Source organism: Brassicibacter thermophilus, assembly GCF_055378355.1.
This window is the reverse complement of sequence record NZ_AP042446.1, coordinates 57,672-173,014: the sequence shown is the minus strand read 5'-3', so window position 1 is coordinate 173,014 and position 115,343 is coordinate 57,672. Positions and strand designations below refer to the sequence as shown.

Annotated in this window: 125 protein-coding genes, 2 pseudogenes, 1 riboswitch and 1 other annotated feature (2 of these 129 cut by a window edge); of the genes and pseudogenes, 117 read left to right on the top strand and 10 right to left on the bottom strand. The window is 29.7% G+C overall.

Features of this window, described 5'->3' with window-relative positions:
- Nucleotides 1-1,141, bottom strand: partial view of a transposase gene (locus tag ACZ41D_RS00850; RefSeq protein WP_464152048.1) — the 5' portion only. It extends 113 nt beyond the left edge of the window; only the first 1,141 of its 1,254 coding nucleotides appear in the window; its start codon is at nt 1,139-1,141; its stop codon lies beyond the left edge, outside the window.
- Nucleotides 1,142-2,063: 922 nt separating this feature from the next.
- Between ACZ41D_RS00850 and ACZ41D_RS00845 the strand changes: the two genes are divergently transcribed.
- From ACZ41D_RS00845 to ACZ41D_RS00755, 19 genes and pseudogenes are all read left to right on the top strand, one after another.
- The gene (locus ACZ41D_RS00845; protein WP_464152047.1) at nt 2,064-2,360 is read left to right on the top strand and encodes a hypothetical protein; all 297 of its coding nucleotides are present in this window, start codon (nt 2,064-2,066) and stop codon (nt 2,358-2,360) included.
- A 39-nt stretch (nt 2,361-2,399) separates the two neighbouring features.
- Nucleotides 2,400-2,684, top strand: coding sequence for a hypothetical protein (locus tag ACZ41D_RS00840; RefSeq protein ID WP_464152046.1), 285 nt, complete (start codon nt 2,400-2,402; stop codon nt 2,682-2,684).
- Nucleotides 2,685-2,919: 235 nt separating this feature from the next.
- Nucleotides 2,920-3,678 (top strand): response regulator transcription factor, encoded by a 759-nt coding sequence (locus tag ACZ41D_RS00835; protein WP_464152045.1) that lies wholly within the window; start codon nt 2,920-2,922, stop codon nt 3,676-3,678.
- A gap of 65 nt (nt 3,679-3,743) precedes the next feature.
- Nucleotides 3,744-4,601, top strand: coding sequence for a sensor histidine kinase (locus ACZ41D_RS00830; protein WP_464152044.1), 858 nt, complete (start codon nt 3,744-3,746; stop codon nt 4,599-4,601).
- Nucleotides 4,602-4,666: 65 nt separating this feature from the next.
- Entirely contained in the window at nt 4,667-5,626 is a 960-nt protein-coding gene (locus ACZ41D_RS00825) for an ABC transporter ATP-binding protein (protein ID WP_464152043.1), read from the top strand.
- Nucleotides 5,619-6,404, top strand: a complete 786-nt coding sequence (locus tag ACZ41D_RS00820) for an ABC transporter permease (RefSeq protein ID WP_464152042.1) — start codon at nt 5,619-5,621, stop codon at nt 6,402-6,404. The genes ACZ41D_RS00825 and ACZ41D_RS00820 overlap by 8 nt, the downstream gene beginning before the upstream one ends.
- The gene (locus ACZ41D_RS00815) at nt 6,404-7,192 is read left to right on the top strand and encodes an ABC transporter permease (protein ID WP_464152041.1); all 789 of its coding nucleotides are present in this window, start codon (nt 6,404-6,406) and stop codon (nt 7,190-7,192) included. Before ACZ41D_RS00820 ends, ACZ41D_RS00815 begins: the two co-directional genes overlap by 1 nt.
- Nucleotides 7,193-7,203: 11 nt before the next feature.
- Complete coding sequence (locus ACZ41D_RS00810; protein WP_464152040.1) at nt 7,204-7,683, top strand: hypothetical protein; 480 nt, start codon at nt 7,204-7,206, stop codon at nt 7,681-7,683.
- A gap of 482 nt (nt 7,684-8,165) precedes the next feature.
- Nucleotides 8,166-8,645 (top strand): hypothetical protein, encoded by a 480-nt coding sequence (locus ACZ41D_RS00805; RefSeq protein WP_464152039.1) that lies wholly within the window; start codon nt 8,166-8,168, stop codon nt 8,643-8,645.
- A pseudogene (locus ACZ41D_RS00800) lies at nt 8,635-9,078 on the top strand (transposase); the annotation flags it as partial. The gene ACZ41D_RS00805 and the pseudogene ACZ41D_RS00800, both read left to right, overlap by 11 nt.
- A 444-nt stretch (nt 9,079-9,522) precedes the next feature.
- Nucleotides 9,523-9,954 (top strand): hypothetical protein, encoded by a 432-nt coding sequence (locus tag ACZ41D_RS00795; RefSeq protein WP_464152038.1) that lies wholly within the window; start codon nt 9,523-9,525, stop codon nt 9,952-9,954.
- A 1,068-nt stretch (nt 9,955-11,022) separates the two neighbouring features.
- A complete protein-coding gene (locus tag ACZ41D_RS00790; protein WP_464152037.1) occupies nt 11,023-11,697 on the top strand; it encodes a response regulator transcription factor in 675 nt (224 codons plus the stop codon).
- Nucleotides 11,694-12,764 carry a sensor histidine kinase gene (locus ACZ41D_RS00785; RefSeq protein ID WP_464152036.1) on the top strand — a complete coding sequence of 357 codons (1,071 nt, stop codon included), beginning with the start codon at nt 11,694-11,696 and terminating at the stop codon, nt 12,762-12,764. The genes ACZ41D_RS00790 and ACZ41D_RS00785 overlap by 4 nt, the downstream gene beginning before the upstream one ends.
- Before the next feature lie 318 nt (nt 12,765-13,082).
- Nucleotides 13,083-13,214, top strand: coding sequence for a hypothetical protein (locus tag ACZ41D_RS00780; RefSeq protein WP_464152035.1), 132 nt, complete (start codon nt 13,083-13,085; stop codon nt 13,212-13,214).
- Entirely contained in the window at nt 13,211-14,056 is an 846-nt protein-coding gene (locus ACZ41D_RS00775; protein WP_464152034.1) for an ABC transporter ATP-binding protein, read from the top strand. The genes ACZ41D_RS00780 and ACZ41D_RS00775 overlap by 4 nt, the downstream gene beginning before the upstream one ends.
- A gap of 210 nt (nt 14,057-14,266) precedes the next feature.
- Nucleotides 14,267-15,049 (top strand): ABC transporter permease, encoded by a 783-nt coding sequence (locus tag ACZ41D_RS00770; protein ID WP_464152033.1) that lies wholly within the window; start codon nt 14,267-14,269, stop codon nt 15,047-15,049.
- 1 nt (nt 15,050) lies between these two features.
- Entirely contained in the window at nt 15,051-16,058 is a 1,008-nt protein-coding gene (locus tag ACZ41D_RS00765) for an ABC transporter permease (RefSeq protein WP_464152032.1), read from the top strand.
- 43 nt (nt 16,059-16,101) lie between these two features.
- A complete protein-coding gene (locus ACZ41D_RS00760) occupies nt 16,102-16,203 on the top strand; it encodes a hypothetical protein (protein ID WP_464152031.1) in 102 nt (33 codons plus the stop codon).
- A 905-nt stretch (nt 16,204-17,108) separates the two neighbouring features.
- Complete coding sequence (locus ACZ41D_RS00755) at nt 17,109-17,603, top strand: hypothetical protein (protein WP_464152030.1); 495 nt, start codon at nt 17,109-17,111, stop codon at nt 17,601-17,603.
- Nucleotides 17,604-17,688: 85 nt separating this feature from the next.
- Here the strand turns inward: ACZ41D_RS00755 and ACZ41D_RS00750 are convergent, their stop codons facing one another.
- Genes ACZ41D_RS00750 through ACZ41D_RS00740 form a run of 3 tightly spaced genes read right to left on the bottom strand, consistent with a single transcriptional unit; the run spans nt 17,689 to nt 21,699 of the window.
- On the bottom strand, nt 17,689-19,557 hold the full coding sequence (locus ACZ41D_RS00750; protein ID WP_464152029.1) for an AlwI family type II restriction endonuclease: 1,869 nt from the start codon (nt 19,555-19,557) through the stop codon (nt 17,689-17,691).
- Between the two features lie 13 nt (nt 19,558-19,570).
- A complete protein-coding gene (locus tag ACZ41D_RS00745) occupies nt 19,571-20,485 on the bottom strand; it encodes a Dam family site-specific DNA-(adenine-N6)-methyltransferase (RefSeq protein WP_464152028.1) in 915 nt (304 codons plus the stop codon).
- Entirely contained in the window at nt 20,470-21,699 is a 1,230-nt protein-coding gene (locus ACZ41D_RS00740) for a DNA adenine methylase (RefSeq protein ID WP_464152027.1), read from the bottom strand. Before ACZ41D_RS00740 ends, ACZ41D_RS00745 begins: the two co-directional genes overlap by 16 nt.
- A gap of 198 nt (nt 21,700-21,897) precedes the next feature.
- Between ACZ41D_RS00740 and ACZ41D_RS00735 the strand changes: the two genes are divergently transcribed.
- The 27 genes from ACZ41D_RS00735 to ACZ41D_RS00605 all read left to right on the top strand — a co-directional run bounded on the left by ACZ41D_RS00735 (nt 21,898) and on the right by ACZ41D_RS00605 (nt 44,352).
- Nucleotides 21,898-22,365 carry an ABC transporter transmembrane domain-containing protein gene (locus ACZ41D_RS00735; RefSeq protein ID WP_464152026.1) on the top strand — a complete coding sequence of 156 codons (468 nt, stop codon included), beginning with the start codon at nt 21,898-21,900 and terminating at the stop codon, nt 22,363-22,365.
- 1 nt (nt 22,366) lies between these two features.
- Nucleotides 22,367-23,641, top strand: a complete 1,275-nt coding sequence (locus ACZ41D_RS00730) for an ABC transporter ATP-binding protein (protein ID WP_464152025.1) — start codon at nt 22,367-22,369, stop codon at nt 23,639-23,641.
- Nucleotides 23,631-24,356, top strand: coding sequence for an ABC transporter permease (locus ACZ41D_RS00725; protein ID WP_464152024.1), 726 nt, complete (start codon nt 23,631-23,633; stop codon nt 24,354-24,356). The genes ACZ41D_RS00730 and ACZ41D_RS00725 overlap by 11 nt, the downstream gene beginning before the upstream one ends.
- Nucleotides 24,357-24,360: 4 nt before the next feature.
- Nucleotides 24,361-24,546: a hypothetical protein gene (locus ACZ41D_RS00720; RefSeq protein ID WP_464152023.1), complete on the top strand. Its 186-nt coding sequence runs from the start codon at nt 24,361-24,363 to the stop codon at nt 24,544-24,546.
- A 111-nt stretch (nt 24,547-24,657) separates the two neighbouring features.
- Nucleotides 24,658-25,461: an ATP-grasp domain-containing protein gene (locus ACZ41D_RS00715; RefSeq protein WP_464152022.1), complete on the top strand. Its 804-nt coding sequence runs from the start codon at nt 24,658-24,660 to the stop codon at nt 25,459-25,461.
- Between the two features lie 95 nt (nt 25,462-25,556).
- Nucleotides 25,557-26,783 carry an ABC transporter substrate-binding protein gene (locus tag ACZ41D_RS00710; RefSeq protein WP_464152021.1) on the top strand — a complete coding sequence of 409 codons (1,227 nt, stop codon included), beginning with the start codon at nt 25,557-25,559 and terminating at the stop codon, nt 26,781-26,783.
- 11 nt (nt 26,784-26,794) lie between these two features.
- Complete coding sequence (locus tag ACZ41D_RS00705) at nt 26,795-27,496, top strand: GTP-binding protein (protein WP_464152020.1); 702 nt, start codon at nt 26,795-26,797, stop codon at nt 27,494-27,496.
- A 4-nt stretch (nt 27,497-27,500) separates the two neighbouring features.
- Nucleotides 27,501-28,508 carry an ATP-binding cassette domain-containing protein gene (locus ACZ41D_RS00700; RefSeq protein WP_464152019.1) on the top strand — a complete coding sequence of 336 codons (1,008 nt, stop codon included), beginning with the start codon at nt 27,501-27,503 and terminating at the stop codon, nt 28,506-28,508.
- Nucleotides 28,509-28,521: 13 nt separating this feature from the next.
- Entirely contained in the window at nt 28,522-28,773 is a 252-nt protein-coding gene (locus ACZ41D_RS00695) for a hypothetical protein (RefSeq protein WP_464152018.1), read from the top strand.
- A 246-nt stretch (nt 28,774-29,019) separates the two neighbouring features.
- Nucleotides 29,020-29,544, top strand: a complete 525-nt coding sequence (locus ACZ41D_RS00690) for a hypothetical protein (protein WP_464152017.1) — start codon at nt 29,020-29,022, stop codon at nt 29,542-29,544.
- A gap of 253 nt (nt 29,545-29,797) precedes the next feature.
- Nucleotides 29,798-30,421 (top strand): DUF3885 domain-containing protein, encoded by a 624-nt coding sequence (locus tag ACZ41D_RS00685; protein ID WP_464153098.1) that lies wholly within the window; start codon nt 29,798-29,800, stop codon nt 30,419-30,421.
- 23 nt (nt 30,422-30,444) lie between these two features.
- On the top strand, nt 30,445-30,753 hold the full coding sequence (locus ACZ41D_RS00680) for a hypothetical protein (RefSeq protein WP_464152016.1): 309 nt from the start codon (nt 30,445-30,447) through the stop codon (nt 30,751-30,753).
- A 30-nt stretch (nt 30,754-30,783) separates the two neighbouring features.
- Entirely contained in the window at nt 30,784-31,272 is a 489-nt protein-coding gene (locus ACZ41D_RS00675; RefSeq protein ID WP_464152015.1) for a hypothetical protein, read from the top strand.
- 268 nt (nt 31,273-31,540) lie between these two features.
- Complete coding sequence (csx2, locus tag ACZ41D_RS00670; RefSeq protein ID WP_464152014.1) at nt 31,541-32,785, top strand: TIGR02221 family CRISPR-associated protein; 1,245 nt, start codon at nt 31,541-31,543, stop codon at nt 32,783-32,785.
- Between the two features lie 10 nt (nt 32,786-32,795).
- On the top strand, nt 32,796-33,719 hold the full coding sequence (locus ACZ41D_RS00665; RefSeq protein WP_464152013.1) for a hypothetical protein: 924 nt from the start codon (nt 32,796-32,798) through the stop codon (nt 33,717-33,719).
- A complete protein-coding gene (locus ACZ41D_RS00660) occupies nt 33,703-35,565 on the top strand; it encodes a Cas10/Cmr2 second palm domain-containing protein (protein ID WP_464152012.1) in 1,863 nt (620 codons plus the stop codon). The genes ACZ41D_RS00665 and ACZ41D_RS00660 overlap by 17 nt, the downstream gene beginning before the upstream one ends.
- A complete protein-coding gene (locus tag ACZ41D_RS00655) occupies nt 35,546-36,079 on the top strand; it encodes an RAMP superfamily CRISPR-associated protein (RefSeq protein WP_464152011.1) in 534 nt (177 codons plus the stop codon). The genes ACZ41D_RS00660 and ACZ41D_RS00655 overlap by 20 nt, the downstream gene beginning before the upstream one ends.
- Nucleotides 36,080-37,219 (top strand): hypothetical protein, encoded by a 1,140-nt coding sequence (locus tag ACZ41D_RS00650; RefSeq protein WP_464152010.1) that lies wholly within the window; start codon nt 36,080-36,082, stop codon nt 37,217-37,219. It begins immediately after the preceding gene.
- The gene (locus ACZ41D_RS00645) at nt 37,216-37,602 is read left to right on the top strand and encodes a hypothetical protein (RefSeq protein WP_464152009.1); all 387 of its coding nucleotides are present in this window, start codon (nt 37,216-37,218) and stop codon (nt 37,600-37,602) included. The genes ACZ41D_RS00650 and ACZ41D_RS00645 overlap by 4 nt, the downstream gene beginning before the upstream one ends.
- 11 nt (nt 37,603-37,613) lie before the next feature.
- Nucleotides 37,614-38,381 (top strand): type III CRISPR-associated RAMP protein Csx7, encoded by a 768-nt coding sequence (gene csx7 / locus ACZ41D_RS00640; protein ID WP_464152008.1) that lies wholly within the window; start codon nt 37,614-37,616, stop codon nt 38,379-38,381.
- Entirely contained in the window at nt 38,374-39,204 is an 831-nt protein-coding gene (gene csx7, locus ACZ41D_RS00635; RefSeq protein WP_464152007.1) for a type III CRISPR-associated RAMP protein Csx7, read from the top strand. Before csx7 (ACZ41D_RS00640) ends, csx7 (ACZ41D_RS00635) begins: the two co-directional genes overlap by 8 nt.
- On the top strand, nt 39,188-40,021 hold the full coding sequence (locus ACZ41D_RS00630; protein WP_464152006.1) for an RAMP superfamily CRISPR-associated protein: 834 nt from the start codon (nt 39,188-39,190) through the stop codon (nt 40,019-40,021). The genes csx7 (ACZ41D_RS00635) and ACZ41D_RS00630 overlap by 17 nt, the downstream gene beginning before the upstream one ends.
- Before the next feature lie 13 nt (nt 40,022-40,034).
- Complete coding sequence (locus ACZ41D_RS00625; RefSeq protein ID WP_464152005.1) at nt 40,035-40,547, top strand: hypothetical protein; 513 nt, start codon at nt 40,035-40,037, stop codon at nt 40,545-40,547.
- 27 nt (nt 40,548-40,574) lie between these two features.
- Nucleotides 40,575-40,964, top strand: a complete 390-nt coding sequence (gene csx20 / locus ACZ41D_RS00620; RefSeq protein ID WP_464152004.1) for a CRISPR-associated protein Csx20 — start codon at nt 40,575-40,577, stop codon at nt 40,962-40,964.
- A 68-nt stretch (nt 40,965-41,032) separates the two neighbouring features.
- The gene (gene csx2, locus ACZ41D_RS00615; RefSeq protein ID WP_464152003.1) at nt 41,033-42,379 is read left to right on the top strand and encodes a TIGR02221 family CRISPR-associated protein; all 1,347 of its coding nucleotides are present in this window, start codon (nt 41,033-41,035) and stop codon (nt 42,377-42,379) included.
- Between the two features lie 358 nt (nt 42,380-42,737).
- Nucleotides 42,738-43,310: a sigma-70 family RNA polymerase sigma factor gene (locus tag ACZ41D_RS00610; RefSeq protein WP_464152002.1), complete on the top strand. Its 573-nt coding sequence runs from the start codon at nt 42,738-42,740 to the stop codon at nt 43,308-43,310.
- Nucleotides 43,297-44,352: a DUF4179 domain-containing protein gene (locus ACZ41D_RS00605; protein WP_464152001.1), complete on the top strand. Its 1,056-nt coding sequence runs from the start codon at nt 43,297-43,299 to the stop codon at nt 44,350-44,352. Before ACZ41D_RS00610 ends, ACZ41D_RS00605 begins: the two co-directional genes overlap by 14 nt.
- A gap of 130 nt (nt 44,353-44,482) precedes the next feature.
- Here ACZ41D_RS00605 and ACZ41D_RS00600 read toward each other — a convergent pair whose 3' ends face one another.
- Both ACZ41D_RS00600 and ACZ41D_RS00595 read right to left on the bottom strand, forming a co-directional pair.
- Nucleotides 44,483-45,646 carry an iron-containing alcohol dehydrogenase gene (locus ACZ41D_RS00600; RefSeq protein WP_464152000.1) on the bottom strand — a complete coding sequence of 388 codons (1,164 nt, stop codon included), beginning with the start codon at nt 45,644-45,646 and terminating at the stop codon, nt 44,483-44,485.
- A gap of 206 nt (nt 45,647-45,852) precedes the next feature.
- Nucleotides 45,853-46,530 carry a Crp/Fnr family transcriptional regulator gene (locus ACZ41D_RS00595; protein ID WP_464151999.1) on the bottom strand — a complete coding sequence of 226 codons (678 nt, stop codon included), beginning with the start codon at nt 46,528-46,530 and terminating at the stop codon, nt 45,853-45,855.
- A gap of 147 nt (nt 46,531-46,677) precedes the next feature.
- On the opposite strand from ACZ41D_RS00595, the gene ACZ41D_RS00590 reads away from it, so the two are divergent.
- The 17 genes from ACZ41D_RS00590 to ACZ41D_RS00510 all read left to right on the top strand — a co-directional run bounded on the left by ACZ41D_RS00590 (nt 46,678) and on the right by ACZ41D_RS00510 (nt 58,480).
- Nucleotides 46,678-47,160 carry a permease gene (locus ACZ41D_RS00590; RefSeq protein WP_464151998.1) on the top strand — a complete coding sequence of 161 codons (483 nt, stop codon included), beginning with the start codon at nt 46,678-46,680 and terminating at the stop codon, nt 47,158-47,160.
- 1 nt (nt 47,161) lies between these two features.
- Nucleotides 47,162-47,881, top strand: a complete 720-nt coding sequence (locus ACZ41D_RS00585; RefSeq protein WP_464151997.1) for a permease — start codon at nt 47,162-47,164, stop codon at nt 47,879-47,881.
- 165 nt (nt 47,882-48,046) lie between these two features.
- A complete protein-coding gene (locus tag ACZ41D_RS00580; protein WP_464151996.1) occupies nt 48,047-49,213 on the top strand; it encodes a M20 family metallopeptidase in 1,167 nt (388 codons plus the stop codon).
- A 64-nt stretch (nt 49,214-49,277) separates the two neighbouring features.
- Nucleotides 49,278-49,676 carry an ArsR/SmtB family transcription factor gene (locus ACZ41D_RS00575; RefSeq protein WP_464151995.1) on the top strand — a complete coding sequence of 133 codons (399 nt, stop codon included), beginning with the start codon at nt 49,278-49,280 and terminating at the stop codon, nt 49,674-49,676.
- Between the two features lie 26 nt (nt 49,677-49,702).
- Complete coding sequence (locus tag ACZ41D_RS00570; protein ID WP_464151994.1) at nt 49,703-50,104, top strand: arsenate reductase ArsC; 402 nt, start codon at nt 49,703-49,705, stop codon at nt 50,102-50,104.
- 289 nt (nt 50,105-50,393) lie between these two features.
- Nucleotides 50,394-50,543 (top strand): hypothetical protein, encoded by a 150-nt coding sequence (locus ACZ41D_RS00565; protein WP_464151993.1) that lies wholly within the window; start codon nt 50,394-50,396, stop codon nt 50,541-50,543.
- A gap of 15 nt (nt 50,544-50,558) precedes the next feature.
- Entirely contained in the window at nt 50,559-51,254 is a 696-nt protein-coding gene (locus ACZ41D_RS00560) for an HDOD domain-containing protein (protein WP_464153097.1), read from the top strand.
- Between the two features lie 151 nt (nt 51,255-51,405).
- Nucleotides 51,406-52,287: a diguanylate cyclase gene (locus tag ACZ41D_RS00555; protein ID WP_464151992.1), complete on the top strand. Its 882-nt coding sequence runs from the start codon at nt 51,406-51,408 to the stop codon at nt 52,285-52,287.
- Nucleotides 52,288-52,660: 373 nt separating this feature from the next.
- Nucleotides 52,661-53,971 carry a YjiH family protein gene (locus ACZ41D_RS00550; RefSeq protein ID WP_464151991.1) on the top strand — a complete coding sequence of 437 codons (1,311 nt, stop codon included), beginning with the start codon at nt 52,661-52,663 and terminating at the stop codon, nt 53,969-53,971.
- A gap of 340 nt (nt 53,972-54,311) precedes the next feature.
- Nucleotides 54,312-54,653, top strand: a complete 342-nt coding sequence (locus ACZ41D_RS00545) for a hypothetical protein (RefSeq protein ID WP_464151990.1) — start codon at nt 54,312-54,314, stop codon at nt 54,651-54,653.
- 28 nt (nt 54,654-54,681) lie between these two features.
- Nucleotides 54,682-55,314: a recombination regulator RecX gene (gene recX, locus ACZ41D_RS00540; protein WP_464151989.1), complete on the top strand. Its 633-nt coding sequence runs from the start codon at nt 54,682-54,684 to the stop codon at nt 55,312-55,314.
- A 93-nt stretch (nt 55,315-55,407) separates the two neighbouring features.
- Nucleotides 55,408-55,707 (top strand): DUF2508 family protein, encoded by a 300-nt coding sequence (locus ACZ41D_RS00535; protein ID WP_464151988.1) that lies wholly within the window; start codon nt 55,408-55,410, stop codon nt 55,705-55,707.
- 68 nt (nt 55,708-55,775) lie between these two features.
- Nucleotides 55,776-56,048, top strand: coding sequence for a pro-sigmaK processing inhibitor BofA family protein (locus ACZ41D_RS00530; RefSeq protein WP_464151987.1), 273 nt, complete (start codon nt 55,776-55,778; stop codon nt 56,046-56,048).
- A gap of 164 nt (nt 56,049-56,212) precedes the next feature.
- Nucleotides 56,213-56,833, top strand: a complete 621-nt coding sequence (locus ACZ41D_RS00525) for a 50S ribosomal protein L25 (protein ID WP_464151986.1) — start codon at nt 56,213-56,215, stop codon at nt 56,831-56,833.
- Between the two features lie 112 nt (nt 56,834-56,945).
- Nucleotides 56,946-57,593 carry a 50S ribosomal protein L25 gene (locus ACZ41D_RS00520; protein WP_464151985.1) on the top strand — a complete coding sequence of 216 codons (648 nt, stop codon included), beginning with the start codon at nt 56,946-56,948 and terminating at the stop codon, nt 57,591-57,593.
- A 111-nt stretch (nt 57,594-57,704) separates the two neighbouring features.
- Nucleotides 57,705-57,890, top strand: a complete 186-nt coding sequence (locus ACZ41D_RS00515; protein ID WP_464151984.1) for a hypothetical protein — start codon at nt 57,705-57,707, stop codon at nt 57,888-57,890.
- 89 nt (nt 57,891-57,979) lie between these two features.
- Entirely contained in the window at nt 57,980-58,480 is a 501-nt protein-coding gene (locus tag ACZ41D_RS00510) for a hypothetical protein (RefSeq protein ID WP_464151983.1), read from the top strand.
- 305 nt (nt 58,481-58,785) lie between these two features.
- Here the strand turns inward: ACZ41D_RS00510 and ACZ41D_RS00505 are convergent, their stop codons facing one another.
- Nucleotides 58,786-58,965, bottom strand: coding sequence for a sigma factor G inhibitor Gin (locus ACZ41D_RS00505; protein ID WP_464151982.1), 180 nt, complete (start codon nt 58,963-58,965; stop codon nt 58,786-58,788).
- A 129-nt stretch (nt 58,966-59,094) separates the two neighbouring features.
- On the opposite strand from ACZ41D_RS00505, the gene ACZ41D_RS00500 reads away from it, so the two are divergent.
- The 9 genes from ACZ41D_RS00500 (at nt 59,095) to rsmI (ending at nt 65,907) form a co-directional block, all read left to right on the top strand.
- Complete coding sequence (locus tag ACZ41D_RS00500) at nt 59,095-60,537, top strand: aminotransferase class I/II-fold pyridoxal phosphate-dependent enzyme (RefSeq protein ID WP_464151981.1); 1,443 nt, start codon at nt 59,095-59,097, stop codon at nt 60,535-60,537.
- A gap of 46 nt (nt 60,538-60,583) precedes the next feature.
- Nucleotides 60,584-61,213 carry a dTMP kinase gene (tmk, locus tag ACZ41D_RS00495; protein WP_464151980.1) on the top strand — a complete coding sequence of 210 codons (630 nt, stop codon included), beginning with the start codon at nt 60,584-60,586 and terminating at the stop codon, nt 61,211-61,213.
- A gap of 26 nt (nt 61,214-61,239) precedes the next feature.
- Nucleotides 61,240-61,569, top strand: a complete 330-nt coding sequence (locus tag ACZ41D_RS00490) for a cyclic-di-AMP receptor (protein WP_464151979.1) — start codon at nt 61,240-61,242, stop codon at nt 61,567-61,569.
- 12 nt (nt 61,570-61,581) lie between these two features.
- Nucleotides 61,582-62,034, top strand: a complete 453-nt coding sequence (locus tag ACZ41D_RS00485) for a YaaR family protein (protein ID WP_464151978.1) — start codon at nt 61,582-61,584, stop codon at nt 62,032-62,034.
- Nucleotides 62,035-62,046: 12 nt separating this feature from the next.
- Nucleotides 62,047-63,030 carry a DNA polymerase III subunit delta' gene (gene holB, locus ACZ41D_RS00480; RefSeq protein WP_464151977.1) on the top strand — a complete coding sequence of 328 codons (984 nt, stop codon included), beginning with the start codon at nt 62,047-62,049 and terminating at the stop codon, nt 63,028-63,030.
- 4 nt (nt 63,031-63,034) lie between these two features.
- Nucleotides 63,035-63,877 (top strand): PSP1 domain-containing protein, encoded by an 843-nt coding sequence (locus tag ACZ41D_RS00475; RefSeq protein WP_464151976.1) that lies wholly within the window; start codon nt 63,035-63,037, stop codon nt 63,875-63,877.
- A 114-nt stretch (nt 63,878-63,991) separates the two neighbouring features.
- Nucleotides 63,992-64,162 carry a DUF362 domain-containing protein gene (locus tag ACZ41D_RS00470; RefSeq protein ID WP_464151975.1) on the top strand — a complete coding sequence of 57 codons (171 nt, stop codon included), beginning with the start codon at nt 63,992-63,994 and terminating at the stop codon, nt 64,160-64,162.
- 130 nt (nt 64,163-64,292) lie between these two features.
- Nucleotides 64,293-65,054 (top strand): tRNA1(Val) (adenine(37)-N6)-methyltransferase, encoded by a 762-nt coding sequence (locus ACZ41D_RS00465; RefSeq protein WP_464151974.1) that lies wholly within the window; start codon nt 64,293-64,295, stop codon nt 65,052-65,054.
- A gap of 1 nt (nt 65,055) precedes the next feature.
- Entirely contained in the window at nt 65,056-65,907 is an 852-nt protein-coding gene (rsmI, locus tag ACZ41D_RS00460) for a 16S rRNA (cytidine(1402)-2'-O)-methyltransferase (protein ID WP_464151973.1), read from the top strand.
- A gap of 77 nt (nt 65,908-65,984) precedes the next feature.
- Here the strand turns inward: rsmI and ACZ41D_RS00455 are convergent, their stop codons facing one another.
- Complete coding sequence (locus tag ACZ41D_RS00455; RefSeq protein ID WP_464151972.1) at nt 65,985-66,230, bottom strand: AbrB/MazE/SpoVT family DNA-binding domain-containing protein; 246 nt, start codon at nt 66,228-66,230, stop codon at nt 65,985-65,987.
- A 127-nt stretch (nt 66,231-66,357) separates the two neighbouring features.
- On the opposite strand from ACZ41D_RS00455, the gene ACZ41D_RS00450 reads away from it, so the two are divergent.
- From ACZ41D_RS00450 to ACZ41D_RS00395, 12 genes are all read left to right on the top strand, one after another.
- Nucleotides 66,358-67,377 (top strand): DNA double-strand break repair nuclease NurA, encoded by a 1,020-nt coding sequence (locus tag ACZ41D_RS00450; protein ID WP_464151971.1) that lies wholly within the window; start codon nt 66,358-66,360, stop codon nt 67,375-67,377.
- Between the two features lie 39 nt (nt 67,378-67,416).
- Nucleotides 67,417-69,273, top strand: a complete 1,857-nt coding sequence (locus ACZ41D_RS00445) for an ATP-binding protein (RefSeq protein WP_464151970.1) — start codon at nt 67,417-67,419, stop codon at nt 69,271-69,273.
- A gap of 137 nt (nt 69,274-69,410) precedes the next feature.
- Nucleotides 69,411-69,986, top strand: coding sequence for a nucleoside recognition domain-containing protein (locus tag ACZ41D_RS00440; RefSeq protein ID WP_464153096.1), 576 nt, complete (start codon nt 69,411-69,413; stop codon nt 69,984-69,986).
- Nucleotides 69,987-70,002: 16 nt separating this feature from the next.
- Nucleotides 70,003-70,539, top strand: coding sequence for a spore maturation protein (locus tag ACZ41D_RS00435; RefSeq protein WP_464151969.1), 537 nt, complete (start codon nt 70,003-70,005; stop codon nt 70,537-70,539).
- Nucleotides 70,540-70,611: 72 nt separating this feature from the next.
- Nucleotides 70,612-70,853 (top strand) — a binding site (T-box leader).
- A gap of 48 nt (nt 70,854-70,901) precedes the next feature.
- Nucleotides 70,902-72,848 (top strand): methionine--tRNA ligase, encoded by a 1,947-nt coding sequence (metG, locus tag ACZ41D_RS00430; protein WP_464151968.1) that lies wholly within the window; start codon nt 70,902-70,904, stop codon nt 72,846-72,848.
- Between the two features lie 84 nt (nt 72,849-72,932).
- Entirely contained in the window at nt 72,933-73,703 is a 771-nt protein-coding gene (locus ACZ41D_RS00425; RefSeq protein ID WP_464151967.1) for a TatD family hydrolase, read from the top strand.
- Nucleotides 73,704-73,771: 68 nt separating this feature from the next.
- On the top strand, nt 73,772-74,068 hold the full coding sequence (locus ACZ41D_RS00420; RefSeq protein WP_464151966.1) for a hypothetical protein: 297 nt from the start codon (nt 73,772-73,774) through the stop codon (nt 74,066-74,068).
- Nucleotides 74,069-74,363: 295 nt separating this feature from the next.
- Nucleotides 74,364-75,386 carry a 3D domain-containing protein gene (locus ACZ41D_RS00415; protein WP_464151965.1) on the top strand — a complete coding sequence of 341 codons (1,023 nt, stop codon included), beginning with the start codon at nt 74,364-74,366 and terminating at the stop codon, nt 75,384-75,386.
- A gap of 243 nt (nt 75,387-75,629) precedes the next feature.
- Nucleotides 75,630-76,178, top strand: a complete 549-nt coding sequence (rnmV, locus tag ACZ41D_RS00410) for a ribonuclease M5 (RefSeq protein ID WP_464151964.1) — start codon at nt 75,630-75,632, stop codon at nt 76,176-76,178.
- Nucleotides 76,168-77,046: a 16S rRNA (adenine(1518)-N(6)/adenine(1519)-N(6))-dimethyltransferase RsmA gene (gene rsmA, locus ACZ41D_RS00405; protein ID WP_464153095.1), complete on the top strand. Its 879-nt coding sequence runs from the start codon at nt 76,168-76,170 to the stop codon at nt 77,044-77,046. The genes rnmV and rsmA overlap by 11 nt, the downstream gene beginning before the upstream one ends.
- Nucleotides 77,047-77,107: 61 nt before the next feature.
- Entirely contained in the window at nt 77,108-78,406 is a 1,299-nt protein-coding gene (locus ACZ41D_RS00400; RefSeq protein ID WP_464151963.1) for a hypothetical protein, read from the top strand.
- A 213-nt stretch (nt 78,407-78,619) separates the two neighbouring features.
- Nucleotides 78,620-78,844 (top strand): glutaredoxin family protein, encoded by a 225-nt coding sequence (locus tag ACZ41D_RS00395; RefSeq protein WP_464151962.1) that lies wholly within the window; start codon nt 78,620-78,622, stop codon nt 78,842-78,844.
- A 50-nt stretch (nt 78,845-78,894) separates the two neighbouring features.
- On the opposite strand, the gene ACZ41D_RS00390 is transcribed toward ACZ41D_RS00395, so the two are convergent.
- The gene (locus ACZ41D_RS00390; protein WP_464151961.1) at nt 78,895-79,080 is read right to left on the bottom strand and encodes a DUF1858 domain-containing protein; all 186 of its coding nucleotides are present in this window, start codon (nt 79,078-79,080) and stop codon (nt 78,895-78,897) included.
- A 211-nt stretch (nt 79,081-79,291) separates the two neighbouring features.
- Here ACZ41D_RS00390 and ACZ41D_RS00385 point away from each other — a divergent pair, with 211 nt between their 5' ends.
- The 12 genes and pseudogenes from ACZ41D_RS00385 to ACZ41D_RS00330 all read left to right on the top strand — a co-directional run bounded on the left by ACZ41D_RS00385 (nt 79,292) and on the right by ACZ41D_RS00330 (nt 91,403).
- A complete protein-coding gene (locus tag ACZ41D_RS00385; RefSeq protein WP_464151960.1) occupies nt 79,292-79,654 on the top strand; it encodes a phage holin family protein in 363 nt (120 codons plus the stop codon).
- Nucleotides 79,655-79,841: 187 nt separating this feature from the next.
- Nucleotides 79,842-80,795: a cation diffusion facilitator family transporter gene (locus ACZ41D_RS00380; protein ID WP_464151959.1), complete on the top strand. Its 954-nt coding sequence runs from the start codon at nt 79,842-79,844 to the stop codon at nt 80,793-80,795.
- A 65-nt stretch (nt 80,796-80,860) separates the two neighbouring features.
- Nucleotides 80,861-81,520: a cytochrome c biogenesis CcdA family protein gene (locus ACZ41D_RS00375; RefSeq protein WP_464151958.1), complete on the top strand. Its 660-nt coding sequence runs from the start codon at nt 80,861-80,863 to the stop codon at nt 81,518-81,520.
- Nucleotides 81,521-81,533: 13 nt separating this feature from the next.
- A complete protein-coding gene (locus tag ACZ41D_RS00370; RefSeq protein WP_464151957.1) occupies nt 81,534-82,106 on the top strand; it encodes a TlpA family protein disulfide reductase in 573 nt (190 codons plus the stop codon).
- Between the two features lie 759 nt (nt 82,107-82,865).
- On the top strand, nt 82,866-84,221 hold the full coding sequence (locus ACZ41D_RS00365) for a chloride channel protein (protein WP_464151956.1): 1,356 nt from the start codon (nt 82,866-82,868) through the stop codon (nt 84,219-84,221).
- 144 nt (nt 84,222-84,365) lie between these two features.
- Nucleotides 84,366-85,430 (top strand): Mrp/NBP35 family ATP-binding protein, encoded by a 1,065-nt coding sequence (locus tag ACZ41D_RS00360; protein ID WP_464151955.1) that lies wholly within the window; start codon nt 84,366-84,368, stop codon nt 85,428-85,430.
- 300 nt (nt 85,431-85,730) lie between these two features.
- Nucleotides 85,731-86,072 (top strand): annotated as a pseudogene (locus ACZ41D_RS00355) (copper ion binding protein); the annotation flags it as partial.
- 132 nt (nt 86,073-86,204) lie between these two features.
- On the top strand, nt 86,205-88,049 hold the full coding sequence (locus ACZ41D_RS00350; protein ID WP_464153094.1) for a copper-translocating P-type ATPase: 1,845 nt from the start codon (nt 86,205-86,207) through the stop codon (nt 88,047-88,049).
- Nucleotides 88,050-88,072: 23 nt separating this feature from the next.
- Nucleotides 88,073-88,279: a heavy-metal-associated domain-containing protein gene (locus ACZ41D_RS00345; protein ID WP_464151954.1), complete on the top strand. Its 207-nt coding sequence runs from the start codon at nt 88,073-88,075 to the stop codon at nt 88,277-88,279.
- A 222-nt stretch (nt 88,280-88,501) separates the two neighbouring features.
- Nucleotides 88,502-89,929, top strand: a complete 1,428-nt coding sequence (spoIID, locus tag ACZ41D_RS00340; RefSeq protein WP_464151953.1) for a stage II sporulation protein D — start codon at nt 88,502-88,504, stop codon at nt 89,927-89,929.
- A 148-nt stretch (nt 89,930-90,077) separates the two neighbouring features.
- Entirely contained in the window at nt 90,078-90,344 is a 267-nt protein-coding gene (locus ACZ41D_RS00335) for a Veg family protein (protein ID WP_464151952.1), read from the top strand.
- A gap of 198 nt (nt 90,345-90,542) precedes the next feature.
- Complete coding sequence (locus ACZ41D_RS00330; protein ID WP_464151951.1) at nt 90,543-91,403, top strand: L,D-transpeptidase family protein; 861 nt, start codon at nt 90,543-90,545, stop codon at nt 91,401-91,403.
- Nucleotides 91,404-91,494: 91 nt separating this feature from the next.
- Here the strand turns inward: ACZ41D_RS00330 and ACZ41D_RS00325 are convergent, their stop codons facing one another.
- Entirely contained in the window at nt 91,495-93,066 is a 1,572-nt protein-coding gene (locus tag ACZ41D_RS00325; protein ID WP_464151950.1) for a Na+/H+ antiporter NhaC family protein, read from the bottom strand.
- Between the two features lie 143 nt (nt 93,067-93,209).
- A riboswitch (Lysine riboswitch) is annotated at nt 93,210-93,390 on the bottom strand.
- 302 nt (nt 93,391-93,692) lie between these two features.
- On the opposite strand from ACZ41D_RS00325, the gene ACZ41D_RS00320 reads away from it, so the two are divergent.
- The 21 genes from ACZ41D_RS00320 to kamC form a co-directional block, all read left to right on the top strand.
- Nucleotides 93,693-95,267 carry a DUF3794 and LysM peptidoglycan-binding domain-containing protein gene (locus ACZ41D_RS00320; RefSeq protein WP_464151949.1) on the top strand — a complete coding sequence of 525 codons (1,575 nt, stop codon included), beginning with the start codon at nt 93,693-93,695 and terminating at the stop codon, nt 95,265-95,267.
- 37 nt (nt 95,268-95,304) lie between these two features.
- A complete protein-coding gene (gene ispE, locus ACZ41D_RS00315; protein WP_464151948.1) occupies nt 95,305-96,156 on the top strand; it encodes a 4-(cytidine 5'-diphospho)-2-C-methyl-D-erythritol kinase in 852 nt (283 codons plus the stop codon).
- Between the two features lie 178 nt (nt 96,157-96,334).
- Nucleotides 96,335-96,550 (top strand): CLC_0170 family protein, encoded by a 216-nt coding sequence (locus ACZ41D_RS00310; protein ID WP_464151947.1) that lies wholly within the window; start codon nt 96,335-96,337, stop codon nt 96,548-96,550.
- A gap of 11 nt (nt 96,551-96,561) precedes the next feature.
- Entirely contained in the window at nt 96,562-98,118 is a 1,557-nt protein-coding gene (locus ACZ41D_RS00305) for a spore germination protein (protein ID WP_464151946.1), read from the top strand.
- A 1-nt stretch (nt 98,119) separates the two neighbouring features.
- Nucleotides 98,120-99,235: a GerAB/ArcD/ProY family transporter gene (locus ACZ41D_RS00300; protein ID WP_464151945.1), complete on the top strand. Its 1,116-nt coding sequence runs from the start codon at nt 98,120-98,122 to the stop codon at nt 99,233-99,235.
- Complete coding sequence (locus tag ACZ41D_RS00295; RefSeq protein ID WP_464151944.1) at nt 99,228-100,358, top strand: Ger(x)C family spore germination protein; 1,131 nt, start codon at nt 99,228-99,230, stop codon at nt 100,356-100,358. Before ACZ41D_RS00300 ends, ACZ41D_RS00295 begins: the two co-directional genes overlap by 8 nt.
- An 84-nt stretch (nt 100,359-100,442) precedes the next feature.
- Complete coding sequence (spoIIR, locus tag ACZ41D_RS00290; RefSeq protein ID WP_464151943.1) at nt 100,443-101,117, top strand: stage II sporulation protein R; 675 nt, start codon at nt 100,443-100,445, stop codon at nt 101,115-101,117.
- A 17-nt stretch (nt 101,118-101,134) separates the two neighbouring features.
- Complete coding sequence (locus ACZ41D_RS00285; protein WP_464151942.1) at nt 101,135-101,341, top strand: hypothetical protein; 207 nt, start codon at nt 101,135-101,137, stop codon at nt 101,339-101,341.
- Nucleotides 101,342-101,412: 71 nt separating this feature from the next.
- A complete protein-coding gene (locus ACZ41D_RS00280; RefSeq protein WP_464151941.1) occupies nt 101,413-101,886 on the top strand; it encodes a hypothetical protein in 474 nt (157 codons plus the stop codon).
- Between the two features lie 5 nt (nt 101,887-101,891).
- On the top strand, nt 101,892-102,422 hold the full coding sequence (locus ACZ41D_RS00275) for a permease (RefSeq protein WP_464151940.1): 531 nt from the start codon (nt 101,892-101,894) through the stop codon (nt 102,420-102,422).
- A gap of 251 nt (nt 102,423-102,673) precedes the next feature.
- On the top strand, nt 102,674-103,396 hold the full coding sequence (gene sleB / locus ACZ41D_RS00270; RefSeq protein WP_464151939.1) for a spore cortex-lytic enzyme: 723 nt from the start codon (nt 102,674-102,676) through the stop codon (nt 103,394-103,396).
- Nucleotides 103,397-103,411: 15 nt separating this feature from the next.
- Nucleotides 103,412-104,779: a germination protein YpeB gene (gene ypeB / locus ACZ41D_RS00265; protein ID WP_464151938.1), complete on the top strand. Its 1,368-nt coding sequence runs from the start codon at nt 103,412-103,414 to the stop codon at nt 104,777-104,779.
- 197 nt (nt 104,780-104,976) lie between these two features.
- Nucleotides 104,977-106,035 carry a tripartite tricarboxylate transporter substrate binding protein gene (locus tag ACZ41D_RS00260; RefSeq protein WP_464151937.1) on the top strand — a complete coding sequence of 353 codons (1,059 nt, stop codon included), beginning with the start codon at nt 104,977-104,979 and terminating at the stop codon, nt 106,033-106,035.
- A gap of 88 nt (nt 106,036-106,123) precedes the next feature.
- Nucleotides 106,124-106,597: a tripartite tricarboxylate transporter TctB family protein gene (locus ACZ41D_RS00255; RefSeq protein WP_464151936.1), complete on the top strand. Its 474-nt coding sequence runs from the start codon at nt 106,124-106,126 to the stop codon at nt 106,595-106,597.
- 13 nt (nt 106,598-106,610) lie between these two features.
- A complete protein-coding gene (locus ACZ41D_RS00250; protein WP_464151935.1) occupies nt 106,611-108,119 on the top strand; it encodes a tripartite tricarboxylate transporter permease in 1,509 nt (502 codons plus the stop codon).
- Nucleotides 108,120-108,247: 128 nt separating this feature from the next.
- A complete protein-coding gene (locus ACZ41D_RS00245; protein ID WP_464151934.1) occupies nt 108,248-108,664 on the top strand; it encodes a YwiB family protein in 417 nt (138 codons plus the stop codon).
- 89 nt (nt 108,665-108,753) lie between these two features.
- A complete protein-coding gene (locus tag ACZ41D_RS00240; protein WP_464151933.1) occupies nt 108,754-110,148 on the top strand; it encodes a sigma-54 interaction domain-containing protein in 1,395 nt (464 codons plus the stop codon).
- Between the two features lie 342 nt (nt 110,149-110,490).
- Entirely contained in the window at nt 110,491-111,528 is a 1,038-nt protein-coding gene (kdd, locus tag ACZ41D_RS00235) for an L-erythro-3,5-diaminohexanoate dehydrogenase (protein ID WP_464151932.1), read from the top strand.
- A gap of 24 nt (nt 111,529-111,552) precedes the next feature.
- Nucleotides 111,553-112,812 carry a lysine 2,3-aminomutase gene (gene kamA / locus ACZ41D_RS00230; RefSeq protein ID WP_464151931.1) on the top strand — a complete coding sequence of 420 codons (1,260 nt, stop codon included), beginning with the start codon at nt 111,553-111,555 and terminating at the stop codon, nt 112,810-112,812.
- A 12-nt stretch (nt 112,813-112,824) separates the two neighbouring features.
- Nucleotides 112,825-113,856, top strand: coding sequence for a lysine 5,6-aminomutase reactivase subunit KamB (kamB, locus tag ACZ41D_RS00225; protein ID WP_464151930.1), 1,032 nt, complete (start codon nt 112,825-112,827; stop codon nt 113,854-113,856).
- Nucleotide 113,857: 1 nt separating this feature from the next.
- Nucleotides 113,858-115,343, top strand: partial view of a lysine 5,6-aminomutase reactivase ATPase KamC gene (gene kamC, locus ACZ41D_RS00220; protein WP_464151929.1) — the 5' portion only. The gene runs 155 nt beyond the window's last position; the window shows 1,486 of its 1,641 coding nt (coding positions 1-1,486); it begins with the start codon at nt 113,858-113,860; its stop codon lies off the right edge, out of view.

Genomic DNA, 115,343 nt, shown 5'->3' with positions numbered 1-115,343 from the left:
TACACCGAAAAAAATATAGTTGCATTAAATTAAATGCTATTATCATAAACATTAATACTGTTTCTACGCCCGTAGGGCTATGAAGAAAACAATGATTTAGGTGCCATTCTGTTTTTAATTGATGAAATGCATTATTTTCAATGTCCCATCTTTTATGCATTATCTTCCATAGAGTTTCTACTGATGTTATTTTATCTGTAGTTATGATCCATCCTTCTTTAATTTCAATCTTATCTTCATTATGAATTTCTTCTATGAATTTTACAAATCTTACTTTTGTATCTAAATTAGGCATTTCAAAATTATCTTCATCCCAAGCTTTAATTTTTCTATACTTATTACCTTTTTTCTTTACTATCCACTCTTTATTTGCCTTACGGCATTTAAACAAAGATAATGCATCTTTTACAATATTAAGTCGCTCATCTTTCTCTCTTACTACTGCATCCATTCCTATAGAAAGAACTTCTTTTATCCAAGTAGACTTACAGTATAAAGCATCAGCTACTACAATATCTGCAAAATGATGATATTGTTTATATAAGTTTTTAATAAGCCGTTTTCCACCAGTAATTTCGCCTTCATCTTTATATGAACTATCATTTTTAGGTTCTAGCATTTCTTGACCTAAAATAATGTGTGGATCAGAACCTACGGTTGTACATACAACTGATCTATGAAAATAATGAGTAATTCCATTTTTATCAACTCTTGTAAGGCATTTATCACAACACTTTTTAGTGCTTTCAAATAATTCTACGCCATCTATAGCAACTACCTTTAAACCTTCTATAGTACCATTCCTAAACACCTTATTTTTTATAGTAGTTTTTACTATATGACCATGAATATTTTTTAAACCTTCTAAATCAAAATCACTTAAAGAGCGTCTAATAGTATCAATACGTGGCATCTTTATTTTTTTAGGCATGATCTTTTTAAATTTATCTTTTTTAAGCCAATGCTCTAATCTATTGAAACTTCTTATTTGAAGCATAAATCCAAATAATACAACAAAGGAAATTGTTGAAATTTTTACGTTAGATTTTAATCTTTTATCATTTAAGGTATTGATTTTTTCACCTATATGGTATACCTTATTAATATAAGTGAGTAATTGTTTCAAATAGCTTTTACTCATTTTATCAGCATCCTTTTCTTTGGTTTTTGTGGTAAAAACTATTATAGAAAGGATGCTTTTATTTTGCAAATATTTTTTTATAATTTCCAGTAAAAATAGGAATAATCAAAATTTTATAGGTATATCATAAATTGTTTAATTTCTACGGGCTATCGCCCATTTATTTTTTTTGATGCGAAATCTCTGCCAAATAAGTATGTTTATTGAGGGAGTATAAATTTAGTAATAATATAAACTATTTATGCTGTTTCAATTAGAGTTTTAAACAAACTAAAGTTTAAGTGCTTTACCCATGCATCAAGATGAATATTTACGACGGAAAAAGTAGCCATTGAGAACCTCATTAGAGAACTTCGGGAGCGAGCACTTTCAATAGAATAATCAATAAACATTCTCTTGTTTGAACGTTCTACAGAAGTTCTGGTTTTAAATTTATTTTTAAAAGCCTTTGAGTATCGTGGGACTGGTGTAAACATTCTGGGGCCATGGTTGGTCTTTAAATATATTACTCTGCCGTATGTGCTATTAGAACATTTACACTCATTAAGGGCGGTGGTTTCATTTATGTTCAGGTGTTATTAATTTATAGTATCTTGTTTTAAACAAACATTAAAATTTTAAAGACTATCAGGTTCATAATGATGCCGACCATATTAAAGCAAAAAAGCAAATCTGTCGTTTGATACTATAACAGGGGAGAGGATGTAATATTGAACAAAAATCAAAGGAATTTTTTACAATTTTTTATGTAGTCCTTGTAGTAATTGGTGGACGATTGATTTTTGTTATTCCAAACAGCAAATATTTGGGAATATTAAATACAGATAAATTTTTCACAATAAGTTGTATAATTACTATATTGAGTATGTTGCCAATTTATCTCATTTTTAAAACTACTCTTATTAAAAAAATGTTGATCAATATGGTTGTAACTATCATTATTTTTGTAGGAGTATACTATTATATCAATTTACCCCAATATACCTACGAGGAGGCTGCAAAAAAGGTAGAAACAGCAGAAAATAAATTGGGTAAAAATGTTAAAGTTTACATTCCAGAACATCGTGAAGATAAAATTGATTATAGAAGGGGTTCTTTCTTTAATACAACAAATTATAAATATCTTATTTACTTAAAAGATAGCAATAAAATTTTTATATATAGGTTTGATCCTTTAAACGGTGAATATGAAATTTATCAGGGAGCTAGACAATTATAAGAGTGACTATTGATAATTAATTTTAGGAAGTATCGAAGAATGAAAAAATATATGAAGTATATCAGTTTGATGCTTGTTACATCCATTATGATGACTATTGTACCTATGGAAGTTTTTGCAAAGGAAAATAATGCTGAGGTATTTACTGATAGTGAAGGATATACCTATAAATTAAACGAAGATCGAGATATTGTAACAGTACAAAAATTTGATCCAAATGGAAATTTTGTTGATTCTATAACTGTAAATAACATTAGTGGTAAAATAACAATTAAAAAAGCTGATGGACAAACTGAATTATCAGATATAAGCGATTATGTCTAATTGAATATAATTTCAGAGCGGTATATTCATAATGAATTTACACCAGTGGAGTGATCCAGTAACCCAAGCAATTGTACAAAATCAAGGAGTAATAACAATATCATAATTTAGTTGAACCATATGGAAAAAATATGTTATATTATAATAAACATTCTGATTATGTATAAGGAAAGAGGAGATATTATATTTACAGGTTTTGGAAGTAATAATTGGCCTCGAATGGAAGAGTTCAGAGGTGATAGAAAGATGGGTGGTTAGTAATGTTGGGAGGATTAGGATGTTAGATAATGGAAAGTTAGATATTTTGCTGGTTGACGATGATAAAGATTTGTGTAAACTATTAAAAGATTATTTAGAAAATCAATCTTATAATGTAGATGTAAAAAATAATGGTGTTGATGTGTTATTAAGCATATTAAAAAAACAATATCATTTAATTGTGTTGGATATAATGATACCTCTACTTGATGGATTTAAAACACTGGAAAAAATTAGAGAAAATAGTTCAGTACCGGTTTTAATGCTTACTGCAAAAACAGATATTCAAGATAAAGTTAAAGGACTGAAAATGGGGGCAGACGATTACTTAACCAAACCTTTTGAACTGGAAGAATTCGGGGCAAGAGTCATGTCTTTAATTCGCAGATCTACTGAGTTTAATCTAGTCAGCAAAGATAAAAGTAAAATATATGTCTTCGATAATTTAGAAATTGATGATCTTCAGAAAAAAGTATTCTTAGATAACAAGGAAGTTAAATTAAATCCAAAGGAATATCAGGTTCTTTTATATTTATCTCAAAATGCAAATCGGGTATTCACTAAAAAACAAATCTATGAAGCAGTTTGGGCACAACCATATGAATATGATGATAGTAATATTATGTCTGTAATAAGCAGGCTGCGATCCAAAATTGAACCAGATGGTAAAAAATACAAATTTATTGAAACAATAAAAGGAATGGGCTATCGTTTCGTTTCAGGTGAGAGAAAATGATTTACATTACCATCATAATTATATTGATTTGTTTTTGTATTTTTTTATTATATGAAAATTATCAGATGAAAAAGACAATTAAAAGAGTAAATAAAGAAATGAGTGAGATGAGTTTAGAGCATTCAACAGGAAGGAAAATATTAATAAACCAAAATAATCCTTTTTCGCAGATTGTTTTTTCTATAAATAAAATTATTGATAAAAAAAATATAGAAATAGAAAAGTTAAAATTATCTGAAAAGGCCCATAAAAGTTTATTAACAAGTTTAGCACATGATTTAAGGACCCCATTGACAACACTTATCGGTTATCTGGAAGCAATTGATATAAATTTAAACAAGGAAAAAAATACTGAGTATCTGCAAATTGCACTTGGTAAGGCAAAACAATTAAAGGAAAATGTGAATCAGATTTTTGAATGGTCAAAACTATATTCAAATACTGAAGATTTGAAGCTGAAAAAAATAGATTTATCAGAATTGACCAGGACAATTCTTATTGACTGGATACCTATTTTTGAAAAAAAGAATATTAACTATAATGTTGATATTCCAGATGGCAGAGTAAATGGATATATTGACGAAATTAGTTATCACACTATAATTAATAATCTAATTAAAAACGTAATAGAACATGCTAATGCAGGGAATGTAGAAGTGAAACTTTTCCAAAAGGAAGATAAGATAATATTTGAAATCTCTGATGATGGTGTTGGAATAGAAGAAAAAGTAAAGGAAAAGATATTTGAAAAATTTTATAAAGGCTCCAGATCGCGGGGAAATAGAGGAAGTGGTCTGGGTTTATCTATAGTCAAGCTTCTTGTTGAAAAACAAAATGGAGAAATTTCCGTAGATACAGAAGTAAATAGAGGAACTACATTTAAAATTGCTTTTCCGCAATATATTACTGATAAACCTCGATAATTATTCGAGGTTTTCATATTTATTTCAAAATAATTGCAAGCTTATTGCAAGATAGAGTGTTTATAATGGATTCAGTGAAAAAAAGAAAGGGTGTGAGGCTTGTGAGTGAATTTATTATTGAAACAAAAGGATTAACAAAAAATTATGGTGAACAATATGCCGTCAAAGGTGTGGATATGCATGTGAGAAAAAATACTATATATGGATTATTGGGACGGAATGGAGCCGGTAAAACTACAATTATGAAAATGCTGCTGGGAATTACAAAACCAACTTCAGGGAAAATCAGTATTTTTGGAAAAGATATAAAGCAAAATGAAAAAGATATTCTCCCTCGTATCGGAAATTTAATAGAAAAACCTGGTTTTTATCCTAATTTAACAGGTACAGAAAACCTGAAAATATTTGCTGAATTAAGGGGGATTCCTCATAAGAATGCCATTGAAAAGGCATTAAATTTAGTATCTCTGCCCTATAAAGACAAAAAACTTTATGGTGAATACTCACTAGGCATGAAACAAAGATTAGGAATAGCATTGGCAATACTGCATGATCCGGAACTACTTATTTTAGATGAACCAATAAATGGGCTAGATCCTATTGGTATTGCTGAGATGAGGAAATTATTGCGTAACTTATGTGATAAAAAGGGAAAAACAATAATGATTTCCAGTCATATTCTGTCAGAAATTCAGTTGATATCGGACGATATTGGTATTATTGATAATGGTGTTTTAGTTGAAGAGTTATCGCTTTTGGATTTGAAAAATAAAATAAGAAAAAGCATTGGTTTTCTTGTATCAGATACAAATAAAGCAACAGTCATATTAGAAACTAAATTTAATATTAAAAATTATGAAATAAGTTCTGAAAAGCAGATATTTATCTATGACTTAAAATATGATATATCATTACTGATTAAAGCTTTTGTTAAAAATGATATTGATGTTTATGATGCCCATGTTTATGAAAATACCCTGGAAGATTATTTCAAAGAAGTTACTGGAGGTGTGGGAATTGCTTAGCTTAATTAAGTGCGAGTTTATTAAACTTAAGCGAAAGAAAATAATCTATTTGATTTTTATTTCTGCAATACTTTTCCCACTGGCAATAGCTTTGCTATTAACTCAAGATGTTTCAACATATAACCCGGCAGAGCTTTACAATGAATTATATATTAATTCTATAGGTTTCGGTATCCAGTTTTTATTACCTGTTATATTAAGTATACTTGCAACTATTTTATTTTTTACGGAACGCGACAATGATACATTTAAAGCTCTGAGAACGATTCCTGTTACCAGTAGACAGCTAGTTTTGGCTAAAATTTTATTTATTTTTTTGATTAGTATATTTTTTGTGCTAGCTACTCATTTTATGTCAATGATTCTTGGAACTATATTTTTTACTTTTAATGATAGCCTGGATTTTATTCTGATAACGCTTGGAAACGGAATATTTATTACTGCCGGTACACTACCCTTAATCATACTGAATGTAACATTTTCAAGAACATATATTTTTTCAGTTTTGTTGACAGTATTTTATACAATTTTAAGTTTTTTTCTTATTCCATTGAACCCGTATTTGCCTAAAATTGTATTTCAGCTTGTACCAATTACAACGACTACTTTCTGGACGGCTGGTGTACTTGGTAAAATTGGAAAGGTAAATTTAGAAATATATGATACCAATTTAAGAGCAGCAATTCCTTCTACATTAAATATAAGTATTTATATGGCTTTGATCGGAATAGCATCAATTATAATAATGGTAAAATTATATGAAAGGTGGGAGGGTTAATGTTTATACTTTTAAGAACTGAAATACAGAAAATAAAAAGATATAGGGTATTATATGCGGGAGTATTATTGATGTTTTTATCTGTTGTAATAACACTGATAACATCTACTGCTAAAGATGGTGCTGTCTGGGATTTTCAAATGTTATATGAGCAGGTTATACAGCATAATATGACAACAATTTTTCCGATGACAATTACTTTAATTATAGGGTTTATTATTAATAGAGAGATAAGGGATGATACATTGAAAAACCTAATAACAGTGCCTGTTAAATATTCAAAAATACTAGGTTCAAAAATATTGCTGGGATGTCTTTTGTCTTTGATATATGGAGTGTCTTCATGGTTTTTTACATTGTTGGTTTATAAATTGTCAAGTTTTGATGGTCTAACATTAGAACTATTCTTTAAATCTTTCTGGCAGATTACGCTATTTAACCTACTTTTATATATAGGTATTACACCTCTCATTGCTATCACAGCCAAAGCGGGAATAAGTCATTTAATATCAGTTATTTTTGCATTTGTATTTGGATATTCATCCATGTTTGTAAGTGGCAACAAGCTGTTACTGAATATTTATCCATTGACCGCAGGTTTGTCGATTATAGGTTATAGAAGCCATAATCCTTCAGTTAAAGAGATGTTAAATCCTGTATTTTCCACTACTTCCTTAATTTTTATAATATTTATTACATTTCTTATTGTTAATTCAATAAAAGGAATCGAAAGCACTGGTAAAAAAAGCAAATCTAAGCTTAAACTTAGACCTAAGAAAGGATGGTAATAAGAGTAAGAATGAAAAAGAGAATTTATACCGTAATTATAGCAATTTTCATTATGATTTTAGTTAGTTGTAATTTTGATCTGGAAAATATAAATAAAGATGATATTTTAGAAAAATATGATAGAATTATTGGTGTGGTGGGAGAAACAGTTCTTACTGAAGATAATAAACTGAAAGGAGATAGGAAATTTGGTATCGATACATATGTTGGTTCATATGAAGTAAAGTATAATAGCTTTACAGGAGAAGAGGTATTATTTGGCGGGACAAATATTAAAAAAGAAAATACTGATTTAAAAGTTACCTGGGAAATAGAAAAAGAAAATGGGAATATAGAACTCCTTTATTATCATGGTAGTAAAAAACCACAAGTTTTAAACAAAAAAGGACGAGGAAATATAGAGATTTCAATTGGGTATGGAAGTCATTATATATCATTAAAAGCAACATCTTTTAGTGGTAAAGTAAGTATAAATGTTGGTGAGTATTAAATTTTGCAAACAAAGTGACCTTTATAATGTTTAAATGGTGTACACAAGGATTTGTATTTAAGATTTATTAAAAATTTCAAAACTAATTTTAAAGCTATTTTTTTGGTAATTAATATAAAAATGAGTACAAAGCAAAAAACTCAAGAAAAGGATTTACTCGACATTAAATAAAATATTTGGTGTTATTAAAGTACAAGAAAGTTTTAGTAATGAACTTTTAACTTGAAGTTGAAAATAAAAAAATTCTATACAAGATATAATATACATAACAGTTAATACCACAGATAAAGCATTATTTTCACTGAAGTAAAGTTTTATTTTTCAGTGAAAAGAGGGTGATTTTATTGAAGTAAGTATGAATAAACATATGACTAAAGCAATAAACTGTGACCCGTGAAAAAAAGTAATATAAGAGTTAGAGGAGTTAATTTTTGGATACAAAGATTTATAATATATACATATTTTGAAGTGGAAGGGAGCATATGAAAACTATATCTAAGATTATTAGCTTTGCATTAGTATTTGTTTTTTCTTTTTCATTAACTTCATCTGCCAGTACAAAGAATTCGGATTTTACTAAATATTATGAATATTCCATTGTTAAAACTAATAAAATTGAATGCTTATCATTAGAATCACAAGGAAATAAGCTTATGTTTTCTTTTGTTTTGCAAGGAAAGAACAGATATAATATTAAAGCTACAGCAGATTTCTTTAAATTAGAAGGAGTGGCCCTTACATCAAACAAGATTATTGCAGATGTACAGGAAGTAACAAGTAATTATGAGTTTCTTCACATTTCAATTTCTGAAAAGGCGGGACCATTAGACAAAGTGACTATAACGGAAAATGAAATATTATTTACTGTTGTTATTGTTATTCCTGAAGAAAAATCAATATATAAAGTATCTCATATAACAAATAGAGTAGAAGCAATTGATAAACTATTTAAAGCTGCGTAACTCCTTTAAATACGTATCATATAAAGACTTAAAAGAGTTTACAAAAGATTTTAAAAGCGTATATACAGCACCAAATGAAGAAACAGCTTTAGAAAGGTTATATGAACTTAAAGAAAAATGGGGCAAAGGATACCCCTATGCATTTCGCAGCTGGGAAAATAACTGGGATGTAATAAGTCCGTTTTTTAAATATCCGCCAGAAATAAGAAAGATTATGTATACTACCAACATTATTGAAGGCTTACATCGCCAATTTAGAAAAGTTACCAAGACAAAATCGGTATTTCCTTCTGATACTTCACTTGAAAAGATGTTGTATCTTGCATCTAGGAATGTAATGAAGAAATGGACGCAAAGATACCGCAACTGGGATCAAATACTGAATCAAATGCTAATAATGTATGGAGATAGAATAGAAAATTATGTTATATAAACTAGTGCTGATATATAGCTAAAACAACTTTTATCTCAAAAATAGCTTTAAAGAATTAGCCATGATTATGTGAGAGATAAAAAAAGAGCATACTACACCATATAAAGAATTATTACCGAAAATATTCAAATTTATGCATAAAATATTAAAATAAGATAACACTAGTAATGAACACAATGGTACTATTACTAGAGTAAAATAACATATTGCACAACACCGGAAAGGAGCTAAAAGCTCCCATACACAAAATTATTTACACTCCCGAATAAAAAGGGACACGAACTTTTTTTAGAAACACTTATTTTATATTTTTTATATGAGAATCTTTCTTTTTCAAAAATTTATTATGAAGAAGATGCCAATATAAATCTATCAGCAGTATTATGGGATACGGCAGAATTATTTATTGTAGTACATGAATATGCACACATAATACTAGGACATTTGCCAGCAGAAAAAAATTTTTCAAAAAGGTTTTTAGATGATAATTCTATGTTATATCAAATAGTTAGAAATTGGGATGAAGAGTTTTCCGCAGATGTACTTGCCTTTCAACTAACAATGGCTAAAAATCAAAATTCGGGCTATGGTTTGTTCGCATGTTACCTTGGAATAGAATTTTTATTTACATGTTTAGATATAATTGAGAAGATATACAATGTTGAGTTTAGTGAAACTCACCCTAGCGCTCAAATGAGAATAGAAAACATAAGACGATATTTTAAAAATGCTTTACCTAACAAATCGCAAATTATCATTGATGGAAGTAGTGTTATTCGAGAAATAATGACATCATTGTGGAATATTAATAAAGATAGTTTTAACTATACAGTAAAATTTTTCTTGGAAAATTCTAATTTTAAAGATATTAATTAGTAAATTCAATAATTCTATAATTGGTTGATAGATTAAATTAAGATTTTGGTGAAAGTATTATTATCTGTTGGATAATCTTAATATCTATATCCACATCAAATAAACTTCTTCCATTTTGTAAATTCTTTTTAAACTGAAAATAAAATAGTTTTAAATGACCATAGGGAAAAGGTATAAGGATTGCCTTGGAACTATGGTTTTTTGTTTAGAATATTAAAAGGTGTAAGGAATAAGTGATAAGGCTAAAAGGCAGTAAAATCAATGGATTGAGAGATTGAATGGAAAAGAAAATTGAGAGGAGAAATGGACATTAATCTCCTTAAACATTCTCCCTAAAATCTTAATCCTAAAAGTAAAATCTAATAAGGGAGCAGGCAGGTGGTGCTTATGGGATGAAAACGTGGATAAACCTCTAACGTTTTTCAGAAATAACGGAAAGGATGGCAGAGTTATATAGCTTGTTACAAATATTTTAATGCACGAGTAATTAGCAAAAGCTATCATTCTAATAATTTTTGTTTTTTAAGGTTATATAGGCAGAACCATATTTTAAATGAATTTTCTAGGTATCAACTTTTAGAATTAGGGCAGTGAGATATTTCACATAGATTTCACTTTAATTGCATTTCGATTTCATAATATTAATGTATATTAAAATTAAACTAGAAAATATAAGCAATTCGAATTAATTAGATTTCAGGGAATAAAAGAAGTTATTCAAAATAAAAACACACTATGATATTAATGTATATATTCTCAATATTAAGAATTTATAGGAATTGAAATAGATGAAAATATAATAGAAAATAGATTTAGAATATTCTACTTTTTGGTGAAGAATATTTATAAAGCGATGTTATTTACTGGTGTTGGGTTGATTATAGTATTTACAATATTTATTTATAGTTATTGGTTTATATTTGTTATTTCAACCAGTAGTGAGTTTAAATTATATTAATATTAAACAATATTTTCTTAGGCAGTTTAATATGATAAGATATAGTTAGTTCTTAGATTATTGGGGAATTTATTAATTACTTTTCATGGAGCCTAAAGAGGTGATGATTTATGGCTCAAATTTTAGTTGCGGAAGATGATATATATATACGTAATATAATAGTTGAATATTTAGAATATGGTGGGCATACTTGTGTTATTGCAGATAATGGAATGGATGCATTAATGCTGTTAAAAAATAAGCCTATTAACTTAGCTGTACTTGATATTATGATGCCAATGTTAGATGGCTTTCAGGTATGTAAATTGGCTAGGGAAAATACAATCGAAATACCCATCATTTTCTTAACCGTGAAAGATGATGAAACGGATAAACTAAAAGGTTATGAGCTAGGTGCAGATGACTATATGACAAAGCCTTTTAGTCCTAAACTACTTTTAGCTAAGGTCAATGCACTTTTACGACGGGTAGATGCAGCTAATACTCAACAAAGGATTCAAATAGGACAAATTGAACTGGATCCTGTATCACGAATTGTAACAGTAGGGGGAGAAACGATTAATTTGACATTTAAAGAATTTGAATTGTTAAAGTTTATGATGATGAATCCCAACAAAGTCTTTAGTCGTGAACAGTTACTCGATCGTATTTGGGGATATGATTTTAAAGGGAATACTCGTACTGTAGATAGTCATATAAAAACACTGCGTAAGAAATTAGGGGAGGAAGCAAGATACATTGTTACTCTCATCCGTTCAGGATACAAATTTGAGGTGAAAGAATGAAACGTTGGATTCATGATAATTTTAGTATTACAACGGTTCGCGGCAAAGTTATGGTACTTTCAAAATTCTTAGGGGCAGCCTTTGTGGGTTTATTTTTTGCTGGTGTTCAAGGCATAGGGAATCCTTGGATATGGTATGTATTATTAATAGTAATGATTATAATATTTGATATTTTATTAAGAAAAATAATTACGAATCCTTTAATAATTATAAATAACACTGCCAAGCAAATCGCTCAATTGAACTTTAAAGTAAAATGTAATTTAAACACTAAAGATGAATTTGAGGAGTTGTCAAAGAACTTGAATCAACTATCTTCAAATTTGCAAGAGGCCCTTTCTGACCTTGAATCCACTAAAAAACTGCTAGAAACTGATGTAAAGCAGAAAAAATTACTGCTTGCACAAAGAAAAGAATTGACGGATACACTTGCTCATGAGATGAAAACCCCATTAAGTGTAATTCGTGCTTACGCTGAAGGGTTAATGGATGATGTAAGAGAAGAAAAACGGAAGGAATATCTTGATGTGATATTAACTGAAACAAACCGTATGAATGATATGATCGTTTCACTTTTAGATTTATCCGCTTTAGAAGCTGGTGCCGTGCAGTTAAATCGAGAACGTTTTGATTTCATAGAATTAGTTGAAACAGTAGCAGGACGTTTATTAATGGACCAGCCTAATAAGGATTTTCATTTAAAATACGATTTGCCAGAAGAAAGTATATATATAACTGCAGATAAGAAACGAATGGAGCAAGTATTAAGTAATTTGATATCTAATGCTAAAAATCATGTTTCTAAAAATGGTATAATCAAATTAAGCGTTATTGCAGATAATAATTCGGTTGAATTTCGTTTATTTAACCAGGGAGATCCAATACGTGAGCAAGCACTGCCACATATATGGGATAAGTTTTACAGAGATATAGGGGCAAAGAAAACCCCTGGTTCAGGTCTAGGTCTTTCAATTGTTGCTCAGATTCTTACTATGGAAAAAATTGAATATCATGTTCAGAACGAAAATGATGGGGTGACGTTTTCTTTTATCGTTAACCGTAGATAAGACTGAAATACTACTGGTGGCTAAAGCCGGTTAGTTCGAATAGGCGGCTGGAAGCCGCCTAAAGTAGTTTTATCTTAAATTATAGTTTCAACATTTTGAATTTTTATATATTCTGCTATAATATAATCTGTCGCATTTCCGCTATTTTCAGTTCATATGTGTTGTCTCCAGAATTGTTTATTCAACTCCTTATATTCCGTCTGCAATTTTCTTGAACTATTTTCCTTATAATAATTTACTTCAATTTCACATCTGTTTCACTCAAATTCCAAATCCTTAATGTATATTATAAGTAAAAATATATAAGGAGGATTTTGTATGGAATGGTACTGGTGGTTGGCTATCATTGTATTGTTTATCGTAGTATTGCCATTTAAAGTGAAATTTATGAAGTGGTGGTCTAAACAAAATAAAGAACAGAAAAAAGGAAAATGGGGGAATGAAGAATGATTACTGTCCATAATCTTACATTTTCCTATAAAAAAGATAAACCTGTAATCAAAGGATTAGATTTTTCAGTGCAAGAGGGTGAAATATTTGGATTTCTCGGGCCGAATGGCTCTGGGAAATCTACAACTCAAAAAATACTTATTGGTATTCTCAAAGGATATGGTGGTGAAGTTCAATTAATGGGCAATCCACCTGGTGTTCCTAAAAAAGAATTTCAAGAAAATATCGGTGTTTTATTTGAGTTTCCCTATTTATACTCAAACTTAAGTGCTATAGACAACTTGAAATATTTTGCCTCTTTTTACCCGAAACATCGTCTTCGTGATATTGAGGAAGTTCTTGAAATTTTGGAATTTAAAAAAGAATATATAAAAAAACCGGTTTCTTCCTATTCAAAAGGAATGCGACAAAGAGTAAGCATGGCAAGAGCACTTATCCATAATCCCAAAATTCTATTTTTGGATGAACCTACTAGCGGACTTGATCCATCTGGTATAGTCCTATTTAGGAAAATTATCCAACAAGAAAGAAAAAAAGGAACAACAGTTTTTTTGACAACCCATAATATGATGGATGCAGATTTGCTTTGCGATAAAGTCGCACTCATATCCGATGGAGAGATCAAAGCATGGGATAGCCCAAAAAACCTCAAAGAAAAAAACAGTGATCGTTTGATAGAAATAACTTATATACATGAAGGGAAAAGATTAACAAAAGTTGTTGAGGCAGATGAGATAGAATCAGCAATTGCATTTCCCCATGAAGAAATTATCAGTATACACTCCAAAGAACCCACTTTGGAAGAAGTTTTTCTTCGCTATACAGGAAAGGAGTTGACATAGATGCGAGGTTTGTTTTATCTACTGGCAAAAGATTTTCGATCCATGATTTATGGTCGATTTTTTTTACTTGTCATTGGTTCTCTGATTCTTTATTGCTGTTATATTCAGTTTTTTTATGTTAATACGGATCAATCTATCTTTCCAGTATATTTGTATGATAGGACGTCTTCAAACATTGAAACACAGGATAAATTATATTTAGTATCCTCAATGGAAGATATGCAAAGTCATATATCAGATCAATATTCAATTGGCGTGATAAAAGAAGAAGAACAAATACAAATATACATGGTTACATCAGGTAACGAAAAAACCGATAACATCAGAGGGGCTTGTGCCTATGAAATGGTATTTTCACAAAACCAAGATACGAAAGCTACAGAAATAATAGGGAATAATAGTAAAAAAACGAAAAATAGACTTGAGATGACCAGTGAAGTTTTATTTTTTGAACTGGTTGCCATTGGTTTCTTAGGAATATCAGCCATCTTATTTAAGGAGAAACAAATGGGTGTTATTCGAGTACATGGCATTTTACCTGTCAATCTAAGCACTTTTATATTATCTAAATTGTCCTTGTTTCTATTAACGGATTTTGCTTTTGCAACCTTATTGACAATAATCAACCTGAATGACATAGCAATGGATGTAATTTTTGATGTTCTTATACAGACGGGTATTTTGTCCATTATAATGACACTTGTAGGATTCTTTTTTGCATTGTGGTTAAGAGATTTTAGAAGATTTTCATTGTTTTATTTAATTTTTGCTATCTTTGCAACAACGCCTGTTTTTTTAGCTGCACAGACCAGTATAGAAATGAAATGGATTCAATACCATCCTCTATATCATTTGTTCAAGGGGATAAAAAATGCTTATTTTTCCATGGGAGATGAAAGTTTCATATATTACTTTATTTGTGGAATTACTATAGTATTCCTATTTTTATTAGTACGATTTATGCTTATTCGTGAAATAATAAAGGAGGGATAAAGTGAAGGGGTTAAAATATCAACTAAAAAATATTGGTCGAGATAAACTTTGTTTAATATCCTTTTTACTTCCCATTATCATAGGAATAATTATTAATGTTTTCGTTGGAGAAAACATCCTTCCTCCCAGTGGATTTTCATTTGGAATTATACAGAATCAAATGGATTCGGAAACTGTTCAGTGGCTTAATGAAAATGGTGCAGTAAAGGAATATATTAATATGGATCAGTTAAAAGAGGCTATAATTGAACCATCAACAGAATTAATTGGAGTTTTACAGGAAGGAAAAGGAATCAAGACATTGATTGCAGGGGATGAATTTAGTTCCAATCAATGGGTTGCTAATAAACTGCCAGACATGTATAAAAATCGAACTGCCTTAAATGAAGTGAATATTAATATTATACCCAGCCCACCAACTACAGATTCTGTAAAACCACTACTAATTGTTTTAACTATGTTAACAGCAATGTTTATGGGTTGTACATTTAATTCAATGAACATTATTGGTGAAAAAGAAGATGGGATTGAATTTGTAAATCAAATTTTGCCATTAACTTATTTTGATTATATAACTCAAAAGATGATAACTGGTGTCATTGGTGGAGTTATTACTACAATTATAACTGGTTTCATATCGATGCCGATTTCTATTAGTAATATAATACCTTATTTGTTACTTACATTTTTATCTGGATTTATTTCAGCAATGATCGGTATGTTTATCGGAGAATTTGCAGAGGGGTTAATGGTAGGGATTGTATTTCTTAAAGTGGTTATGATTCTTTTTATCGCTCCACCGCTTTTGTTCTATCTATTTGCAGCAGATTCTGGTATATTACGAATTGTATCCTATTTATTCCCGTCAACTGGAACTTTTTACGGATTGATGGATATAATGACTGGTCAGAGTAAAAAAATTTGGATCAATATCCTTGCTATATTTATTCATAGCATATTCTGGACATCGTTATTTTTCATATTGAAAAACAAAACGAGCAAACAATAACTATTTAAATAAAGGCAGAAAGCTAGTTACAGAACCAAGAACTATGTTGAAAATTTTAGTTTTTGCATATTTAAATAGAAAACACTCAGCTAGAGATATTGAAGATGCTTGTAAGTACGACTTTCGATTTATACCTTTTAGATAATTATAGAACTCCTGAACTCCAAAACGTGGACTGATTAAAACTGTTATATTTGACTTTGGTGTAATAGGTGGTAGATTGCTATTGGATACAATTTGAAAATGCCTAACCTTTAAGCTGGTCGTCAATAGAAATCTTATAAGCTTTAGGAGAACGAAAAACAGAATGTCTATTAGCATAAATACTTGCAAGAATACCATTAGTCTTACCAGTAGCGTCATCAATGGCATCATGTAGAGAATATTTTTGACCATTATCAAACCAATCAAAAGACCTTCTTTAAATATCCTTTTACGACGATGAGTTGTTTAGGTTTACGACGTTTTTTAGGGCTTTTAATACTAACTAATAATTATGCCTTCATGCCTTCATTAGGCTCTAAGAATTCTTTAAAATGAAGAAAATTAGCATTCTTATAATTATCAGATTTTTTAAGGACTTATAATACGTTTCTTAAGATCATCATTAATGGTATGTGAAGATTTTCTGTTTGCTGCGAGAACGTCCACGCTATGTTTTTTTACTAAGGCGTTTAATTTGACGTTCTGTATTCATATTTATATTTTAACCATAGGGGTGACATTATCACAAAATAATCACAATTCAATAATTCTATAATTGATTAATAGATTAAATGTAAGATATAATAAAAACATTATTAACCTATTACTTGTCATATAATCCCTATATCTATGTCTATATCAAATAAACTCCTTCCATTTTGCAAATGTTTTAAACGAAGTAAATAAAGTAGTTTTAGAAAACATGGCTTATTAGGGATAAGAAAAGCCCTGTAAGCCATGTTTTTTTATAAGGATTTTTAGGTTGAAAAGGAAAGAAAATAGGAAAAAATTTTTAATGATTTATCCGTTAATTAGTTGTTGTAAAAGTAAAATAAAGTAGTTATAATGAAAAGAAGTACGGTTAGCATAAAAAAAGTATCTTTGAAAGTTGAAACTAAATTAATTACGAAGGTGATGATTATAATGGGTATTTTTGACATTATTATTTTGTTATTTTTCATTGTGGTTATTTTAAAGCAGTTAAAACATATGAAGGAGTTATTAATACCAATCAAAAAAACATATGCAGAAATAATTACCGTTTTGTTTGGCATATTAATTTTTGCATATATAATACATAATTATGCAAATACTTGGTTTCATTATATAATAGGAGTATTAGCAATTTTTATGTTTATAAGTATGTGGATTAAACAAGGAATTACATTAAAGGGATTCACATCAATGTATAAATATAAAGAAATAATATTATGGAATGAAATTGAAAAAGTTATTGTGACTAATTCAAAGGATATAAAGGTTAAGTTATTTGGAAATTTTAAAGAGCAAACATTTTATTTTAAAAAGAGTGATTACAGTAAAATTATTGATATGATTTAGTATATATATATTATGAAGTGCATACTTTAATTGGTATGCACTTTAAGCATTACTAAATGTAATGCTATGCTTTAATTATTAATAATTAATTATTAATAAATTGATTGCCCCATTTTTCAATAATTTCATCAAAGGTTTGTATCCATTGTCTGCTATCATTATAACCTTCTGATGCATTATACAGATTATCTAATAATTCTCTTATATTTTCTTGTTTAATTCTAATATTATAATTATTATTTAATTTGATAACTTTTTTAAGTATTTTAATATATTGGTTAATAGTAAGAGGTATTATTTTTTGTTTTTTGCCTTCATAACCTAATTTTATTCCCATCCAAAAAGTGTTTAATGTGTCTCTATGTATTATTGGCGCAATAAATAAACAATAATTCTCTTTGTTTGGGTTTTTATCTTCAAAATCCCGTAAATGACGCATTACAGGTTGTCCTTCAGCATACCATTGATTACGTCCTTTTAAAAGTGTTACCTCTGAAATCATGTTAAAATTATTATAATAACACTCAATATCAGGTTTATCTCCCGCTGCTGTAAATGTTGGCATATTGTCATCTGCTACCGAATAATTTGGCATGATTTGACGGGCATCATCTAAAGCAATAAGAGTTTGTGTTGTATAATATTCGAGGTTTAGCGGGTCTTGCCCAGATATAGTTCGCCGCCTAGTAGCAAGAGCATTTAATTTTTCAATATAATTAGGTAAATTGTTAAGGTTTCTTTCTTGTAAAATTAAACAATCGGTATTAAGTATTTTAATTATTGTTCTTAATTCATTTATTTTTGCATTATATTCGCTTGGTGATTGATATTCAGTTTTTACGAGATTAAATTTATGTAAACTTTGTCCTTTATAATTCTGTTCTATAGAGTTTTGGAGATTAATAGCAGTATAAAGTAAGTTGTTGTATACTTTCTTAAGGGATTCTAAATCTTCCCAAGGTAAGATTGGTTGGTTAATATCAGCCATATACTCTAGATATGTATGTATATTTTCAAAGTGTTTAGCACTTCCATCATACGTTTCTAATATCTTTTGTATTTCAACTGTTCTAGTAGGGGATAAATCAATATACCTTCCACCACCACGATAATATAATAAACTTGTCTGCCTAAAATAACGAGTTGCAGAATCTCCATAATCATATAAATTATTTATTTTCTTATTTATATTAAATTCATCGTTTTTATCTAGTTCAAAAACTCTAATCACCGTTTCTCTAAAACAGTTATCTATATATTTTTTGGCATCATTTGCACTCAATGTTCTAACTGTTTTTCTAAATCTAATAATATTTTCTGCTGTTTTTTCTATATTTTTATAATTAGTTAGAACAGGGATAAAGAGTGCAAATTCTTCTTTATTTATACCAACAGGATTTTTCCCTTCATTGCTCCACATTTCATTTACTTTATTAATTACATGTAAAGTGGCTATAAAAGGATTGATATTAAAATCCTTATATCCAGATTCAGCAGGGTTAGGAAGTTGCCACTTTAAACAATATCGCAAAAATATATTCTCAAAATTTGGAAAACCAGATAAAATCTCTCGTCCTAATGGTGTAATGGTAACAGTACCGATTGCTTCTCTTGCTATAGCCATTCCCATTTTATTTAAATTTCCAACAGCAGTTCTGCCACGGAAAGCGTATATCTGTTCTTGATTATCATATTGGGAGTTTTCATAATGTATTAAGTTTAATATTTGTTCAAGTTCTTCATCAGTGAATTCTTTTGGTTCTTTATATTTGACTGTGATGTCAGAGGGTAAACCTGTTGGTTTATAATTTTTGGTTTGAATCAGTCTTTTAAAAAATGCTGCTTGAACTTCTTCTGTAAAAACTTTTCCTTCAAATTCAGCGAGTACTTTGAGAAAAGGAATATTTCGTTCTGGATTTCTGATTGTAGTGCTTAAACTCCAGCATTTAGGCATATTATTCCCCCTTTTAGTAATTTGTAATTAACACTTCGACACTTTTATTGGTTTTATCCTTAATCTGATAGTTTGAATTATTGTAATTATAATTTAAATAATGTACATTATATTTTTTACTCCATTCTTTTAATATATCATTGCTTTTACCTTTACTTTCCAATACGTTGGATAAAGCGAACTTAATACCTTTACTATTTAAAGAGTCTAACAGATTTAAAAGATTAATTTCATCTATTTCCGTCCAAGAATTTTGTTCGTTATATGTTGCACATGTAATAAGGTAAGGCGGGTCTGCATAAACGAAATCATCTTTATCCAATCTACTATAGTCATAATTAATAAAATCCTCACATACAAAAGTGATATCGATATTTTGTAATCTTTCTATAAAATCTATAAGGTTGCTTCTAATTTTTTTATTAAAATCTCTTTTCCCTACAGGAATATTAAATTCACCTTTAGAATTAAATCTTATTTGGTTATTAAATGCAAAAATAATAAGGGTATAGAGAGATATATAATATTTTACACTTTTTTTATTAGTCATGTGGTTTATGTAACTTCTTAATTTTAAAAAATTGCTTTTATTTACTTTTGCTAATCCATCAGCACTGTTAACATTATAATATTCATAGCCATATTTTAAAGTATTACTTAAGTTAAATTTATGAATATTATCTTCAATTTTATTAATTATATCATATGTGTTTGATTCTTTAAAAATTTTCATAAGGTTTATTAATACATCTAATTTATCTACTGCAATTATCCTATTTGCATTAACATTAACACCTACATTACACCCACCACAAAATAAATCTACCATTGTATCAATATTATCTGGGAATAGGGGGAGTATTTGTTTTAGCAATTTATATTTTCCACCTATATAGTTGAGCGGTGATTTAACTAATTTACTTTGCATAAAAAAAGTCTCTCCTTGTGTTCTTTTATAGTTGTTTTTCCTGCAGTAAAGTATCTATAATCTGTATCAAAGATTTTAATTTTCCCTTTACTTTGAAGTATTTCAATTATTTCATCATCACTTATTTTAGCGTTAGAGCGTCCATCTCCTTTTTGTGCCATATTATTATAAGATACAATTATATATTTACAGTTGCAATTATTAATTAAATCTTTAAACACTATAGGTGCTTTTTTAGTGCAGTAATCACTTTTAATATCGCTTCTATCAACCATTTTTCTTGCTACACCAACAACCTCAGGCTTCTCCCATCTAGCAACATTTTCAAGTAAATGATAAGAATCAGAATATTGGCGTGAATTATAAGGAGTATCAATGTAAATAATGTCTGCTTTTATTTCCCTCACAAGTAAATTAGCATCAATTCTATAAATTTCATTATTCATATTAGCGTTATCTTTAATATATGGCATAAGCAATTGAATAGGAGAGGCACCACTATCAATTGTTTTTCGGAATGCGTCATAATGCCCACAAGTATTTGCTACTTTGTCCATAGCATAAATTAAAGATGTAATTAAGATTGCTTTTTCTCTAAAATTTATAAAATCACTATTAGCCCAATCTTCAATTGTTTCTCTAATTTCCCCAATTTTTAGTGCATTATCATAACTAAAATAAGTATTGGCAAAATTTATAGAGAAATAATTGTCATCTTTGGGTTTAATGCTATTTAGTTGGTTTATAAGCTGCTTAACTTTTGTCTTATCGTAGGATTCATTAGAGAAAAAAGCATTGTAAATAATATAATTACTATAAAGAATATCATTTATAATTATCTTCGTATTTACAGAATTAAATGCATCTGCAACTACACCAGTACCTGCAAAAATATCAGCAAAAGTTGTAAAAGGTTCACATTCCATTTTTATGACTTTTTTAATTAATGGTATTAATTTATACTTGCTACCAAGATACCTGCGGCTATGGATTTGAACAAATTTATCAGTATTATTTTGTTTTAATTTTGATTTAGCTTTCTTTTCTTTAATTAAATTATTAATTTCTTTTATATGTTTTTCTTCCCAAATTCTCCAACCTCTCCAATCGGTATTTGGTTTACTAATTAAATCGTTTTTTATCCAATTATAAAGGGTTTGTCTACTAATATTAAAATTTTTTAAAATATCTTTTGTTTGATAAGTTGTGTTCATTTATATCTCTCCTTCTTGCATCTTATGCATCATATATATTTTACTATTTAGTATAGCATGTTTTAGGGAAAAATGAAACAGAAAAATAGAAATTTTTAAGGAGCAAGTTTACCAAAATTCTAAAGCTAGTTATTTGTATTTCGACAGGCTAAATATTATAATATGAATATAGAAATATATCATCTAGGGGAGAAGATTATGAATTTTAGCTATTTAAAAAAGTATATAAAAAAATATAAAGGAAAATATTTTTTAGCTGTTACATTTATCATATTAGAGACACTTGTGGAAATTGTAAATCCCTCTTTACTATCTATGATTGTAGATGAAGGGGTAAAAAACAATGATTTAGATTACATTTTTAGATTAGGTGGCATAATGCTTTTAATTACAGCTCTTGGAGCTGTTTTTGCAGTTATTAGGAATATCGTATCTTCAAGAGTATCACAAAGCTTTGGTGCTGACTTAAGAGAGGATTTATACATAAAGATACAAAATCTTTCCTTTGAAAATATAAACAAATTTCAAGATGCTTCTCTAATTACAAGACTTACAAACGATGTAAACCAAATTCAGAATTTTTCCCATGCTATGATGAGAATTTTCATAAAATCGCCTGTTCGCCTTATTGGTGCTATAGTAATGGCTTTTTTTTTTGGATATTAAGATGGGTCTTATATTAATAGGAACAATACCTTTTGCTGCAGCTATCATATTGTTAAACTTAAGGATTTCTTATCCATTATTTAAAAGGATGCAGATAGCATTGGATAATGTTAACGGTGTTATGAGAGAATATTTGGCAGGTATTAGAGTAGTTAAGGCTTTTAATAGATTTAATTATGAAAGAGAAAGGTTTAAAGGAGTAAATGAAACTCTTAAATATGAAACTTTAAAGGGTACAAGGACTATAGCACTTTTTAATCCAATGGTAGGATTTATTATAAATATAGGCGTTGTTATCATCCTTTGGGTTGGAGGAATAAGGGTAAATACTGGAAACCTAGAGGTAGGAAAGGTAATGGCTTTTGTAAACTATATGTCTCTTGTATATTTTTCATTGAGAATGATAACGAGGGTATTGAATATGTATATAAGGGCACGGGCATCAGCTGAAAGAGTAGGAGAGGTATTTAATGAGGAAAATACTATTGTGAACAAACAACAGCCAATTAAAATTAAAAATATCAAAGGCAAATTGGAATTTGACCATGTATATTTTAAATATAATATGAATAGTAAATATATATTAGAAGATTTAAGCTTTAATATTGACCCTGGAGAAACATTAGCCATTATTGGTTCTACAGGTTCGGGGAAGACTTCACTAGTCAATTTGATTCCTCGTTTTTACGATACAACTAAGGGAACAGTAAGGATAGATGGAATAGATATCAGAGATATGGACTTAAGAAAGTTAAGGGAGAAAATTGCTATCGTACCACAAAAGTCCTTGTTATTTACAGGGACTATACTTGACAATATTAAATGGGGAAATGAATCAGCAACTATGGAAGAAGTAGTTAAGGTGTGCAAAATAGCACAGTGCCATGAATTTATTGTTTCTTTTAATGATGGATACGACACACTTTTAGGTCAAGGAGGAGTCAATCTATCTGGAGGGCAGAAACAGAGGATTTCCATTGCAAGGGCCCTTATCAAAAAGCCTTCAATATTGATTTTGGATGATAGTACTTCTGCTGTTGATATGTTAACAGAGAAGAAGATAAAGGAAGGGTTAAATGAAAGTTTAAAGGATGTAACTACTATACTTATTGCACAAAGAATTACTTCAGTAATGGATGCAGATAAGATTTTAGTTTTAGATAATGGGAAAATAGCTGGCCTTGGCAGCCATGATTCACTTATGAAGGACTGTCAAGTATATAAAGATATCTATAGCTCTCAAATAGGGGAAGGGGTTGTTTGCATTGGATCCTAGAATCAGAAGAAAAGGCCTTCAAGGTATAGCTGGCGGTAGAAGAGCTATAATGCCTGTAGAAAAGCCAAAGAATGTAAAATATACATTGAAAAGATTATGGGATTTTTTTAAAGGAGAAAAAAAGGTATTACTTATAACATTTTTACTTATACTTATATATTCCTTTTTAAATTTACTGGCTCCTTATCTCATAGGTAAAGCAGTAGATGCAATTGCACCTGGAGCATATATAGTTAACTTTGAGGATTTAAAATTATTTGTAATAATATTGCTTTTAGTATATTTTTTAAGCAATGGGCTTATTTTTCTGCAGGAGTATATGGTTGCAGGTATAGCTCAAAGGGTAGTTTATAGTATAAGGGAAAAAATATATGAGAAGCTTCAGTCTCTTCCAATAATATTCTTTGATAGTCATAGCCATGGAGAGATAATGAGTAGAATTTCAAATGATGTTGACAATATAAGCAATACAATATCTCAATCTACTGTTCAATTTATGACTTCGGTTGTAAACATATTAGGTTCCTTTGCAATGATGCTTTATTTAAGTAGAATTATGACTGTAGCAAGTTTAATAACGGTGCCAATGGTGTATATACTTACTAAGTCAATAGCAAAAAGGACGAAGGTATTGTTTGTAGAGCAGCAAAAAACTTTAGGAAAGCTTAAATGTAGATACGAGAACAGAGTTAAAAATACAAGAGGGAATGCTTAAGCTTATGAAGGGAAGAACTACCTTTATTATAGCTCATAGGCTTAGCACCATTAGAGATGCAGATTTAATAATGTTAATAGATAAAGGAAGGATTGTAGAAAAGGGTAATCACAAGGAACTTATAAATAAAAGAGGAGCTTATTATAATTTATATATGAGTCAATTTATGAATAAAGATAATGTGAAATAGATATAATGACATACTTGTGAGGAAATTTTTTATAAAGTGTATTGCTAAAATTCTTTCATGCGAGTAAAATAATATATCATAAGATTCAAAAGATAAGGGATGGATACACATATGAAATTTATAACTTTTAACCCATTTAGGACTTTAGGCATACCAAATGTTACTTACGTTAAACCAGAAAACATGTTTAAAGAAGTTGAAAAAATAAAAGAGGCAGATTATCTACTGTTTCCAGCATATTGGCAGGTGAATACATTAGTATATGGATTAAAGAAAAATATATTTCCCAGCATTAGCACTTATCACTTAGGACACAATAAAGTTGAAACTACTAGAGTATTAATGTGTACTTTTCCAGAAAATGTTCCATATACTAAAATAATGAGTAAATTTGGAACAACTGTTTATGATATAGAAAAGGATTTTGAATATCCTTTAGTGGCTAAGGAGATTAAAAACTCTATGGGAAGAGGAGTTTTTTTAATAGAGAATAGAGATCAGCTTCAAACTTACATGGACAATAATGAAGTCCTGTATATACAGGAAAGGCTTCCAATTGACAGGGATTTGAGAATTGTATTTGTAGGAGATAAGGTAATCTGTGCTTATTGGAGAATTGCTCCTGAAGGAGGATTTCACAATAATATTGCAAAAGGTGCTTACTATGATTTTAATAATATTCCCGATGATGCAGTTAGTTTAGTGGAAAATGTGGCAAGAAGTCTTAAAATAAACCATGCAGGATTTGATGTAGCTATTGTCAAGGACAAGCTATATATTTTAGAATTTAATGTAATGTTTGGCAATGAAGGATTAAGAAAGATGAAAGTTCAAGTGGAAAAATATATATATGAGTATATAACTTCAAATCCAGAGTTTACTCCAAATAATCCAATTTTACCTAAAGCTTCATAAAAATCGGTAACATCAGTTACCGATTTTTTTTGAATTCAAGCATATAATAATGGCATAAACAATTGGAGTACGAATTAATTAGGGAGGATTTTTTAATGAATAAATATTTTGATATAAAGGATAAAGTTTTTGATATAACTGAAAAATATCCTGAAACTATAGATGTGTTTGTAACTAACGGATTTAAGACATTAGCCAATGAAAACATGAGAAAGACTATGGGGAAGACTATTACGTTGGAAATGGCATTAAAGAGTAAGAAAATAAATATTGATCAGTTTGTTCAAAAGCTTGTAGCTGCAATTGAAAAAAACATAGTATCTGAAGATATTGATTTAGTGAAAAAAAACGAGGGAAAAGAAGCTGATATAAAGATAGGAGGAGTTCTTCCTTGTCCTGTAAGAGTGCCATTGATGGAAGCTTTCAATAAATGGATGGAAGAAGAAAAATCTAAATTAGATATTACTGTTGATTATGAGCTTAAAGCAGCAGCACAAGGTATTGACTGGTTAAAGGATGAAATAGAAAAAGCAGAAACTGAAGAAACACTATCAGATTTATTTATATCTGCAGGATTTGATTTATTTTTTGACAATAAGCTTATGGGGAAATTCAAGAAAATTGGGACTTTTAAAGATATAACAGGTTTTAACAATCTAAATGAAGATTTTGAAAATGAATATATAAACCTTAGAGACCCTGATAGAGAATATTCTATAATTGGAGTAGTACCAGCAGTATTTCTTGTAAATTTGGAAGAATTAAATGGAGTAGATATACCAACAAGCTGGTCAGATTTATTTAAAGCTGAATTTGAGAATAAGGTTAGTTTACCTATAGGAGATTTTGACTTATTTAATGCTATACTTCTAAATATCCATAAGGTTTATGGAGAAGAGGGAATAAAGGGACTAAGGAGAGCTTTATTTAGGGGAATGCATCCTTCTGAAATGGTAAAATCACATATAAAGAAAGAAAGACCATCTGTAACTATAATGCCATATTTCTTCACAAAGATGACAAAACAAGGTGGGCCTATGAAGGCTATTTGGCCAAAAGATGGTGCAATAATAAGTCCAATATTCTTATTAAGCAAAAACTCTAAAAAGGATAAATTAAAGCCTTTTGTGGATTTCTTTGCATCAAAGGAAGTAGGAGAGATATTATCTCACAATGGTAGATTTCCTAGTACAAATCCTCATGTAGACAATAAGATTGAGAAAGATAATAAGTATATGTGGCTTGGATGGGATTATATAAAGAAAAATGATATAGGCAAGTTAATTGAGAAATGTGAAAAAATATTTAATGAAAGCAACTAGAGGTGATATATATGAATTTAGTAACATTTTCAGGGCCTCCATCATCAGGAAAGACTTCAGTAATATTAAAGGTAATAGAATCTTTAAATCAGAAGAATATATCTGTGGGAGTAGTTAAATTTGACTGTCTTTATACAGATGATGATTTGCTATATGAGAAAGCAGGTATTCCTGTGAGAAAAGGATTATCAGGTTCTCTTTGTCCAGACCACTATTTTGTAAGTAATATTGAGGAAGTTGTCCAGTGGGGTAAAAAGAAAAAACTTGATATGCTCATTACAGAGTCCGCTGGATTATGCAATAGGTGTTCCCCTTATATAAAAAATATAAAATCCGTATGTGTAATAGACAATCTTTCAGGTATAAATACTCCAAAGAAGATTGGTCCAATGCTCAAATCTGCAGATATAGTTATAATCACAAAGGGAGATATAGTTTCTCAAGCAGAGAGAGAAGTATTTGCTTCTAAAGTCAACTCAGTAAATCCAAAGGCTATAACTCTTCATATTAATGGATTAACTGGTCAAGGAGCCTTTGAGCTAAGTACTTTGCTATATGATGAAAATGAAAATATAGAAACAGTCCAAGGGAAAAATTTAAAATTCCCAATGCCTTCAGCCTTATGCTCCTATTGTTTAGGAGAAACGAGAATAGGAGAAGACTATCAGATGGGCAATGTGAGAAAGATAAAATTAGGTGATGAAGATGAATAATATATTGAATACAATTACATTAAAGGAATTACAACAAAAATATCCTTTTATAATAAACTACTTTGAAAACAATAGGCTAAATATAGAAGGTTTTGAAGACAGTACCTTTGAAGAGTATTTAGACCATTTCTCTTTAGAGGAAATAGAGGAATGGGGAATAGATAAAAACAGCATTAGAGAAGGACTATTAGAATATATATCTCAAATGATAGAGTTTTTAGGGCTTGAGGATGAAGAAGGAATCAATTCCCTTACAATTATAGCTGGAAGGGATAAAAGTGGGCAGAAAGAAAAATTTGAAAAATTTACTATTAATAAATCAGAAATAATATCTATAGTTGGGCCTACTGGCTCAGGCAAAAGCCGACTTTTAGCAGATATTGAATGGGCAGCACAAGGGGATACACCTACGAAAAGAAAAATTTTCATAAATGGAGAGGTTCCAGATATGAAATGGAGATTTTCTTCTAACAATAAGTTAGTAGCTCAACTATCACAAAACATGAATTTTGTTATGGACTTAACTGTCCATGAGTTTTTACAGCTACATGCCCAAAGTAGAATGATAGAAAATGAGGAAGAAGTTATAAAGAAAATAATAGATGCAGCAAATAAATTATCAGGAGAGAAATTTGATTTGAACTCTCAAATAACTAGCCTAAGTGGTGGACAATCCAGAGCCCTTATGATAGCTGATACTGCTATTTTAAGTTCTTCTCCAATAATCTTAATAGATGAAATTGAAAATGCAGGAATTGATAGGAAGAAAGCATTAAACCTATTGGTTTCTAGTGATAAAATAGTCCTCATTGCAACCCATGACCCTATACTAGCTCTTATGGCAGATAAGAGGATTGTAATAAAAAATGGAGGAATAGATAAAATTATAGAAACTACTGAAGAAGAGAAAGAGGTATTAAAAGAGTTAGAACATATGGACAATATATTCCAAGACATGAGAAATAATTTAAGAAAAGGTCTTACAATTGATTCAATAGAAAATATTATTTAATAAAAAAGAAAGGATGATTACAGTGCATGAAGGATGTTCAGGTAGTTTTGAAAATGGTAAACAAATAGTTGATAAAATAAGAATGATGGGGTTTGCAAAACAGCCAATGGTGATGCCTCTAGATATTAAATGTGAGGAATGTGGCGAAGAATTTGTAATGGAAAACCATGAAGGAAAGTGTCCTAAATGTGGTATGGTATATGGAGTAACTCCATGTCATGCTTTTGACCCTAAAAATGTAATGGCAGCAGGAAAAGACTATTAAATTTGATGAATAAGCCTCAACTCTGTTAAAGGAGTTGAGGCTTTATTTTAGCGTAATTGGTTGAAACTGCCATATTTTTTATATAAAATATATGATAGTATTGGAAATTAAGTTATAACATGTTAAAATTAAGATTATAAACATTTCTTAGTATAGTGAGGTGATGGGATGAAAAAAGTTATTCCAAGAATGTAAAATTGAAATATATCATTTAGGGAATATGAGTTATCTTGTGGAGGAATAAATATGAATGATGAGAAAAAATATTTAAGTGTTTTAATGTTTTTATTCATTGCATTTATAATAACGTCTTGTTCTTCAAATAATTCAACAAAATACATTTCAAAAACTTTAGGTATTGATTTATCGAAGGGAACAATATCACAAAGCGTGGATTCACATGGCGGATTTCATGGTGATGGGATTACTTATGTAGAAATGACATTTTCTGAAAAGGATAGCAAGGATATTGTTAGAAATCTCGAAAACAATAAAGATTGGAACAAATTACCGTTATCTGAAAATTTGAATATAGTTGTATATGGCAAAAAAAGTTCAAATGAATCTGTTGGTCCATATATCACTAATAATGATTTAAAACCAATTTTTCCAATGGTACATAATGGGTATTATTTTTTTCTTGATAGGCACAAGGAGAGTAAAGACGTAAAAGATGATACGGACTTATTGAATCGCTATTCGTTTAATTTTACAATTGCTATCTATGATATAGATAATAGAGCACTTTATTACTGTGAATTCGATACCTAAACTAGATAATTATTAAAAGGGAATTGTATAACTATAGGTAAACAATTTCAATACTTTAATTATTATGCCTTGGAAAATCTACTTTCATCGCGACTTATTCAAGCACTACCCTAATATTTTACCCTAAATAGTGCTTGAATACCGGAGCAGGGAAAGTTGATTTTCCATAGACATACTTTAAGTTTAATTTTTGTTTACCTATAGTTTAAGGTTAAGAATTTACAAATTCTAAATTATTTAGGAGGTATAAAATCTGCTTAAAGAACAAATTCAGAAAGAATTAAAATTATTTGGATTAAATGGATTTGAACATCCTATATTTTACCACTGTCATACAGGAATTCGCTTTGAAATAGGGGTAGGAGATGTATATGACAATGATGGCATTGTGTCAAAGAGGTATATTGATAATGCATTGGAACGTGCTATGGTCATATATAATTATGGAATAAAGTGTCCTAGTATATTAGTGTGGCAAACATACCCAGAAAATGATAAGGAAAGTCATAATTTAAAAACTATATTTAAAGAAAAAGTAGCACCAATATTGCCTAAAGAAGAGCATTCACAATATATAGAAGTTAATGGGGCTAAAGTTAACATGACTGAATTTTATTGGGATTTGAAAAGTGTAAAAATACCAATGGAAAAAGTATTTAGAGAGATTATACTTGGTGATTTAGGTGGAGTAAGTGAATTTATTTCATCGGTATTTTTATTTGATACTGAAAATCATATTATGCTGCATTTATATGATGATAGGGGACTTGATATTGTGGCTTATGATAAGGGTACATTAATGCCACTTTATCAAAAATTGAATACATGGATACTAGATTATGACCGTAAGAGAATAGATAAAATCTTTCACCAATAATTAATTTAGAAGGAGTATAAAGTATGCTTGTAGATAGATTTAAAACACCTGTTGGTTATTTTAAAGTTTATAAAAACTCTGAATTATGTACTTTTTCTATTGAAGAAAGCACATATAATACTTATTGGTTGAATGGAGATATACCAGCTCATCCAGAAGGGTGTTATAAAATCATTTTGGATATTACAAAAAGAGGTTATATTTTTAAAATAAAAGATAAACCAGAAGAATATAGAGATAAAAATATTAGAAAATACATAGAACTTTCTTTAGTTTGGGAAAAGAAAGAAAAAAATTATGCTTGGGATATTGTATCGTTTTTAACTTCCTAAGCTTTAATAGCTTTAATGGAGGTGTATGCTTTGGATAAAAAATATATATGTCCTAGTTGTGGATTTGAGTTTGGTGTTACATACAATAATGAACTAGATGAAGAAATTGGAATATATTCGGAAGAAGAGGCTATTGAATACTATCGCAAGATGTGGATATTAACAGGAGCATTGTGGTTTTATGAACAAATTTATGAGAGGGATACTTTGCCAGGAGAAGATTGTTCAAAAGAAGATTTAAAAGACACATTAGAAAAAATAAAGAGAGACAAGCCAGATAATTGGTCATTGGCTAAGCAACTTAAAAATATTAATATAGATTTAGAGAAGTTTATGAAAGAAAATCCACCTATAAAACATGGATACTATAGGTTTTTATCTCCCTATGATGATAAAGAACATATATATGAGTATAGAGGAGGTATATATGCATTAGATGTGAAATATAACATATATGTTGAGATAATGCACTTCTATAATGTTGCTGAATTTATAGGTGAAGATTATTCAATTGATTGATAATGAATAGGTATTATTAAATATGTTTTACAGGGTACAGAAAGGGGTTTTTTTAAATTAAAAAAGAAACTATTTTTATGGAAAACCCTAGTTCTAAGGTAGAATTTATGCCTTATAACTAGGGTTTTATATTATAAATTCACATTAAATGACAATTAAATACTTAATGCACAAAAAACAAGTTAAATATTTACAAAACTAAAAGGATATTGGTAATTCATGTAGAATAATCAAATATATGAATAATTAATTGTGAGGTGATGGATATTTGAAAAAGATAATTACTTTTTTAGGAACAGGAAAATATGAAGAAACCACTTATAGTTATACTAATAAAATTACAGGAGAAAAAATTGAAGTTATCACTAGATTTGTACAAGAGGCAATACATAAAATTGTGGGAGATGATTCAATTATTTATGTAGGGCTTACAAGCCAAGCTAGAGAGAAAAATTGGTTGGATAACGGTGAGAGGATAGGGCTTAAGTCTATCTTTGACAGTAAAAACATAAAGTATGAGGAAGTTCCCCTATTAGATGGTAAAGATGAAGAAGAAATATGGAACAATTTCGATACTATTTTTGAAATTCTTGAAGAAGGAGATGATGTATACGTAGATGTTACCCACTCCTTTAGATCTATACCAATTATCATTATGTCAGTACTAAACTATGCTAAATTTATAAAAAATATAACTATAAAAGCCATATACTATGGAGCTTTTGAGGCAAAAGTTGATGGGATAGCTCCCGTTTTTGATTTATCATTGTTCAATACTATTACAGATTGGACAATAGGAGCGGAAAAGTTCATAAATACCGGAGATAGTAGTCAGCTATCTAAGATGGTAAAAGAAACTATTAACCCTATACTTAGAGAAACAAGAGGTAAAAATAAAGATGCTAAACTTTCTGAATACATAAATACTGATTTAGAATCCTTTTCTAACACTTTATATACTGTAAGAGGAAATAAAATTTCTGAATACGGCTGTAATCTAAAGAAATCGCTTGAATCAATAAAAGCAATTGAAGAAAGTCAACTGAAACCTTTTGAAAAAATTATTGAGAAAGCGTATGCAAAAGTTCATTTCTATTCAGGAGATACAATAAAAGATATCCACAATACTGTAAAACTATGCAGAGATTTGAATCTTATACAACAAGCATATACTCTTTTACGAGAAAATATCATAAACTATTTATGCATTGCAGGCAATTTAGATTTATCAAATGTAGAAATCCGAGACGCAATATCCGGTATAATACCATGTTATAATAAACGTTATAATGCTAGTTTAAATAGTGAGTATGAGCACATAAATGAGCAAATAAAATTATATTTAAATGAAGAGATAGTAGAACTATATGATAAATTAGGTGCTTATAGGAATGATTTAAATCATGCTGGATATAGGAAAGACGCTAGAAAAGCTAAAACATTTAAAAAGAATCTTGATGAATTTATAAACGATTTCGAAAAACTAATCGTTGAAAAATATGACAAACAATGAGGTGCTTTTATTGCGTGACATAAAATACACTGAACTGGTGTTTAAACTTAAATTTATAGAAAATGTTACACTTTCAAAATATAAAATTTTAATGCTTAATGGTGCATTATTAAATACACTATTGAAATTTTACTGTATAAATAAAAGAGATTGTAGTAGTTGCAGTATAGTGTCAAAATGTTTAATCCAAAATTTATTAGGAAATAACTATGAAGCAAACAAACCTCTTATATTACAGAGCTATAATATTAGACCTTATTATTTAATTGACTGCAGCGATGAAAAAAGAAAATTTAAGGAAAATCAGGAACTTACTTTTAGTATTAGATTGATAAATGAAGCAATTGATTATTTAAGCCATTTTATATATGTGTTTGACCAGTTAGGCATCATAGGTTTAGGGCCAAATAAAGCAAAATATGATTTAATAGGTATTTATAACAATAAAGGAAATCCAATATTTGAAAATGGGATGTTAAACGAAAATAATATAAATATTGAGTATATTTCAGATAGTATTAGTTATAAAAAGCCATTCATAAAAGAAAGTGCAACTTTAGTACTTATTACACCTTTTGCGCCTAATCAAATTAGTTTTATGCCTTATTTAAGCATTAGTCATTTTATTAAGGATAGACTTATGAATTTTAATGCAATAGAAGAACAAGATATGAAACTTCTAGACGCATTTGTAGATGATGAGAATATTACCAGTTTTAATTTAAGTATAGTCAAACAAAATTATCCAATAAAGAAATTAGAGCAAAAAGAAACAATCTATGGATTTAAGGGAGAGATAAACTTTTCTCAAGGAGTAAATAATCTCATGGATTATCTAATAGCATGTGAGAAGTTATGTATAGGTAGCCATATTATATTTGGATATGGTAGATTTACAATAAAAGGGGAGGGACAAGATGCTAGAAAATTTTGATTCCATAGCAAATTATTTAGAACCATCACCAATTAACATCAGTGAATACTTAAAGCTATTAGAAGAAATAAAAAGCAAGATTCAAAAGGTTGATGATATTAGTAAAGTTTTTAATGAATATGAAGATAGACCTTATTATTTTAAAATAAATGGAAAATTTCAAACGAAAGATAATTTATTGCCTTCTATTAAAGATGTGGCCTCTTTTTATGTATTAATTGATTACTTGTTAACAGATGATAAAAGTAAATTTGATAGAAATAATAGCTATAAATCCTTTATAAATGGAGAAAAAGAATTTATAAATAACATACTGTATTCCATTTCTCAAGGTAAGCATGTTGAACTATATGGAGAAATAAAAGTTGATTTTATTAAAGGTTCTTTGTACAAGATAAAAAAATATTTTCTTGAAAATAATAAGATTAAGGACATCAGAGGGGCCAGTGCTATTTTAGATTATTTAAATACTGAAGCAACTTTACAGTTTTTAGATAAGAATTATATAAGGGAATGTGCCATCTACTGTGGTGGTGGTAATGTACTTATTATTGCTCCAAAAGGAGAAGGGAGAAAAATATGCGAGAAGCTAGAAATGAAATATACTAAAAACGCATTAACTGCTAAAAATGCATTTGAGTGTATAACATGTACTATTGATGATATTGCTGTTAAATATAATGAGATTCAGGGCCAATTAAATCAAAAACTCGATGAAAGGAAAAAACTTAAACTATATGATATAAATCCAGATAGTGAAATTAAAGAAATAGAAATAAAGGGAGAAAAATTTGTATTTAAAAAAGATAGATATGCCGAAAGTGGACAAGTCTGTCAGCTTTGTGGAGTCAGGGATGCAAAATATAAAACATATTCACCTGATGGCGAAATAGATGTTTGCCCATCTTGTTTGAGAAAGACTACAGTAGGACAAAACAAAGCTATTTTTTATGATGAGTTTGAAAAAAGCCAAAAAATTAAAATGATAAAAAGGAATGAAATAAATTCTTTAAATGACATAGGTGATTCCAGAGGATATATAGCTTTAATTTATGCAGACGGAAATAATTTAGGAAATGTTATAAAAAATATTAAGACGCCTTTTCAACACATGTATTTTAGTAGGAAGCTAGAAAATACAACGAAAAGTTGTGTTTATAGTTCTATTTATGAAACTAACCCAAAAGAACCAGTATTTGAAGCAATAAGCCTTGGAGGAGATGACCTGCTAATTGCTGTTCCTGCAGATATTAGTCTTAACATTGCTAACAAAATAATAGATAGATTTGATAGAGCTTTTGACCATAATATAACTCTTTCAGCAGGGGTTTGTATAGCAAAATCAACAACTCCTATTCAAAATATGCTTTCTATATGCCAGCATTCCTTAAAAAATGCTAAAAAATATCAGAGGAAAAGCGAAGAGAATATGGGTACTTTAGATGTAGTTGTTATAGAAGGTAATTCATATATAGATTTAGAAAGTAAAGATACTACATTATTTCCTATGAATAATAAGAAGCTAGAGAAAGTAATTGATATTATTAATAATATGAAAGAAGATAGCAAAAAAGCAAACAAAAAAATAAGTAAAAATCAGCTTTATAAACTAAGATATGCTGCAAAAAATATGTCGCCTAATGAATTTCAACTGTTTTATCTATACCAAATAGCCAAATTAAATTCAAAAAAATATACAGAATATGTCAGCAAAATTTTTGATTCTGATAGTTCTACATTTACTGGGTTGGTTAGGGTTAATGATAAACTAGTATCTCCTTGGAATGATATAGTGCTGTTATGGGATTACTCTGGAGGTGAACATAATGAAGCAAGTGCTTTATAATGTTAACATTAGAATTATAACTCCCTTTAATATAGCTACTGGCGAAAGTATAGATAATTTTATAAATAAAAGTACTGTTAAATATAAAGGGAAACCCTATATTCCTGCTAGCACTATCAAAGGCAAGATAAGGAACAATTTTTATATGATAACTGATTTAAATCATAGTGAAGAAAATTGTGTATGTCCTATGTGTAAAATATTTGGCAAACCTGGATATAGCCCATCTAAAATATATATAGATGATTTTATAACAGAAGAAGAACCTGTAACGTTAATACGATTTGGCAATGCCATTGATAGATATAGAAAAACAGCAAAAGATAATGCTCTATTCACTGAAGAATTATCAGGTAATAGATTATTTAAAGGATTTATCAAGGTTTATTTTGATGATGATACAATTAATTATAAAGAGAATCTTGAGATGGCAATAAAAATGATAGATTCCATTGGGAACGGCAGAAGTAGAGGCCATGGACATGTAGAAATTGACCTTGAGGAGGTGAAGTAATTGAAGATAAGGTTAAATTTTCATTCTCCCGTTATATTAGGTGGAAGGAAAATTGCTACAAACTATATTGAGAGTATTGATTATATACAAGGGAATGTATTAAGAGCTGCTTTTGCCAAATATATACTTAATAATTGCAAAGAATTTTATGAAAATGAAATCGTTAACATAAATGGTGAAAAAAAGAAAAATTGGGTTTATTACAGAGATAGAGAAGGATGTATAAGTTGCAAATTAAGAAATCTATGCCAAAAATTTAGTTCTCTTAAATTTTCCTATTTCTATCCAGAAGGAGCAGATATTTTGCCTCTTACAGCTATGGTATGTAAATATGATGAATCACATGGTTATATAGATGTACTGACTCATAAGAGGGAATGTCCTGTATGCAGAGAAGGTGGAAGAGTAGAAGGGGTAACTGGATATATTAAAGACAATAAAAAGTATAACGTCAAGAAAACATTTCTAACTAAAACGGAAATAGATAATTACACAAGAACCTCAAAGGATGGTCAGTTGTATTCAATAGTAGCAGTATCCGAAACATCTGACAATAAAAATGCTTTTACAGGATATATTTTTGGATTAGATAAAGAGGATTTAAAAGTTATAGATGAATTAAGAGTTGGCAAATACATATCTGTGGGATATGGGAAATGTACTATTGAACCAATAGATGAAAAAGATAAAAGTAGGGAGGATATATTAAATCAACTGAAAGAATTTGATGATAAATATAAAAGTTTAGACTTTAACGATGCAGATAATAAATTCAATTATTTTGCTGTAAAACTTGTATCTGATGCTAAGGTTGATGTTAATATAGACTTTTCTAGATATTATACTACAGATGAATATAAAAAATTATGGCAAGATGTATTAAAAATAGATAAGAAATTTGAAATATATAAAATGTACTGTGAAACCTTTAATTTTAGAGGTTTTGATTTATCCAAAAATAGTATAAATATCAGGGAAGAACCTGTAATTATGTTAGAAAAAGGCAGTGTAATATTATTTAGAACACAAGAACCCCTTGATAATGCTTTAGACTATTTTACAAATATTAAAGGTTTGGGGAATGAAAATGAAAATGGTTTTGGAGATTTCATATTTTATTTTGGAGGTGTTACTCAATGAAAAATATTAATGAAAACCTAATAAAATATGCTAATGAAATAGGTGATAATGAAGAGTTTTGGGAAGACCATTATAAGAATACAAAATCGAAAATTAAGGATAAGATAGGGTCTAATAATATAAGACAGTTGGCAGTTTTGGCCTTGAATGCTGACTGCTATGAAGAATTTAAACTTTTTATACAGTATAAAACCGTTAAAGGAAATGGATGGGAGGCTTTTTTCGACACAAAAAATAAAATAAAATTCGGAGATGTTATAATCAGCTACTTAGATAAAATATACGAAGCTTCAAATAAAAATGATAAAGAAGCATTGAATAATATCAGCAGATTTTTTGGCTATTTATATTGGAAGAAAAGAATAATAGGAGGAAAACAATAGGAGGTGGGAAAATGCTTTTTGATAAATATCAGAATAAATATATTGTTAAAGGAATACTCAAGGCAAATACTCCACTGCATATAGGAGCAGGGGAAGACAGCTTTAATCCTATACAGACAGATAAAGGCGTAATAGTAGATTACAATGGTAATCCATATATTCCAGGAAGTTCTCTTAAGGGGGTACTCAGAACTTATGCAGAGACCATGGTAAATAGCGGTATAAAATTAAGCCGCGAATTAAAATCGTGTTTAATAGTAAACCAGCCCTGTTTAACTAAAGAAGAAATAAATAAGATTAAGGAAAAATATAAAAATGAAAAAACTAATAAAGATTTAAAAATAGCTCAGGAAATATACACAAATATGTGCGATGTATGTAAAATATTTGGTTCAAATTACTTTGCTTCTAAGATATCCATTAGGGATTGTATATTGAAAACCGAAAAAGCATATATTCAGAAAAGAGATGGAGTTGCTATTGATCGAGAAACAGGTACAGCTGCAGACAATAAGAAATACGATTATGAACAGGTGGCAGCAGGTACAGAATTTAATTTTTATATGAGCGTGGATAATCTTGATGATGAACTTGTAGACTTATTTAAATTGATTATAAATATATTAACTAGTGGTGAATTGCAAGTAGGTGGCAAAACTACTTATGGACTTGGCAAAATTCAATTAATTGATTATAAAATATATAAAATAACTGATAAAAACTTAAAACAATATCTCCAAACAGGTTTATCTGATGAAATGAGGTGGAGCTATGTTTAGTAAACTTTATAATGAAGGGATATTTACATTCAATATGGAAACTGTAAGTCCTTTATTTATTAAAGCTAGTGAAGACAGTTCTTTGGATCCAACAGCAGCAGATAACACTTATTTAGCTTTTTATAAAGACGGTAAACAAGTACCAGTTATTCCTGGGACAAGCATTAAAGGCATATTTAGAAGCAGTGCAGAAGAATTTGTAAAAGCATTAGGCTTAGAACCATGTAATATATTAGATAATCATAAAAATTGTGGTAGCATTTTGAAAAGAGAGCTAGAAGATTCTGATAAAAAATATACTTCCGAAGAAAAATATAAAAAAAGCTGCCCCATTTGCAAGCTATTTGGTTCAACTATAATGAAAAGCAGAGTTTATTTCTATGATGCATTTCCTGATGGGGAATATAAAATAGCTAAAAGATCCTCTGTTGCAATAGATAGAATAACAGGAGCTAGTAAACGTGGTGCACTTTTCGATTTTGAGTATGTAGAATACTGTAATTTTAAAAGTCAGATTAAACTAAAGAACTTTTTCCCATGGCAATTGAAACTTATATTTGAACTTTTTAGAAGAATAAATGAGGGGTCTATAACATTTGGGGGGTTGACTTCTAAGGGCTTTGGAAAGATAAAAATAGATAATGTTAATTTGGAATTGCGATATTATAATAAATCTAAAATCCCTGAAGAATATGCTGAAAAGGATTATTATATATACAGAAATATAGATGAAATAAAAAATATCGAACAAGTTTTAAAAAACATTAAGATTGATAAAAATTCTGTAAGAAGGTGTGATTTGGAAAATGAACAAATCATATGATTTCGTACCTTTTTTAAAATGTGAGCCTTACGAGTGCAGTGGGAAGCTCTATGAAGGAATAATACCCATAACTATAAAAACGCTGACTCCTATACATGTATCTCCTGGAAGGTATAGTGTTGACGAAAATAAACAGATATTTAAGCCTTTTATAAGAGTGAATGATAAGATTGTAATTCCTGGTACTAGTTTGAAAGGGGTAGTAAGAAGCATTGCTGAAGCTATCTCTTATAGCTGCTATACGCCTTCTGCTAATTTAGATAAACGAAAATTATCTGATAAAAGTCATAAGGATAAGAAAAAGAAATGCATAATATGTGACATGTTTGGGAGTATGGGCTATAAAAGTAAGGTACAATTCAATGACTGTTACCTTACTAAAGGTAAAACTGAGATAATAGGGTTGCCTGCATCTCATAAACCTCATCCTGAAAATTCATTTTATTTTAATAAGGAAGGAAAGTATAAAGGGCATAAATTTTATAAGCACGGCATTTTAGGGATACAGCCTAAGGGAAACATGTTATATGAATTCGTCCAGCAAAATGCAGAATTTAAGGGTGAAGTAAGATTTAAGGGGCTAACTGAGGAACAACTTCAACTGCTTTGCTTCTCCTTTGGATTGAGTGGAGACATACATCCTAAAATAGGTTTTGGAAAAAATCATTTTTATGGGAGTATCAGCGTAGAATCTGAAGAAAAATGGGCAGATAAGGCTAAGGAATATAAAAACAATAAAAATGCTGATATTTCAAAGAATATTTTTAAACTCATAGAGATTTTAAATTTTAACAATGCGGTTAAATCTTTGGAGTAAGGAGGTGGGCTTCTTGCAAAAAGATAAAAAATATCTTCTAAGCTGTGCTGAAAGTGCTGCTAAGTTTATTAATGAAAGGGGAACCGGTGGATTTTTGGACCTATTACTTGATGTTATAGAAATATCAGGGAATAAGTTTGAAGATGAAAATATGAAAAAACAGTATTTTTGTGAAGTTATTTATGATAATAAAGGTTTTAAAATAGATAGATTTTTAGGCGGGGGAAAAACTTTATCCTATTCCTTTAAAGCTTTTATAGAAGATTTTCTACAGATTTCAAAAATAAAAGAAGGATATATAATAAAAAATAAAGAGTTCAATGATTTGACATTAGAAGAATTAAAATACGTATTGGGCTGGACAAGAAGGTTGGTAAAAAAGAAAGACAGTGAAAAGAATGAAAAAATGAAACCTAGAGATAAAAGGAGATTCCATAAGAAACATCCAAAACGCAGCAGTAAACAGAGTAATGAGCTATTCAATGACAGCATGGCTACCCAGTTGCAAAAGCTATTTAATAAATAGCAAATTAATTAACATGAGGTGATAATTTTGAATTTGCTAGTTATAATGTCTCACCAGCTTTCAGATATGCAAGTTAAAGAAGCAAAAGAAATGCTGAAGATAGAACATATAAAAACACTTCCCTTAGAATTGAGAAAAAATTGGTCGGATATTGAGCCTGCTGGAGAATTGCCCATAGATGTATTGACACCTATAAAAAATTGGATCTTAGAAGAATCAAATGAACAGGATTATGTACTTGTTCAAGGAGAGTTTGGGGCAACATTCTATCTTGTAGATTATTGTTTTAATATAAGAAGAATACCTATTTATGCAACTTCTATAAGACAAGTAGAAGAAAAGGTTCAAGACGGTTTAACTATTACAAATAGAGTTTTTAAACATGTAAATTTCAGAAAATATGTTAGATATTTGTAAAAATTTTAAATTATTTTGTAACTTAATAGATATGATAATATTTCAAAGATTAAAAGGGGAAGATAAAGGTGGCTAAAGTATTAATATCACCTATAGGTGCTGCTAAAAGAGAAGGTAATCCTAATAGAGAGTATAGAAGGACAAAATATAAATTTAAAGACAATGATTCTATTTTTGAAACTCCTTTTGTATCAGCAGCTTTAGCTAATTATTTAAAAGTGGATAAGGTAGTTTTCATTGGCACCCCTAAATCTATGTGGGAAGAAGTTTATAAATATTTTACAGAAGTTATTAATTGTGAGTTTGATTATGACTATTGGGCAAAAGTAGGAGATTTAGCTGAAAATTCCACTTTTGACAATCCAGCAGTTGATGAAGTTATACTTGAAAAAACAATGGATTCAGTAGATAAATATTTAAAAGCAATTAATCCATCAGCTTTAGGCGGGTCATTTCCACTAATTATAAAATACGGATTAAATGAAGAAGAATTGTGGCAAAACTTCAACCTTTTTATGAAACTTACTGAGATTTTAAATGATGGAGATGAGCTTTATTTAGATGTAACCCATTCCTTTAGATCTATACCATTATTTATGTATTTAATGATGGAATTCATTCAAATATTAAATCATAAAAAAATAACTCTGGAAGGATTATATTATGGAATGTATGAAGCTAAAGATGAGTTAGGATATGCTCCTATTGTTGATTTAAAGCCTTTATTTCTAATATCTCAGTGGATTAGAGGAGTGCATGATTTTATAAATTATGGTAATGGTTATTTAATTAGTGACCTCATAGAAAAAGCGAATATTTATGAAAATAATCAAGATGAGATGTCTAAAAAAATAAATAATATATCTGAACTTTTAAATATTAATTATCTGACTGATTTACAGACACAAATAAAAAGTTTGAATAAACTTATAAATATTGAATATAAAGGAAAGGGGCCTATACCGTATATTTTCCCATTGATTGAAGACTTTATTTCTCGTTTTAGTAAAATACAAAAAGCTTCAGAATTTCAATTGGAACTAAGCAAATGGTATTTTGAAAATAAAAGATATGGCCATGGATATATTTGCCTTATTGAAGCTATCCTTACAAAGCTGTGTGAAGTATATGATTTAGATTTAACGGATTTTAATAATAGAGAAAAGGTTAAAAAATTGGTTGTTAAACGGTATTATCAAAATAAAGTTAAAGATCTAGAAAAACTAGCTGATAAATATAATTCAATAAATAAAATAAGAAACAGAATAGCCCATGCAGCTTTTTATGAGGACAAAAACTACTCATTTACTACTGATATAGATCAAGCAACTAAGAATTATGAAGATATAAAAAGATTGCTTGAAAATAAAGAAATTAATGAACTTAATACTATTATTCCAATTCAAGAATTATAGAATATGGATATATTATACTAAATTAAAATTTATGAATTTATGATTATATGGTAGTGTTTAAATAAGTCGCAGTGAAAATATATTTATATGGAATAAAGCAATGACCTTTAATGCACTTTTTATAAACTATAATAATAAGGAGCTTATTTGATTTATTATAAATAAGCTCCTTTTATTATGTGAGAAATTTTATAATAAATGGAGGCAATTGCATAATTACTACAGGTTTGAAATTTAGTAATTCATAAATTTTCTACATTATAATAATTTAAAATTTTTGATAGATTTAGTTTTATGATTACGAAATATTAAATAGAAAGATAAAAATCTACATGTAGATAATAAAGTAAAGAAGGTGGTGCCATTGAAAATAACAGAAGAAAATTTTGTTGATCAAATCAAGAAAAGGAATGAAAAAGCTTTAGAATATGTTATTGATAACTATGCATGGGTTATCAAGACAGTTTTGAAGAAACACCTTTTTAATTTACAAGATTTTTATGAAGAATGTATGGATGACTGTTTACTTGCAATATGGGAAAATATTCATTACTATGACCCAAAAAAATCTAGTTTTAAAAATTGGATAGCAGGGATAGCAAAATATAAATCTATTGATTACATGAGGAAATATTTGAAAAATACAGAGACTAAAAATATAGAAGATGTAGTTATCTCTGCAGAAGGTAATTTACTAAGAGAAATTTTAGCAGATGAAATCAGTAGGGAAACAGAAAAGATGCTATGCAGTTTATCAGAAGAAGACAGGGAGATTTTTAAAAAAATATATTTTGAATGCAAAAATATGGATGAAGTATCAAAAGAGACAGGACTTAGTAAGTCTATTCTCTATAATAGGATTTCAAGGGGAAAAAAGAAAATGCGTAAAGCAATTAATGTGGCAGGGGGTTCTAAAAATGAAGGGTTCTAAAAATATATACGAACTTCTAAATCAAGTGGAAATTAATATTGAAGATTATAAAAGAGAGGAGTTAAGCGATATGGAAAAGCAAAAATTAAAAGATAATTTTAGAAAAAACAAAGGGAAAAAATTAAATATTAGAAAATTAGGGGTTATTGCAGCTGCTTTAGTATTGGCTGTAGGTATTTTTAGTCAGACCAACTTTGGGATAGATGTTTATGCTGCTGCAGAATCAAAAATTTCAGAGATATCCTATTCTATAGGCAAAGCCCTTGGCATTGAAAGAGACATTGAGCCTTACGCAAATGTAGTTAATCAAACTGTTGAGGATAAAGGGATAGAAGTAAAATTATCTGATGTAATTATTGATAAAGATGAATTAATTTTTTCGACTATTGTAAATACCAATAAGGAAGTTGAAAGTGTTAACTTTGATTATGACATATTTATAAATGGGAAAAAGTTAAGGAATTATGGAGCAATTGGGTCATGTGGAGCTATAGACGATTCAAATACTCTATTTTTACAGACCTATTGTGTAGAGGCTAAAGGAATTGATACTAAAGAAAACGTAGATATTAAAATTGTGCTAAGTGAATTGAATTATTATGTAGGAAATTCTAGGGAAAATATAAGAGGTAAATGGAGATTTGAATTTACTGCAAGTGGTGAAGAATTAATGGCCAACACTTATGCATTACCAATAGGTTATTCATTTAATATAGGGGATCAAAACTATATACTTGAAGAATTTAGATTTAATCCTGTAAATCAAAAAATATTAGGAAAGATTGAAAATGAATCAAAAGAAGTCTACCAAATACAATTAAGAGGCCAGGATAATTTAGGAAATGAAGTCATTTTTTCATTAACCAACAAATCTAATGAAGATATAGTTTTTAGATATGAAAATATATATGGTAATTTATCTAAAGACATTACTTCTATTACATTAACTCCATATGCAGCAAAACTTCCTGAAAAAAGCGGCAGGATGAGTAATGACTGGAAGCAAGTTGGAGAAGAATTTACTATAATGTTAAAAAAATAGTCTTAAATAAAGGAAATTAAGAAATAAATATAACGCAACTGATTTTAAAGCACCCTTAGAAGACTATCAATAGGTCTTCCAGGGGTGCTTATAGTTTTTAAAGAAGAAAAGATTGTAACTTTAAGCTTTATTATAACGAAGCTTTAAGTATATTTAACACATCTTGAGTATTTAAAGTCTTAAATCCTTTTATGTCACCATTTCTAGTAGCATGAGCTGCCATCTTTTCAAAGTATTCTTCATCTATATCAAGCTCACTCAATGTTGCAGGTATTCCTAAAGAGATAAAGTATTCTCTTGTTTTTTCAATAGCTAGATTAGCTATTTCGTACTTGTCCTTGTTTGGATCAATTTTCCAAACATTTACACCGTATTCAACAAATTTATCAACTGTACTATCATCAAGAACATATTTCATCCAATTTGGCGTCAATATTGCAAGTCCTACTCCGTGAGTGATATCATAATATGCACTTAGTTCGTGTTCTATGGCATGAACACTCCATATAGAGTCTATTCCATAGTTTAGAAGATTGTTAATTGCTAAACTTGATGCCCACATTAGATTTGCTCTAGCTTCATAATTTTCAGGTTCATTAATAGCGATCTTACCATATTTAATACAAGTCATGAGAAGTGCTTCTGCTAACTTGTTTTGTAGAAAAGCACTTTTTACATTATTAAAATACACCTCAAAAATATGACTCATAATATCTGCTGTACCTGCTGCAGTGTGTTTTGCTGGTACTGTAAATGTGTATGTGGGGTCAAGTATAGAAAATTTAGGTGCCATATTTGGGTGTCTTGTACCGATTTTTTCATTTGTGTCCATATTTGATATTACTGCATTACGGTCCATTTCAGAACCTGTTGCAGCTAATGTAAGTATTGATGCAATAGGAAGAACTTTAGTAATCTTACTAGGGTCAACAACAATATCCCATGGGTCCCCTTCATAATAGTATCCTGCTGCAATTACTTTAGCACAATCTATTGAACTACCTCCACCTACTGCAAGTACAAGTTCTATATTATTTTCTTTACAAATTTCAATACCTTTTCTTACACTTGTTATTCTTGGATTTGGTTCTACTCCTGAAAGCTCCCAAAAGCTAATAGAATTATCCTTTAATATACTAACTACTTTATCATAAATCCCATTTCGCTTTATGCTTCCACCGCCATATACAAGAAGTACTCTTGAACCATAGTTTTTTATTTGGTCACCGAGTACTTTTATTTGGCCTTTTCCAAAGAATATTTTAGTAGGTATTGAATAATCAAAATTTTTCATTTAGCAACACTCCTTTCACGGTTTAATAATATTATAACTCTCAATAATTAAAATATGAAGAGTTGACATATTTACTAAATTATATTTATTAATATCCATTATTTAAGCACATTTAGGTTAGTGTATTTAATTTTTTAGTAAATTCAATGTATAATGATATTAGATTAAGTTGTTACTTAATAGTAATTATGCAATTTCCTCATTCATCAAAGCTTGCGAATAATATCAAAATCACAGATAGTAATAGAGTGGGCGTCATAATCTAATAAACCATCTTTTTTCATTTTATTAAGTTCACGAGAAAGGGAAGTTCTTTGTACACCTAATCTTTCAGCTAATTCCTTTTTTGTAATATTAAGTTTTATTTTTCTACTTTTTTGAGTGTAATACTCATAATTTAAGAATTCAATAATAGATTCTCTTACAGATTTCATGGATATAGATTTAATTTTGTTTGTTAAAATAGTAGTTTTATCTGATATACAAGTTAAGAACTTTACTAAAAAATCTTGACTAGTATGACAAAGCTTAAGTACAAAATTTTTATCAGCATGTAAAATTTCAGTATCTGATTTTGCTATAACACTCATAGGATAATATGGGTATTTTGAAAACAATAGATTACCACCGATATTGTCTCCAACCTTAAATTCAGTAATAGTTAATACATTTCCTTTTTCATCAATTTTTTGAACAAATACTTGTCCCTTCAAAATAATATCCCAATAATTGCATTTTTCACTTTCAAAATGGATGATACTGCCTTTATTGTACTTAGAGATAATATAATGATGAGTTTTGAAAAGATTAAGCAATTCTTCAGTAGAAAATCCATTAAACAAATCTGTTAATCTTAAGATATTCAGATAATTTTTTATATTCATAAAAACACCCTTTTTTAAAATTAGTTACCATGGTAACTGTATGTTGTTGTTATTTATTATAATATAGACTTAAACATAATGAAAGGGGAGTTTTTCGCAGTAAAATCACCTAATCTTAAAAACTACAAAGAAAAGGAGTGATGAAAGGTGGATATTTTCACTATATCATTATGGGGGATAACGGGGGCTGCCTTTTTAGCCTCCCTTGTTAAAAATAAACAAAAAACATTTAATTCTATGAAAATGGCAAAGGGTATGATGAAAAATATGGTTGGACAGATTGTAGGTATCTTATTTCTTATAGGACTAATTTTGACATTTATACCACCAGAAGTTATAAAGGATGTTTTGGGAGAAAGCAATCCATTTATTTCAACTGCCGTTTCTGCATTGACAGGTAGTATTACACTTATCCCTGCTTTTGTAGCATTTCCTTTAGTAGGATCTCTTGTAGATGCAGGTGCAAGTATAGTTCCTGCTGTTGCATTTTTAACAACTTTGACAATGGTTGGAGTAGTGACTTTTCCATTAGAGAAACAAGAGTTTGGCCTTAAATTTGCTACTACACGTAATGTTTTTAGTTTTATATTTGCACTTATAATAGCACTGATGATGGGAGTGATTATATAAAATGATTAAAATAATTAAGGAGAACAAACTGTTGACAGTAGTATCTCTAGCATATATTTTCCTATTTATCACAATGCCTGATAAGGCTTATTTATCTGTGAAAAATAGTATGTACTATATTATAGAGATGCTTGAAATTATGCCTGTGATTTTTATACTTACGTCAATTATTGAAGCATGGGTTCCTAAAAAAGTAATCATGAATGGATTTGGTGAAAAGTCAGGAATAAAGGGGACTCTATTTTCATTCTTATTAGGAAGTTTTTCAGCAGGGCCTATTTATGCAGCATTTCCAGTTTGTAAAATGCTTTTAAAGAAAGGTGCTAGCATAGCAAATGTGGTAATTATATTAAGTGCGTGGGCAGTAATAAAAGTACCAATGCTTGCTAATGAAGCGAAATTTTTAGGAGTACAGTTTATGGGGCTTAGATGGATATTGACAGTAGTATCTATACTGATAATGTCACATATTGTGACTGTATTTGTAAAAAAGAAAGATATGCCTATACAGGAAGAGCAAAGTTTAAGCAAAATAACTGGTATTGATATAAAGAAACAATATTGTATTGGATGTGGATTGTGTGAAAAATTAATGCCTCAGCATTTTGAGGTAGTGGATAAGAAAGCAAGATGGAAGGAATCTACACTAAAAGATACCCAAATAAATGAGTTGAAAGAGATAATGGAAAAATGTCCTGCTAAAGCTATTAATTTTAAATGATATTTAAATGAGGAAATTGCAAAATTTAAAAAATATTTATTATGCAATTTCCTCAAATGTTTGTTGACCCATTTTATAAGTTTTTTTATAATGTAAATAAAGTTACTTTAGTAAAACATAGTGAAAAAGTGCATTCATTAATAAAAATTTTAAAGGGGTAATACTATGATAAATAAGGTAATACAATTTATACAAGACCATAAAAATGAGTTTATTCAATTAAATGAGTATATTTATAATAACCCAGAAATGGGATATGAAGAGGTAAAATCAAGTAAAGCTCACATTGAATTATTGAAAAAACACAAATTTACTGTTGAAGAAGGATATATGGGTATAAAAACTGCTTTTAGAGCTGAATTTACAAGTCCTAAACCAGGGCCTACCATAGCATATCTATCTGAATATGATGCATTACCAGAGATAGGACACGGATGTGGGCATAATCTATTGGGGACGACCAGTACTGGAGCTGGGATAATTCTCAGCAAAATACTTCCCGAAATTGGAGGAAAAGTTGTAGTATTTGGGACTCCTGCTGAAGAAACAAGTGGTGCTAAAGTAGATATGGCAAATAAAGGGGCATTTAACGATATTGATATAGCAATGTTAGCACATCCTAGTGATGCTTATTACAAAAGTGGAGACTCATTGGCTATGGAGGCTATACAGTTTACATTTAAGGGTAAAACGGCTCATGCAGCATCTAATCCAGAAAAAGGAATTAATGCCCTCGATGCAGCTATTAATACTTTTAATAATATAAATGCTCTTAGAGAACATATTAGGTCAGATGCTAGAATACATGGAGTAATTGTAGAAGGTGGAAAGGCAGCAAATATTGTACCAGATTTAGCAATAGCACAATTTTATGTTAGAGCAACTACTAAGAAATATTTAGAGGAATTGAGTGAAAAAGTGAAGAATTGTGCAAGAGGAGCTTCTCTTGCAGCAGGAACCAAATTAGAAATTACAAATTATGAAGCTTCTTATGATAATTTAGTTACAAATAAAATACTATCTGAAACATTTTGCAAAAGACTTAAGGATATGGGGGTTACAGAGATAAATGAAGCTAGGCAAAGTTTTGGTTCATTAGATATGGGAAATGTAAGTCATGTGTGTCCATCAATTCATCCATATTTTAAAATAAGTAATGATGAGGTAATAGCTCATACTAGAGAATTTGCATTAGCTTCAACTACTCCTACTGCTTATGATAATATGTGTAAAACTATAGGAGCATTGGTACTAACAGCTGTAGATATTATAAAAGATAAAAAGTTATTAGAAGATATAAAGAGAGAATTTGAAGCATCCTATATTTGTTGACAAGCATATAAATATATATTATTATATGAGTATAATCAAATATAATGATATAGGTGGTGATAAATTGAGTTTTATTGAAATATTTAAAGCATTAGGAGACGTAAATAGGATTAGGATACTCAATTTGCTAATAAGACAAGAACTTTGTGTATGTGAGATAGAAACAATACTAGGAATGACACAATCTAATGCTTCAAGGCATTTAAATAAGTTAAAAAGTGCAGGTATTATAGCTAGCAGAAAGAAGTCACAATGGGTTTATTATAGAATAGATGATAAGTTTGTTAAAGAAAATCGCTTGTTATATGAATTCCTTAAAGAGAAAATTGAAGAAAACACACAATGTTTAGAAGATACAAAAAGGTTTAATAAATATAAAAGTAATAATTTTACTTGCAAGCAAATAAAAGAAGATAAGAATAAAGTTATAAGACATATTAAAGGCCAATGCTATAAAGATTAAATAAAATAAAAAGGAGAATAGAGTATATGAAGAAGAAGGTGGCATTTGTATGTGTTCATAATTCTTGTCGTTCTCAAATGGCAGAAGGATGGGCAAAAAAATTAGGAAGTGATGTAATCGAGCCATATTCAGCAGGGACAGAAAATTATCCTGAAGTAAAGCCATTAGCAGTTAAGGTAATGGAAGAAGAAGGGATAGATATGAGCGGTCATTATCCCAAATTATTAACTGATATTCCAGAAAAGGTCGATATCTTAATAACTATGGGTTGTAATGTAGTATGTCCTTATGTACCATGTAACCATGTGGAAGACTGGGGAATTGAAGATCCATCAGGAGGACCAATAGAGGATTATAGAAAAGCAAGGGATATTATCAAAGAGAAAGTGGAAGACTTGATTGGGCGGATAAAAAACAACCAAATATAATATATGAGATTGTAAAAAACATGGTTTATTAGAGATAGTAAACCATGTTTTTTTGTGTGAATATACAAATCTAAAAGTTGTAGTATAATTAAAATAATGAAGTTAGTCAAAAAAGTAATAAGGTTAAAATAAAAAAGAAAAATACTTTAATTATGAGATAAGTTATTTTATAATGAAGATAAAGCAGTTTTGGAAATTATATTATATAATTTTTAAAATTAGACAATATAAGATATCTAATTAGTACGATTTAGTTTTAGTACGATTTAATCCATACTAGGAGGAAAAAATGCAAGCTCATCCAATCATTAAACTGATTAACGAATCAAACTATTTACCTAAAATACCAAAAGAATTTGGAGAAATATTAAATATGTTATTAGAACCATCAGAATTTGATTTAGATGATTGTATAAAGAAAATAAATAATCTTCCATAATTAGAATATTCCTTAATTAAAAGAATAAATTACAATTCAAGATTAAATCGTGAAATATTATCGTTAAGAGATGCAGTGCTGTATTTAGGAGCTAAGAATACTAAAATTATTGCTATAGCATATATAACAAAATTGTTATTGCCAAATAGAAGTGGACGAGCAAAATTATTTGACAATAAAGCATACTGGAAACATTGCATTGGGACATCTATTGTAAGCTCTATGATTGCACATGAGACAAGCTTATGTGATAAGGATAAAATGTTTACCTATGGATTAATTCATGATATTGGGGTAATTGTTTTAGATATATGCTTACCAGACTATTTAAACAAAATTTATTCATTACAATTAAAGGGATTACATCAAATAGTAGCAGAAAAAATTGTGCTTAGTGGATTAACTCATACAGAAATTGGAATGTGGGTATGTGGGGAATGGGGTTTACCGAAAGAAATAACTGAGATTGTTGGATATCATCATACTCCGTTTATAAATAGCCAAGTTAGTAATGAAGTGATGGTAATGCATTTAGCAGATTCTATAAGCACTAATTATTATGAGAAGTTGATGGGAAATGAAACTACTTTTGTATATTCTGAACGTATTAGAGAGAAGCTGAATATTTCAAAAGAATTTGTTGAAGATATATCAAAAAGACTTCCAAAAGAAGTAGATAAAGTGAACCGTATTATAGATTTTAATTTCTAAAGATGATGAAGACAAGTTATGTGTATATTATGATAAAAGTTTAACTTTTATTAATATGCAATTTGCACTTTATTGGTACTTAAGTTTAATTTAATACTTTAATGATATAATGCACTTAGTGCATTATATTAAATTTGTGAGGGAATGTTATATGAATAAATTTGAAAAGATTGAGAAAACAGTATACATATTAATAGACAATAAAGGTAAAATTCATTATAGCAATATTGATAAATTTTATGCTCAAGAATATTTAAGGAATATTGATATTTTAGATTATTTACCAATTGAAAAAACTATACATAATAACTATAAACATTACACTGTAACTGTTGAAAAAGTTGATATAAATAATCAACAATATTATTTAGTTCTTATTCAACCTCATAAAGATTTTTATGAGTATGCGTACAAAGACTCAGTTACAGGATTATATAATAGAAACTATTGGGAACAGTTGATATCTGGGATGCTGCATCGACCAATGCCTAAGATATTTACTTTGATTATTATTGATGTTGATAATCTAAAACACATTAATGACACTAAAGGGCATTTGTTTGGAGATAAAGCTATAAGAATTGTTGGCAGGTCTATTATAGAAAGTATACGTAAATGTGATATTGCTATACGATATGGTGGTGACGAATTCTTTGTATTGCTTTTAAACACTAAAAGGACTGTTGTAAAAAAAGTGATAAATAGGATTAAGAAAAAAATAAGTGAAAAGGGAAAGAAGGAAAATATTCATATTGAAATAAGTGCTGGAGCTGCTTGTTCTAACTGTGCACATGAAATAGAAAAGACTATAACTATTGCAGATGATAATATGTATAAAGAAAAGGCTAAGAAAAAGGTTAAATTAAATAAAATAATAGATGATATAACGGAATTGAAGGACAAAATAGAAACCCTGAACCATGAAATAAAAAGTAAAGCAAATGAAAACTCAAATAAAATGATAACCAAAGGACTATTTGAGATAAACATGAAGCTAGAAGAAATGATTAATAAATATTCAAGAAATGCTTAATAATCTTATATACACTAGTCTTGAATTTTTTATTAATAAGTTTTTTTAGATAAGATTATAGGTAAACAGGTTTGAATTTTAAAATTAGCCTTTGAAAAATCTATTTTCCGTGATAGAGATAATTAAAGTGTTTAACTTGTTTTAACTTGTTTACCTATAATATAAATTAAATAATCTTACAAAAATAGACGTTTTGGTGACGATTTGATATTAAAATGTAATAGAGAGAATTTTTCAGATAATTATGTAATTTTTCGCATATAAAGAATACAAAATTTTAATAAGTAAGGAGGCGGTTATATGCTGTGATAGAAAATTGGAGTTTGTATTCTACTAAGGAAAAGGATTTCTTTAGCTTATGGAGGAATTAAATATGATAAAAGAAGCTAGAAAAACTAAAACAATAGCTAGATTTATTCTTTTAAATCTTTTGGGTATTTTTATGTTTTTTGTTCCTATTACTATTAATGGGAAAAATACAATACCAATTGATCATATAGTAAGTTTTATCCGTCAAATTCCTAATTTTGGAGTTGTTTATGCTGGAGTAATAATTATTATTGGAGCAATGCTACCATTTATTAAAAAAACGTGGAATAAAGATGGTGTTACTACTGTTTTCTCAATTTTTAAAGTATTAGGAATATTTGTATATTTTGCAGCGGTATTCAAACTAGGTTCAGATAGGATACAGTCTCCAGGAATGCTTCCGTTTGTTTTTAATAAAGTTGTTATTCCAGTTACTTTACTAGTTCCTGTTGGAGCAGTATTTTTAGCATTTTTAATGAATTATGGATTCATGGAATTTATTGGAGTTTTTATGAGGCCTATTATGCGTCCTGTATGGAAGACACCAGGCCGTTCAGCTGTTGATGCAGTAGCGTCCTTTGTTGGTAGTTATTCAGTAGGATTGCTTATTACTAACAGAGTGTATAAAGAAGGGTATTATTCTAATAAGGAAGCTTGTATTATAGCAACAGGTTTTTCTACAGTATCTGCAACTTTTATGGTTGTTGTAGCTAAAACACTTGGCTTAATGGATAAATGGAATTTATATTTTTGGGGAACACTTATCATAACCTTTATTGTAACAGCATTAACAACAAGAATGTATCCTTTGTCAAGAAAATCTGATGATGGTTATAATGGTAGAAAGGTTATACCTGAGCCAAAAGCTGAAAAAGGAAAAGTACTTTCTACCGCTTTAGAAGAAGGGCTTAAATCCTGTGAAATGGCTCCAGGAGTAGTAGAAGGAATTATAAAAAATTTTAAGGATGGTATAGGACTTGCCCTTTCTATTGGACCAACACTTATGTCAATTGGATTTTTTGGTCTTGTGCTTGCTGAATATACACCAGTATTTGATGTTATGGGATATATTTTCTTACCATTTACGAAACTTTTAGGATTTGGAGCTGAAGCTACATTACTTGCTAAAGCATGTGCAATAAGTTTAGCAGAGATGTTTCTTCCAGCTAGCATAGTTGCTTCTTCTTCTCCATTGGTACAAGCAGTTGTAGCTATAGTCTGTGTTTCTGAATTGTTGTTCTTCTCTGCATCTATTCCTTGCATTTTAGCAACAGATATTAAAATTGATATTAAAGAACTAATAATTATATGGGTTGAAAGAGTTATTTTGTCATTACTTTTAGCAACACCATTTGTTCACTTTTTTATTCTATAATAAGAGATAAAATTAAATAATTTAATTTTTCATAAAATTGTTTAATTTCATATTATATTTGCTTATTAAAAAATGGAAATTATAAATTGAATTGTTATATAAAAAAATAGATATTTTTGAATTAATAAATCATGGCTTATGATGAATTTTAAATTCTTAAGCCATGATTTATTAATTTTAAGGGCAGAGATGATATTTTTAAATAATAACTAACGTTGCTTTCAATTGATTGCTTTTATTAAAATGATATAATAAAATAAGGTAGAATAACATTGCATAAAGATAAAAGAGGAAATTGCACAATTGCAGTAGAGCTAAAATAATATGGGGGGAAAATTATATGAAAGTAAGTATACGAAAAAAATTGATAGTGTTATTTATGGCAGTTACATTTGTATTTATTTTGGGAATCCTCTCATATTTTAATTTATTACCTCAGAAAATATATAAGGCTGAAGACTTTGGCATTGAAACAATATATAGTAAAAATGATTACAATCAAAATGGTATTGATGACTACACAGATATATTATTAGGTGCTAGAAAAGATGCAGAAAATAAACCTATTTTAATCCACAATGCAGGTCAACCTGTGAGAGAGGAAGACGCTTTGATAAGATGGTATAAATCTCATGGAATTACAGGACACTATAGATTTGAATATAAACCTAATGATATGTAAGATTGTGAGCAGAGGTGAAAAAAAAGCAGTGATCACTAAGATAGAAAAGCAAAAGAATAATACTGATAGAGTAAATATTTATATTGATAATGAGTTTTTCCTTGGAGTATCGGCTGAAATAGTGTATAAATATAATTTGAGAAAAGGTATGGAAATAAATGAAGATATGCTAAAAGAAATCATAGATGAAGAAAATTACATCAAAGCTAAAAACACAGCTTTTAACATACTAAGCCATAGTATGCAGAGTGAAGAGATGATTAGAACAAAGCTTAAGAGAAAAAAGTATGAAGAGCATATAATAGATAGGGTTATAAAGGTATTAAAAGAATACAAAATGATAGACGATATAGAATTGGCAAATATAATAATAAGGGATAAACAGAATATTAAAAAAATTGGAAAAAATCGCATAAAACAAGATTTGTATAATAAAAAAATAGATTCAAAAATCATAGAAGAAGCTTTATCAATCAATATCAATGATGAGATAGAATATGAAAATGCCTTATATATTGGAGAGAAGAAGATGAAAAGCATAAAAGATATTGATAAAAGAAAAGCATATGAAAAGTTAGCAAGACATTTACTTTATAAAGGATTTAGTTATGATATAGTAAATAAAGTTGCCAGAAAATTAATAAAAGATATAAATAAATGAAGATGGTAAAAAAATTAATCCTAGAGTCCCCTGTATAAATAGGTTAAAACATGTCAATAATACCAATAAATTATATTTAAGGTGGGGATTTATATGGATGAATTAAAGGCAAAAACCTTTAAAGAAGGAATAAAAGGCAAATATAAAAATTTAAATAGTTCTTTACATTTTATTACTAAAAATTTGGTTTCTAAGAAAGATGAAAATAAGGAGTTTATTCAAAATTTAAAAAAAGCTCATTGGGATTGGCAGAAATCTCAAATATTTTTTCAAAATGTATCGGACCCTGATTTAGTTGATTATGCGATATATAAAATGGAGGCCTCTAGATTAAAATATATATATCTATTGAAGCAAGCAAGAAAAAAAGGAATAAAGGCAAAGATAATATAGTTTTAAATTAGGTAATATTTTTTGGATAACCTTTATATATATTAGTATAAGATATAGAGGTGATATAAATGGGTCTCGATATAGGGATTAATGTAATATTAGCTTATGCATTTGGATTAATTTTATTATATATAATAGGATGGCTTCTTATTATACCTATAAAAATTATCGTGAAATTGATAATAAATGGTGTAATAGGAGGAGTTATACTAGTTATATTAAATTTAATTGGAAAGCTTATTGGATTTAGCATAGGCATAAACGTGGTCACTGCACTAATAGTTGGCTTTTTAGGCATACCTGGTGTTATACTATTGATTATTTTAAGATTAATTTTGTGAAACAAGTTTAACACTTTAATAAAAAATTCACATTGTTTGAATTAATTTAAATTTTGTGATATATTATATGTATTGAGATAACCAGTGGCTTATATGCTTATATCTGAGTTAATTCGATGAAACTGTTTATTTCTACTAATCATCAATACAAAGGGGGAAATGATATGGGAGTACCAAAGTTAAGGGTAGATTTGAGAAATAACAGTGGTAAGAATTATTCCATTAAATTGAGAAAGCATAATTTAGTACCTGGAGTAATGTACGGTAGAAAAAAAGAAACTAAGCTTTTAAAAGTAAACAAGTTTGATTTGCAAAAATTTGTTAATAAATATGGATATAGTAGTTCATTAAATTTAGAAGTGGACGGCAAAACAATTCCTGCTATTATTAAGGAAATTCAAGTAGATACTTTAAAAAACGAAATTTTACACGTTGATTTTCAACAGCTTGCTGCTGGTGAGAAAGTTAAGTTAAGTATACCTATTATATTAGTTGGTAAAGAAAAGATTTCAGACAATACAGCTATTATACAGCAGCAATTAGATGAATTAGAAATACAATGTTTACCTCAAGATATACCTCAATCAGTTTCATTAGATGTATCAAATTTGAGTTTTGGAGAATCATTAAAGGTAGGAGATTTGGATATAGTTAATGATGAAAAAATAGAAGTATTAAATGATTTAAATGAAACTGTTGCATTATTAACTACTTCTAATAAAGCAGAAGAAACAGACGAAGAAGAAGTTCCTATTTATGAAAGTGAAAAGAGTATATTAGAATAAAATCAGGGTGAAATATTCCCTGATTTTTTAATATTAAGATACCCTCCATGACTAAAAAGTTAAAGTATAGGACATAATTAGATAAAGAAGACTATAATAGGAGGGAATTAAGATGCTAGATGCTAAAATGGTATGTAAGATACGGAATGAAATAGGAAGTAGAGGCTGTAATAGAGTTCGTAGGAGAGGTTATGTGCCTGGTATAATTTATGGTAGCAATTCTTCAAACTTGACAGTTGAGTTAGACAAGATAGAAATAAATAGAATTGTAAAAAGTTTTGGTGAAAATTCTTTGGTTAATGTAATCATAGATGGTAATAATTATCCATCTATGATAAAAGAGATACAGAGAGACCCAATTACAAAAGATATTATACATATTGATTTACAACAAATTGATAGTAAAGAAAAAATCCGTACATCAATTCCAATAATGTTATCTGGTAAGCAGGTAGTCAACAGAGATGGGATATTACAACATCAGCTAAAAAAAATAGAAGTTGAATGTTACCCAAAAAATATTCCTAAATTTGTATCAGTAGATGTTTCAAATTTAGAACTAGGAAGTGCTTTAAAGGTTTCAGATGTTGAGTTTGGAGAAGATTTTACAATATTAAATGATGAAGATGAAATCATAGTATCTTTGACATCACCAAAGGCTGAAAAAGAAAAAGAAGAAGATACGATAGATGAAGATTATTGGATTGAAAAAACGTCAATTGAAGATATGGAAGAAGAGCATGATTTAGGTTCACAATAAGTGAACCTTTTTTCTATAAAGGGCTATAGTAAAATGTAGGAATAAATGATATAATGTAAAAAAAAGGATTGTTATGTAAAAAGATATTTTCTCTATTTTGGAGGCTTATGTATGAAGATTGTTCTAGCTATTATATTATTATTTCCTATAGCCATATTTCAAATATATATTGTGGTTGATGTTATAAAAATTGCAAGAGATAATAGTTTGTCAAAAAGAAAAGAAGTGAATCGACAGTCAAATTATTATAAAGATAAAAATTTAAAGAAAAATAACATACGAGTTATCAGTAAATGAGACATTCAGGTGTCTTTTTTTATATGTTATTTGATAAATAATATTTATTTGTTTAGAATATATACAAAGATATAATAAGGGGGATCCTCATGAAAGGTATGATTAAACAAAATGTATCAAAAAAAGCTAAACCATTTTGGCAGATTATTATAGGTGCATTTTTGTATGTGGTAGTGGTAAATTATCTTATTACTTTGTGCAATACTTTAGGAAGAAAATATGTAAATTTTGCGAGCTTAGCTATACTATTTCTTTCTTTGTTAGTAGTAGTAATATTTATATATAGATTTTTAACTGGATATGAATATCTTCTAATTGACAATAAACTAATCTTTAAAAAACATGCACGAAATCGAGATAAAAAGTTATTAGAAATTGAAGTAAATGAAATACAGTTTTTAAAACCCTATAAAGAGATAAAGTCTAAAAAGGATATATCATATACTTATAGATTTGTCTGTGATAGAGAATATGATAAATTTTATGTTGGAGAATTTACAAGAGAAGGTAAAAGATATAGATTTGTTTTTAAACCTAGTGAAAGGATGATTAACATTTTATACAAAAATATAGAAGAAAGTGTTATGTAAAAAATAAATGCTCGGACATTTTTATGCAATAAAATAGTAGATAATATGTGGATAAGTTGTTTATAAATTTGGGATAATAATATTGAAATTGTGGATAAATAATTATTCTGTGGACAACTTTGTTCATGAGAGCTTAATTAATGAAATTATGTAAAATAGTATAGAAGAAGCATATAATTTTTATTTGATAAAGTCTAAATATCACTTAAAGCTATTTTAAGCCATTGATTGTTGACATAAGTTATCAACTGTTAATTGTGGATAATGTGAATAAAATATTCAAATTAAGTGAACAATGTGGATAATTAGTTTGCTCCAACTATATAATCAATCCATGCCTTTTTTAATACTAATTTATAATAATCATATTCTATATCTTCAAAATTAACTCTTGTAATTTTATCTAAGCAATCTTCACACACACGAATTCCTAAAATATTAACTCCGTCAGCGTTTTCTTTATTGCATATTTTGCAAATAGTCATAGTTATCAATCATCTCCTTAATAAATACTATATTAGATTGTTGACTATATATTATATTTTATTCAATATGCATGACCAATGTTCGTAGCTTTTGATATTAATCTTAAAAGGAATTGGGAGGTGAATAATATGAAATTACCAATAATAAACGGATTAAATAAATATGCCCAAGAAATAGATTTAAGATTTCATATGCCAGGCCATAAAGGGAAAAAAATACTGCTAGATTGGAATGAGATTATTCCTTCTATAGATGTTACAGAAGTGGAAGGTACGGATAATCTTCATAACCCGAATTCAATAATTTTAGAGAGCGAAAAACTAGCTGCAAAAACTTTTGGTGCAAATGAGACATTTTATTCTGTCAATGGGACTACTGCTGGGATATATGCTGCTATATGTGCTTCTACAAACCCTGGTGATGATATTTTGATACAGAGGGATTGTCACAAGTCAGTTTATAATGCAGCTATACTAGGAAGGTTAAATATTCATTACATTTATCCGAGATATAATAGTAAATACAATCTAACATTATCAATAGACCCTTGTGATTTAGAAGATACATTAAAAAGAAATGATGTAAAGGCTGTGGTAATTACGTATCCTTCATATTATGGGATATGTAGCGATATATCCAGGATATCTGATATAGTTCATAAGTATAAAAAAATCTTAATAGTTGACGAAGCACATGGAAGTCATTTTAAATTTAGTAATAAATTACCTATTACTTCTCTAGAGGCTGGGGCAGATATAGTGATACAAAGTACTCACAAAACTCTACCTGCATTTACGCAAGGTTCAATGGTTCATGTTGGTAGTGACAGAATTGATGTAGATAGGCTTAAGCTGATGCTTTCTTTATATCAAACTACAAGCCCGTCATATTTAATAATGGCTTCCCTCGATGCTGCTAGGGCGTATATGGAAAGTGAAGGAAAATATAAATTAGAAAGCCTTATAAATAACATACAGCATTGGACATCTTATTTAAACTCGCTTGATAATGTTTTAATAGTTAATAAAGATATTTTAAAAGAAGAAAATGTATATGATTTTGATTTAACTAAGCTGATTATAGGAATAAATAAAATAAGAGGAACGGTTTTAGAACGTATTTTAAGAGAAAATTATAGTATTCAGCTTGAAATGTCTGATTATTATTATGGACTAGCCATTACTACAGCTTTAGACGAAAAGAAGGATATAGAAAAGTTAGCATATTCTATAGAGAATATATCTAAATTAAAGGATTATCAAGAAGAAATGGCGAATATAGAAATAATATACCCACAGCCCCACATAGCAATGCCAATTTATGAGGCTTTTTATAGTAATTCTAAATTAGTAGATATTAAATCAAGTGTAAAAATGGTTTCTGCAGATTTTATTGTACCTTATCCACCAGGAGTTCCATTATTAAATCCAGGAGAAATAATAACTAGTGAGATTGTGGAATATATTTACTTTTTATTAAAAAATAATGTTCAAATTTTAGGTCTTAAAGATTATAATTATAATAACAAATATATTAGAGTAATTGATAGCAAAGATAAAGTATATTTTTAAAATATTATGGCATCAAGATAATTACTGAAAGGAATGATATATAGATATGAAAGGTTATTTTATAACCTTGGAAGGACCTGACGGCTCAGGGAAAAGCACTATTACAAGGTTATTAACGACATATTTGAAGGAAAAAGGTTATGATATTGTGGTTACTAGAGAACCAGGAGGTACAGATATAAGCGAAGATATAAGGAAAATAATATTAGATAATAAAAATGTAAAAATGTCTCCAGTTACTGAAGCATTATTATATGCGGCTTCAAGGGCGCAGCATGTATATGAGAAAATATTACCTTCTATAAAAGAGAATAAAATAGTTATATGTGAGAGATTTGTCCATTCTAGCCTTGTATATCAGGGGATAGGAAGGGAGTTAGGAATAGAAAATGTTAGAAAGATAAATGATTTTGCAACTCAAGGACTTAAACCAGACTTAACATTATTTTTTAAGGTCAACCCAGCTAAAGGATTAAATAGAAAAAGGAGGAGAAATAGGGGCGATAGGCTTGAGATGGAAGATATTAGTTTTCACGAAAAAGTTTATGAAGGGTATTTAGAGCTAATAAAAATGTATCCTGACGATATAAAGGTTATAGATGCTAATCAAAGTAAACATTATGTATTTCAGCAAGTTAAAGATGAGATAGATAAATTACTAAAGGATAATAAATAACAATTTTAGAAGTGAGGGGGGTTAGTGTGAAACTTATTATTGCTATAGTGCAGGATGAAGATGCTCCTAAGTTAATTGATACTCTTATGGAAAATAGATATAGGGTGACGAAGTTAGCTACTACAGGAGGATTTTTAAAATCAGGTAATACGACTCTTCTTATAGGTGTAGAAGATGAAAAATTAGATGATGTATTGAATATAATAAATAAGCTTTGTAAGTCTAGAAAACATATTACTTCATCACCAACGCCAACAACTTGGACTTCTGGAGTTTATATGCCATATCCTGTAGAAGTTCATGTTGGAGGGGCAACAATTTTCGTAGTTGATGTTGAAAAATTTGAAAAAATATAGGGGAGATAAACTATGAAAATAAGTGATATTACTAATCAATCTTCTAAAACTATAAATGTAGATTATAAGGAAGTAGGAAAACACAAAAGGGTAAAAGAAAGTAGTTTTGCAGGGGAACTAGAAAAAGCCACTTCATTAAATATTAAAGAAAAAATAAATTCATTACTTGATAAGATAGATGCTCAGGCTGATAAACTTTCTAAAAGCATGGATGTTGGAGACCTATTAGAGTATAAAAAACTTGTTTCGGAATTTTTAAGGGAATCTGTAGATTCTATGGTCAAATTTAGTAAAAATAGTTTTCTTGATAGAAGAGGAAGGCATAGAATTTATGCTATAGTGAAAAGAGTAAATAAGGAATTAGAGGAATTAACTGCTGAAGTCTTAGCGAAAGAAAAGAATAATATAAATATATTAAAGAAGATAGATGATATTAGAGGTCTGATATTAGATATATATATGTAATGGAGGAAAATGATGGACTTTTCAGATATAATAGGACACAAAAGAGTTATAGACAACTTACAGAAAGCGATAAAAAAAGGCACTGTAAATCATAGTTATATTTTTGAAGGGCCTGATTCTACAGGGAAGACTTTAGTAGCAGAAGTGTTTGCTAAAACTCTTTTGTGTAAAGAGAAAATGAGTTTTCCTTGTAATCAATGTTCTTCTTGTATAAAATTTGATTCTCATAATCATCCTGATTTTTACATAGAAACTTCTACTGGAAATTCTATTAAAAAAGAACAAATAGAAGAGCTTCAAAAAACGATTAGAATTTTTCCATATGAAAGTGAAAAGAAAGTATATGTCATTAAAGATGCTCATAAGATGACCAAAGATGCACAAAATTGTTTTTTAAAAACATTAGAGGAACCTCCAAGTTATGCTATTATTATTTTAACTGTTAATAATAGCTATAGTATCCTACCTACTGTTTTATCAAGATGTCAAGTTATAAGATTTAGACCTGTAGAAAACAAATTGATAGAAGATATATTAGTAAAAAGGTATGGTCAAACTCAAGAAAAAGCAAAATTTATATCATCGTTTTCTAATGGTGTGGTGGGAAAAGCTATAAATCTATCTCAATCTGAAAGGTTTAATGATATTAGAAATAACGTTATTGATATAATCGATTGTATACTAAAAGATAATGATAAGTATAGAGCTTTATCTTTTGTGGATTTTTTTGAAAAAGAGAAAGATTCAATAGATGACATCTTAGATATTATTTCTGTATGGTTTAGAGATATACTGGTTATGAAGGAAACTAACAACAGTAAGATTATAACAAATATAGATAAACTAGACATCATCAAAAAGCAGGCAAATAAATTATCAAAAAATAAAATAAATGATATAATAGATATTGTTGAAAAAACTAAGGATGATATTAAATTAAATGTAAATTATCAATTGTCCTTAGAAGTAATGCTTTTAAAAATTCAGGAGGTTTAATTATATGGTAACAGTGGTAGGAGTAAGATTTAAAAAAGCAGGAAAGATATATTATTTTGATCCTGATGGTATAGATATAAAAAAGGATGACATGGTTATAGTAGAAACAGCACGTGGAATAGAGTTTGGACAAGTGGTTGTTGGGCCAAAAGAGATTACAGAAGAGGAAATAGTTTCTCCATTAAAAAGTGTGCTGAGGGTAGCTACAGAAGAAGATATTCAAGTAAACCTTGAAAACAAACGAAAAGCAAAAGATGCTTTTGACATATGTTTAGAAAAGATTAAAGAACACCAATTGGAAATGAAGCTTATAGATGTAGAATATACCTTTGACAATAATAAAGTTATATTTTATTTCACCGCAGACGGTAGGGTTGATTTTAGAGAGTTAGTTAAGGACTTAGCTGCTATATTTAAAACTAGAATTGAGTTAAGACAGATAGGAGTTAGAGATGAGTCAAAGATGATCGGTGGATTAGGGCCTTGTGGTAAACCTATGTGTTGTGCTACATTTTTAGGAGAATTTGAACCTGTTTCTATAAAAATGGCGAAGGAGCAAAACATTTCTTTAAATCCAACAAAGATTTCTGGTATTTGTGGAAGACTTATGTGTTGTTTGAAATTTGAACATGAGACATATGAAGAAACTTTAAAAAAATTACCTAAGGTAGGGGTAATGGTGGAAACTCCTATGGGACAGGGGGTAGTAACAGAAACTAATACTTTACTAGAAAAAGTAAAAGCTAAAGTAAAGCTAGAAGATGGTACTGAAGATATAATTAGTTTTCCTCTAGATAAAATAAAAGTTATAAAAGATGAGGAGATAGAAAATAAAGAGATAGAGTAACTATACAACTTTTTTAGGTAATTGTTTCAAGCAAAAAAAATACTTTAAATAATGAAAAAATAATGATAGAATAAAATAGAAATGCATAGCTATTTGCTTAAGGAGGTGAACCCGATGGCTTATAAAATAGGTGATGCTTGCATTAGCTGTGGAGCTTGCGAAGCAGAATGTCCAGTTGATGCTATAAGTGCAGGAGATGACAAATATGTAATAGATCCAGAAAAATGTATTGAATGTGGTGCATGTGCAAATGTATGTCCAGTAGATGCTCCTCAACCAGAATAATATTTACTTAAAAGAGACCCTTGCAATAGGGTCTTTTTTGTATAAAATATAAGTAAATGGGGTTAAATTTAAAATAACTATGCAATTTACTCAATTAATAAAAGAGGTAAGAAGTTGGAGGGTTATGATGGTGCAAGATATACTGTTAAAAGACGACGAAAGAATAGATGACTTGCAGTGCAAAGGATTAAAAATAATTCAAAGCACAAAGGGATTTTGTTTTGGAATGGACGCTGTGCTACTTTCTAATTTTTGTGATATAAAGCCTCGATCTACTGTGGTCGATTTAGGTACAGGAACAGGTATTATTCCTTTATTAATATGGGCAAAAAACGATATAAAAAAAATATACGGCTTAGAAATACAAGATGAAGTGGCAGAAATGGCAAAGAGGTCAGTAAAATTGAATGGCTTGGAAGATATAATACATATATTAAATATTGATTTAAAGGAAAGTTTAGATGTATTAGGGGTGAATAAATTTGATGTAGTTACGTCAAACCCTCCGTATATGCCTAAAGGACAAGGACTAATAAATCCAAGAGATAAGAAGGCTATATCTAGACATGAGATATGTGCAACACTAGAAGATGTAATACGTATTTCTTCTAGATTGTTAAAGCACAATGGGAGATTTTTCATGGTCCATAGGCCACATAGGATAGTAGATATAATATGCTTATTAAGAAAATATAAACTTGAACCAAAAGCTATTAGATTTGTTCATCCAAAAGTTGGCCAAAAGCCAAATTTAGTATTAATAAAAAGCGTAAAGGCTGCAAAACCAGAACTGCTTTTTCATGACCCTCTTTATGTTTATAATGAAGATGGAACTTATACTAATGAAATATATAAAATATACGGTTTAAATAAAGGAACTGGAGTTGAATAAATTGAAAAAAAAAGGTACATTGTATATATGTCCTACTCCTATAGGCAATTTAGAGGATATAACTTTAAGAGTGTTAAATACACTAAAAAGTGTAGATATAATAGCTGCAGAAGATACTAGACACACAATAAAACTCTTAAATCACTATGATATAAAGAAGCCACTGATTAGCTATCATGAACATAATAAAAAAGAAAGGGGAAACATAATAATAAATAAAATTATCAGTGGCGAAAATGTAGCTTTAGTATCTGACGCTGGCATGCCAGGGATATCTGACCCAGGGGAGGATTTGATAAAATTGGCTATAGAGAAGGGAGTAAAGGTAACTGCCCTTCCGGGTGCTACTGCATTAATTACAGCATTAGTCATTTCTGGATTACCTACAGAAAAGTTTGTTTTTGAAGGCTTTTTATCATCAAATAGTGGTGAAAGACTTAAAAGATTAGAAGAGCTTAAAGCAGAAAGAAGAACTATGATATTCTATGAGGCACCTCATAGATTAAAAAAAACATTGAAAGATATAAAAAAGGTGTTTGGGAAAAGAAAGCTTTCAATTGCTAGGGAGTTAACAAAAAAATACGAAGAAATATTTAGAGGATATGTAGATGATGCCTTAAATAAATTTAATGAAAAGGTAAAAGGAGAGATAGTAATTGTAGTAGAAGGGATTTCTGAAGAAGAAATTAAAAAGGTTGAACGACAGGTATGGGAGGACATTAGCATTAAGGAACATATACTTCTTTATATGAACAAGGGATTTACTAAAAAACAAGCTATTAAAAAGGTATCTATTGATAGAGATATTCCTAAAAGTGATATTTACAGGGAAAGTATAGACATAGATATTTAATAAAATAAAAGAATCTACTTTTACCTTTAAACATTGTTAAAGGCTAAGTAGATTCTTATGTACTTAGATAGTATTAATTATAAATTCTTTAGTTCTTCCATACAAGCTGGACAGATGTTTTTTCCTTTGTATACAGTAACATCTTTAGCTTGTCCACAGAATATACATGCTGGTGCATATTTTTTAAGTATAATTTGTTCACCATCTACGTAGATTTCAAGAGCGTCTTTTTCTGCTATGTCTAATGTTCTTCTTAACTCGATAGGGATTACTACTCTCCCTAATTCATCTACTTTTCTTACAATGCCTGTTGATTTCATCATTCTCATCCTCCCATTAGTCTAATATTATAATATCGACTTCTTTCTACAATTAAATCATACCATATATTCCATTTTAAGTCAACAATTTTTAAAAAAAAATATAATATTATCATACGAGGTGTTAAATATGTTAAAAATTAGTAATGAACTTAAAAACAAGTTTATTGAAATCAATGATATATTAAAAGACAGTTATCATCTAATTATTAATACTGATAAAAATAAATTAAGGAACTTCATCCAAAATAATGTTGGGACAATAAAACCTATATCTAGGATGAATAAAGGTGAATTGGAAAACTTCATGCATAATGGAGGTCTTGTTGGAGTTGACGGGTCGAGAAATAGATTAGGAGGTGCATACCCTCACTTTATAGAAGTGTTCCAAGGCTTAGCTAAAAGTTCTATACATAATATAGACCCTATATATGCAGCAGATTTTTACACTCCTTTATGTATGTATAGGGAAATGGATATTTTAGATAAATTAGAAAAGGACAACCCTACAAAAGAAGAGAAGGATTCTTTTATATCTAATTATAAGCTTTCAGCTATAGAAGCTGATGTTGCCATCAAAGGAATAAAAAAATTTAACCCATATGTTATTATGATGGACGGATCTTTAATAAGATATAAAATAGAATGCGAGGATAAATGGAAGGAATTGAGAGAAGAATGTGAAAAAAATGGTATCTTATTATTAGGAGTAATTAAAGACATTAAGACTAATGTAATATCTGATGAATTAATAGAAAATGGTATAATTAATATATCTAAAGGTTATATATTTGACAGAGAAATATTATATGGAGTATTGGACATTGGTGAGATGATATCTATAAAAAAGACTAAAACAGGAAAATTTGATGAAGGATTAGTTTCTGCATTTTTAAGAACATCTCGTGACCCTTCTGTGATAGCTATTGATATGCTTGACAGCCAGGAAAAATATTTAGAAAGCATGGCAAGACTTACATATACCCTTACTCCACAAGGAAGCAGAGGGGTACCATTTTGGCTTGATATAGTAGATAGTGAAGTAAAAATATCAAATGAGATGCTTAATAGATTGGTAGAAAGATATGTTGATAAAGAAATTGTAGAAAAGTTATTTAAATCAGAAAGAAGCAAAAGGACAATGAGATAAATAAAGCTCATTAAAAGAAATATGAAGGAGTTGAGCAATATGAAGGTTGTAGGCATCACAACTCAACAAGAGGTATATATTGGTTCCAATGATAGAAATTTTAGGATAAATGAGATATTGATAATTATGGATAAAAATCAAGGAGAATTAATGGGGGAAGTGGTTGAAACAAAATCCTATAACAGATATATACCTTTAAATATCAATGGGGAAATGGTGGACAGCTCTGTTATAGAATCTTTAAAAGCTATTGGATATGATATAGATGAAGACACTATATATATTGCTAGAGTAAGGCTGCTTAATGAGGCTCAGTACCCTGTAGAAACAGGTTCTGATGTAAGAGTACCAAGATTTGACGAAGTAAAAAGCCTTATGGTAAGTACTTCTCCAGATAAGGGGCTTGTAATAGGAGTAATAAAAAGCACTGAAGAAATGACTAATGGTATGGATAAAAACTTAGAAGATATTGCTCCTATATTTGAGGATGGTTCATTAAAACCTCAAAGGGGAATACCATTTATTTTTGATATTAAGTCTATGCACCAATATCCACATATAGGGATATTTGGTGGTTCTGGTTCAGGGAAGTCTTTTGGTATGAGAGTGATTTTAGAAGAGATAATGAAGTTGAATATTCCAACGATAGTGTTAGATCCTCACTTTGAAATGGATTTCTCAACATTTGCAGACTATTTAGATGAAAAGTATAAATTTGATTTTTCAAATAGATTTAAGTGTTTAAGGATTGGATTTGATGTAGGAGTTAAATTTACTGAACTTTCTACACAAGATTTAAAAAATCTTTTAGGTGCATCTGGTGCTATCTCCGATGCTATGAGTAATACTGTAGATGTTTTGCATAAAAGAAAAGACTCATATCAAAGTTTTTATGATAGGTTGAATATGCTTTCTCAAGCACAAGATTTAGGTTCTATCTCTAAATTAGATAAGATTATTCAATCTGCAGAAACTAATGTAGAGAGGGAAAGATGGTTAAAGTGCAAGGAACTATTTGAAAGATATGATAAGACTTGTCCAAGTAGCTCAGTAAAAGGTGTTATTTGGAGATTAACTAGGCTTTACAATGATGGGGTATTTAGTAACGATATAAAGGCTATTTTAGAAGGGCTAAAATCTGGGAAACTAATAGTTTTACAAGGGAACATACGACTTATTCAAGTTTTTTCAACATATCTTATGAGTAATTTATATCATAGAAGAAGAGAGTACAAAGATGCACAGTATAAAAACAGCGACGCAGAATATTTCCCACCATTTATTATAGCCACAGATGAAGCTCACAATTTTGCTCCTAAGGGATATGATTCTCCATCAAAATCAATATTAAAAGAAATATCACAGGAAGGCAGAAAATATGGAGTTTTTCTTATTCTAGCTACTCAAAGGCCTACTCTTTTAGATGAAACTATAACTGCACAGCTTAATACGAAGCTGATTTTTAGAACAGTAAGGGGCTCAGACATACAAACTATTAGAGAAGAGACTGATCTTACTGAGGAAGAAGCAAGAAGGTTGCCTTATTTAAAATCAGGAGATGTATTTATATCATCAGCTATCAATGGCCGTACTGTAGCAGCGAGGGTGAGGGCAGCTAAAACCTCTAGTCCACATACTTTAAATCCTTTTGATGAATTAGTTAACCAAAGAAATGAAGATCAAGAAAGAATTTATAATCTAATCAAAGATAAACTTCCTATATTAGAGTTGAATATGACTGATGTTGTTAAAGAAATCGAGATTGATTCAAATCATACCATCACCTTAAATGTAGATCATTTAAAAAATTGTCTTGAGGAATTAGTATCTCAAGGTAAAATAACAAAAAAGAAAACTCCATTTTGTATATCTTATGAAGAAAAAAGCCCTATTTAAACTTAGGGCTTTTTGTTATGTTTTTTTCTTATAGACATATATTTTTATAAAGGAGGAACTTGCAAAATTTCTTAAATTATTTTATTATGCAATTTCCTCAATTAATAATTTTTATAGTATTACAGAAATATCCGGTGGTGAAAATTTTGATTAATTATATTTGGGCTTTTATGATTATATTTGGCATAGGTGTAGCAATTTTAACAGGAAATTTAGACGAAATAAATACTGCAGTATTAAATGATACTCAAGAAGCAGTTAAATTTGCTATAGGGCTTACTGGAGTTATGGCGTTATGGCTGGGATTGATGAATATAGCAGAAAAATCAGGATTAGTGAAAAGCTTTAGCAAAGCATTAAGGCCTCTTATTAGACTACTATTTCCAGACATACCAAAAGATCATCCTGCTATAAGTGCAATAGTTATGAATATGGTGGCAAATATGTTTGGTGCAGGCAATTCAGCTACAGCATTGGGGATAAAAGCTATGGAAGAGATGAATAAGCTCAATAAAGATAAAAAAAGAGCGACAAATGCTATGTGTATGTTTTTAGTTATAAATATGTCCTCTGTACAATTAGTTCCACTGACTGTGTTAAAAATAAGAGCAGATGCGGGTTCTATAAATCCTACTGAAATAATCGGTACTTCTCTTATAGCTACAATAGTATCTACAATAGTTGGAATAATATCAGTAAAAATACTTGAATAAGGGAGCTGATATTAATATGGTTAAATTACTCGAAATGATATCTATTGTAATTATTCCCTTTATTATATCTATAATATTAATTCATGGATATATAAAAGGTGTAAATCTTTATGACACATTTGTTGAAGGTGCTAAGAAAGGATTTAGGACATCTATTAGGATAATGCCTTACCTCATAGCAATCTTTTTAGCTATAGGCATATTTAAGCGTTCAGGTACTATGAATATAATTGTAAATATATTTGGTCCTATTGCTAGTTTAGCAGGTATACCAAGTGAAGTATTGCCTTTAATGATTATGAGACCAATATCGGGCAGCGGTTCTCTAGCTATAGTGAGAGATATAATTACTACTTTTGGACCTGATTCTTTTCCTGGGAGAGTAGCATCTACTATGATGGGTTCTGCAGAGACTATATTTTACACTATGGCTGTGTATTTTGGAGCAGTTGGAATAAAAGATTCAAGGCATGCTCTTCCTGCAGCTTTATTATCACACCTTGCATCTGTCATAGCATCTGTAGTTATATGTAGTTTTGTATTTGGAAGATAAACTTTTAAAAATCCTCTTGACAAAAAATAATTAGTTATGTATAGTTTTTAATAAATAGGAAATATTATCTTAATAAAGGTTATGAAGGGAAGAGTAGGCTTTAGTATTAACTAAAGAGAGCCAGGTTAGGTGAAAGCTGGTGTTAAGAATAAAGCTGAAGATGGCCCCTGAGCTGTACAGCTGAAAGTTTAGTAGGCTGTAACGGGATTGTATCCGTTATATTTACAAGGTTATGTTAGTAACCTATCAAGGCATAAGCTGTGAGGCTTATGTAAACTAGAGTGGTAACGCGGAGTATAACCTTCGTCTCTATATAGAGACGAAGGTTTTGTTTATTAAAAAATATTTTAGGAGGGAATAAAATGACAAAGACTTATTATATTACAACACCATTATATTATCCAAGCGATAATCTTCATATAGGACACACATATTGTACTGTTGCTGCAGATACTTTTGCTAGATTTAAAAGGCTAACAGGATATGATGTTAAATTTCTTACAGGTACAGATGAACACGGTCAAAAAATAGCAGATAAAGCAAAAGCTAAAGGATTAACCCCAAAAGAATATGTAGATTCAATAGTAAAAAATATAAAGGAATTGTGGAAAACACTTGATATAAGCTATGACATATTTATTAGAACTACAGATAAGCAGCATGAAGAGGTAATTCAGAAGATATTTAAGAAATTATATGATCAAGGAGATATTTATAAAGGTGAATATGAAGGACATTATTGTACTCCTTGTGAATCTTTTTGGACTGAAAGTCAGCTAGTAGACGGCAAATGTCCTGATTGTGGAAGAGATGTTAAACTAGCAAAAGAGGAAGCATATTTTTTCAAGCTATCAAAGTATCAAGATCAGATATTAAAGTATTTTGAAGAAAATCCTGAATTTCTTCAACCTGATTCGAGAAGAAACGAAATGATAAATAACTTTTTAAAGCCAGGGTTAGAAGACTTATGTGTATCTAGGACTACTGTAGATTGGGGTATCAAGGTGCCTTTTGATCCTAAGCATACAATATATGTATGGTTCGATGCTGTATGTAATTATATTACTGCATTAGGCTATCTTACCGATAATGATAGTGATTACAAAAAATATTGGCCAGCTGATATTCATTTTGTTGGGAAGGAAATAGTAAGATTTCACACTATTATTTGGCCAGCTATATTGCTTGCATTAGGGGTTGAACTTCCTAAAAAAGTATTTGGTCACGGTTGGATTTTATTTGAGAATGACAAAATGTCAAAATCTAAAGGAAACGTTATCTATCCAGAACCACTTCTTGAACTTTACGGAATAGATGCATTAAAATACTTCTTACTAAGGGAATTTTCCTTTGGCCAAGATGGGTCTTTTGCTAGAGTGAAATTTCTACAGAGATTAAACTCTGACTTGGCTAATGACTTAGGCAATCTAGTAAGTAGAACTGTAGCTATGATAGATAAGTACAATGGAGGAATTTTACCAGAGGCTAAAGTAGAAGGAGAATATGATGAAAGCTTAAAAAATCTAGCAATATCTACAGGAGAAAAGGTAGATAAATATATTAATAAGCTTGATTTTAGCAATGCTTTAGAGGAAATATGGAAACTTATTAGAAGAACAAATAAGTATATAGATGAAACTACACCTTGGATATTAGCTAAAGATGATAGTAATAAGGATAGACTTGATACAGTATTATATAACTTAGCAGATTCTTTAAGGATAATATCTGTATTAATTAGACCGTTTATGGAGAAAACTTCAAATAGCATTTGGAGGCAATTAGGTATAGATAACGGTCAAGGAACTTCATGGGAAGAAATATCACAGTGGCATAAAATACCTTCTGGAGTAAAGGTAAGAAGAGAAGGTTCACTGTTCCCAAGATTAGATGTAGAAAAAGAGCTTGAAAGGCTAAATAAAGTTAATGAAGAATTTATTGCTAAAAGGCAAGGAAATACAAATAAAGAGGAAAAACAAGATGAAGACTATATCACTATTGACGACTTTGATAAACTAGACTTAAGGGTAGCTAAGGTTTTGGAAGCAAAAAAACACCCTAATGCTGATAAATTATTAGTAATACAACTTGAAGTAGGGGAAGAAAAAAGACAGGTAGTATCAGGTATAGCTAAATATTATAAACCTGAAGATTTAATAGGGAAGAAGGTTATATTAGTATATAATTTAAAACCTATTAAATTGAGGGGAATAGATTCACATGGAATGATTTTGGCAGCAGGAAAAGGGAAGAAGCTGACTTTAGCATCTGTTTTAGAAGACATAGAAAGTGGAGCAAGAATAAGTTAGAAGCTTTAGAGCAATGAGGTTAATTTAAATAAGCCTGTGGGAAATCAACTTTCCCTGATAATCTTAAATTAAGGGGTGCTTAAAATGCTTATTGACAGCCATGCTCATTTAGATGATGAGAGATTTGATGAAGATAGAGATAAAATAATTAAAGATTTGACTAAAGATGGTATTTCTCTTGTGATAAATCCAGGTGCCGATATAGCTTCTTCAGTTAAGGCTATTTCCCTATCAGAAAAATATGATAATATATATGCAGCTGTTGGTGTTCATCCTCATGAAGTAGAGGATATGGATAATGATACTTTATTGGTGTTAAAATCTCTTGCTCAAAAAGAAAAAGTTGTTGCTATAGGGGAGATAGGTCTTGATTATTATTATGACAATTCTCCTAGAGATCTACAAAAAAAATGGTTTAGAGAGCAGATAAGATTAGCTAAAAAGATAAAATTGCCCATAATTGTTCATGATAGGGATGCTCATAAGGATACCTTTGATATTATAAAAGAGGAATATGATGATACTTTAAGAGGTGTTTTGCACTGTTATTCTGGAAGCTTAGAAATGGCAAAAGAATACATTAAGATGGGATTTTATATATCATTTGCAGGTCCTGTTACATTTAAAAAAGCAAAAGTACCTAAAGAGGTAGCCAAAGAAATACCTTTAGAAAACTTATTGGTAGAAACTGATTCTCCTTATTTGACTCCTGAGCCTAAAAGAGGGAAAAGAAATGAGCCATCAAATGTTAGATATGTTGCAGCCATGATTTCTCAATTAAAGTCAGTAGATTTTGAAAAGGTGGCTAACTATACTTCTAAAAATGCTAAGGAACTGTTTTCAATTAACAAATAGTAACCATAACTGTCTCTTTTCATATAATGTTAATAAGTCAATTTAAAATAAAGGAGTTGAAAAAGTTGATGAGAAGAGACAGGGATCGCTATAAAGAACCAGAAAAAAAGCCTGAGGAATGTCCAGAAACTCCTGAATATCCTCAATATCCAATGTACCCAATGTATCCAACATATCCAATGTATCCAACATGCCCAGGTATGCAGCCAATGCCTGGAATGGGGCCAATGCCTGGAACACAACCAATGCCAGGAATGTGCCCATTTATGAATCCATATTATGGGGGATATATGTACCCTGTGAACCCTAATTATCCTATGAATCCCATGTATCCTATGCTGGATGATACAGACGTAGGAGTATAGCTTGTAATAATTGAATTAAAAAAATGAAGCCAAAAAACATTAGCAGTTTTTGGCTTCATTTTTTTTGCAAGTTTAAATTCAACTATATAACTTGCATAATTTTGACCTTGTAGTAATTATGCAATTTCATCTAATTATTAAAATTCCTCCATTGAATAAAAAAATAAACTTTGGATATAATATTATATCAATTATAAAGGTTTATAATAATATCCAAATATTAGTATGGAAAATCACTAAAGTATATTATAAAATAATACAATAGATTAGGGAACAAAATTAGGAGGTCAAGTATATGTTAAAATTTATAGAAAATAATAAGGTTGTTACTCTTATTATTGTTATTTCTATAATTTCTTTAGCTAGTATTGCTGCTCAAGATTATTTTATTAAAAATGTTTTTCTAATGATTGATGATGAAAAAATGGTAGTTGAAACTACTTCTAATACAGTTGAGGAATTATTAGATGAAAATAATATTAACATTGATGATAATGATGTAATCAATGTAAATCCTGACGATAAAGTAAAAGATGGTATGAAAATACAAATAGAAAAAGCTATACCAGTAATTGTACAAATAGACAATGATAGAACTACTATAAAGGCACCTAAGCAAAGCATTAAGGACTTATTGAATAATATAGGAATTAGCTTAGGAGAATATGATAAGGTAAATCCTTCCCTAGAAGTAGAAACCCAACCAAATTTAATAGTTAGTGTCACAAGGGTAAATAAAGAAGTAGTAACAAAGGAAGAGAAGATTCCTTACCAATTGATAACAAAAAATAGTGATGATTTGGAAAAAGGCAAAACTAAGGAAATTCAGTCAGGTGAAGATGGAATAAAACAAGTAGAAGTAGAAAGAATTTATGAAAATGGTGAGCTTGTAGCTGAAAATGTATTAAAAGAGAGTATCATAAAAGAACCTGTACCACAAATAATTGAAAAAGGAACTAAAGATTATTTTGTATCTTCAAGAGGTATAACTAATTATAAAAGATCTTTTGTAGCTGTTGCTACTGCATATGATTTATCTTATGAAAGTACAGGTAAAAATCCAGGAGATGAAAACTTTGGTATAACAGCTTCAGGTACAAAAGCAAGACCTGGAGTCGTTGCAGTAGATCCAAATGTTATACCTTTAGGGACAAAACTATATATACAGTCATTAGATGGTTCTGAAGATTATGGGTTTGCAGTTGCAGAAGACACTGGAGGAGCTATCAAAGGAAATAGAATTGATTTATTCTTTGAAAGTCACAGTGAAGCATTGAAATTTGGGAGAAGAAATGTAAGAGTTTATATATTAGATTAAAGAGCAGATTATCTGCTCTTTTTTATGTTAAAATTAAATAAGGAAATTTATAGGGATCCAATTTCAACACTTTAATTATTATGCTTTGGAAAATCTACTTTCATCGCGATTTATTCAATCACTACCCTAATACTTTACCTTGAATAGTGCTTGAGTACCGGAGCAGGAAAAGTTGATTTTCCATAGACATATGAGAAAATTGCATAATAAGCTATATAAACTTAAGCATAGGGAGGACTAGAGTTGATAAAGGAAATAATAGTAGTAGAAGGAAGAGATGATATATTAGCAATAAAACGGGCTGTAGATGCCGAGATAATTGCAACTAACGGATTTGGTATAAATGAGGATAAATTAAGGCAAATCGAAACTGCAGCTAAAAAAAGAGGTATAATAATATTTACTGACCCTGATTTCGCTGGTGAAAAAATTAGAAGGATGATATCTAAGAGAGTTAAAAATTGTAAGCATGCATTTATACCAAGGGAAAAAGCTATTAAAGATGGTGATATAGGAGTTGAAAATGCTTCGCCACAGGCTATAATAGATGCATTAAAAAAAGCTAGAGCTGAAACAAAGGGTAAGCGGATAGAATTTACAAAGAACGATTTAGTAAAATATGGACTTTCTGGAACTAAAAATGCAGGAGAAAAAAGGGATGAATTAGGGAAAATATTAGGTATAGGATATTGTAACTCTAAGCAATTTTTGAATAGACTTAATAATTATGGTATAACAAGAGAAGAATTTTTAGAAGCTATTAGGAGGATTAATAGTGATTATGAAAGATAAAAAACTTTATTCAGCTGAAACTATAAAAGAAATAATGCAAGACTATGAATTTAGTTTTTCTAAAAGCTTAGGACAAAACTTTTTGATAGATGGAAATGTTATTAATAAAATTCTTGAAAAAAGCGATATAAATAAAAAAGATTATATACTAGAAATAGGTCCTGGTATAGGTACATTAACTAGAGAGCTATCAAAAAAAGCAGATAAAGTTGTGGCAGTTGAAATAGATAAGAATCTTATACCAATATTAAATAAGACATTATCTGAATGCGAAAATATAGAAATAGTACATGGAGATATACTAAAAGTTGATCTTAATAAGATATTTAACGAAAAATTGAGAAACGGTAATGTTAAAGTTATAGGCAATTTACCTTATTATATAACTACACCAATCATAATGAAGTTATTAGAAGCGAAACTTCCAATAGATAAGATAATTGTAATGGTGCAAAAAGAAGTTGCAGTTAGGATGCAGTCATCTCCTGGGAATAAGGATTATGGAGCTTTATCTGTAGCTGTTCAATATTATTCAAAACCACAAATTATTGTAAATGTACCTAGACATGTTTTTATGCCAAAACCTAATGTTGATTCAGCTGTAGTAGTGCTTGATGTATATAAAAGCCCAGTTGTAGATGTAATAGATGAGAAAAAATTTTTTCAAGTAGTTAAAGCAGCGTTTGGTCAAAGAAGAAAGACTTTACTAAATGCTCTTGCAGGAGGTAATTTAGGATTATCAAAGAAAGAAATTAAAGATATTTTATTAAAGTGTGATATTGATTTTAGGAGGAGAGGAGAAACTTTAGAATTAGAAGAGTTTGCCAAAATATCAAATGCATTCTTTAAGAATAATGAAATTTACTAGTTAACTATTTCCTACCTCTTACATATATTAATAATAAGTATTGTCAAGAGGGGGGAATAAAATGACGATTAAGGAAAAATACATAAGAAGATATATAATATTAAATAACTATTCTAAATATTTTAATGATGAAAATAAAAGAGTAAAGGGATATGGAATATTAGAAATAAGAGAGGGCAAGGGAAAAATTTCTTTAAATGTGGAAGGTTTTAAACATCAATACAAGAACAAAATATACAAGATGTATCTTTTAGGTGAATCGAATAGAGGATTGATAGAAGTAGACGCAGGCCCTATTAGAATAAGAGATGACGGGAAGAGTCAGTTGGATTGGAAATTTAATCCTCGCGATTTAGGAAATACAGGTTTGCCTTTAGAAAAATTTAATACGATTATGATAAGATTATGTAATATAGATAAACAACTAGATGAAGAAATAATAATACCTTTAGCTGGGTTTATAGATAAAAAAGGCAGGGATATCCTAGATATAGCAAAGGAACTTAAAAATAATAAAGATAATAAAGACTTAAATAAATTAAATAAAAATAAGTACAATGCTTCTAATTTGAATAAGCCTTGTGAAATTGAAGAAGAAATATTAGAAGAAAATGTGAAAAATAAAGATGAAGAGAATAGAAAAGATAAAAGATATGTAGATAGTAAAAACAATGAATTACATAAAAAAGATAAAGACAATGGAAATATAAAAAAGATAACAACTGATGAAAAAGAGAAGACAGAAACTATAGAGAAACAGAAAGAAGAAAAACAAAAACAGGAGCAAGATGAAAAATTACAATCGGTAAGTTATGAAGAGCAAAATAACGAAAGGTGCAAGGATACGAAACAATATAACAAATTATTTAATAATGTACCATATTATGGTCAAAATATCGATCAATATAATAATCAAGTAGCAAGTTATACATTAAATGTTTTGAAATTTTTTGAAGAAGTAGACCCATTAAAAGAAAAATTAGAAGGATATAACTGGTGGGAAATTCCATATGATAGACGTAATATATACAGAGGATTCTTACCATATTATAATTATGTAATAAATGTATATCAACAATATCCTTTTATTACAAGGAGTGCTACATGTCAAGGGCTTATAAAGAAATACAGACATTATATTTTTGGTATAGCAAAAAAAGACGATAAAGTTAAATATTACATATATGGAATTCCAGGTAAATTTACGAGGTTAGAACATCCTTACAATGGGCTTACAGGCTTTACTACTTGGTATCAATCAAGTAATAGTATAAACGAAAAAAATGGGTATTGGCTTCTTTACATTGATGCAGCTAGTGGCAAAATAATTACACCAAAAAAACCTATGATTCCCTATTAATAAATAAGCCAATAAGGATGATAATAGTGGCCATAATTTTGGCCGCTTTTATTATGAAAATTTCGTAAGTATTAATGCAAAAATGATTAAACTAAATAATAGTGGGTAATATATATGTAAGTGAACATAAAAAATTTTAAATTTTTCTTGATTAAGCATACCCTTAGGGGGTATAATAATAATAGAAATAAATTATATTTAGGAGGAATAAAAATGAAAAATGTAACTATTTATACTAGCAGCACTTGTCCACATTGTGTTGCTGCCAAGGATTATTTAAACAGTAAAGGTATAAGCTATGAAGAAAAGAATGTTCAAAAAGACCCTCAGGCTAGAAAAGAGTTAATGAGCAAAGGGTATATGGGTGTTCCAGTAATAATTGTTGATGGCGAAGAAATAGTTGGATTTGATAAAGCTAGGTTAGATCAACTTCTATAAAATTATAAAAACATAAAAATAAGGAAGCTTAAGCTTCCTTATTTTTATACCTATTTATTTAAAGCTTCTAATAATTCATTTACATCAAGACCATGAACTATAGCTGCTTCTTCTAAAGACTCCATTTGTGCTGATGGACATCCTACACAGCCTAAACCAAATTTCATTAGCTTTTCTACTGCGTCAGGATATTCTCTAACTATTTCACCTATTAGCATATCTTTAGTTATAGCCATTATAATTCCTCCTTTAAATGTTTAATGTTTGCTATTAATTAATAATAACATATTTTTATTAATTATTGTGTAATAATTTTTTACATTTATTATTCTTATACCCAATATTGATAGCTTTAAAAATAATATGTGAATAAAAATAATAAATATTCATGATAAATTGAATAAAAACTTTTTAAAAAGCGAAAATATACTTAGGAGGTGGATGAACATGGCTGATAATGAAAGAACAAAAGATAAGTTAAGTATAAGCCAAATACTTGTTAAAATCTTAATTACAATTGTTGTAGTGGGATTAGCTGCTTTTTTTACACCTGGATTTACGATAGACGGTTTAGGGACTTTGATTTTTTCAGGTATAGTAATTGCTATTGTTGATTATCTAATATCAAGATTTACTAAAGTTGACGCTTCGCCTTTTGGCAGAGGATTGATAGGATTCGTTATTACTGCAGCGATTCTATATTTTACCAGATACATAGTAGAAGGATTTAATATATCAATTATAGGATCTATACTAGGTGCATTAGCGATTGGTATAATAGACGCAATAATTCCTGGAGATGCATTTTAAAATTGAGCGAAAGCTCAATTTTTTACTTTTACTACCCAAATGTATTATTTTTTATCAGTAATTTTCAATTGATAATGAAATTTAATATTATGTATTAATTAATATCGTTGAAATTATAGGTTACATTTATATAAATAAAGTAGTATACTATAAATAATATTATTTCAATTGAAAATGAGGTGTTTTAATGAGCAGGGATAATGAAATTCCAGATAACATAAGATATAAGATGGGAGAACAGATTACTTGGGTAGTAATAATCATTAATATTGCTTTGGCTATAATAAAGATATTTATTGGGGTAATTGGTAAATCTAAAGGTATGATAGCAGATGGTATCCATACTATTTCTGACGTAGGCAGTTCGTTAGGTATAATTATAGGATTTTTTATTTCTAAGAAACCGGAAGACTCTAAACATCAATATGGACATGAAAAGGCAGAATCTATTTCAGAATTTATGTTATCATTATTTTTAATAGCAACTGGGGTTAAGATAGGATATTCAGCTATTCAATCTATATTTTTAAAAGGTATTGAAACTCCTAGCATTATAACTTTATGGGTTGCACTTGTATCAATAGTTATTAAGGAAATACAATTTAGAATGACTATTAATGTTGGAAAGAAAATAAATAGTAGTGCTCTTATAGCTGATGCTTGGCATCATAGATCAGATGCTTTATCATCTATAGCAGTATTACTAGGAATATTAGGTGCAAGGGCAGGATACCCTATTTTTGATGCTTTAGCTGGAATTGCTGTGTCTTTAATAGTAATAAAAGTTGGAATAGAACTATTCATAACGGGTTACAATGAGCTTATGGATTCTTCAATAGCTGAAGAGAAACTCTTTGATTTAGCAGATAAGATAATGGATAATACAAAGGTTACAAATATCAATGAGATAAGAACCAGGGTACACGGTTCTAAAGCATTTATAGATATGAAAATATGCGTTCCTAATAATATTTCTGTAGAAGAGGGACACGAAATATCTGAAGAAGTTGAACGAATTGCATATGAAGAAATTGATAATCTTAAGGATATAATTGTGCATGTAAATCCTTGCGATAAAGGAAATAAAGAATGTGTTAATTGTAAATCAAAGACAAGTAGATTTTTAAAAGAAAGAAAGTAAAAAGTACTTGCAATAATACCCCCGTATGGTATAATGTAAATAAATCCATATGGGGGTGATTATATTTGAATGATAATATATCTTTCACTTTAGCTTTATCTGCAGGATTTGTATCTTTTTTTTCACCTTGTATATTACCACTTATTCCTGCGTATATAACATATATTACAGGAGCGTCAGTGGAAGAAGAACTAAAGGGTAAAAGACTTTTTACTCTCATAAGAACACTAGGATTTACTTTAGGTTTTACAATAATATTTATGATAATGGGCATATCTGCAAGTTTTTTAGGTCAAATGTTCATAAAATATAGGAATATTCTTATGAAGGTTGCAGGTGCTTTGATTATAATATTTGGATTAACTATGTCAGGAGTCTTTAACTTAAAATTTTTTAAGAGTCCTATAAAGCTCAAGGCTCCTGGTAAAACTGGAGGATGGTTTAGTGCTATGCTTGTAGGTATGGCTTTTGCAACTGGATGGACGCCATGTGTTGGAGCTGTACTTGGGTCAATATTAGTTTATGCTAGTATGTCAACTACTATTTCAAAAGGAGTATATCTTTTATTATTTTATTCATTAGGATTAGCTGTTCCGTTTATAATTACAGCTTTGCTCATAAATAGCTTTAGCAAATTTCTAATGAAATTTGACAAAACTCTACCATATATAAGCAAAATTAGTGGTGTCATTATGGTGATATTTGGTATATATATGATTATATAAAGGGAGTGATTGAGTGAATAAAAAAGCTTTGACTATTGTCATTATTGCTTTGATTGTTATAGGTGGTATTTTTTATTTTAGCCAAAGTAATGAAACAAATGAAATAAAAGATAATGAGAGTGATGTTTCTCAAAATAGTAACCAAATAGAAGAAAATTCTCTTCCTATTGACATAGGGAAAGAAGCTCCTAATTTTACATTGAACACTTTAGAAGGTGAAACTGTATCTTTGGAAGATTACAGAGGAAAAACAGTTTTGATAAATTTTTGGGCAACAGATTGTCCTTATTGCGTAAAGGAAATGCCTGATTTAAATAAACTTTATATTAATCATAAAGATGAAGATTTTGAGGTTTTAGCTATAAATGTTGGTGAATCTGAAGCAGACGTAAAAGCATATTTAAATGGTACAGATTACCAATTCACTATCTTATTAGACTCTAAGGCAAATACGGCCATAAGTTACATGGTTACAGGAATTCCTATGAGTGTTATGATTGATGAAGAAGGAATAATAAGAGCAATAAAGATTGGACTTATGTCTTATGATGTAATGGAAGATATGTTTGAGTATGTAAAAAAATAATACTAATCTTTTGATTATTACATACCTTGTATGGGTATATTAATAATAAATATAATTGAAATGTAATGAATTACAAAATTGTTAATAGCTTTAATTTTACAATTTATTAAATAGGGTGACTACAAGGAGGAAAAGTATATGAAAGTAAATATTACAAAAAGAGCTTTAGAAGAGCTAAATAAAATCATGGAAAAAAAAGATTCTATAGGTAAGGCTGTAAGGCTATATATAGCAGGCTTTGGTTGAAGTGGCCCTTCTGTTGGTATTGCTCTGGATGAGCAAAAAGATAATGACGAATCTGTAGAAGTTGAAAACATAAAGTTTGTTGTAGAAAAAGATATTTCTAATTCATATGGGAGTAATTTTGATATAGACTATGTAAATGATTGGTTAAGAAGAGGTTTTTATGTAACATTTGCAGGACGTTCTTCAGGATGTTAGTACTAGAATAATAAATTAAAAGAGGGTAAACCTTTATATGGTTTACTCTTTTTTTGTGTAAAAATTAATTTCTCATTATATATTATACAAACTCATCAATCGTTAAAATTTTCATTACTTTGATTATTTATGCATTGATTGTAATCAATAAATATTATATAATTTAATTGTTAAATAATTAATTATTATAGTTATTTTTTATTTAATAGATGAGTAAGTTGTATAATAAAATATTACATAAAATTTTGACCCTAAAGTAATTATACAATTTCTTAAAATAAATAAAAAAGTAATATTTAAGAGGTGATATATGAGGTAATGAAACAAAAAGTAAAAAGAGATTGCATTGAGGTAAGTGTTTTACTTCTAAGTGCATTAAAGTGGATTTTACTTTCGGTAATTGTTGGAGTGATAGTTGGCTTTGCTACAACTGTATTTTTGAAGCTCATTGATTTTGGGGATACAAATACTAGAAAGTGGTCTTATTATTTTTTATTAATGCCATTAGCATTTTATTTAAGCAGCTTACTAATTGTTAAATTTGCTCCAGATGCTGAAGGACATGGTACAGAAAAAGTTATAGAAGCTGTGCACAAAAGATGTGGTGATATTGATATAAAGGTAGTGCCTGTTAAATTAGTAGCTACATTAATTACATTATCATTTGGAGGTTCTGCAGGTAAGGAAGGGCCTTGTGCTCAAATAGGGGCAGGTATTGCATCTAAAGTATCTAAATTACTTAAGATGGAAGGAATAGATAAAAAAAGATTTGTGATATGTGGTATAAGTGCAGGATTTGCTGGAGTATTTGGTACTCCTATAGCTGGAGCTATATTTGCTGCGGAAGTATTATATGTTGGTAAGTTTTCCTATATCGTTTTATTGCCATCTTTAATATCTTCGTATGTAAGCTGTATGATTAGCAAACTGATGGGAATGGAGTATTTAACATATGATATTTCTTTTTCTCCTCAAAATGAGGTTTCAGCTATTTTATCAATGATTATATTTGGTATATTCGTAGGCTTTGTAGCAGTTGTGTTCATTAGAATATTACATATTATTGAGGAATATATTAGTAAAATAAATATTTATAAACCTTATAAAGGTATATTAGGCGGTATTTTCCTTATACTTATTGTATACATAACTAAAAGCAAGGATTACATAGGTTTAGGAACTCATATAATAGGGAATTCGATTTCAGGGCATGAGGTTTCGCTTTTTGCATTCCTAGTTAAGATTATTACTACTTCGGTTACATTAGGTTCTGGAGGTAGCGGTGGTATATTAACACCAGTATTTTATATAGGAGCTACTGTTGGGAATACTTGGGCACAAATTATAAATAGCAATATTGCTGTATATTCTTCTATAGGAATGGTAGCTTTTTTATCAGCATGTGCTAATACGCCTATTGCTGCTATAATTATAGCGATGGAGCTTTTTAACTTAGAAATAGCACCATATGCTGCTGTTGCCTGTGCTGTAAGCTATCTAGTTGTTGGACATAAAGGAGTGTATCCAAGTCAGATTTTGGCTATGAGTAAAACTCCATCCCTTGATTTTGATGGAAATTGTGAGCTAAAGGATATAAATGAATTAAGAGTAAAAAATAAATCTTGCGCATTTAACAGAGTAGCAAAAAAAATAGAGGCTAAAGTTGGAAAGTAGAAAAGAGCATACATATGCTCTTTTTTAATGGAAAAATATAATTAAAATTATATTTGGCTTATGCCAATAATAGGGGTATAATAATATTGTGATTAAAATAAATAGAAATAAACGAGGATATACTAAAACTGAGGAGGTATAAGTATGGAACTTAAAGATAAAATTTATAATGCTTTAAAAAGAGTAAATGATCCAGAGCTCCATAAAAACCTTGTAGAACTCAATATGATAGAAGATATTTCTATTGATGGAGATAAGGTAACGGTAAATGTGGCTTTAACAACTATGGGATGTCCTTTAAAAGCTACTATGGAAAAAGATATAAAAAAGGAGCTTAGTAATATAGAAGAGATATCAGAAGTAAATGTAATATTCACTCAAATGAGTAAAGAAAAATTAAATAATATAACCCAAAGTATTAATAATTTGCAGGGTAAAGAGGATCCTTTTAAGGGAACAAAAGTAATAGCAGTTGGCAGTGGTAAAGGTGGAGTTGGAAAATCTACTGTTACAGCTAATCTTGCTGTTGTTCTCAAAGAGATGGGATTCAAGGTTGGATTAATAGATGCTGATATACTTGGATATAGTATACCACAAATTATGGGAATAAGTGGAGTAAGACCGATAGTTTTGGATGAAAATATCATATTACCTATAGAGAGAAATGGGGTAAAGGTAATATCTATGGGTAATTTGGTAGATAAAAATGAAGCATTAATTTGGAGAGGCCCTATTTTAGGTGGTATATTAAAACAATTTTCAGAAGATGTATATTGGGGAGATTTAGATTATATGCTTATAGATTTACCACCTGGAACTGGAGATGTACCACTAAGTCTTATGCAACAGATGCCTAATGCTGAAATACTCATAGTTACTACTCCTCAGATAACTGCAGCAACTGTTGCCAAGAGATTAGGACTTATGGCAGAAAAGACAAACAGTAAAATAATTGGAGTTATTGAAAATATGTCATATTTTATATGCGATAAATGTGGAGAAAAACATTATATATTTGGAAAAGGAGAAGGAGAAAAACTTAGCAATGAGTTAGGAACAGAATTTTTAGGTCAAATACCACTAGTTACTTCTATAAGGGTAGATAGTGATAAGGGAGTTCCTGCTGTAACAGAAGATGAATCTTCTGTAGCAAAATATTATAGAAGTATTGCGGATAAATTAGTAAAATATAACGAAATGATTGAATAAATCATGATGAAAGTTGAGGAAATTGCATAATAAAAATTTGTTTTTTTAAATGAAAATAATTTAATATTATGCTATACTAAGGTAGGGTATATACCCTACCTTTAATAATTAAGTTTAATTATGTAATTTCCTCAATTTTATAAAAAATATGGTATTAAAATAGTTTATATATTATTTTATTAGCAAAAACTATGGGTATTAATAATATAGTCAATATTAAATAAAAATTATGAAAAAGAGGTGAAGAAGGTGCCAACAACTACAATAAAGGTTAAAGGAATGACCTGAGCAGCTTGTGCAAAGCGGGTAGAGGATTCTCTATCAAAAGTTGAAGGAGTAGAATCTGCTGTTGTAAATCTTATGACAGAAAATGCTACTGTTAAGTACAATTCAGATGTTGCAAGTATAGAAAATTTAGTTGAAGCAATAAAAAATTCTGGCTACCAAGTTTCGATTAATAAAGCTGAATTAGATATTGAAGGAATGAGCTGTGCTGCTTGTTCTGCTAGGATAGAAAAAGCTTTAAACAGAGTAGAAGGCGTTTACAAAGCTATTGTAAATCTTCCATTGAATAAAGCGGTAATTGAATATTATGAGGGAGAAGTTACTGTTGATACTTTGACAAAAATAGTTGAGAATACAGGATATAAAGCATATGCAAAAAAGGAAGGAGAAGGAAAGGACAGAGAGCTTGAGGCTAGAGAAAAAGAAATAAAAACTTTAAAAACATATTTTATTATATCCTTGATATTGAGTATTCCTTTATTTTCTGCTATGTTTTTTCATATGGCAGGTAAGCATACCATTTTAAGTAATGGATATTTTCAACTTGCTCTTGCAACTCCGGTTCAATTTATTATTGGATCAAGATTTTACAAGGGTGCTTACCATTCTATAAAGGGTGGTGGAGCAAACATGGATGTCTTAGTAGCTATGGGAACAACTGCAGCGTATTTCTATAGCTTATATAATTTGATAATAGGAGTTAACCAATTTTATTTTGAGTCATCAGCTGTAATTATTACGTTGATATTATTAGGGAAAATGATGGAAGCTGTAGCTAAAGGTAAAACATCTCAGGCTATAAGAAAACTTGCACAGCTAAGGCCAAAGACTGCTTTAGTTATAAGGGATGGTAAAGAAGTAACTATAGCTGTAGAAGACGTAATTAAGGGCGATATAGTTGTAGTAAAACCTGGAGAGAGAGTTCCTGTTGATGGTATAATAATAGAAGGTAATTCTTCTGTAGATGAATCTATGCTAACAGGAGAGAGTATACCTGTTGATAAAAAAGTTGGTGACGAGGTTGTAGGCTCTACCATAAATAAGCATGGTACATTTAAATTTAAGGCAACAAAAGTTGGAAAAGATACTATGCTTTCACAGATAATAAAAATGGTAGAAGATGCGCAAAATTCAAAGGCTCCTGTTCAAAGATTAGCTGATAAGATATCAGGAATATTCGTACCTTCTGTCCTTGTGATAGCTATTATTACTTTTTTAGGATGGATGATTATTAAAGGGGATTTTGCTACTGCATTAATTAATTCGGTTTCTGTCCTTGTAATAGCTTGTCCTTGTGCATTAGGGCTTGCTACTCCTACAGCTATAATGGTTGGTACAGGTAAAGGTGCTGAGAATGGTATATTAATAAAAGGTGGAGAACATTTAGAGAGAGCACATAATATAGATTCTCTTATGTTAGATAAAACTGGTACTATAACGAAAGGCGAACCAGAAGTTACAGACATAATTGTTTTTAATGGGGATGAAGATACTATGCTTACTTTTGCAGCCAGTGCCGAAAAAGGTTCTGAGCATCCTCTTGGAGATGCAATAGTAAAAAAAGCAGTAGAAAAGGACTTGATGTTAAAAGAGACAGATAAATTTGAAGCTATACCTGGACACGGAATATATGCTGTCATAGATGGGCAAGATATATATGTAGGAAATAGGCGGCTCATGGAAACTAAAAATATTGATATTTTAGATATTGAAGATAGTATATATACCCTAGAAGATCAAGGAAAAACTGTTATGATCATAGCTATGAACAATAGTATTTTAGGTATAGTAGGAGTAGCAGATACAATTAAGGAAACATCACCTGAAGCAGTTAAAGCATTGAAAAATATGGGTATAGAAGTATTTATGATAACAGGTGATAATTATAGGACAGCAGAAGCTATAGCAAAGCAAGTAGGTATAGAAAATATTGAAGCAGAAGTATTGCCTGAACATAAGACAGAAAAAGTAGAAAAACTAAAAAGCCAAGGTAAAAGTGTTGGAATGGTTGGAGATGGTATTAATGATGCACCTGCTTTAGCTGCTGCAGATGTAGGATTTGCTATAGGTACAGGAACAGATATAGCTATGGAGGCTTCTGATATAACATTGATAAAAGGAGATTTAAGGGATATTGTTACTGCTATAAAATTAAGTAGGAAAACTATGAAAACTGTTAAGGAAAATTTATTTTGGGCTTTTGGATATAACACTATAGGAATTCCATTGGCAGCACTTGGTTTCTTGAATCCAATGATAGCTGGTGCAGCTATGGCGTTTAGTTCAGTATCAGTAGTAAGTAATTCTTTAAGGCTTAAAAGGTTTAAAGCATAAATATATTTTAAGGAGGAATTTTAATGAAAAAGACTATAGTTATTGAAGGCATGAGTTGTAATCATTGTGTTATGGCAGTTAAAAACGCTCTTGGGAAAATTAATGGGGTTAAAAATGTAGAAGTTGAATTAGAGAATAAAAGGGCTTTAGTTGAAGGCGATGGGTTAATTGATAAAGATTTAAAAGAAGCAGTTGAAAATGCAGGATATGATGTATTAGAAATAGATTAAGAAATTTTGCTTATAAGGAAAGACCACGAGATGATTATCTTGTGGTCTTTTTAATTTCCTCTACTTCTTATATATGCCTTATATATGCACGATGTATAAGTTGATTTCATAATATATATTATACATTGCTTATATATACGGGCATTTGTACCCTTTTTAAAAAAGATTTTACACCAATTTTAACAACAAGTTTACACAAGTAGAGGAGGAATTATTTTAGATATGGATGAAAACAATATTTATATAAAAATATTTAATGTTATAAAAAATAAAGTAGAAAAAGATAGCCTTAAAAATGTTGTAATCGGGGCAGTTGCTAATCAAGTTGACGCAAATTTTCATATAGAGCTATTAAAAGCTCAAGCCGTTATTGCTAGAACCCTCATTATAAGGAGGGCAAGAGCATTTGGCGGTAAGGGGTGTAGTGAGCATAAAAACTGTGATATATGTAACGGTGAACATTGTATAAGACTTTACAAACTTAGTGAGTTAAGAAAGGTTTGGAAGGAAGACTATAATGTTAACTTTAAAAAGATAGATAAGGCAGTAGAAGAGACTAGTGGATTAATAATGGTTTTTAATAATAAACCAATTGAACCAAAATATCATGATACTTGTGGAGGATCAACTGAAAATTCAGAGATGGTTATTGATAACAAAGTTGTTTACCTTAGAAAAGTGCTTTGTAATTACTGTAAAGATTCTCCTAACTGGGCTGGGTATAAAGAAATACCTATAGAAGAAATAGAAAAAAAGCTAAAAATAAAATTTCCTAAACCTAATACTGATTATGTAACAAATATTACAGGATTTATTGAAGATGTAAACAAAGATGATGAAGGTAGAGTGATATCATTAACCATTGGTGGCAAAAAATTCAAAGGGAGAGATGTGGCAAGACTTTTAGATTTAGATTCTACTAGATTTAGCATAATCCCCACAAAGATAGGAGTTGCCACTATAGGTAAAGGACACGGCTTAGGACTTTGCCAGTATGGTGGGAATAAAATGGCAGAGGTTGGATATACTTTTAAGGATATATTAAATTATTACTTTACAGGCATTGATATTAAAAAGGTCCATATGCCTAGCGTAGAAAAACCTTTATGTGGTAGGATAATAGTTTTAGACCCTGGTCATGGAGGAGAAAATGGTGATGATGTGTATGGCCCTGGAGGCCTTAGAGAAAAAGATGTAGTTTTAGATATAGCTTTAAAATTAGAAAAGAAGTTAACAAAATTAGGTGCAAATGTACACCTAACAAGAAGAGAAGATGAATATTTACATTTGAGTAAACGGGCAGATATTACAAACAAAATTAAGCCTGATTTTTTTATAAGCTTGCACATGAATTCTTATAATAATCCAGCTATAAAAGGGTATGAAGCGTATTATTTTAGAGGGGACGGTGATAGTGAAACATTAGGCAAACTTATAGCATCTAAATTAGAGCAAAAATGTGGGATAGTAAATAGAGGGGTAAAAAACGGAGACTTTTTTTTGCTTAGGGAAGTGACTTCTAATGCTTTAATTATTGAAATAGATTATATTACTAATCCATTACAAGAATTAAAATTGCAAGACGAATCGTATAAAAATAAGGTTTCAGATTCAATTTTAGAAGGTATAGTCGAATATTATAAATATTAATAAAAAAATATTATTTTTTTCTAATATTTTGTTGATAAATAGTATTTGACAACGGTTTAAAAAAATAGTACACTATAAGTTTAAATTTGACAAAAAAACTGTAATATGATATCATATTAAATGGTATATATCGAAGGAAGGTGATTTTTTGTTAGAAAAAAACTCATTGGACAAGATAAGAGAGTGTGTAGAGAACTGTGTAGGACAAAAAGTTAGACTAAAAGCAAATAAAGGCAGAAAAAAGACTACTATAAAAGAAGGAATATTAGAAAGTGCATATCCTAGTATATTCGTAGTAAAGATTGATGGTGGATATAATACTATAAGAAGGGTATCTTATAGCTATTCTGATATATTAACAGAAACTGTAGAAGTAACTGTTTGCAGCGATGAAAGGAAAATACAGATTAGCTAATCTTACGACCGCCTTACTAAAAAGGCGGTTTAATTTTTTGAATTTTTATTTATTGAGGACAAGTTATTTGATATAATATTTCATATGAAGTGAGATGAGTTTAATATTTTAATTATTGTATATTGAAATACAGAAATATAATATTAATATTTTGCTAATTTTGTAAATAATAGAAAAATAAAAAGGAGAAATAATTATATGAAAATAAAGCTAATTTTAGGACTAATTATTACTTCATTAATTTTACAAGGTTGTTCTGAAGGCCAAAAAGTTCAAAAACCGCAACAAGAGCTTGTTGCTGCAATTAATACTGAAGAAAATATAAAAGATGAAACAAAAGAAAATGAAGTAGTAGAAGAAGAAAAAGACGTTGCTCAAAGGGATATAGAAGAGCAGAAAGAACAGATAGAACAGGAAGAAAAAGAAAAAAAGGTTGAAAAAAAATATATTGGAGAGACATTAGATGTTATGCATAGGAGTGGAATAACGAAAATATATGAAAGTGCTGACGAGAATTCTAACGTTATACGAAAACTTAAAGATTTAGAAGAAGTTGAGCTTCTTGAGACTATTCCCTATGGATGGTTTAAAGTAAAACTTACAGATGGTACCATAGGGTATGCAGATGCTAGGTATATTAGAACAAAGGAGATACCTCCACATGATTATGATCAAAATGTAGAAGGTTATGTATTAATATATACTCAAGATGATCAAACACTTAAGATATACAAAGATGGAGAGATGGTTTTACAGTCTAAAGGTTCAGCAGGATTGTGGGATAGTTTTACACCAAAAGGAATATTTCAGATAGAAAAAGGCCGAAGAGGAAAATGGTTTTATGTAGAACGGTTTAAACAAGGAATGAAATACTGGGTAGGATTTAAGGGAGTTTATCTTTTTCACTCATTACCATTTACTAAAGATGTTGAATTAATTGAAGAAGAAGCTGAAAAACTTGGACAACCTGCAAGTCATGGTTGTATAAGACTTCCAGTAGACGTGGCTAAATATATTTATGAAAATGTACCAGAAGAATCATTAGTTTTAATTTATTAAACATATAGAGGAAATTGCATAATTACTACAAGGTTAAACTATTTTATTATGCAATTTCCTCAATTAAAAAATGTTAGGTTCTTTTCTTTTTTTAGTTTTCATTAATTCCTAATGGTGCTTTAATCCTTTCTTCATCAGTAACTTTTACACCTACGAACATTGTTATTCCTACTAATATACAAACACCAAGTATTAATGATACAAATGGGTTAAAACCAAATCCAGCAGGTATAAAGCCTACTACTGTTGATACTCCAGCTACTGTTAATGCATAAGGCAACTGAGTTTTAACATGTGCAATATGGTCGCAGCCACTTGCCATAGAAGACATGATAGTTGTATCAGATACTGGAGAACAATGATCTCCTAAAACAGCTCCAGTTAATACTGCACCTATTGCAGGAATTAATAACTCTGGGCCACCTAATTCAAAAGCAAGTGGTATAGCTAGAGGCATAACAATTGAATTTGCACCCCATGATGTTCCAGTAGAAAAAGCAACTATGCATGGTATGATAAACATTATAAATGGAACTAGATATGGTGGAAGTGAACCTTTTGCTAAATTTACAATAAACTCAGCAGTTCCAAGTTCACCATTTACTCCGCCTAAAGACCAGGCTAAAACGAGTATTATACATGCTACAGTCATTGATTTAACGCCAGCTACCCAAGCGTCCATGATTTCTTTAATTGATAATATTCTTTGAACTACACTCATAACTCCTGCTATTATTATACCGCCAAAGGCAGCCCATAAAAGTACTACGCTAGCGTCGGCATTACTAAAAGCATCTCTTATTGATGTACCTTCTAATCCTCCGCCATTTATATATAAGCCTATTACAGTTATTATCAATACTGAAAGTATAGGTATTACTGCATTATACCATCTTTCAGTAGCAGCATTGGACTCTAATTCTGCAACTTCGTCTGATACCATTGGAGTTGCATCGTCATCAAACAATTTACCATCTACATAAGTCCTTCTTTCAGCCTTAGCCATAGGACCAAAATCCTTACCAGTAAAAATCAATATAAGTACAAATGCTAAAGCTAATAAACTATAAAATCTATAAGGTATTGTTTGTAAAAATACGTCATATGCACTCATATCTAAATTAAGTTTTACAAGGCCATCACGTATTAGTCCGGTTTCCATGCCTATCCATGTTGATACTAAAGCTATACTAGCTACAGGTGCTGCAGTTGAATCTACTACAAATGCTAATTTTTCTCTAGAAATTTTCATTTTATCAGTAATGCTTCTCATTGTATTACCTACTATTAAAGAGTTTGCATAATCGTCAAAGAAGATAAGCATTCCCATAAGCCATGTAGAAAACAATGTAGATTTACTATTTTTAGCTTTTGAAACAACGAGATTTGCAATTCCTTTTGTTCCTCCGTTTTTACTTAATATGCCTATAAGGCCTCCTATAGAGAGACAAAAGATTAAAATTGATATATTCCAAGAGTCTGTTAAAGAGCCCACTATATGAGTATCAAGAGTTCGAGCAAAACCTGTCAAGGGATTAAATCCAGTTAATATTGTTGCACCTACAAATACAGCGATAAATAATGAAAGAAAAACTTCTTTAGTAATTAATGCTAATATTATTGCTAATATTGGTGGTATAATTGATAACCATCCATATTCCATAAATATCTCCTCCTAATTTTTTACTTTATTTTTATTTTTTTTTACTAAATTTTTGAAATAAAAAAACACCTAATATGAGTATTAGGTGTTGTTTTTGCATATACAAAAAACACACATACTCATCCCCCCCTTTAAATCACCCTGTGTAGGATAGCTCTCCACCAAGATATGGGTGGTATCTTGGTGACAGTTTTACACCTATTCGATGTAAACCCAACCTTAGTTTTTGGTAACTAAGATTTCGGCGATAGCTCCTTTCTTTATACTTCACAGGCTTCCGGCCTCTGTATAAATACTCATAGATATCGCGCCTCTACCCCACCCCTTTGAGAGAGATGAGGTATCAATATTCAGTTGTTTTATTATTTATGTAATACTTTAACATAGGTATGTTTATATGTCAACATATATTTTATTAAAATTTTGACCTAAAAGTAATTATGTGATTTCTTCAATTAATAATTTTATCATAAAATAGATTTATATATCATAATTATTAAACAATACTACTTTTATGATTGTTTAAGCTTAGTAAATTTTATTAACTTCAATAAATTTTGGACATTTTATTAAAGATTATTGCATAGAGATATATTGATGTAAAATTGATTATAGGGGGGAGAAAATTGGCAATTGAGTTAATGAAAGATTTACTTAAAATAGACCAGACTGTAGGGAAGGATAGTATTAAAGCATTAATTGAAGGAGAAGTATTATTACCTGAAACTAAGCCAGAAATAGTTAAAGTTCTTGCTATAGATGGTGATGTTGAAGTAACTAGTTCAAAACTCGTTCAAGATAAGATTATAGTAAATGGATTTGTTAAATTTAGAATTATGTATAACTCTAATGATGAAAATCAAATGGTACACAGCATAGATTCTAGTACTGATTTTAGAGAGGAAATAGAAATTGAAGGAATAAATGATCAAATGACAGCAGAGGTAAAGGCAAATATAGAGCATATAGATTATGAATTAATTAATGAAGCTAAGATAGAAGTTAAGGCAGTTTTAGAAATTTTAGGAAAAGCAAAAACAAACAATTCTATAGATATAGTAAAAGATATTTCAGGTGAAAAAGGGCTACAGGTATTAAAAGAAAAAATCAGATATAAAGAGATAATTGGTGCTAATAGCACATCTGCATTAGTAAAAGAAGCCTTTGAGCTTAAAGATGAAATGCCAGATATTTTAGATGTACTTAGAACAGATGCAAAAGTTGTGGAAAAGGAAACAAAGGTTGTTGATGATAAAGTTATTGTAGCAGGTATTGTTCAATGTGGGATAATGTATATAGGTGATGATGATAATAACAGAATAAATTATGTGAACCACGAGATACCATTTACTCATTTTGTTGAAATGGCAGGAGTACAGAAGGATATGAACTGTAGTTTGAGCTTAAAGTTAGATGATATAAATTATGATGTAAAGGAAGATATAGAAGGAAATATAAGGGTAATAGATGTTGAATCATTAGTAAAAGTAGACGCAAGAGTATACGAATACAAAGATAAAGAAGTAACTGTTGACGCATACTCTACAAATAAAAAGCTTAATGTAAATAAACAAGAAATTTTAATTACAGAAAATATTAAACAAATAACATCAGAGTCAGTAGTTAAAGGAGTTATTAATACTTCTGAAGAAGGTATAAAGGTTAATAATGTATATCATATAGATTCAAAATCTACTATTACTGACTACAGAACTATGGAAAACAAGCTAATAATAGAAGGCTTTTTAGATTTATCAATGGTATTTAACGATAGATCTTCTGAACCTGTAAAGATTATAAAATATCAAATTCCTTTTAAAAATTATGTTGACATGGAAGAAGTAGATGATAGTGAAATAGATATTGAAATAGATAATATTATAAAAGATATAAAATACGAAAAGATAAATGAAACAGAAGTAGAAGTAGAGGTACTTACGCAGAACAATATAAATATTAATAGAATTAAGAAATTTAGTATTGTTACTAAAGCTGTAGAAACTGACGAAGAAATAGATATGGAATCTAGACCAAGTATAACTATATACATAGTACAGAAAGATGATACATTATGGGATATAGCAAAAAGGTATAATACTACTACAGAAGAATTAATTAAAACTAATGAGATATTATCTCCAGAAAATATTATGCCTGGAGAAAAACTCATAATAGAAAAAAATATAGATTTTGAAATATAATTTATAAATAACCTTAAGAGAAATGGAGTTGATAAACATGAATGAGATAATATTAGATGCATATGCTAAGATAAATTTATCACTTGATGTGTTATATAAAAGAAATGATGGGTATCACGAGCTTGAAATGATTATGCAACAGATAAACTTAAAGGACATTATAACTTTGAGGAAAATACCTAAAGGCATAAAAATAACTTGTAATAATCCTAAGGTTCCTCTAGATTCATCTAATTTAGTTTATAAAGCATATGTAGCTATATGTAATAGATGTAATATTCATAAAGGGGTATGGATAGACATCGATAAGAATATACCTATAGCTGGAGGTTTAGCAGGAGGTAGTGCTGATGCGGCTGCAGTTTTAAAAGGCTTAAACCAATTATGGGAGCTTAAATTAGAAGATAAGGAATTAATGAGCATTGGAGAAAAAATTGGATCCGATGTTCCATTTTGTATAATTGGAGGTACAGCTTTAGCAAAGGGAAGAGGAGAAAAACTCAAGGAATTAAAGAATTTTAAAGATAAATGGCTGCTTATTGCAAATCCAGATTTAGAAGTTTCAACAGCTTATGTTTATGGCAACTTAAATCTCTCTAATATTAATACTCGTCCCAATACGAAGGAGATTATTAAATGTATAAACAATGATGATATAGCAGGAGTGTCAAAAAGGATGGTTAATGTATTAGAAAGTGTTACTATAAAAGAATACCCTGTGATAAATGAAATAAAAGAAAGTATGCTTAAATTTGGAGCCTTAGGTAGCATGATGAGCGGTAGCGGACCAACGGTATTTGGAATATTTAAAGGTAAAACAGATGCAGTAAAATGCTATAATATATTAAAAGACAGTATAAAGCAACTTATAATTAGTAAAACTATGTAACGGCCTGAAAAGGGTCGTTTTTTTATGTGCATAATATTTTTTGTAGATGTAAATATTATAGATATACTTTGTGATGTATTTAGGTGATGTTTAAAAATTTAATATGAAAGGATATTTTACAATGCAGTGTAATTAGCTGATTAAATTGTTTCACTATATATAATAAGGAGCAATAAATATGGATATTTTTAGAATTATTATAGAAGAAATAAGAAAATTATATACTATATATGTTTTTTTAATTGTGACATTAATAGGCATATTAACAATTTTAATTGATTACAAAAGATTAAAAAGACAAAAACTATATAAAGATGCAAAAATAACAAAAATAATAGGTCTTATTTATTTAATAGGAGGGCCAGCACTTTATATTGTACTTAAAATAATTTAGGGAGGACTACTATGGGATTGTTTAATAATAAAAATGATAAAAAAAATGAAAGTATTATTCCCATAAACGATAGCTTGCAAAAAAACTTAAAACTAATAAAGGATATATTAAAAGACTGTGATGATATAGTTTATAGAGAATTTACTGCAGGAATAAAACAAGAATATAGTTTTGCAATTATTTTTGTAGATGGATTAATAGATAAGGACTTAGTTAGTGACAATGTATTAAGAAATCTTATGATAGAGTCTAGGATAGTAGAGCCAAGTCATAAGGTTATAAGAAATAAGCTTTATGATTTAATCATAGAGAAAAATCTTTCTGCTACTGAAATAAAGGAAATTGATAGTATAAACGAGGTTGTTGAAAATGTTTTAGCTGGTGAAACAGTATTACTTATTGAAAAATATGAAAAGGCTATAGTTGTTTCTTCTAGAGGCTGGCCTACTAGAAGTATTGGTGAAGCACAAAGTGAAACTGTTATCAGAGGCCCTAGAGATAGCTTAAATGAAACCCTTAAGATTAGTACAAGCTTAGTTAGGAGAAGAATTAGAGACCCTAAACTTAAGGTAAAAAACATGCAGATTGGAGTGAGGTCTAAGACTGATGTGGCACTCTTATATATTGAAGATATAGCTGATAAACAGTTGGTCAACGAGGTAAAAAACAGGCTTGAGAGTATAAATATTGATTCGATAATAGACAGCTCAGACATAGAACAGCTCATAGAAGATAGCAATATTTCACCCTTTCCCCAGATAGAAAATACAGAAAGACCTGATGCTGTAGCAGCTTCTCTTTACGAAGGAAGAGTTGCTATACTTGTAGACAATTCGCCTTTTGCTCTTCTTATACCAATTACAATTGGAACGATACTCCAGTCTTCAGAGGATTACTATAATAGATGGCTTTTAGCTACACTTGTACGAATAGTAAGGTATATAGCAGTATTTATTGTTTTGCTAGCTCCAGGACTTTATATAGCTATTACTTCATTTCATCCTGGCATACTTCCGACTCAATTAACATTGTATGTAGCTGCATCTAGGATAAATGTTCCATTTCCTGCATTTATAGAAGCTTTTTTGATGGAACTGACAATAGAGTTTTTGCGAGAAGCAGGAACAAGGTTATCAGGTCCTATTGGTGCAACTATAGGAATAGTGGGAGGCCTTATTATTGGTCAAGCTGCTGTAGATGCAGGTATAGTAAGTACATTAATGATCATAATAGTTGCAGTAACTGCTGTAGCTTCTTTTGCTATACCTAATTATGAGTTCGGTTCTGCACTTAGAGTTATGAGGTTTATCATCATGGTTTTTTCAGCTATATTGGGGTTATATGGCATTATGCTTGTACTTATTCTCATACTTACTCATATGGTAAAGTTAAAAAGTTTTGGAGTTCCTTTTTTATCTCCTTATACCAATATAAACAGGGAAAAAATGGATTTTAAAGACGCGTTAATTAGAGTTCCATCCTATAAAAAGAAAGCGAGACCTGAGTTTACAAGTACTAAAAATAAAAACAGAGGTTCAGGAAATACAGCTTATAGAGGTGATAAATAATATGATTAGTGACAATAGTAAAATTTCAAGTTTTCAATTAGGTGTACTATTATTTAATACAATAGTAGGAGTAGGTATACTTTCCCTGCCATCAGATGTTGCAGGGACATTGGGGAATGATGGCTGGGCTTTGATAGTTATTGGGGGTGCTATCGCTGTTTTTTTAAATTATCTTATAAATAGATTGACAATCATGTTTGAGGGTCGAACATTTATTGAGTTTGGCAGAGAACTAGTTACAACACCTATATCTGATATTTTAGCTTTTATTTATATAATTTATTTTTTGATTATTCTAGCTTTTGAGTTAAGAATATTTGGCGAAGTAATAAAGATGTTTCTGCTAGAAAGTACACCTATAGAAATAGTGATACTGACAATGCTTTTAGTGTCAACTTACCTAGTAAGATCAAATGTGGAGAGTATAGGAAGAATGACAATGATTATATTTCCTATAATATTTATTCCTATAGGTATACTGGTTATAATATTTTCCCCAACGTTGAATTTATCAAACATACTTCCTCTTTTTAGGCTTAATATATTTGATATGGTAAAGGGAATTCCTGATACTTTTTTCAGTTTTATAGGGTTTGAAATTATTATGATCTTTATGGCTTATGTAAAAGACCCTAAGAAAGATTCTCTTAAATTTTCTACTTTATCAATATTATTTGTCACTATTATTTACCTAATTGTTTTTTTCGTTACTTTAGCTGGGTTTGGTGTAGAGGAACTAAAAAATCAGATATGGCCATCTCTTGATATTATGAAATCCATAGATTTTCCAGGTGCTTTTGTAGAAAATTTAGAGGGATTGATTATGGCTATATGGGTACTAGTTGTATTTAGTACAATTGCACCTTATTTTTATTCTGTAACAGTTATAATAAGTCAGATGTTGAAATGCGAAAAGCATAGCCAATTTGTCTGGCCTATAGTGCCTATTATATATATATTATCATTAATACCAGATAATCTTGCTCAAGTATATACATATGTAAATATGTCTTCAAAAATTTTGGGTACTTTGTGCGTAATAATTATTCCTATTGTTTATCTAATAGTAGCACTTATAAAAAAGAAATCTCGAAAGGAGATAGATACATATGAATAAAACTATTAAATTTATCGCTGTATTATTTATACTATATCTTCTTACGGGATGTTGGGATAAATTAGAAATTGAGGAAAGAGCATATGTATCCGTAATAGGGATTGATTTAAATACAGACGAACAATCTCCTCAGGGAGAATACAGAATAACATATTCATTCCCAAATCTCAATGCTATTGGTAAAAACGCTAGTAGTGAAAAGGGAAAATTTGTTTTAAGCGGTACAGGTAAAAGTATATACGATACTAATGTTGCAATATCGATGAGAATAAATAAAACTCTTTTTTTAAAACACGTAAAAGCCATAGTTATCGGAGAAGATTTAGCTAAAAATCCAGATAAGATGAAAGCTATATTTGATGGAATTGGAAGGAGCAACGTAATAAGCAGAAAAGCAGTTGTTCTTATTGCTAAAGGGACAGCTCAAGATGTAATAAATATAAAGGACGAAATGGAACCTGTTACAGGTGCTTTGATAGAGGAATTGCTGGATAATTATAAAGTAACTGCTAGATTTAATCACCAGAATATAGGGCAGATATTAATTTCACTTAATAATGTTAATCGTGCCCTTTTGCCTAGAGTAATACCTAAAGAAAATGAAATTATTATAGCGGGTTCCTCGGTTATTAAGAATTTTAAGCATATAGCTTGGTTGGGAGAACTAGAAACTAGGGCTACTATGTTTTTGAAGGGAATGGTAAAAGGTGAAGTAATAGACGTTGTTATAGATGATGTAGAGATACCATATGTAGTATCTGGAACTAAAGTTATAAGGTCAGCTGATGTAGAAGATGGAATTATAAACATGAATTACAATGTAGAGCTTGAAGGTTATACTCAAATGTTCAAAATGGATACTGAGGAAAAAATTATGGACAATAGAACTATTAAAAAAATTGAAGAACAGATAGAAAAGGTTTTAGAGGAAGAAATAATTATGACAATAGAGAAGATTCAAAAAGAGTTTAATGCAGATGTTATAGAAGTAGAAGATTACTTGAGAAAATTTAAGCCTGATTTATGGGAAAGTGTAAAAGATGACTGGGATGAAGTATTTCCAAAAATAAATATTACAGTAAATGTTGACGCTAAGCTTAGAAGAGTAGGAATGACAAAATAAATGGTTAAATATTCATGTTTAAATGTTGCCTTTTTTGTCAATACTTTATTTAAGATAATAGGATATAAAAGCTGAGGTGATTATATGACAAAAGGGTATAAGAAAATTATTATAGTGTTATGTATATTGCTTTTAATTGCAGGTGTAACAGTTTTTGCTGATACAACAAAATTATATACAAGCCAAAAAGCATATAGTGATAAACTTATAAGATTTCATGTTATTGCTAATAGTGATTCTCCAGAAGATCAGGAGTTAAAGTTAAAAGTAAGAGATAGAATAATTTCTGAAATGAATGATAAATTTATTGATACAAATTCTATAGAAGAAGTGCAGAAAATAATTAATAGTAATTTAGATGAGATAAAGTACATAGCTCAACAAACAGTAAAAGAGGAAAATAAAAATTATGATGTAAATGTATATTTTGGCAATAGCAATTTTCCTACTAAATCTTATGGGGGATTTACATTACCTGCAGGAGAATATAAAGCTGTTAAAGTGGTATTAGGGGAAGGTAAAGGTAAAAACTGGTGGTGTGTTATGTTCCCTCCTCTATGTTTTATTGATGTAACCTATGGGCTTACTGATAAAGAGACAGAAAAAGAACTAAAAAAGATCTTAACTGAAGAAGAATTTGATATGATATCAAGTACAAGAGACGGTAAAAAAATACCAATAAAACTGAAATTTAAAATTTCTGAAATAATTAAGGATAGTAAAACTAGGTTTGCAAAGTTATTTATAAGTGAAGAATAAGACCGCATAATTATTATGTGGTCTTTTATAGTGTTCTTAATATTGACATTTCCATAAATATATCATATATAAATATCAAAGATCAGGTATTAGATAATTTGGTTTTTGATATTATAAACAATCTTGAAAAGTATCCGAAGCTAAAAGCTGATAGTGAAAGGTTAGTAGACAAAGAAATGTATTTAAATCAATGTAATGTAGAAAACATTAAAAAATTGTATTAGTTGAGGAAATTGCATAATTACTACAAAAAATTCTATTATGTAAATTTCTCAATTATAGAGGTGGTGATTTTTTGAATGCAGCTTTATATATCATTACGATAGCTCTTTTATGCTTATCTTTATACAAGGACAAGTATAAAACAAAAAAAGCTTTAAAAAAAGCTTGGAAATCATTTGAGAACATACTAGCACAATTTTTAGGAGTTATAGTTATTGTTGGCATGATGTTAGCTATATTTGATGCAGAATTGATATCTAAAATTGTTGGAGTTGAGTCAGGTTTATATGGGGTTATAGTCTCCTCATTGATAGGGGCAATAACATTGATACCCGGATTTGTTGCCTTTCCAATATCAGCAATGTTACTTGAAAATGGTGCTGGTTATATGCAAATTGGTGCGTTTATTTCAACGTTAATGATGGTTGGAATTGTTACAATGCCTGTGGAGATAAAATATTTTGGTAAAAAACTTACATTTAATAGAAATATTCTAGCATTTTTATTTTCTTTTTTAGTGGCATATATTATAGGAAAGGTGGCTTAAGGAACATGGCTTTGATTAAAAGATATAGTTTTTTTATAATAACACTACTTGCACTAATTATATTATTTTTTATTAATAGTCAGATTGGTTTGAAAGCAATAGGTATAATAGGATATTCATTTAAAGAAATGGCATTAGTTATTCCACCGATTTTTGTACTATTAGGTCTTTTAGATGTATGGGTTCCTAGAAAAACAATGATGAAATATATGGGAGAAAAATCTGGTGTAAAAGGGGTATTATTAGCTATAATTTTAGGCTCTGCAGCAGCAGGTCCTTTGTACGGTGCTTTCCCAATAGCTGCAGTATTTATGAAAAAAGGAGTTAAATTTAGCAATGTACTTATATTTATAGGGGCTTGGTCTACAACGAAGGTACCTATGTTTTTGTTTGAGTTATCTTCTTTAGGAACAAAATTTGCTTTAACTAGATTATTGGTTGATATTCCAGGAATAATCATTATTGCTTATATTCTTTATAAAATAACGCCTAAAGAAGAGATTAAAAGAATATATGAAAAAGCAGAGTCTTTATAATTTGAGGAATTTGCATAATTACTGCAATGTAAGAAATTTAAAGTTGTTTCTCTATAATTTTACAAAATTAAATAGTAAGTTATGCTTCTTAGCTTAATTATTTTCTAGTTTATAAATATTCCCGCTAAATTCTACTAAGTTATCACAATAAAATTGAATAATTATGTTATTACTTACAGAAAATATAATCAAATATAGTATTGGGAAGTTGTATCATATTAACTACCAATTGTTAGGAGGAGGACATAACATTGAAAAAAGTAGTTCTTTTTGCGAGTATTATTGCAATAGTATTTTTATCAATTTCCATATATCAAATGGAGAATACTGTGCAAATTGATAGTCTTCAAGCATACAAAAAAGCATCTATGGCATCTAATACACTGTATTGGGGGTCAGAAGGACAGGATGTAAAAAATGTACAATGGAAGCTTTTACAGTGGGGTTACTATAATGGTAAGGTTGATGGCATATATGGAGCTGAAACATATAGGGCGGTAAAAGAGTTTCAAAGTAAGAATGGATTGAAAGTAGATGGAGTAGTTGGACCAGAAACTGCAGCAGCATTAGGATTAAGTATAGGTACAACTTCAGGAGATGTTGAAGCGTCAGGAGTTAGCAGAGATGATGATGTTTATCTTATAGCTAGAGCTGTACATGGAGAAGCACGTGGAGAGCCTTATATAGGTAAAGTTGCTGTAGCTGCGGTAATTTTAAATAGAACAAAGCACCCTTCTTTTCCAAACACTATAGCAGGGGTTATATATCAACCTGGAGCATTTACTGCTGTATCAGATGGACAAATAAATCTGCAGCCTGATGAAGATTCCATAAGAGCAGCAAGGGATGCTTTGAATGGTTGGGATCCTACATATGGTTGTAGGTATTATTGGAATCCTGCTACTGCAACTAGCAAGTGGATTTGGTCAAGAGAAGTGGTTGTAAAAATTGGCAAGCATTGGTTTGGAAATTAATAGGAGGTGATCTTGTTGAAAAATAGAGGACGGATAATATCTATAGTTCTAGCCTTAGCATTAGTTGCTACAGGAGTGTGGGGATATAATCAATATAGATTGAAAAATTCTTATAAGATAACCTTAAACAATAATTATCAAAGACTTTTCTATGATATGAAGAGTCATATTGAAAATGTACAGGTTTCACTTTCAAAAGCATTGTTATCTGAATCTAGAGATCAAAATATACTTTTATTAAATCAAATAGTGCAACAGGCTTATTTAGCACAAGAAAAATTATCGCAAATGCCAATTAACCATGGAGATATAAGTAAAACAGAAAAATTTTTAAATCAAGTTGCAGATTATAGCTATTCATTGTTAAAAGGTCATCTTAATGGTAAACCTTTAACTGATGAACAAAGAGATACTGTTGCTCAGTTGCAAAATTATGTTGGAACTCTTGATAAAGAACTAGCTGATTTGCACAATAAAATAGCTAATGGAGAAATAAATTTTCATATAACAGGTCTTAGCGGAAGAAGTAAATTAAAAGAAGCAAATGAAAATATGATAAATACAAGTCTAGTTAATGTAGAAGAGCAATTTACGGAAACTCCAGAACTTATATACGATGGGCCATTTTCTGATCAAGTTATGAATATTAAACCTAAAGGATTAGGCAAAGGAAATGTAGACAAAGAAAAGGCAGAAGAGATAGTTAGGGAATTTTTAGGTATAGAAAAGGTAAGAAAACTAACTCTTTTTGAGGAAGGAGAACAAAGTAATGCAGCTAAAATAGAATCATATACATTTAGCGTAGATCCAGAAAATGAAGAAAAAGAGCAGGCAATATACATATCTGTAAGCAAAATTGGTGGCAACGTAGTGTGGATGGCAAACCCTAGAGCAGTAAATGAAATAAGCTTATCTGTGAAACAGGCAGAAAATTATGCTAAAAAGTTTTTACAGGAAAAAGGATACGAAAATATGGAATTAAACTATTCTTTAAGATATGATGGAGTGGCATTATTCAATTATGCTTATAAGGAAGGTGATGTCACAATATATCCTGATTTAATAAAAGTCAAAGTAGCATTGGATAATGGAGAGATTGTAGGTTACGACGCAGCTGGGTATCTTACAAGTCATTATGATAGAGATATAGCTGAACCTAAATTAACAGAAGAAGAAGCAAGAGATAGAGTAAGATATAGCTTTAATATTGATAGTATAAGGCTTGCTATTATACCTAAAGAAGGGACCAAAGAAGCTTTATGTTATGAATTTAAGGGTAAATATCAAGGCTCAGATTTTATAGTATATATAAATGCTCTTACAGGACAGGAAGAGGATATATTAAAGATTATTAAGAATGAAAATGGAACACTAACTTTTTAATAATTATAAGGTAATTGTTTTTAAGAGACACTACCCTATAAACATTGAAATTACAAGGGCCTAGATGACATTGTAAAGAAAAAAATTACCAATTTATGATTTGACAAAAAAAACACCTTTATTTATAATAAGAATGCTGATTTTAAGAGATTGTTATTTTAACTGGCAAACAGATAAAATGTTGAGAGGTGTTAATAATGAAAGTCAAATCAATTTTTGTATTTTTATTAGCTATATGCTTAATTTTTAGTCTAGCTGCATGTTCTGGTAATACCTTTACAGATCAAAATGCTAATAAAAATACTGATAATAATTCTAGCTATCCTAATAAACCGATAACAATGATAATTCCATATACTGCAGGTGGGACAACTGATTTAACTGGTAGGCAATTAGCAATTCAACTAGAAAAATTCTTAGGGCAATCTATTACTATTGTTAATCAAAGTGGAGCTTCAGGTTCTATTGGTGCAAAGACAGTTCTAGACGCTGATCCTGATGGTTATACTATTCTTTTTACTGCCGATTCTTTAGGAACTCAAAGGGTAATGGGTATTTCTGAAATGAGTTATAATGACTTTACACCTATTATTGTTACTGTAAATGACCCTAAGGTTATAGTAGTTAATAAAACTTCAAAGTATGAAACTCTTGAAGATTTAATTAATGACATGAAAGCACGTCCAGGAAAAGTAAAAATGTCTTATACAGGGCCTGGAGGGTCAGGTCATGTTCAAAGCTTAATTTACAATAAACTTGGATTAGATATGGCATTAACTGCTTATCCAGGTGGCAGCGATTGTATAGTTGCAGTGTTAGGTGATCAAGTTGATTTTACAAATTCAAATTTTTCTACAGTTACAGGCTATCTTGAAAGCGGAGATTTAAAATTATTAGGGGTATCTGCTAATGAAAGATTATCAAAATATCCTGATGTTCCAACTTTATCAGAGGTTATTCCTGAAGCAAAAGAATATTTTAAATTCCCATTTACTCCACTTTCCCTATTAGTTGATAAAGATGTTCCACAAGATGTTGTAAAGGTACTAAGAGATGCTGCTAATAAAGCAATACAAGAACAAGAATGGAAAGATTACGTTGAGAAGAACTGTTTAGAAGAATTATATTTAAAGTATCCAGATGAAGATTCTATTAGACAGTTTTACAACGATTGGGAATCTCTTGTAAGCTGGCTTCTTTATGATGCAGGTGCTAGTAAGTATAGTCCTGAAAAATTCAATATTCCTAGACCTTAATTACAGAGTAGTCGCCAGTATAACATGAAGTTTATATTAGCGACTACCTTTTTATGCATATATTATTAAGCGGTGAAAGGTGGTTTGAATGGATAAATATAGCAAGAGGGATTATTTTTCAAATAAAAATGTCAAGGAAGCTATATTATTTTTTTTACTTGCAGTTGGATTGCTGATATATTCCCTTGTTAATCACTATGACTCTACGAACCTTAAATGGTCTATGTCTCCTTATTTATTTCCAACTATTATTTCAATTTTTATTGGGGCACTTTCTGTTTCGCTTGCGTTAGAGGGAATTAAGGAAGTAAAGACAAATAAAAGAGTTAAAGCAAAAGCTAATGTTAAATGGAAGGATGTATTATTTACTATAGTTGCTTCTATAATTTATTTTATATTAATGGATGTTATTACGTTTATACCTGCTACAATTTTATTTTTAGTTTTTATGTTGTTTTATTTTGGTGAACGTAGGATTTGGTTAATTGCTTTTATTTCTATTGGAACATCAACAATTCTTTATGTACTCTTTGACGTGCTATTACATGTAATGCTACCATAGGGGTGTGATTTGAATGGAAGGGTTTCTTGATGTAATGAAATATTTTTTAGAATTTCGTTTTGTACTAATGGTATTTATAGGAGCAGTAGCTGGGCTTCTTGTTGGATCAATTCCCGGGCTTTCAGTTTCTATGGCAACTGCTTTGTTAGTATCTATTACATATTCTTGGCCTACTAGTGATGCTATGGCAACTATAATGGGGGTTTATGTTGTTGGTGTGTTTTCTGGTGCTATTTCTGCTATTTTGATCAATATACCAGGTGCTCCTTCTGCTGTTGTTACTACATTAGATGGATATCCCCTTTCTATTAAAGGAGAAGCTTATAAAGCTATAAAATATGCTACAGTGTATTCTTTCATTGGTACTACTTTTGGATTTATAGCTTTGTGGGTTCTTGCCAAACCTATCTCAAGTGTTGCATTAAAATTTACTCCAATGGATTATTTTCTATTGGCACTATTTGGGTTAACGACAGTTGGTTCTTTAACTGCTAAGAATTTTTCAAAAGGACTTATTAGTGCAATGTTAGGATTAATTATTAGTATGATAGGAATGGATTCTGTAATGGGTACTCCACGTATGACATTTGGGATTTATGATTTGCAAGCGGGAGTAAGTATTATACCTGCTTTAGTTGGCCTATTCGGCTTTTCTGAAGTACTTTCTGTTATTTCTGAAGGACTTTTACACGGTAATGTTTCTAAGGTTGAAAAATCTGATATTAAGATTAAAGATATGCTTAAACACTTTTTCTATTCTTTGTATTATAGTACTCTTGGTACAGTTATTGGTGCACTTCCAGGTGCTGGCAGCCCAGTTGCATCGTTTATTGCATATAGTGAGGCTAAAAGAATTACTAAAAAACCTAGCAGACCTTTTGGAGAAGGTGCAGTTGAAGGCATTGTTGCTAGTGAATCAGCTAATAATGCTTGCATTGGAGGGGCTTTGATTCCTATGTTAACTCTTGCTATTCCTGGAGATGCTGTTACAGCTATTATATTGTCAGTATTTTATGTTCACGGATTACAACCAGGTCCAATGTTTATTAAAACAAATCCTGAAATGTTTCATGTAATATTAGCAGGTGGTTTGATAGGTTGTGTATTCTTATTATTGTTAGGATTATTTGTAGGACCTAGAATTAGTAAAATTATAAAGATTCCTAAGAGAATTCTTCTTCCTATTGTCACAGTACTGTGCGTAATCGGAGCTTTTGCAGGTAATAACAGAATGTTTGATGTAGCATTGATGTTTATATTTGGCATATTAGGTTTTCTTATGCGTAGACATGACTATCCTGTAGCTCCAATGACTCTTGCTCTTGTTTTAGGATCTATGATGGATTCAAATTTCCGTAGGGCAGTTTCATTAGCTTCTTCTGAAAATAATAAAATTGTAGCTCTTTTTGGAAGACCTATTACAATTGTTTTACTTATTCTAACTATTTTAACTCTTGTTTCTAATGTACCAGCTGTGAAACGTTTATTTGCCTTTAGAAATAGGAAAAATAATATTGCTTGATTTTATATATTATTTAATAGGTCTGTCACTTATAATCTCCTATTTCTAAATCATGTATTATTCGATATAATGTATATACATAATTAGAGAATAAGTTAAAATATTTAGGTGCCCCAAAGGAGGTTTTTATGAAAAGAGTAACGCTTAAAATAAAAGGAACACAGATAGATGTTAATGGAGAAAAAAATGAAATAGAATTAATTACTGAGGGAAAGTTTTATATAAAAAACGGGTCATATTATTTAGTTTATAATGAAACAGAGCTCTCTGGTATGGAAGGCTCAACCACTACGTTAAAAATTGAGAATGAAAAAGTATCTATGAAGCGATTTGGCAGCAATTCTTCTGCACTTATTTTTGAAGAAGGAATAAAACATAAATCTTTATATCAAACTTTTTATGGTGATATGAGTATGGAAGTCGTTACCAAAAAAATAGATGTTAATATTTCTGAAATGGGTAAAGGTAAAGTAGATTTATTTTACAGACTTAATATGTCAAATATGATAGAAAGTCAAAATAGATTATCTATAGAAATAATGTAAAGATTAATAAAATGAGAAAATTATATAATTTTATGTTGCTGAATTTTAGGCATATTATGCCGAAAAATGGGCATATGGAGATGAGTTAAATGAAAGAGGAGTTTTTAAAAGAAAGTATATTTTATATACTAGACTTTGTTGAGGAAGGTATCCACATTATAGATAAAAATGGTAAGATAGTTTATTATAATAAGTTTGCTCAAGAATTGGACGATATAGACAGAGAAAAAGCCATAGGAAGACATATATTAGAGGTATATCCGTCCTTATCCTACAACACTAGTACTCTTTTGAAAGTTATAAAAACAGGTGAGCCAATATTTAATGTTGAACAAACTTTTATAAATTATAAAGGGAAAAAAATAACTACTATTAACTCCTCAATACCAATAATATTAGATGGAAAAGTTGAAGGGGCATTAGAAATATCCAAAGATATAACACAGGTGAGAAAGTTATCTGAAAAGATAGTGGATCTACAAAAGGAGCTTTATAAAGAAGAAAATGGAAAACAAAAGAAAAATAAAGGTACATCATACTATACTTTTGTAGATATTGTAGGTCAAAGTCAGGTTATGCTTAAGTTAAAATCTTTAGCTTTGAAAGCAGCTTTGACATCATCTCCTGTTTTAATTTATGGCGAAACTGGAACAGGGAAGGAACTCTTTGTTCAATCTATTCACAGTGCAAGCTTAAGAAGAAACAAACCGTTTATAGCTCAAAATTGCGCTGCTTTACCAAGTAATCTCCTAGAGGGAATTCTCTTTGGAACTGTAAAGGGAGGATTTACGGGAGCAGAGGATAGACCTGGATTGTTTGAGCTTGCTAACGGTGGAACATTATTCTTGGATGAAATAAACTCCATGCCTTTAGATTTACAGCCAAAACTTTTAAGAGTCCTTCAAGATGGAACTGTAAGAAGGGTAGGAGCAACAAAAACTATTAATGTAGATGTAAGAATAATTGCTGCTACTAATGTGGACCCTGAAAAAGCTATAGCTAATAATCTTTTAAGAAAGGATTTGTACTATAGACTAAATGTAATATATTTAAAAATACCTGAGCTTAAGAATAGAAAAGAGGATATCCCAATTCTTACTGATTATTTTATTAAAAAATATAATCGTAAGTTAAATAGATCAGTAAAATGTGTTTCTAAGGAAGTTATGAATACATTTTTAAGATATCCTTGGGAAGGTAATGTAAGGGAATTAGAACATGTTATAGAGGGCGTTATGACTATGTACGATACAGATAAAATAACTTTAAAACATTTACCACAAAGGTTTGAAATGTTTAAAGAAAATTATTTAAATTTGTCAAAAGAGAGAAAATCCCTCAAAGTATTAGTTGAACAGACAGAAAAAAACGCAATATATCAAGCATTAAAAGAAACTAATTTTAATATAACTAAAACTGCAAAGGTCTTAAATATACCAAGGCAAACTCTTCAATATAAGATAAAAAAATATAATTTATCTTAAAAAATAAAATCTTTATTTATAAAACAAAACTGCCGATTTTTCGGCAGTTTTGTTTTTATTGCTTAAATTGTGTGATAAATTACAATTTTAATTATTATGCTAAAGCTAGTTAGGAAAAGGATTTCCAGACTTAAGAATTTTCTATTTCTTTTTTAATTTTTGGCATATATTTTGCATTTACTTTATATGGATTGACGAACTTGTTTGCTATTAGAATTTAAACATTAGCTCTTATTCAAGTACGACCATAATGCTTTACATTAAAAGTGCTTAAATACTGGAGCAGTGGAAGTTGATTTTATAAAGGCTTATTTTAAGATTAAAACTAAGGGAGGAATATATATGAAAAAAGGATGTCCATATGGAACTCATAGAGTTATTGAACCAAAAGGAACTTTGCCACAACCTGCTTTAAAGATTGACAATAATATGGAGATTTATGACAATGAAATACTAATTGATGTACAGACATTAAATATAGACTCTGCTAGCTTTACTCAAATTGAGGAAGAAGCTAAGGGTGATGTTGAAAAAATAAAGGAAATAATGTTAGGTATTGTAGCTGAAAGAGGTAAGCATCAAAACCCTGTAACGGGTTCAGGTGGTATGCTTATAGGTACAGTAGAAAAAATAGGGCCTGCATTAGAAGGTAAGACAGATTTGAAAGTTGGAGATAAAATAGCTACACTTGTTTCTTTATCACTAACACCACTTAGAATAGATGAAATACTTGAAATAAGAAAGGATATTGACCAAGTAGATATAAAAGGGAAAGCAATATTATTTGAAAGCGGTATATATGCAGTGCTTCCAGATGATTTACCAGAAAATCTTGCTCTTTCTGTTCTTGATGTTGCTGGAGCTCCAGCTCAAACAGCAAAGCTTGTAAAACCTGGAGATACAGTAGTAGTTATTGGTGGAACAGGAAAGTCAGGGATGCTTTGTTTATATGAAGCAAAGAAAAGAGTAGGAGTTACTGGAAAAGTAATATGTGTAGGTAGCAGGGACAGCAGCATAGAAAGAGCAAAATCAGCAGACCTTGCAGATGTATATATAAAAGCAAATGCAACTGATGCTGTAGGATTGATGAACAAAATCAGTGAGGTAACAGATGGTAAGATGGCTGATATAACTATAAACTGTGTAAACATACCAAATACTGAAATGCCTAGCATATTATGTACCAAAGATGATGGAACTATTTATTTCTTTAGCATGGCAACTAGCTTTACTAAAGCAGCATTAGGAGCTGAGGGAGTAGGTAAGGATGTAAATATGATAATAGGTAATGGATATACAAAAGGTCATGCTCAAATAGCACTTCAGATAATGAGGGATAGTGAAAAATTAAGAGAGATTTATAGCAAATTATATGCTTAAGGAAAATTTAAGGGGGATTTATTAATGAGATCATACAAAGACATTGAGCTTTGGAAAGATGTATCTGAAGATGAATGGAATGATTGGCATTGGCAGGTTAGAAATAGAATAACTGATGTGGATACATTAAAAAAGGTAATAAATTTAACAGAAGATGAAGAAAAAGATATACAAGAAGTCCTTGGAAAGTTTAGAATGGGTATTACTCCATATTATGCTTCACTCATGGATAAAAACGATCCTAATTGTCCTATTAGAAAACAGGCTGTTCCTACTATATTGGAAACTTATGAAAGTGCTGCAGATATGGAAGACCCCTTACACGAAGATACTGATTCACCAGTACCGGGACTAACTCATAGATATCCTGATAGGGTATTATTTTTGATAACAGATCAATGTTCAATGTACTGCAGGCATTGTACTAGGAGAAGATTTGCAGGACATCAGGATAAGGGCATGCCAATGGACAAGATAGAAGCAGGAATTGAATATATTAAAAATACACCTCAAGTTAGAGATGTTCTTCTTTCTGGAGGAGATGCTTTATTAGTTTCAGACGATAGGCTAGAATATATTATTAAAAAACTTAGAGAAATACCTCACGTAGAAATAATAAGAATAGGGAGCCGTACTCCAGTAGTTATGCCTCAGAGGATTACAGATGATCTAGTAAATATGCTTAAGAAATATCACCCTATATGGTTAAATACTCACTTTAATCATCCAAAAGAGATAACTGAAACATCTACAAAAGCTATAGCAAAGTTAGCAGATGCAGGTATCCCATTAGGTAATCAATCGGTGCTTTTAAGAGGAGTAAATGATTGTGTTCACATAATGACAGAATTAGTTCATAAACTAGTAAAGATAAGAGTAAGACCATATTATATTTACCAGTGTGACCTTTCTATGGGGATAGAACATTTTAGAACTCCTGTATCGAAAGGTCTAGAGATAATGGAAGGGTTAAGAGGACATACTTCAGGATATGCAGTACCTACATTTGTAGTAGATGCACCTGGAGGAGGCGGGAAGATACCTGTTATGCCTAATTATGTTATCAGCATGTCTCCACACAAAGTGGTTTTAAGAAATTATGAAGGAGTTATCACTACTTATACAGAACCTAAAAATACAGATCATGAATGTAACTGCCCAGTATGTAGAGGTGAAAGAGAGCATAAACTTAGTGGCGTAGCTGGACTTTTACAAGGGAACGACATTGCATTGGAGCCTACTAAACTTGAAAGAAGAGAAAGAGCAAAAAATAGAGATAAATAAAGGAGTACTGATATGCTATTAGAACTTATAAGGGGTAAATATACGATAGTATCAATAGTTGGAATGGGGAAAAATGCAGGTAAAACTGTTGCTTTAAACCATATAATAGAAGAAGCAATAGATGAAGGTGTAGTGTTAGGCTTAACTTCCATAGGAAGAGATGGGGAAGAAAAGGATGTCATTACTAATACTGAAAAACCTATGATATATGTTGAAGAAGGGGCGATTATTGCTACTGCTACTGAAACATTGAAGTGGGGAGATGCTGGAGTAGAAATATTAAAAATAACTGATTATTCTACCCCTTTAGGTTGCATAGCATTGTGTAGAATAAGGGAAAGTGGTTACGTACAAATTGCTGGGCCACAACGAGTTGAGGAAGCAAAGAAAATAAGCGACATGATGCTTAGTTTAGGAGCACAAATTGTCTTAATAGATGGTGCAATAGACAGAAATTCATCTGCTGCACCATCTATTTCACAAGGCACTATACTTGCTACTGGTGCTGTATTAAGTAGAAGTATGGATAAAGTTATAAGGGAAACTATTCATAGAGTGCAGTTATTGAGGCTTCCTTCTATTGATGATTTTAAGGCAAGGGCAAGTATAGGAAGTATTATGAAAAGGGGTATAATAGGCATTATAGATATGAATAACAATATTAGAGAAGTAGATGTAAAAACTGCTTTAAATAGTGGCCGTATCATTGGGGAAAATTTACATGAAGGTGACAAATATGTTGTCTTGCCTGGAAGCTTGGTAAAAAAAACCCTTAGTGATATTTTATGCTCTAGTGATATATATAAAGATGTACAAATTATTGTTCAGGACGGAACAAAAATATTTATTGGACCTATGGATTGGCTGCAATTTGTGAAGAAAGGGATAAATGTAAGAGTATTAAATCCTATAGATATTATCGCTGTTACATTAAATCCCTATTCTCCCCAGGGTTATTATTTTGACCCCAGAGAATTTAGAAACAAGATGAAGGAGTTTATAAGGGATATACCAGTATTTGATTTAATGCTTGGTGGTGAATAGGATGAAGAATTTTATTGATTCCTTAGGGGAGTCAGGAGTTGACTTTAACTATGTTTTAGATAAAGTTCAACCTTTTACTCCATTTGGGTTGAGGTTAAAAAAAGATTTAAAGCCATTTAAAAGAGGAGAAGAGGTTAAACTCATTGAAGAATTAAATAAAGTAGAAATTTTCGTGTCTGTAATAAAAAATCGAAAATCTTTAGCATCACAGCTTAGAGGTTTATTAAGAGAAATTAAGGACTTAACTAGCTCTATTATAAGCTGTGCTAGTGACGCTATATTAACTGAAGTAGAATTATTCGAGATAAAGAATTTTCTTTATATATTAAGAAAAATTAGAGATATTTTAGATAATATGCTTGTTAACATACCAAAAGATATGTATGTTGAGCCTATAGATTATTTAGAAAAACTCCTTGACCCTCAAGATAGTGGAGTAAATACCTTTTATATTTATGACGATTATTCTGAGGATTTGAAAAGAATAAGGAGAGAAAAAAAAGAACTTGAGATAGAAAAAAAGAAAGAAGAAAAGAAAATTAAAGATTATCTTAAAAAAGTTTTAAATGTTTCTGTACGTCCTGACGGGTCTATTCTTGTTTCAAAAAGTGATAAGAGTACTATAGAAAGTTTGGAGAGTAATCCCTATGTAGCTTACAATTCTGAAACATATCTAGATGTGAAGTATTCTATAAGGGCCAATGACAATATAATAAACATACAGAAAAAAATTGAAGAGCTAAAATTGGAGCAAGAAAAAGAAGAAGTTAAGATAAGACAACGACTTTCAAGGGAAATAGCAAAATATAAAGAACAGCTAATAAAAAACATGAAATCCATAGGGAAAATTGATTTTACCTTGGCAAAGGCTAGCCTTGCTGTAGGCATGAATTGTGTAAAACCTGTTATATTAAAAGAACATAGATTAAAAATAATTGAAGGCAGACACCCTAAAGTAGAAGAAGCGTTGAGAATGAGAGGTCTTATGTTTACTCCTATTACCGTAGATATAAAAGAAGGGGTTACTTGCATAACAGGTGCTAATATGGGAGGAAAGACTGTATCTTTAAAACTTATAGGGTTATTATCTACTATAGCACAGTGTGGGATGTTTGTACCATGCAGGGAAATGGAGATTGGGTTAAATGATTTTATCAATGTATGTATAGGAGATTGGCAATCTACTGAAGAAGGATTAAGCACATTTGGTTCAGAAATTAAAGGAATTCAAAAAGCTATCGCAAGAAAAGGGCAAAGAGGCCTTATACTTATAGATGAACTTGCTCGTGGGACTAATCCGCAAGAAGGATATGCAATATCTAAGGCAGTGGTAAGATATTTACTTGATGAGCCATCTATAACAGTTATAACAACACATTATGATAATATTGCAAATATAAATGGCGTAGTACACTTACAGGTAGTTGGGCTTTCTAATGTCAACTTTGATGATATAATGAATAAAATTGAGGATAATCCTCTATCAG

Bases quoted from the DNA above. Each gene is read 5' to 3' on its own strand.
- ACZ41D_RS00655 (WP_464152011.1), top strand. From the start codon at position 35,546: ATGAAGCAAGTGCTTTATAATGTTAACATTAGAATTATAACTCCCTTT.
- ACZ41D_RS00500 (WP_464151981.1), top strand. From the start codon at position 59,095: ATGAAATTACCAATAATAAACGGATTAAATAAATATGCCCAAGAAATA.
- ACZ41D_RS00720 (WP_464152023.1), top strand. From the start codon at position 24,361: ATGAAGGGAAGAACTACCTTTATTATAGCTCATAGGCTTAGCACCATT.
- ACZ41D_RS00390 (WP_464151961.1), bottom strand. From the start codon at position 79,080: ATGGCTATAACTAAAGATATGCTAATAGGTGAAATAGTTAGAGAATAT.
- ACZ41D_RS00770 (WP_464152033.1), top strand. From the start codon at position 14,267: ATGGAAGATATGCAAAGTCATATATCAGATCAATATTCAATTGGCGTG.
- ACZ41D_RS00240 (WP_464151933.1), top strand. From the start codon at position 108,754: ATGAAAGAGGAGTTTTTAAAAGAAAGTATATTTTATATACTAGACTTT.
- csx7 (WP_464152007.1), top strand. From the start codon at position 38,374: ATGTTTAGTAAACTTTATAATGAAGGGATATTTACATTCAATATGGAA.
- ACZ41D_RS00705 (WP_464152020.1), top strand. From the start codon at position 26,795: ATGAATTTAGTAACATTTTCAGGGCCTCCATCATCAGGAAAGACTTCA.
- ACZ41D_RS00730 (WP_464152025.1), top strand. From the start codon at position 22,367: ATGGGTCTTATATTAATAGGAACAATACCTTTTGCTGCAGCTATCATA.
- spoIID (WP_464151953.1), top strand. From the start codon at position 88,502: ATGGATGAAAACAATATTTATATAAAAATATTTAATGTTATAAAAAAT.
- ACZ41D_RS00510 (WP_464151983.1), top strand. From the start codon at position 57,980: ATGAAAGGTATGATTAAACAAAATGTATCAAAAAAAGCTAAACCATTT.
- ACZ41D_RS00365 (WP_464151956.1), top strand. From the start codon at position 82,866: ATGAAACAAAAAGTAAAAAGAGATTGCATTGAGGTAAGTGTTTTACTT.
- ACZ41D_RS00690 (WP_464152017.1), top strand. From the start codon at position 29,020: ATGAATGATGAGAAAAAATATTTAAGTGTTTTAATGTTTTTATTCATT.
- ACZ41D_RS00840 (WP_464152046.1), top strand. From the start codon at position 2,400: ATGAAAAAATATATGAAGTATATCAGTTTGATGCTTGTTACATCCATT.
- ACZ41D_RS00380 (WP_464151959.1), top strand. From the start codon at position 79,842: ATGAGCAGGGATAATGAAATTCCAGATAACATAAGATATAAGATGGGA.
- ACZ41D_RS00445 (WP_464151970.1), top strand. From the start codon at position 67,417: ATGAAGGTTGTAGGCATCACAACTCAACAAGAGGTATATATTGGTTCC.
- ACZ41D_RS00745 (WP_464152028.1), bottom strand. From the start codon at position 20,485: ATGCAAAGTAAATTAGTTAAATCACCGCTCAACTATATAGGTGGAAAA.
- ACZ41D_RS00760 (WP_464152031.1), top strand. From the start codon at position 16,102: ATGTTGAAAATTTTAGTTTTTGCATATTTAAATAGAAAACACTCAGCT.
- ACZ41D_RS00325 (WP_464151950.1), bottom strand. From the start codon at position 93,066: ATGGAATATGGATGGTTATCAATTATACCACCAATATTAGCAATAATA.
- ACZ41D_RS00470 (WP_464151975.1), top strand. From the start codon at position 63,992: ATGGCTTATAAAATAGGTGATGCTTGCATTAGCTGTGGAGCTTGCGAA.
- ACZ41D_RS00305 (WP_464151946.1), top strand. From the start codon at position 96,562: ATGGGATTGTTTAATAATAAAAATGATAAAAAAAATGAAAGTATTATT.
- ACZ41D_RS00750 (WP_464152029.1), bottom strand. From the start codon at position 19,557: ATGCCTAAATGCTGGAGTTTAAGCACTACAATCAGAAATCCAGAACGA.
- ACZ41D_RS00565 (WP_464151993.1), top strand. From the start codon at position 50,394: ATGCAAGCTCATCCAATCATTAAACTGATTAACGAATCAAACTATTTA.
- ACZ41D_RS00680 (WP_464152016.1), top strand. From the start codon at position 30,445: ATGCTTGTAGATAGATTTAAAACACCTGTTGGTTATTTTAAAGTTTAT.
- ACZ41D_RS00425 (WP_464151967.1), top strand. From the start codon at position 72,933: ATGCTTATTGACAGCCATGCTCATTTAGATGATGAGAGATTTGATGAA.
- ispE (WP_464151948.1), top strand. From the start codon at position 95,305: ATGAATGAGATAATATTAGATGCATATGCTAAGATAAATTTATCACTT.
- ACZ41D_RS00695 (WP_464152018.1), top strand. From the start codon at position 28,522: ATGATTACAGTGCATGAAGGATGTTCAGGTAGTTTTGAAAATGGTAAA.
- ACZ41D_RS00535 (WP_464151988.1), top strand. From the start codon at position 55,408: ATGGATGAATTAAAGGCAAAAACCTTTAAAGAAGGAATAAAAGGCAAA.
- tmk (WP_464151980.1), top strand. From the start codon at position 60,584: ATGAAAGGTTATTTTATAACCTTGGAAGGACCTGACGGCTCAGGGAAA.
- ACZ41D_RS00300 (WP_464151945.1), top strand. From the start codon at position 98,120: ATGATTAGTGACAATAGTAAAATTTCAAGTTTTCAATTAGGTGTACTA.
- ACZ41D_RS00570 (WP_464151994.1), top strand. From the start codon at position 49,703: ATGAAGAAGAAGGTGGCATTTGTATGTGTTCATAATTCTTGTCGTTCT.
- kamA (WP_464151931.1), top strand. From the start codon at position 111,553: ATGAGATCATACAAAGACATTGAGCTTTGGAAAGATGTATCTGAAGAT.
- ACZ41D_RS00515 (WP_464151984.1), top strand. From the start codon at position 57,705: ATGAAGATTGTTCTAGCTATTATATTATTATTTCCTATAGCCATATTT.
- ACZ41D_RS00780 (WP_464152035.1), top strand. From the start codon at position 13,083: ATGGAATGGTACTGGTGGTTGGCTATCATTGTATTGTTTATCGTAGTA.
- ACZ41D_RS00485 (WP_464151978.1), top strand. From the start codon at position 61,582: ATGAAAATAAGTGATATTACTAATCAATCTTCTAAAACTATAAATGTA.
- ACZ41D_RS00385 (WP_464151960.1), top strand. From the start codon at position 79,292: ATGGCTGATAATGAAAGAACAAAAGATAAGTTAAGTATAAGCCAAATA.
- ACZ41D_RS00710 (WP_464152021.1), top strand. From the start codon at position 25,557: ATGAATAAATATTTTGATATAAAGGATAAAGTTTTTGATATAACTGAA.
- ACZ41D_RS00660 (WP_464152012.1), top strand. From the start codon at position 33,703: ATGCTAGAAAATTTTGATTCCATAGCAAATTATTTAGAACCATCACCA.
- csx7 (WP_464152008.1), top strand. From the start codon at position 37,614: ATGCTTTTTGATAAATATCAGAATAAATATATTGTTAAAGGAATACTC.
- ACZ41D_RS00345 (WP_464151954.1), top strand. From the start codon at position 88,073: ATGAAAAAGACTATAGTTATTGAAGGCATGAGTTGTAATCATTGTGTT.
- ACZ41D_RS00525 (WP_464151986.1), top strand. From the start codon at position 56,213: ATGGGAGTACCAAAGTTAAGGGTAGATTTGAGAAATAACAGTGGTAAG.
- ACZ41D_RS00645 (WP_464152009.1), top strand. From the start codon at position 37,216: ATGAAAAATATTAATGAAAACCTAATAAAATATGCTAATGAAATAGGT.
- ACZ41D_RS00805 (WP_464152039.1), top strand. From the start codon at position 8,166: ATGAAAACTATATCTAAGATTATTAGCTTTGCATTAGTATTTGTTTTT.
- ACZ41D_RS00600 (WP_464152000.1), bottom strand. From the start codon at position 45,646: ATGAAAAATTTTGATTATTCAATACCTACTAAAATATTCTTTGGAAAA.
- ACZ41D_RS00360 (WP_464151955.1), top strand. From the start codon at position 84,366: ATGGAACTTAAAGATAAAATTTATAATGCTTTAAAAAGAGTAAATGAT.
- ACZ41D_RS00295 (WP_464151944.1), top strand. From the start codon at position 99,228: ATGAATAAAACTATTAAATTTATCGCTGTATTATTTATACTATATCTT.
- ACZ41D_RS00775 (WP_464152034.1), top strand. From the start codon at position 13,211: ATGATTACTGTCCATAATCTTACATTTTCCTATAAAAAAGATAAACCT.
- metG (WP_464151968.1), top strand. From the start codon at position 70,902: ATGACAAAGACTTATTATATTACAACACCATTATATTATCCAAGCGAT.
- kdd (WP_464151932.1), top strand. From the start codon at position 110,491: ATGAAAAAAGGATGTCCATATGGAACTCATAGAGTTATTGAACCAAAA.
- ACZ41D_RS00825 (WP_464152043.1), top strand. From the start codon at position 4,667: ATGGATTCAGTGAAAAAAAGAAAGGGTGTGAGGCTTGTGAGTGAATTT.
- ACZ41D_RS00435 (WP_464151969.1), top strand. From the start codon at position 70,003: ATGGTTAAATTACTCGAAATGATATCTATTGTAATTATTCCCTTTATT.
- ACZ41D_RS00310 (WP_464151947.1), top strand. From the start codon at position 96,335: ATGGATATTTTTAGAATTATTATAGAAGAAATAAGAAAATTATATACT.
- ACZ41D_RS00845 (WP_464152047.1), top strand. From the start codon at position 2,064: ATGGTTGTAACTATCATTATTTTTGTAGGAGTATACTATTATATCAAT.
- ACZ41D_RS00260 (WP_464151937.1), top strand. From the start codon at position 104,977: ATGAAAGTCAAATCAATTTTTGTATTTTTATTAGCTATATGCTTAATT.
- ACZ41D_RS00810 (WP_464152040.1), top strand. From the start codon at position 7,204: ATGAAAAAGAGAATTTATACCGTAATTATAGCAATTTTCATTATGATT.
- ACZ41D_RS00350 (WP_464153094.1), top strand. From the start codon at position 86,205: ATGTTTTTTCATATGGCAGGTAAGCATACCATTTTAAGTAATGGATAT.
- ACZ41D_RS00630 (WP_464152006.1), top strand. From the start codon at position 39,188: ATGAACAAATCATATGATTTCGTACCTTTTTTAAAATGTGAGCCTTAC.
- ACZ41D_RS00755 (WP_464152030.1), top strand. From the start codon at position 17,109: ATGAAAAGAAGTACGGTTAGCATAAAAAAAGTATCTTTGAAAGTTGAA.
- ACZ41D_RS00605 (WP_464152001.1), top strand. From the start codon at position 43,297: ATGAAGGGTTCTAAAAATATATACGAACTTCTAAATCAAGTGGAAATT.
- ACZ41D_RS00275 (WP_464151940.1), top strand. From the start codon at position 101,892: ATGGCTTTGATTAAAAGATATAGTTTTTTTATAATAACACTACTTGCA.
- ACZ41D_RS00550 (WP_464151991.1), top strand. From the start codon at position 52,661: ATGATAAAAGAAGCTAGAAAAACTAAAACAATAGCTAGATTTATTCTT.
- ACZ41D_RS00735 (WP_464152026.1), top strand. From the start codon at position 21,898: ATGAATTTTAGCTATTTAAAAAAGTATATAAAAAAATATAAAGGAAAA.
- ACZ41D_RS00830 (WP_464152044.1), top strand. From the start codon at position 3,744: ATGAAAAAGACAATTAAAAGAGTAAATAAAGAAATGAGTGAGATGAGT.
- kamB (WP_464151930.1), top strand. From the start codon at position 112,825: ATGCTATTAGAACTTATAAGGGGTAAATATACGATAGTATCAATAGTT.
- rsmA (WP_464153095.1), top strand. From the start codon at position 76,168: ATGAAAGATAAAAAACTTTATTCAGCTGAAACTATAAAAGAAATAATG.
- ACZ41D_RS00545 (WP_464151990.1), top strand. From the start codon at position 54,312: ATGAAAGTAAGTATACGAAAAAAATTGATAGTGTTATTTATGGCAGTT.
- holB (WP_464151977.1), top strand. From the start codon at position 62,047: ATGGACTTTTCAGATATAATAGGACACAAAAGAGTTATAGACAACTTA.
- ACZ41D_RS00595 (WP_464151999.1), bottom strand. From the start codon at position 46,530: ATGAATATAAAAAATTATCTGAATATCTTAAGATTAACAGATTTGTTT.
- ACZ41D_RS00400 (WP_464151963.1), top strand. From the start codon at position 77,108: ATGACGATTAAGGAAAAATACATAAGAAGATATATAATATTAAATAAC.
- ACZ41D_RS00790 (WP_464152037.1), top strand. From the start codon at position 11,023: ATGGCTCAAATTTTAGTTGCGGAAGATGATATATATATACGTAATATA.
- ACZ41D_RS00245 (WP_464151934.1), top strand. From the start codon at position 108,248: ATGAAAAGAGTAACGCTTAAAATAAAAGGAACACAGATAGATGTTAAT.
- ACZ41D_RS00330 (WP_464151951.1), top strand. From the start codon at position 90,543: ATGAAAATAAAGCTAATTTTAGGACTAATTATTACTTCATTAATTTTA.
- ACZ41D_RS00415 (WP_464151965.1), top strand. From the start codon at position 74,364: ATGTTAAAATTTATAGAAAATAATAAGGTTGTTACTCTTATTATTGTT.
- ACZ41D_RS00740 (WP_464152027.1), bottom strand. From the start codon at position 21,699: ATGAACACAACTTATCAAACAAAAGATATTTTAAAAAATTTTAATATT.
- ACZ41D_RS00815 (WP_464152041.1), top strand. From the start codon at position 6,404: ATGTTTATACTTTTAAGAACTGAAATACAGAAAATAAAAAGATATAGG.
- ACZ41D_RS00475 (WP_464151976.1), top strand. From the start codon at position 63,035: ATGGTAACAGTGGTAGGAGTAAGATTTAAAAAAGCAGGAAAGATATAT.
- ACZ41D_RS00455 (WP_464151972.1), bottom strand. From the start codon at position 66,230: ATGATGAAATCAACAGGCATTGTAAGAAAAGTAGATGAATTAGGGAGA.
- ACZ41D_RS00450 (WP_464151971.1), top strand. From the start codon at position 66,358: ATGTTAAAAATTAGTAATGAACTTAAAAACAAGTTTATTGAAATCAAT.
- ACZ41D_RS00420 (WP_464151966.1), top strand. From the start codon at position 73,772: ATGAGAAGAGACAGGGATCGCTATAAAGAACCAGAAAAAAAGCCTGAG.
- ACZ41D_RS00520 (WP_464151985.1), top strand. From the start codon at position 56,946: ATGCTAGATGCTAAAATGGTATGTAAGATACGGAATGAAATAGGAAGT.
- ACZ41D_RS00555 (WP_464151992.1), top strand. From the start codon at position 51,406: ATGAATAAATTTGAAAAGATTGAGAAAACAGTATACATATTAATAGAC.
- ACZ41D_RS00785 (WP_464152036.1), top strand. From the start codon at position 11,694: ATGAAACGTTGGATTCATGATAATTTTAGTATTACAACGGTTCGCGGC.
- ACZ41D_RS00715 (WP_464152022.1), top strand. From the start codon at position 24,658: ATGAAATTTATAACTTTTAACCCATTTAGGACTTTAGGCATACCAAAT.
- ACZ41D_RS00530 (WP_464151987.1), top strand. From the start codon at position 55,776: ATGGGTCTCGATATAGGGATTAATGTAATATTAGCTTATGCATTTGGA.
- ACZ41D_RS00250 (WP_464151935.1), top strand. From the start codon at position 106,611: ATGGAAGGGTTTCTTGATGTAATGAAATATTTTTTAGAATTTCGTTTT.
- spoIIR (WP_464151943.1), top strand. From the start codon at position 100,443: ATGACAAAAGGGTATAAGAAAATTATTATAGTGTTATGTATATTGCTT.
- ACZ41D_RS00395 (WP_464151962.1), top strand. From the start codon at position 78,620: ATGAAAAATGTAACTATTTATACTAGCAGCACTTGTCCACATTGTGTT.
- ACZ41D_RS00585 (WP_464151997.1), top strand. From the start codon at position 47,162: ATGATTAAAATAATTAAGGAGAACAAACTGTTGACAGTAGTATCTCTA.
- ACZ41D_RS00255 (WP_464151936.1), top strand. From the start codon at position 106,124: ATGGATAAATATAGCAAGAGGGATTATTTTTCAAATAAAAATGTCAAG.
- ACZ41D_RS00505 (WP_464151982.1), bottom strand. From the start codon at position 58,965: ATGACTATTTGCAAAATATGCAATAAAGAAAACGCTGACGGAGTTAAT.
- ACZ41D_RS00580 (WP_464151996.1), top strand. From the start codon at position 48,047: ATGATAAATAAGGTAATACAATTTATACAAGACCATAAAAATGAGTTT.